The 115,343-nt window shown below is 54.6% G+C and carries 105 protein-coding genes, 4 tRNA genes and 1 other RNA gene (1 of these 110 running past the window's edge); 30 read left to right on the top strand and 80 right to left on the bottom strand.

Translation table 11 applies throughout. The features are described from left to right. Nucleotides 1-48 precede the first annotated feature (48 nt). From hemG to pepQ, 4 genes are read right to left on the bottom strand one after another with little or no spacing between them, the layout of a single operon-like run. Nucleotides 49-588, bottom strand: coding sequence for a menaquinone-dependent protoporphyrinogen IX dehydrogenase (gene hemG, locus ACT3RR_RS19135; RefSeq protein ID WP_353504432.1), 540 nt, complete (start codon nt 586-588; stop codon nt 49-51). Nucleotides 589-618: 30 nt separating this feature from the next. Further along, a complete protein-coding gene (trkH, locus tag ACT3RR_RS19140) occupies nt 619-2,070 on the bottom strand; it encodes a Trk system potassium transporter TrkH (protein ID WP_353504431.1) in 1,452 nt (483 codons plus the stop codon). Between the two features lie 39 nt (nt 2,071-2,109). Beyond that, nucleotides 2,110-2,721, bottom strand: coding sequence for an IMPACT family protein (locus ACT3RR_RS19145; protein ID WP_353504430.1), 612 nt, complete (start codon nt 2,719-2,721; stop codon nt 2,110-2,112). Continuing rightward, nucleotides 2,721-4,052: a Xaa-Pro dipeptidase gene (gene pepQ, locus ACT3RR_RS19150; RefSeq protein WP_496200927.1), complete on the bottom strand. Its 1,332-nt coding sequence runs from the start codon at nt 4,050-4,052 to the stop codon at nt 2,721-2,723. Before pepQ ends, ACT3RR_RS19145 begins: the two co-directional genes overlap by 1 nt. A gap of 186 nt (nt 4,053-4,238) precedes the next feature. Between pepQ and fadB the strand changes: the two genes are divergently transcribed. Further along, nucleotides 4,239-6,419 (top strand): fatty acid oxidation complex subunit alpha FadB, encoded by a 2,181-nt coding sequence (gene fadB / locus ACT3RR_RS19155; RefSeq protein ID WP_496200928.1) that lies wholly within the window; start codon nt 4,239-4,241, stop codon nt 6,417-6,419. A gap of 11 nt (nt 6,420-6,430) precedes the next feature. Next, nucleotides 6,431-7,594 carry an acetyl-CoA C-acyltransferase FadA gene (gene fadA, locus ACT3RR_RS19160; RefSeq protein WP_353504427.1) on the top strand — a complete coding sequence of 388 codons (1,164 nt, stop codon included), beginning with the start codon at nt 6,431-6,433 and terminating at the stop codon, nt 7,592-7,594. Between the two features lie 425 nt (nt 7,595-8,019). Here the strand turns inward: fadA and fre are convergent, their stop codons facing one another. The 3 genes from fre to pepE all read right to left on the bottom strand — a co-directional run bounded on the left by fre (nt 8,020) and on the right by pepE (nt 11,192). Next, entirely contained in the window at nt 8,020-8,721 is a 702-nt protein-coding gene (gene fre / locus ACT3RR_RS19165) for an NAD(P)H-flavin reductase (protein WP_353504426.1), read from the bottom strand. A 71-nt stretch (nt 8,722-8,792) separates the two neighbouring features. Further along, nucleotides 8,793-10,301, bottom strand: coding sequence for a 4-hydroxy-3-polyprenylbenzoate decarboxylase (gene ubiD, locus ACT3RR_RS19170; protein ID WP_353504435.1), 1,509 nt, complete (start codon nt 10,299-10,301; stop codon nt 8,793-8,795). 165 nt (nt 10,302-10,466) lie between these two features. Next, nucleotides 10,467-11,192: a dipeptidase PepE gene (gene pepE, locus ACT3RR_RS19175; protein ID WP_496200929.1), complete on the bottom strand. Its 726-nt coding sequence runs from the start codon at nt 11,190-11,192 to the stop codon at nt 10,467-10,469. A 126-nt stretch (nt 11,193-11,318) separates the two neighbouring features. On the opposite strand from pepE, the gene rfaH reads away from it, so the two are divergent. After that, on the top strand, nt 11,319-11,807 hold the full coding sequence (gene rfaH, locus ACT3RR_RS19180; RefSeq protein ID WP_034794942.1) for a transcription/translation regulatory transformer protein RfaH: 489 nt from the start codon (nt 11,319-11,321) through the stop codon (nt 11,805-11,807). A 36-nt stretch (nt 11,808-11,843) separates the two neighbouring features. On the opposite strand, the gene tatD is transcribed toward rfaH, so the two are convergent. The 12 genes from tatD to katE all read right to left on the bottom strand — a co-directional run bounded on the left by tatD (nt 11,844) and on the right by katE (nt 24,131). Then, nucleotides 11,844-12,623 (bottom strand): 3'-5' ssDNA/RNA exonuclease TatD, encoded by a 780-nt coding sequence (tatD, locus tag ACT3RR_RS19185; protein WP_353504424.1) that lies wholly within the window; start codon nt 12,621-12,623, stop codon nt 11,844-11,846. Nucleotides 12,624-12,680: 57 nt separating this feature from the next. Continuing rightward, the gene (gene tatC, locus ACT3RR_RS19190) at nt 12,681-13,445 is read right to left on the bottom strand and encodes a Sec-independent protein translocase subunit TatC (protein ID WP_353504423.1); all 765 of its coding nucleotides are present in this window, start codon (nt 13,443-13,445) and stop codon (nt 12,681-12,683) included. Nucleotides 13,446-13,448: 3 nt separating this feature from the next. Next, a complete protein-coding gene (gene tatB / locus ACT3RR_RS19195; RefSeq protein WP_496200930.1) occupies nt 13,449-14,117 on the bottom strand; it encodes a Sec-independent protein translocase protein TatB in 669 nt (222 codons plus the stop codon). Nucleotides 14,118-14,120: 3 nt separating this feature from the next. Continuing rightward, entirely contained in the window at nt 14,121-14,390 is a 270-nt protein-coding gene (tatE, locus tag ACT3RR_RS19200; protein ID WP_353504434.1) for a twin-arginine translocase subunit TatE, read from the bottom strand. A gap of 93 nt (nt 14,391-14,483) precedes the next feature. Next, nucleotides 14,484-16,115, bottom strand: coding sequence for a ubiquinone biosynthesis regulatory protein kinase UbiB (ubiB, locus tag ACT3RR_RS19205; protein ID WP_396132631.1), 1,632 nt, complete (start codon nt 16,113-16,115; stop codon nt 14,484-14,486). Continuing rightward, the gene (gene ubiJ / locus ACT3RR_RS19210; protein ID WP_353504420.1) at nt 16,112-16,720 is read right to left on the bottom strand and encodes a ubiquinone biosynthesis protein UbiJ; all 609 of its coding nucleotides are present in this window, start codon (nt 16,718-16,720) and stop codon (nt 16,112-16,114) included. Before ubiJ ends, ubiB begins: the two co-directional genes overlap by 4 nt. 13 nt (nt 16,721-16,733) lie before the next feature. Further along, on the bottom strand, nt 16,734-17,489 hold the full coding sequence (gene ubiE / locus ACT3RR_RS19215) for a bifunctional demethylmenaquinone methyltransferase/2-methoxy-6-polyprenyl-1,4-benzoquinol methylase UbiE (protein ID WP_353504419.1): 756 nt from the start codon (nt 17,487-17,489) through the stop codon (nt 16,734-16,736). A 138-nt stretch (nt 17,490-17,627) separates the two neighbouring features. Further along, a complete protein-coding gene (rmuC, locus tag ACT3RR_RS19220) occupies nt 17,628-19,184 on the bottom strand; it encodes a DNA recombination protein RmuC (RefSeq protein WP_353504418.1) in 1,557 nt (518 codons plus the stop codon). A gap of 157 nt (nt 19,185-19,341) precedes the next feature. Beyond that, nucleotides 19,342-19,869, bottom strand: coding sequence for a DedA family protein (locus ACT3RR_RS19225; protein ID WP_353504417.1), 528 nt, complete (start codon nt 19,867-19,869; stop codon nt 19,342-19,344). A gap of 58 nt (nt 19,870-19,927) precedes the next feature. Then, nucleotides 19,928-20,710: a tyrosine-protein phosphatase gene (locus tag ACT3RR_RS19230; RefSeq protein WP_496200931.1), complete on the bottom strand. Its 783-nt coding sequence runs from the start codon at nt 20,708-20,710 to the stop codon at nt 19,928-19,930. Between the two features lie 105 nt (nt 20,711-20,815). Then, entirely contained in the window at nt 20,816-21,577 is a 762-nt protein-coding gene (gene udp, locus ACT3RR_RS19235; RefSeq protein WP_185688811.1) for a uridine phosphorylase, read from the bottom strand. A gap of 277 nt (nt 21,578-21,854) precedes the next feature. Further along, complete coding sequence (gene katE, locus ACT3RR_RS19240) at nt 21,855-24,131, bottom strand: catalase HPII (RefSeq protein WP_496200932.1); 2,277 nt, start codon at nt 24,129-24,131, stop codon at nt 21,855-21,857. A 181-nt stretch (nt 24,132-24,312) separates the two neighbouring features. Here katE and ACT3RR_RS19245 point away from each other — a divergent pair, with 181 nt between their 5' ends. Next, complete coding sequence (locus ACT3RR_RS19245; RefSeq protein WP_353504414.1) at nt 24,313-25,152, top strand: dienelactone hydrolase family protein; 840 nt, start codon at nt 24,313-24,315, stop codon at nt 25,150-25,152. 55 nt (nt 25,153-25,207) lie between these two features. On the opposite strand, the gene ACT3RR_RS19250 is transcribed toward ACT3RR_RS19245, so the two are convergent. Further along, nucleotides 25,208-25,972, bottom strand: a complete 765-nt coding sequence (locus tag ACT3RR_RS19250) for a meso-2,3-butanediol dehydrogenase (RefSeq protein WP_396132636.1) — start codon at nt 25,970-25,972, stop codon at nt 25,208-25,210. 157 nt (nt 25,973-26,129) lie between these two features. Continuing rightward, nucleotides 26,130-28,406, bottom strand: coding sequence for a 5-methyltetrahydropteroyltriglutamate--homocysteine S-methyltransferase (gene metE, locus ACT3RR_RS19255; protein ID WP_496200933.1), 2,277 nt, complete (start codon nt 28,404-28,406; stop codon nt 26,130-26,132). A 103-nt stretch (nt 28,407-28,509) separates the two neighbouring features. Here metE and metR point away from each other — a divergent pair, with 103 nt between their 5' ends. Beyond that, entirely contained in the window at nt 28,510-29,463 is a 954-nt protein-coding gene (metR, locus tag ACT3RR_RS19260) for an HTH-type transcriptional regulator MetR (RefSeq protein ID WP_496200934.1), read from the top strand. Here the strand turns inward: metR and ACT3RR_RS19265 are convergent. Beyond that, nucleotides 29,351-30,250 carry a carboxylate/amino acid/amine transporter gene (locus tag ACT3RR_RS19265; RefSeq protein ID WP_485903926.1) on the bottom strand — a complete coding sequence of 300 codons (900 nt, stop codon included), beginning with the start codon at nt 30,248-30,250 and terminating at the stop codon, nt 29,351-29,353. The two genes, metR and ACT3RR_RS19265, sit on opposite strands and share 113 nt — an antisense overlap. A gap of 200 nt (nt 30,251-30,450) precedes the next feature. Here ACT3RR_RS19265 and ACT3RR_RS19270 point away from each other — a divergent pair, with 200 nt between their 5' ends. Both ACT3RR_RS19270 and ACT3RR_RS19275 read left to right on the top strand, forming a co-directional pair. Next, nucleotides 30,451-30,750 (top strand): DUF2756 domain-containing protein, encoded by a 300-nt coding sequence (locus ACT3RR_RS19270; RefSeq protein ID WP_353504409.1) that lies wholly within the window; start codon nt 30,451-30,453, stop codon nt 30,748-30,750. Between the two features lie 186 nt (nt 30,751-30,936). After that, nucleotides 30,937-31,449: a hypothetical protein gene (locus ACT3RR_RS19275; protein ID WP_353504408.1), complete on the top strand. Its 513-nt coding sequence runs from the start codon at nt 30,937-30,939 to the stop codon at nt 31,447-31,449. A gap of 45 nt (nt 31,450-31,494) precedes the next feature. On the opposite strand, the gene ACT3RR_RS19280 is transcribed toward ACT3RR_RS19275, so the two are convergent. Further along, nucleotides 31,495-32,415 (bottom strand): LysR family transcriptional regulator, encoded by a 921-nt coding sequence (locus ACT3RR_RS19280; protein ID WP_353504407.1) that lies wholly within the window; start codon nt 32,413-32,415, stop codon nt 31,495-31,497. 166 nt (nt 32,416-32,581) lie between these two features. Here ACT3RR_RS19280 and ACT3RR_RS19285 point away from each other — a divergent pair, with 166 nt between their 5' ends. Then, a complete protein-coding gene (locus tag ACT3RR_RS19285; protein WP_353504406.1) occupies nt 32,582-33,796 on the top strand; it encodes an MFS transporter in 1,215 nt (404 codons plus the stop codon). After that, nucleotides 33,793-34,179: a carboxymuconolactone decarboxylase family protein gene (locus ACT3RR_RS19290; RefSeq protein WP_496200935.1), complete on the top strand. Its 387-nt coding sequence runs from the start codon at nt 33,793-33,795 to the stop codon at nt 34,177-34,179. Before ACT3RR_RS19285 ends, ACT3RR_RS19290 begins: the two co-directional genes overlap by 4 nt. A 57-nt stretch (nt 34,180-34,236) precedes the next feature. Here ACT3RR_RS19290 and ugpQ read toward each other — a convergent pair whose 3' ends face one another. The 10 genes from ugpQ to ACT3RR_RS19340 form a co-directional block, all read right to left on the bottom strand. Further along, nucleotides 34,237-34,977 (bottom strand): glycerophosphodiester phosphodiesterase, encoded by a 741-nt coding sequence (gene ugpQ, locus ACT3RR_RS19295; RefSeq protein WP_496200936.1) that lies wholly within the window; start codon nt 34,975-34,977, stop codon nt 34,237-34,239. Between the two features lie 2 nt (nt 34,978-34,979). After that, entirely contained in the window at nt 34,980-36,053 is a 1,074-nt protein-coding gene (locus ACT3RR_RS19300; protein WP_034794872.1) for a sn-glycerol-3-phosphate import ATP-binding protein UgpC, read from the bottom strand. Nucleotides 36,054-36,059: 6 nt separating this feature from the next. Next, nucleotides 36,060-36,905: a sn-glycerol-3-phosphate ABC transporter permease UgpE gene (gene ugpE, locus ACT3RR_RS19305; RefSeq protein WP_034794869.1), complete on the bottom strand. Its 846-nt coding sequence runs from the start codon at nt 36,903-36,905 to the stop codon at nt 36,060-36,062. Next, the gene (gene ugpA, locus ACT3RR_RS19310) at nt 36,902-37,789 is read right to left on the bottom strand and encodes a sn-glycerol-3-phosphate ABC transporter permease UgpA (protein WP_353504402.1); all 888 of its coding nucleotides are present in this window, start codon (nt 37,787-37,789) and stop codon (nt 36,902-36,904) included. Before ugpA ends, ugpE begins: the two co-directional genes overlap by 4 nt. Before the next feature lie 144 nt (nt 37,790-37,933). Continuing rightward, nucleotides 37,934-39,250, bottom strand: a complete 1,317-nt coding sequence (ugpB, locus tag ACT3RR_RS19315) for a sn-glycerol-3-phosphate ABC transporter substrate-binding protein UgpB (RefSeq protein ID WP_185688829.1) — start codon at nt 39,248-39,250, stop codon at nt 37,934-37,936. A 320-nt stretch (nt 39,251-39,570) separates the two neighbouring features. Then, nucleotides 39,571-40,272 carry a high-affinity branched-chain amino acid ABC transporter ATP-binding protein LivF gene (gene livF / locus ACT3RR_RS19320; RefSeq protein WP_353504401.1) on the bottom strand — a complete coding sequence of 234 codons (702 nt, stop codon included), beginning with the start codon at nt 40,270-40,272 and terminating at the stop codon, nt 39,571-39,573. Nucleotides 40,273-40,285: 13 nt separating this feature from the next. Next, nucleotides 40,286-41,056: a high-affinity branched-chain amino acid ABC transporter ATP-binding protein LivG gene (gene livG / locus ACT3RR_RS19325; protein WP_353504400.1), complete on the bottom strand. Its 771-nt coding sequence runs from the start codon at nt 41,054-41,056 to the stop codon at nt 40,286-40,288. Next, complete coding sequence (locus ACT3RR_RS19330) at nt 41,053-42,342, bottom strand: high-affinity branched-chain amino acid ABC transporter permease LivM (RefSeq protein WP_100935238.1); 1,290 nt, start codon at nt 42,340-42,342, stop codon at nt 41,053-41,055. Before ACT3RR_RS19330 ends, livG begins: the two co-directional genes overlap by 4 nt. After that, on the bottom strand, nt 42,339-43,265 hold the full coding sequence (livH, locus tag ACT3RR_RS19335; RefSeq protein ID WP_034794855.1) for a high-affinity branched-chain amino acid ABC transporter permease LivH: 927 nt from the start codon (nt 43,263-43,265) through the stop codon (nt 42,339-42,341). Before livH ends, ACT3RR_RS19330 begins: the two co-directional genes overlap by 4 nt. An 87-nt stretch (nt 43,266-43,352) precedes the next feature. Then, nucleotides 43,353-44,468 (bottom strand): branched-chain amino acid ABC transporter substrate-binding protein, encoded by a 1,116-nt coding sequence (locus tag ACT3RR_RS19340; RefSeq protein WP_100935237.1) that lies wholly within the window; start codon nt 44,466-44,468, stop codon nt 43,353-43,355. Between the two features lie 420 nt (nt 44,469-44,888). Between ACT3RR_RS19340 and panM the strand changes: the two genes are divergently transcribed. Continuing rightward, on the top strand, nt 44,889-45,272 hold the full coding sequence (gene panM / locus ACT3RR_RS19345) for an aspartate 1-decarboxylase autocleavage activator PanM (RefSeq protein WP_353504399.1): 384 nt from the start codon (nt 44,889-44,891) through the stop codon (nt 45,270-45,272). Between the two features lie 90 nt (nt 45,273-45,362). Here panM and rpoH read toward each other — a convergent pair whose 3' ends face one another. The 4 genes from rpoH to ftsY form a co-directional block, all read right to left on the bottom strand. Continuing rightward, entirely contained in the window at nt 45,363-46,220 is an 858-nt protein-coding gene (rpoH, locus tag ACT3RR_RS19350; RefSeq protein ID WP_034794850.1) for an RNA polymerase sigma factor RpoH, read from the bottom strand. 410 nt (nt 46,221-46,630) lie between these two features. Beyond that, on the bottom strand, nt 46,631-47,611 hold the full coding sequence (gene ftsX / locus ACT3RR_RS19355; protein WP_353504397.1) for a permease-like cell division protein FtsX: 981 nt from the start codon (nt 47,609-47,611) through the stop codon (nt 46,631-46,633). Continuing rightward, complete coding sequence (gene ftsE, locus ACT3RR_RS19360) at nt 47,601-48,272, bottom strand: cell division ATP-binding protein FtsE (RefSeq protein WP_496200937.1); 672 nt, start codon at nt 48,270-48,272, stop codon at nt 47,601-47,603. Before ftsE ends, ftsX begins: the two co-directional genes overlap by 11 nt. A gap of 5 nt (nt 48,273-48,277) precedes the next feature. After that, the gene (gene ftsY, locus ACT3RR_RS19365; protein ID WP_496200938.1) at nt 48,278-49,831 is read right to left on the bottom strand and encodes a signal recognition particle-docking protein FtsY; all 1,554 of its coding nucleotides are present in this window, start codon (nt 49,829-49,831) and stop codon (nt 48,278-48,280) included. A gap of 225 nt (nt 49,832-50,056) precedes the next feature. On the opposite strand from ftsY, the gene rsmD reads away from it, so the two are divergent. Together rsmD and ACT3RR_RS19375 are read left to right on the top strand one after the other, a co-directional pair. After that, nucleotides 50,057-50,674, top strand: a complete 618-nt coding sequence (gene rsmD, locus ACT3RR_RS19370) for a 16S rRNA (guanine(966)-N(2))-methyltransferase (protein WP_496200939.1) — start codon at nt 50,057-50,059, stop codon at nt 50,672-50,674. A gap of 1 nt (nt 50,675) precedes the next feature. Beyond that, on the top strand, nt 50,676-50,954 hold the full coding sequence (locus ACT3RR_RS19375) for a DUF1145 family protein (RefSeq protein WP_486033858.1): 279 nt from the start codon (nt 50,676-50,678) through the stop codon (nt 50,952-50,954). Here ACT3RR_RS19375 and ACT3RR_RS19380 read toward each other — a convergent pair whose 3' ends face one another. Further along, nucleotides 50,955-51,338, bottom strand: a complete 384-nt coding sequence (locus tag ACT3RR_RS19380; RefSeq protein ID WP_496200940.1) for a DUF2500 domain-containing protein — start codon at nt 51,336-51,338, stop codon at nt 50,955-50,957. A gap of 194 nt (nt 51,339-51,532) precedes the next feature. Here ACT3RR_RS19380 and ACT3RR_RS19385 point away from each other — a divergent pair, with 194 nt between their 5' ends. Both ACT3RR_RS19385 and ACT3RR_RS19390 read left to right on the top strand, forming a co-directional pair. Continuing rightward, on the top strand, nt 51,533-52,159 hold the full coding sequence (locus tag ACT3RR_RS19385) for a lysoplasmalogenase (protein ID WP_496200941.1): 627 nt from the start codon (nt 51,533-51,535) through the stop codon (nt 52,157-52,159). Nucleotides 52,160-52,292: 133 nt separating this feature from the next. After that, nucleotides 52,293-54,662 (top strand): zinc/cadmium/mercury/lead-transporting ATPase, encoded by a 2,370-nt coding sequence (locus ACT3RR_RS19390; RefSeq protein ID WP_496200942.1) that lies wholly within the window; start codon nt 52,293-52,295, stop codon nt 54,660-54,662. A 4-nt stretch (nt 54,663-54,666) separates the two neighbouring features. Here ACT3RR_RS19390 and tusA read toward each other — a convergent pair whose 3' ends face one another. Next, the gene (gene tusA, locus ACT3RR_RS19395) at nt 54,667-54,924 is read right to left on the bottom strand and encodes a sulfurtransferase TusA (RefSeq protein ID WP_100935231.1); all 258 of its coding nucleotides are present in this window, start codon (nt 54,922-54,924) and stop codon (nt 54,667-54,669) included. Between the two features lie 314 nt (nt 54,925-55,238). Between tusA and ACT3RR_RS19400 the strand changes: the two genes are divergently transcribed. The 4 genes from ACT3RR_RS19400 (at nt 55,239) to glpQ (ending at nt 59,540) form a co-directional block, all read left to right on the top strand. Next, a complete protein-coding gene (locus ACT3RR_RS19400) occupies nt 55,239-55,910 on the top strand; it encodes a 7-cyano-7-deazaguanine/7-aminomethyl-7-deazaguanine transporter (protein ID WP_485903903.1) in 672 nt (223 codons plus the stop codon). Between the two features lie 232 nt (nt 55,911-56,142). Then, nucleotides 56,143-56,706 carry a DcrB family lipoprotein gene (locus ACT3RR_RS19405; protein ID WP_496200943.1) on the top strand — a complete coding sequence of 188 codons (564 nt, stop codon included), beginning with the start codon at nt 56,143-56,145 and terminating at the stop codon, nt 56,704-56,706. 395 nt (nt 56,707-57,101) lie between these two features. Further along, entirely contained in the window at nt 57,102-58,454 is a 1,353-nt protein-coding gene (gene glpT, locus ACT3RR_RS19410; protein ID WP_353504389.1) for a glycerol-3-phosphate transporter, read from the top strand. Between the two features lie 3 nt (nt 58,455-58,457). After that, nucleotides 58,458-59,540 (top strand): glycerophosphodiester phosphodiesterase, encoded by a 1,083-nt coding sequence (gene glpQ / locus ACT3RR_RS19415; protein WP_496200944.1) that lies wholly within the window; start codon nt 58,458-58,460, stop codon nt 59,538-59,540. A 68-nt stretch (nt 59,541-59,608) separates the two neighbouring features. On the opposite strand, the gene yigL is transcribed toward glpQ, so the two are convergent. Continuing rightward, nucleotides 59,609-60,418 (bottom strand): sugar/pyridoxal phosphate phosphatase YigL, encoded by an 810-nt coding sequence (yigL, locus tag ACT3RR_RS19420; RefSeq protein WP_034794824.1) that lies wholly within the window; start codon nt 60,416-60,418, stop codon nt 59,609-59,611. 51 nt (nt 60,419-60,469) lie between these two features. Beyond that, a complete protein-coding gene (gene pldB / locus ACT3RR_RS19425) occupies nt 60,470-61,459 on the bottom strand; it encodes a lysophospholipase L2 (RefSeq protein ID WP_353504388.1) in 990 nt (329 codons plus the stop codon). A gap of 105 nt (nt 61,460-61,564) precedes the next feature. Between pldB and rhtB the strand changes: the two genes are divergently transcribed. Beyond that, on the top strand, nt 61,565-62,185 hold the full coding sequence (rhtB, locus tag ACT3RR_RS19430) for a homoserine/homoserine lactone efflux protein (RefSeq protein ID WP_034794819.1): 621 nt from the start codon (nt 61,565-61,567) through the stop codon (nt 62,183-62,185). A gap of 63 nt (nt 62,186-62,248) precedes the next feature. On the opposite strand, the gene rhtC is transcribed toward rhtB, so the two are convergent. From rhtC to pldA, 3 genes are all read right to left on the bottom strand, one after another. Next, entirely contained in the window at nt 62,249-62,878 is a 630-nt protein-coding gene (rhtC, locus tag ACT3RR_RS19435; protein WP_034794816.1) for a threonine export protein RhtC, read from the bottom strand. 40 nt (nt 62,879-62,918) lie between these two features. Beyond that, a complete protein-coding gene (gene recQ, locus ACT3RR_RS19440; protein WP_353504387.1) occupies nt 62,919-64,751 on the bottom strand; it encodes an ATP-dependent DNA helicase RecQ in 1,833 nt (610 codons plus the stop codon). Between the two features lie 123 nt (nt 64,752-64,874). Next, nucleotides 64,875-65,753, bottom strand: coding sequence for a phospholipase A (pldA, locus tag ACT3RR_RS19445; RefSeq protein ID WP_034794811.1), 879 nt, complete (start codon nt 65,751-65,753; stop codon nt 64,875-64,877). A 248-nt stretch (nt 65,754-66,001) separates the two neighbouring features. On the opposite strand from pldA, the gene ACT3RR_RS19450 reads away from it, so the two are divergent. Beyond that, complete coding sequence (locus ACT3RR_RS19450) at nt 66,002-66,481, top strand: thioesterase family protein (RefSeq protein WP_496200945.1); 480 nt, start codon at nt 66,002-66,004, stop codon at nt 66,479-66,481. A gap of 81 nt (nt 66,482-66,562) precedes the next feature. Then, complete coding sequence (gene rarD, locus ACT3RR_RS19455; protein ID WP_496200946.1) at nt 66,563-67,450, top strand: EamA family transporter RarD; 888 nt, start codon at nt 66,563-66,565, stop codon at nt 67,448-67,450. On the opposite strand, the gene ACT3RR_RS19460 is transcribed toward rarD, so the two are convergent. Next, on the bottom strand, nt 67,439-68,500 hold the full coding sequence (locus ACT3RR_RS19460; protein WP_485903946.1) for an AbrB family transcriptional regulator: 1,062 nt from the start codon (nt 68,498-68,500) through the stop codon (nt 67,439-67,441). The two genes, rarD and ACT3RR_RS19460, sit on opposite strands and share 12 nt — an antisense overlap. Before the next feature lie 142 nt (nt 68,501-68,642). Then, a complete protein-coding gene (gene corA, locus ACT3RR_RS19465) occupies nt 68,643-69,599 on the bottom strand; it encodes a magnesium/cobalt transporter CorA (RefSeq protein ID WP_034794805.1) in 957 nt (318 codons plus the stop codon). Between the two features lie 429 nt (nt 69,600-70,028). Between corA and ACT3RR_RS19470 the strand changes: the two genes are divergently transcribed. Then, nucleotides 70,029-70,505: a WbuC family cupin fold metalloprotein gene (locus ACT3RR_RS19470; RefSeq protein WP_353504385.1), complete on the top strand. Its 477-nt coding sequence runs from the start codon at nt 70,029-70,031 to the stop codon at nt 70,503-70,505. Between the two features lie 122 nt (nt 70,506-70,627). Here ACT3RR_RS19470 and uvrD read toward each other — a convergent pair whose 3' ends face one another. The 7 genes from uvrD to ACT3RR_RS19505 form a co-directional block, all read right to left on the bottom strand. Next, a complete protein-coding gene (gene uvrD, locus ACT3RR_RS19475) occupies nt 70,628-72,793 on the bottom strand; it encodes a DNA helicase II (RefSeq protein ID WP_353504384.1) in 2,166 nt (721 codons plus the stop codon). Nucleotides 72,794-72,871: 78 nt separating this feature from the next. Further along, nucleotides 72,872-73,588 (bottom strand): 5-amino-6-(5-phospho-D-ribitylamino)uracil phosphatase YigB, encoded by a 717-nt coding sequence (gene yigB, locus ACT3RR_RS19480; RefSeq protein ID WP_496200947.1) that lies wholly within the window; start codon nt 73,586-73,588, stop codon nt 72,872-72,874. Next, a complete protein-coding gene (xerC, locus tag ACT3RR_RS19485; RefSeq protein WP_496200948.1) occupies nt 73,588-74,502 on the bottom strand; it encodes a tyrosine recombinase XerC in 915 nt (304 codons plus the stop codon). Before xerC ends, yigB begins: the two co-directional genes overlap by 1 nt. Continuing rightward, the gene (locus tag ACT3RR_RS19490) at nt 74,499-75,203 is read right to left on the bottom strand and encodes a DUF484 domain-containing protein (RefSeq protein WP_100935220.1); all 705 of its coding nucleotides are present in this window, start codon (nt 75,201-75,203) and stop codon (nt 74,499-74,501) included. The genes xerC and ACT3RR_RS19490 overlap by 4 nt, the downstream gene beginning before the upstream one ends. Beyond that, the gene (dapF, locus tag ACT3RR_RS19495; protein WP_034794790.1) at nt 75,200-76,024 is read right to left on the bottom strand and encodes a diaminopimelate epimerase; all 825 of its coding nucleotides are present in this window, start codon (nt 76,022-76,024) and stop codon (nt 75,200-75,202) included. The genes ACT3RR_RS19490 and dapF overlap by 4 nt, the downstream gene beginning before the upstream one ends. A 102-nt stretch (nt 76,025-76,126) precedes the next feature. After that, complete coding sequence (gene lptM, locus ACT3RR_RS19500; RefSeq protein WP_034794786.1) at nt 76,127-76,330, bottom strand: LPS translocon maturation chaperone LptM; 204 nt, start codon at nt 76,328-76,330, stop codon at nt 76,127-76,129. Nucleotides 76,331-76,466: 136 nt separating this feature from the next. Next, a complete protein-coding gene (locus ACT3RR_RS19505) occupies nt 76,467-79,025 on the bottom strand; it encodes a class I adenylate cyclase (RefSeq protein WP_353504379.1) in 2,559 nt (852 codons plus the stop codon). 374 nt (nt 79,026-79,399) lie between these two features. Here ACT3RR_RS19505 and hemC point away from each other — a divergent pair, with 374 nt between their 5' ends. Genes hemC through hemY form a run of 4 tightly spaced genes read left to right on the top strand, consistent with a single transcriptional unit; the run spans nt 79,400 to nt 83,482 of the window. Continuing rightward, the gene (gene hemC, locus ACT3RR_RS19510; protein WP_353504378.1) at nt 79,400-80,341 is read left to right on the top strand and encodes a hydroxymethylbilane synthase; all 942 of its coding nucleotides are present in this window, start codon (nt 79,400-79,402) and stop codon (nt 80,339-80,341) included. After that, nucleotides 80,338-81,078: a uroporphyrinogen-III synthase gene (gene hemD, locus ACT3RR_RS19515; protein ID WP_353504377.1), complete on the top strand. Its 741-nt coding sequence runs from the start codon at nt 80,338-80,340 to the stop codon at nt 81,076-81,078. Before hemC ends, hemD begins: the two co-directional genes overlap by 4 nt. Nucleotides 81,079-81,100: 22 nt before the next feature. After that, on the top strand, nt 81,101-82,282 hold the full coding sequence (gene hemX / locus ACT3RR_RS19520) for a uroporphyrinogen-III C-methyltransferase (protein WP_485903888.1): 1,182 nt from the start codon (nt 81,101-81,103) through the stop codon (nt 82,280-82,282). Between the two features lie 3 nt (nt 82,283-82,285). Next, nucleotides 82,286-83,482, top strand: coding sequence for a protoheme IX biogenesis protein HemY (gene hemY / locus ACT3RR_RS19525; RefSeq protein ID WP_396132674.1), 1,197 nt, complete (start codon nt 82,286-82,288; stop codon nt 83,480-83,482). 711 nt (nt 83,483-84,193) lie between these two features. Here hemY and ACT3RR_RS19530 read toward each other — a convergent pair. The 18 genes from ACT3RR_RS19530 to trxA form a co-directional block, all read right to left on the bottom strand. Further along, a non-coding RNA gene (locus tag ACT3RR_RS19530) (RtT sRNA) lies at nt 84,194-84,323 on the bottom strand. A 34-nt stretch (nt 84,324-84,357) separates the two neighbouring features. Next, a tRNA-Pro gene (locus tag ACT3RR_RS19535) sits at nt 84,358-84,434 on the bottom strand. 59 nt (nt 84,435-84,493) lie between these two features. Continuing rightward, nucleotides 84,494-84,579, bottom strand: a tRNA-Leu gene (locus tag ACT3RR_RS19540). A 31-nt stretch (nt 84,580-84,610) separates the two neighbouring features. Continuing rightward, nucleotides 84,611-84,686, bottom strand: a tRNA-His gene (locus ACT3RR_RS19545). A 71-nt stretch (nt 84,687-84,757) separates the two neighbouring features. Beyond that, nucleotides 84,758-84,834 (bottom strand) — tRNA-Arg (locus ACT3RR_RS19550). Between the two features lie 143 nt (nt 84,835-84,977). After that, nucleotides 84,978-86,372, bottom strand: a complete 1,395-nt coding sequence (thrP, locus tag ACT3RR_RS19555) for a bifunctional threonine/serine APC transporter ThrP (RefSeq protein WP_353504374.1) — start codon at nt 86,370-86,372, stop codon at nt 84,978-84,980. Between the two features lie 247 nt (nt 86,373-86,619). After that, nucleotides 86,620-87,360 carry a lipopolysaccharide N-acetylmannosaminouronosyltransferase gene (gene wecG, locus ACT3RR_RS19560; RefSeq protein ID WP_353504373.1) on the bottom strand — a complete coding sequence of 247 codons (741 nt, stop codon included), beginning with the start codon at nt 87,358-87,360 and terminating at the stop codon, nt 86,620-86,622. Next, complete coding sequence (gene wzyE / locus ACT3RR_RS19565; protein ID WP_496200949.1) at nt 87,357-88,739, bottom strand: ECA oligosaccharide polymerase; 1,383 nt, start codon at nt 88,737-88,739, stop codon at nt 87,357-87,359. The genes wecG and wzyE overlap by 4 nt, the downstream gene beginning before the upstream one ends. Continuing rightward, nucleotides 88,736-89,824, bottom strand: a complete 1,089-nt coding sequence (locus tag ACT3RR_RS19570) for a TDP-N-acetylfucosamine:lipid II N-acetylfucosaminyltransferase (protein ID WP_496200950.1) — start codon at nt 89,822-89,824, stop codon at nt 88,736-88,738. Before ACT3RR_RS19570 ends, wzyE begins: the two co-directional genes overlap by 4 nt. Further along, the gene (gene wzxE / locus ACT3RR_RS19575; protein ID WP_496200951.1) at nt 89,821-91,071 is read right to left on the bottom strand and encodes a lipid III flippase WzxE; all 1,251 of its coding nucleotides are present in this window, start codon (nt 91,069-91,071) and stop codon (nt 89,821-89,823) included. The genes ACT3RR_RS19570 and wzxE overlap by 4 nt, the downstream gene beginning before the upstream one ends. Nucleotide 91,072: 1 nt before the next feature. Further along, nucleotides 91,073-92,203: a dTDP-4-amino-4,6-dideoxygalactose transaminase gene (rffA, locus tag ACT3RR_RS19580; protein ID WP_496200952.1), complete on the bottom strand. Its 1,131-nt coding sequence runs from the start codon at nt 92,201-92,203 to the stop codon at nt 91,073-91,075. Nucleotides 92,204-92,207: 4 nt separating this feature from the next. Next, nucleotides 92,208-92,906, bottom strand: a complete 699-nt coding sequence (gene rffC, locus ACT3RR_RS19585) for a dTDP-4-amino-4,6-dideoxy-D-galactose acyltransferase (RefSeq protein WP_496200953.1) — start codon at nt 92,904-92,906, stop codon at nt 92,208-92,210. Nucleotides 92,907-92,927: 21 nt separating this feature from the next. Next, on the bottom strand, nt 92,928-94,190 hold the full coding sequence (gene wecC / locus ACT3RR_RS19590) for a UDP-N-acetyl-D-mannosamine dehydrogenase (protein ID WP_396132681.1): 1,263 nt from the start codon (nt 94,188-94,190) through the stop codon (nt 92,928-92,930). After that, nucleotides 94,187-95,317, bottom strand: coding sequence for a non-hydrolyzing UDP-N-acetylglucosamine 2-epimerase (gene wecB / locus ACT3RR_RS19595; RefSeq protein WP_353504367.1), 1,131 nt, complete (start codon nt 95,315-95,317; stop codon nt 94,187-94,189). The genes wecC and wecB overlap by 4 nt, the downstream gene beginning before the upstream one ends. 73 nt (nt 95,318-95,390) lie before the next feature. Continuing rightward, entirely contained in the window at nt 95,391-96,449 is a 1,059-nt protein-coding gene (wzzE, locus tag ACT3RR_RS19600; protein WP_496200954.1) for an ECA polysaccharide chain length modulation protein, read from the bottom strand. Between the two features lie 40 nt (nt 96,450-96,489). Then, nucleotides 96,490-97,569 (bottom strand): UDP-N-acetylglucosamine--undecaprenyl-phosphate N-acetylglucosaminephosphotransferase, encoded by a 1,080-nt coding sequence (gene wecA / locus ACT3RR_RS19605; protein ID WP_496200955.1) that lies wholly within the window; start codon nt 97,567-97,569, stop codon nt 96,490-96,492. 280 nt (nt 97,570-97,849) lie between these two features. Next, on the bottom strand, nt 97,850-99,109 hold the full coding sequence (gene rho / locus ACT3RR_RS19610; RefSeq protein ID WP_013577536.1) for a transcription termination factor Rho: 1,260 nt from the start codon (nt 99,107-99,109) through the stop codon (nt 97,850-97,852). Nucleotides 99,110-99,526: 417 nt separating this feature from the next. Next, nucleotides 99,527-99,853 (bottom strand): thioredoxin TrxA, encoded by a 327-nt coding sequence (gene trxA / locus ACT3RR_RS19615; RefSeq protein ID WP_353504364.1) that lies wholly within the window; start codon nt 99,851-99,853, stop codon nt 99,527-99,529. Between the two features lie 118 nt (nt 99,854-99,971). Between trxA and rhlB the strand changes: the two genes are divergently transcribed. Both rhlB and gppA read left to right on the top strand, forming a co-directional pair. Then, complete coding sequence (gene rhlB / locus ACT3RR_RS19620) at nt 99,972-101,270, top strand: ATP-dependent RNA helicase RhlB (RefSeq protein ID WP_353504363.1); 1,299 nt, start codon at nt 99,972-99,974, stop codon at nt 101,268-101,270. Between the two features lie 6 nt (nt 101,271-101,276). Beyond that, a complete protein-coding gene (gene gppA / locus ACT3RR_RS19625) occupies nt 101,277-102,782 on the top strand; it encodes a guanosine-5'-triphosphate,3'-diphosphate diphosphatase (RefSeq protein ID WP_353504362.1) in 1,506 nt (501 codons plus the stop codon). A 70-nt stretch (nt 102,783-102,852) separates the two neighbouring features. Here gppA and rep read toward each other — a convergent pair whose 3' ends face one another. Beyond that, nucleotides 102,853-104,871, bottom strand: a complete 2,019-nt coding sequence (gene rep / locus ACT3RR_RS19630) for a DNA helicase Rep (protein ID WP_496200956.1) — start codon at nt 104,869-104,871, stop codon at nt 102,853-102,855. A 175-nt stretch (nt 104,872-105,046) separates the two neighbouring features. Between rep and ppiC the strand changes: the two genes are divergently transcribed. Next, a complete protein-coding gene (ppiC, locus tag ACT3RR_RS19635; RefSeq protein ID WP_154148082.1) occupies nt 105,047-105,328 on the top strand; it encodes a peptidylprolyl isomerase PpiC in 282 nt (93 codons plus the stop codon). A 207-nt stretch (nt 105,329-105,535) separates the two neighbouring features. Here the strand turns inward: ppiC and ilvC are convergent, their stop codons facing one another. Continuing rightward, nucleotides 105,536-107,011, bottom strand: coding sequence for a ketol-acid reductoisomerase (gene ilvC, locus ACT3RR_RS19640; protein WP_485903871.1), 1,476 nt, complete (start codon nt 107,009-107,011; stop codon nt 105,536-105,538). 173 nt (nt 107,012-107,184) lie between these two features. On the opposite strand from ilvC, the gene ilvY reads away from it, so the two are divergent. Next, nucleotides 107,185-108,066 carry an HTH-type transcriptional activator IlvY gene (ilvY, locus tag ACT3RR_RS19645; protein WP_353504359.1) on the top strand — a complete coding sequence of 294 codons (882 nt, stop codon included), beginning with the start codon at nt 107,185-107,187 and terminating at the stop codon, nt 108,064-108,066. A 57-nt stretch (nt 108,067-108,123) separates the two neighbouring features. Here ilvY and ilvA read toward each other — a convergent pair whose 3' ends face one another. From ilvA to ACT3RR_RS19680, 7 genes are all read right to left on the bottom strand, one after another. Continuing rightward, the gene (gene ilvA, locus ACT3RR_RS19650) at nt 108,124-109,668 is read right to left on the bottom strand and encodes a threonine ammonia-lyase, biosynthetic (protein WP_353504358.1); all 1,545 of its coding nucleotides are present in this window, start codon (nt 109,666-109,668) and stop codon (nt 108,124-108,126) included. Between the two features lie 5 nt (nt 109,669-109,673). Further along, nucleotides 109,674-111,524: a dihydroxy-acid dehydratase gene (gene ilvD, locus ACT3RR_RS19655; protein ID WP_353504357.1), complete on the bottom strand. Its 1,851-nt coding sequence runs from the start codon at nt 111,522-111,524 to the stop codon at nt 109,674-109,676. 118 nt (nt 111,525-111,642) lie between these two features. Continuing rightward, nucleotides 111,643-112,572 (bottom strand): branched-chain amino acid transaminase, encoded by a 930-nt coding sequence (locus ACT3RR_RS19660; RefSeq protein WP_034794715.1) that lies wholly within the window; start codon nt 112,570-112,572, stop codon nt 111,643-111,645. Nucleotides 112,573-112,588: 16 nt separating this feature from the next. Beyond that, nucleotides 112,589-112,852, bottom strand: coding sequence for an acetolactate synthase 2 small subunit (gene ilvM, locus ACT3RR_RS19665; protein WP_034794713.1), 264 nt, complete (start codon nt 112,850-112,852; stop codon nt 112,589-112,591). Beyond that, nucleotides 112,849-114,495: an acetolactate synthase 2 catalytic subunit gene (gene ilvG, locus ACT3RR_RS19670; RefSeq protein WP_485903868.1), complete on the bottom strand. Its 1,647-nt coding sequence runs from the start codon at nt 114,493-114,495 to the stop codon at nt 112,849-112,851. The genes ilvM and ilvG overlap by 4 nt, the downstream gene beginning before the upstream one ends. A gap of 137 nt (nt 114,496-114,632) precedes the next feature. Beyond that, nucleotides 114,633-114,734, bottom strand: coding sequence for an ilv operon leader peptide (gene ilvL, locus ACT3RR_RS19675; protein WP_015699153.1), 102 nt, complete (start codon nt 114,732-114,734; stop codon nt 114,633-114,635). Between the two features lie 131 nt (nt 114,735-114,865). Then, a protein-coding gene (locus ACT3RR_RS19680; protein ID WP_353504355.1) for an MFS transporter crosses the window boundary here: on the bottom strand, nt 114,866-115,343 show its final stretch. Its footprint extends 761 nt past the window's final position; 478 of the gene's 1,239 nt are visible here — the last part of the coding sequence; the start codon falls outside the window, past its right edge — the gene reads right to left on this strand; its stop codon occupies nt 114,866-114,868.

A 115,343-nucleotide genomic window follows, 5' to 3' on the forward strand; every position in this document is an offset into this window, starting at 1 on the left:
AATTTTCCAACCGCGTTTTTTTTCAACGATATGCCCAGAGATCCAGCATTACAGCGCTTTTTTGTACGATAACTTGGCAAAATCCTCAGCAAACCTCTTCACTTGCTCCCAATCGGTGTATTCCACTTCTTTACTGGTATCCGTTTCGCCGCCGGTCATACGCATAATAAGTTGGATCATCACCTTATCTATCCAGCGGTAACGCGGGTAACGCAGCGCCCCGGCGAAGACACCACATAAAGCTGGCTGCCAAGGCGTCGCCAACAGGAACTTGCGAACATAAGGATTAGTCTGGGGCGTGCGCTTCTCAGGTTTACGGGCGGTGAGGTTTACGCAGAAGAAAGCCGAAGGCATGTTGTTGAGCTGGTCGACGTTACGCTTGATGAATTTATCCAGCACGGCATTGAAGTGTCCATAGCGGATAGAAGCGCCAATCAGCACTTGGTCATACTGTGAAAGATTGACGTGCTCGCCGTGAACCAGGTCAATCACGTCACACTCGGCCTTCTCTTTCATGCAACTTGCTATATAAGAAGCAATGGCATGCGTTTGCCCATCACGTGTTGAATAGAGCACCAGTGCTTTCATATCAAGTTCCCTCCTAAATAAGACACGTCATTACTCACGCCAGAAGGTTGGAGTAAACAGAACCAACAGCGTAAAGACTTCAAGGCGACCAAAAAGCATGGTCACAATCAGAATCCACTTCGCAGTGGGGTTCATCGAAGCAAAGTTATCAGCCACCACGCCCAGCCCCGGCCCGAGGTTATTGAGGGTGGCAGTCACGGCGGCAAAAGCAGAGAAGTTATCCACCCCCGTCGCGACGATAGCCAGCATACTGACGATAAACACCAAAGCGTAGGCGGAGAAGAAACCCCATACCGCTTCGATAATACGTTCCGGCAGTGCGCGGTTACCCAGTTTAATGGTGTAAACCGCGTTCGGGTGGACCAGACGTTTCAGTTCACGCGAACCCTGTAAATAGAGCAGCAGGATACGGATAACCTTCAAGCCGCCGCCGGTCGAACCCGCACAGCCGCCGATAAAGGCAGAACATAGAAGAAGGATTGGCAGGAACAGAGGCCATTTCGAAATGCTATCCGTGGTGTAGCCCGCGGTAGTCGCCATCGACACCACCTGGAAGAACGCCTGATTGAGCGTCTCTAAGCCGGAGCTATAAACATTGTGCAACCACAGCACTGAGGTACAGACAATCACCAGCGTCAGCTGCACGCCAATGAACATACGGAATTCGGGGTCGCGCCAATACACTTTAAGGTTACGGCCGCTGAGCATCGCGAAGTGCAAACCGTAGTTACAGCCGGAGATCAGCAGGAACACCGCGATAATGGTGTTAATAGTGCCACTGTGGAAATAGCCAATGCTGGCATCATGGGTAGAGAAGCCGCCGATGGCGATGGTAGAGAAGCTATGGGAGATGGCGTCGAACACCGGCATCCCCGCGCCCCACAGTGACAGAGCACAGGCAATCGTCAGCAAAACGTAGATTAGCCACAGGGTTTTTGCCGTCTCGGCGATGCGCGGGCGCATTTTGTTATCTTTCAGCGGCCCTGGCATTTCTGCCCTGTAGAGCTGCATGCCACCGACGCCCAATATAGGCAGGATAGCCACGGCGAGCACAATGATCCCCATACCGCCAAACCATTGCAGCATCTGTCGGTAGAATAGAATGGCCTTTGGCAGTGAGTCCAGCCCGACCAGCGTGGTCGCGCCCGTGGTGGTCAAGCCGGAGAAAGATTCAAAGAAAGCATCGGTGAGGGAAAGGTTTGGGCGCTCGGAAAACAGAAACGGCAATGCCCCCACGCTGCCCAGCACGGTCCAGAAAAGTACCACGATGAGGAAGCCCTCTCGCGGCTTTAGCTCGCTTTTTTGCTTTCTATTGGGCAACCAGAGGAACAGGCCAATGGTCAGCGCCACGAAGAAAGTTTGGCTAAACGCGCGCCCTGCGCCATCGCGGTAAATCAGTGCAACCAATCCGGGAATAATCATCGTTCCGGAGAACAGGATGACAAGCACCCCCACGATGCGAGTTATGGCACGAAAATGCATGCTGGCGTGTTCCTCAGCGAATGAGTCATTAGAGAGTAATTATAAAACCGGCTGCAAATTGAGCGTGCCGCGACTGAGATCGTATAAACGGGTGACAATAGCCGAGGCTTCTGTGGCCGGTAAGGCCAGGCGCATGTCGACTGCCGCCCCGTAATTGCTTTGTAAAATATGTCCGCCCACCTGCTGCAACAGGTTTTCCACCAGCGTTAACTGAGCGTAGTCACATTGCAGCGTAAATTCCCTGAGTGGGACTTTTTCATGTATCGAAAGCAGCTTTAATGCCTGCTGAACACCACCGCCGTAGGCTTTCACCAAGCCGCCGGTGCCTAACATAATGCCGCCATAATAACGCACCACGACGGCGGTTATCTCGCCGACGCCGCTGCCTAGCAGTTGGGCCAAAATCGGCTTGCCCGCCGTCCCCGCTGGCTCGCCGTCATCAGAGAAGCCGAGCTGCTGGGAGTCCGTTGGCGTGCCTGCCACGAAAGCCCAGCAGTGATGCCGAGCCGTCGGATGCTGACTTTTTACATCATTTATAAAGGACTTAGCCGCCTCTACCCCTTCGGTATGCGCCAAAAGGGTAATAAAGCGGCTTTTCTTTATCTCTTCACTGAAACTGACAGATTCAGCAGGTACGGGATAAGGCTGCATCAGGCAAGTTTCAAATCACGCGTCATATTTTCAATGTGATTGTCGTGAATGACAATATTGTCTTCGATACGAATGCCGCCATAAGGTTTCAGCGCTTCAATGCGATCCCACGCAAAGTGCTTGCTGAACTGCCCGTCGCGCCAAGGCGCAAGCAAAGACTCTATGAAGTAGAGACCCGGTTCGATAGTCAGCACCATTCTCGGCTGGATAATGCGGGTACAGCGCAAGAACGGATATTTTGACGGCGCGGTCAGATGGGTGCCGGTTTCATCCTGCATGAAGCCCGCCACATCATGGACTTGCAAGCCCAGCGGGTGACCCAAACCATGTGGCAGGAAGGGCCCCGTCAGGTTCTGCTCGACCATGGCTTCTTCACTGATATCCACCACCAGCTTGTGCGCTTTCAGCAACTTAGCAATGCGATGGTGCATCTGCACATGGTAATCGGTGTAGCTGACACCGGCTTTGATCGAGTCAATCAGCGCCAACTCTTCGGTATTTAAATCTTTAATCAGATCGGCGAAGTCGTTGTTCTGCTTGGCGGCGTAGGTACGCGTCAAATCCGCCGCGTAGCCGTTGTACTCAGCCCCGGCGTCGAGCAGGAAGCTGCGCATTTCAGCTGGCGGTTGGTGCTCAAGCTTGGTGTAATGCAGCACCGCCGCGTGCTCATTCAATGCCACGATGTTGTCATAAGGCACGTCAGTATCGCGATGGCCGGTCGCCGTAAGGTAGGCAAGGTTGATGTCGAACTCGCTCATGCCGGACAAAAAAGCTTCCTGCGCGGCGCGATGACCACTGACCGCCACCTTTTGCGCTTCACGCATACAGGCAATTTCATAGTCAGTTTTATAAGCGCGGTGGTAGTGCAGGTAGTCCAGCACGGCTTTCGGGTTGACGTTATCTGCCGCCACGCCCAGATTAATCGCCCGCTGCGGGCTTGAGCCAATGTAAGCCACGCGCTTCAAATCAGCAGGAAGTTGGTTTTTGATGTCGTCGGCTTTGGCCAGCGGCGACAGCGACACTTCGTGCGTCCAGAAAGAGTCAGGCAGAGGCTCTACCTTGTGCCAGTAGTCCACCGGCGAGTAAAACCAAAGTTTTGGTGCATTAACTCCATCGACCCACAGCCAGCAGTTCGGCACTTTGGTGACCGGCACCCAGGCTTTGAATTGCGGGTTCACTTTGAACGGATAGCTGTGGTCATCGAGGAAGGTCGTTATTAGATCACCGGAGTGAATTAATAACGCATCAAGTTGATTACGTTGCAGTATTTCACGAGCACGTTGCTGTAGCGTGGCGATATGTTCTTTGTAAAGCGTAGTAAGCGATTCCATCAAACGGTCCTTTTTTCCTGCAAAACGATGGCGCATCTTATCACAGCCGCGCACAGGTCGTAGCCCCGGAAGGTTTGTGATCCCTCCAGCAAATTACACTCATCTCATTTGCAAATTATTAACATAAAAACCACACTCCATTCATCTGGTCATACCAGATCATCCCAGATGATTCAGGAGAGACACATGCTCTACCAAGGCGAAACATTACACCTGCACTGGCTCCAAGACGGCATTGCCGAGCTGGTGTTTGATGCTCCAGGCTCTGTTAACAAGCTCGACACCCGCACCGTGGCTAGCCTCGGCGAAGCCATTAGCGTGCTTGAGAAGCAAACTGATCTGAAAGCTCTGCTGCTCAGTTCGGCCAAACCGGCGTTTATTGTCGGGGCTGACATCACCGAGTTCCTTTCCCTGTTCAATGCTCCAGCCGAAAAACTGCATCAGTGGCTTAATTTTGCCAATAGCATCTTTAACCGTCTGGAAGATCTTAACGTTCCGACGCTTTCCGCTATTACTGGCTATGCGCTGGGCGGCGGCTGCGAATGCGTGCTGGCGACGGATTTCCGTATCGCCACGCCGGACGCCCGTATCGGCCTGCCGGAAACTCGTTTAGGTATTATGCCGGGCTTTGGTGGTTCGGTGCGCATGCCGCGCCTGCTGGGTGCCGACAGCGCGCTGGAAATTATCGCCGCCGGTAAAGACATCAGTGGCAAAGACGCATTAAAAGTCGGATTGGTCGATGCCGTGGTGGAAGCCGAAAAACTGCGCGACGCCGGGCTGAACATGCTCAAGCAAGCCATTGCCGGCAAGCTCGACTGGCAGGGCCGCCGCGACGTGAAGCGCCAGCCGCTGAAACTCAGCCAGATTGAAGCCACCATGAGCTTCAGCGTGGCCAAAAGCATGGTGCTGCAAACCGCAGGCAAACACTACCCTGCGCCAATGACCGCGGTGAAAACCATTGAAGCCGCGGCCAAGCTTGGCCGCGACGAAGCCCTGAAACTGGAAACCGCCAGCTTTGTTCCCCTCGCGCAATCCAAAGAGGCCCGCGCGCTGGTTGGGATCTTCCTCAATGACCAATTCATCAAAGGCAAAGCCAAGAAATTGGCGAGCGAAAGTGAGAAAACCACGCAGGCTGCGGTACTGGGTGCTGGGATCATGGGCGGCGGCATTGCCTATCAGTCAGCCCTGAAAGGCGTGCCGGTCATTATGAAAGACATTAATGATAAGTCGCTGACGTTGGGAATGAATGAAGCGGCCAAGCTACTGAATAAACAGCTGGAACGCGGCAAACTCGACGGCCTGAAGATGGCGAAAGTGCTTTCTACTATTCAGCCAACCCTGAGCTACAGCGGCATCGAACGCGCCAAAGTGGTGGTTGAAGCCGTGGTCGAGAATCCAAAAATCAAATCTGCGGTACTGGCCGAGGCAGAAGCCCTGCTCGACAGCGACGCCGTGCTGGCGTCCAACACCTCGACTATCCCTATTGACCAGTTAGCCACGGCGCTGAAACGCCCGGAAAACTTCTGCGGCATGCACTTCTTCAACCCGGTTCACCGTATGCCGCTGGTTGAAATCGTCCGTGGAGCCAAAACCTCCGAAAAAACGCTGTCGCGCATCGTCTCTTATGCTCTGAGCATGGGGAAAACGCCAATTGTGGTGAATGACTGCCCGGGCTTCTTCGTCAACCGCGTGCTGTTCCCTTACTTCGCGGGCTTCAGCCTGCTGGTGCGTGACGGCGCGGACTTCCGCCAAATCGACAAAGCGATGGAGAAGCAGTTCGGCTGGCCGATGGGCCCGGCTTACCTGCTCGACGTGGTGGGTATTGATACCGCGCACCACGCTCAGGCCGTCATGGCGGCAGGCTTCCCGGACAGAATGGCGAAAGACTATCGCGATGCGATCGACGTGCTGTTTGATAGCCAGCGCTTTGGGCAGAAAAACCAGCTGGGCTTCTATCGCTACAGCGAAGACAGCAAAGGCAAGCCGCGCAAAGAGAATGACGAGCAGGTGGATAAACTGCTGGCGGGCCAAAAAGCCGAGTTCGCGCCGGATGACATTATCGCCCGCATGATGATCCCGATGATCAACGAAGTGGTGCGCTGCCTGGAAGAAGGCATTGTCGCCAGCCCGGCCGAGGCCGATATGGCGCTGGTGTACGGCATAGGTTTCCCTCCGTTCCACGGCGGCGCGTTCCGCTATCTGGACACGCTGGGCACCGCCGCGTACCTGCAACTCGCCGAACAATATTCGCATCTGGGTGCGCTGTATCAGGTGCCAGAGGGTTTACGCGCTAAAGCGAAAACCAATGACACTTACTATCCGGTCGCAACTCCGCTGGAAGACTTCAGCACCGGCACTCAGGCATAAGGACCGAAATCATGGAAAACGTAGTCATTGTTGATGCAGTCCGCACCCCGATGGGCCGCTCCAAAGGCGGGGCGTTTCGCAACGTGCGCGCTGAGGACCTGTCCGCGCACCTGATGCGCGCCATCGTGAGCCGCAATGCGGCGCTCGACCCGAAAGAAATTGATGATATTTACTGGGGCTGCGTCCAGCAGACGCTGGAACAAGGCTTCAATATTGCCCGTAACGCCGCGCTGCTGGCGGAGATCCCGCGTAATGTGCCCGCTACCACGGTGAACCGCCTTTGCGGCTCTTCCATGCAGGCACTGCACGACGCGGCACGCGCCATTATGGTGGGCGATGCACAGGTCGGCCTGATTGGCGGCGTTGAGCACATGGGCCACGTGCCGATGAACCACGGGGTAGATTTCCATCCGGGCCTGAGCCGCACCGTCGCCAAAGCGGCAGGAATGATGGGGCTGACCGCCGAAATGCTGGCGAAAATGCACAATATCAGCCGCGAAATGCAGGATGAGTTTGCCGCACGCTCTCACCAGCGCGCTCACGCGGCGACCTTAGCCGGGCACTTCGCCAATGAAATCATTGCCACCGACGGCCATGACGCCGACGGCGTGCTGACCAGCTATAGCTATGATGAAGTGATCCGCCCGGAAACCACGGTAGCAACCCTGTCTACTCTGCGCCCGGCGTTCGACCCGGTGAATGGCACCGTGACGGCGGGCAGTTCGTCGGCGCTGTCCGATGGCGCTTCGGCGATGCTTATCATGAGCGAGTCCAAGGCCAAGTCTCTGGGTTTACAGGCTCGCGCACGCATCAAGTCGATGGCAGTGGTCGGCTGCGACCCTTCAATCATGGGTTACGGCCCGGTTCCGGCAACGCGTTTGGCATTGAAACGTGCCGGATTGAGCGTGCAGGACATCGGCCTGTTCGAGCTGAATGAGGCATTTGCCGCGCAGGCGCTGCCATGCATGAAGGATCTGGGCTTGCTGGAAACCATGGAAGAGCGAGTGAACCTCAACGGCGGCGCGATTGCCCTCGGCCACCCGTTAGGCTGCTCCGGCTCGCGTATCTCCACCACCCTGCTCAACCTGATGGAACGCAAAGACGTGCAGTTCGGCGTCGCCACCATGTGCATCGGTTTGGGTCAGGGGATCGCCACGGTATTCGAAAGAGTCTGATAATCTGATGAAAAGCAAAAAGCGGGCAATAGCCCGCTTTTTTAATGACGATTTGATGCTCATTCCTGTTGTATCAAGGCGGCAACTGAGTGAACCCCAGGAGCTTACATTAGTAAGTGACTGGGGTAAGCGAAGGCAGCCAACGCCGAGACAGCACGAAGGATGACTCACGCCTTTTCCCTAAATCATTCGTGTTGTATCAAGGCGGCAACTGAGTGAACCCCAGGAGCTTACACAAGTAAGTGACTGGGGTGAGTGAAGGCAGCCAACGCCGAGACAGCAAGAAGGATGACTCAATCTCTTTCCCTAAATCATTCGTGTTGTATCAAGGCGGCAACTGAGTGAACCCCAGGAGCTTACACAAGTAAGTGACTGGGGTGAGTGAAGGCAGCCAACGCCGAGACAGCGCGAAGGATGAAGGGAAATTAGATGAAGGAGAAAGCGTCTCCAAACATCCGGTCTTCCTGCGCTGCGCGCTCGGCAACAAAACGCTCGCGAGCGATTTTCGCCATTTCAAAACGTCCGGCAATGTAGATATCGTGACCCGCCAGCGAGGAGAAGTCCTGTAAAACGGCGCTCAGGACGGTGCCGCTTCGGCCCTGCCAACCTGCTTCCGGCTGCTCGACCACCGGGATCACTTTCAGATTCGGGTGATTCACGCTCAGCGCTTCCAGCTCGCCCAAGTCATAAAGATGCTTCAGCTCGCGGCCACCCCAATAGATGGAGATATCACGGTTTGGCTGCTGCTCGAGCGCGGCGACCAGAATGGAGCGCGCATAAGAGAAGCCCGTGCCACCGGCAATCAGCACCAGCGGACGCTCGCCGTCTTCACGCAGCCAGGCATCACCGTGGGGAATATCCACGGTAATAGATTTCTCTTTCAGGATGCGATCCATTACTGCCATGGCATACAAATTCAGCTCGGAGGCACCGATGTGTAACTCGATATCGCTCCCCTCGCCCGGCGTAGAAGCCAGAGAGAACGGGCGCTTGTCGCGCTCGTCCATCACCACCATCAGATACTGACCGGCACGGAAAGAAAAAGGCGTTTCCGGCGATAACCGAACCCGATACACAGTATCAGTAATGGCCTCAACCGAGGTGACTTTACAGCTCAATGTGGTCATGCATTCCCTCTGTGGGTCATTTTGCAAAGCGTTAGGGCGCGGCGAGAGTGATCACCAAGCCGCAACCTGCGTTATTTTTTAGGCTTAGGCGCTTTATGCGCGTATTTCTCGTCAGCGAAAATACCCAAGTCATCCCAAATCGCGTCTACTCGCGCAGTCACTGCGGGATCTTTCACAATCGGACGTCCCCACTCGCGCTGCGTCTCACCCGGCCATTTGTTGGTGGCATCAAGCCCCATCTTGGAGCCGAGCCCGGAAACCGGAGACGCAAAGTCGAGGTAGTCGATTGGCGTATTTTCTACGAGCACCGTGTCGCGCGCAGGGTCCATCCGCGTAGTGATTGCCCAGATAACATCATTCCAGTCACGAGCATTCACATCGTCATCACAGACGATAACAAACTTGGTGTACATAAACTGACGCAAGAATGACCAAACACCCATCATGACGCGCTTGGCATGGCCTGCGTACTGTTTCTTCATCGTAACGACAGCAAGGCGGTAAGAGCAACCCTCTGGCGGCAGATAAAAATCAACAATTTCTGGGAACTGCTTTTTCAGAATGGGCACGAAGACTTCGTTTAGCGCCACACCCAGCACTGCTGGCTCATCCGGCGGACGGCCGGTATAAGTCGAATGGTAAATCGGGTTTTTACGCTGCGTGATGTGCGTGATCGTAAAGACCGGGAAGCTGTCTACTTCATTATAGTAGCCCGTGTGGTCGCCATAAGGCCCTTCGGGTGCCGTTTCGGCTGGGTCAATATAGCCTTCAAGCACGATTTCAGCACTGGCGGGCACTTCGAGATCGTTGGAAATACACTTCACGACTTCGGTTTTATTGCCGCGCAGCAAGCCCGCAAAGGCATATTCTGACAGGGTATCTGGCACTGGCGTGACCGCACCGAGAATGGTGGCCGGGTCGGCACCCAAGGCGACGGAAACCGGGAAACGCTGCCCCGGATTTTGCTGGCACCACTCTTGGAAGTCTAACGCGCCGCCTCGATGGGACAGCCAGCGCATAATGACTTTGTTCTTGCCCAGCACCTGCTGGCGATAAATACCCAAGTTCTGGCGCTGCTTATGCGGGCCGCGAGTGACCGTCAGGCCCCAGGTGATCAGCGGCGCGGCATCTTCTGGCCAGCAGTGCATAACCGGAATGCGCGTCAAATCAACGTCATCCCCTTCCCAAACCTGTTCCTGACAAGGTGCTGAGTGCAGCACCTTGGTCGGCATATTCATCACTTGTTTGAATTTGGGCATTTTGTCGTAGAAATCGCGGAAGCCGCGCGGCGGCTCAGGCTCTTTCAGAAACGCCAATAATTCACCGACTTCGCGCAACGCACTGACATCCTCCTGCCCCATCCCTAACGCGACGCGCTCGGGGGTGCCGAAAAGGTTGCACAGCACCGGCATGTCGTAGCCTTTAGGATTTTCAAACAGTAATGCAGGGCCACCGGCACGCAGGGTGCGGTCTGCAATTTCAGTCATTTCCAGATAGGTATCGACAGGCTGAGTAATGCGTTTCAGCTCGCCTCGCTTTTCAAGTAACGAGATGAAGTCTCGTAAATCACGGTATTTCATGCTGATTTTTATCGCCAAATTGAAGGAGAGCATTATAGAGCCTCTCCAGGGTTGTTGCTGTCTTTTTGTTATCAGTAGGTAAAAAGTAATAACAAAAAGGCAGTGTAACCGTCAGTCAGCAAGCTGGCTAAACTGACGGTGCGAAAATTTCATGCGCCTAGCCTATTAGAGACATTCAAATGGAACCAGTGCGCTAAGTGCCTTGGTGTCCTGATATTCCTGCGTCTCGTGGCCATGGCGGAAGACTTTAAAGCCCTGACCTTTGGCGCTGAAATAGCTCAGTTGATCACCCGACACGTGCAGCAGGCTGCCTTCACGCAGCGCCACCACGGACTCACTTGGGTTTACCGCGCAGAACTCGGCAAGACGCTCGTCGCGCGTTTCACCCATGTGGCCACTCAGGTGGGCATCAATGTAGTGCGGGTTGATTTGCACCGGGAACAGGCCCAGCGCGGGCAGCACGACGGAGTTGCTGACGGGCATATCATTAGTGGTGCGAATGCTTGGCGTAGCCACGTTGCAGCCCGCACTCCAGCCAATGTAAGGCACGTTGCGCTCACGCACGGCGCGCTGGATAGGCACGATCAGGCTGTTGGCGTGCAGCATATGGTTCAGCATCCAGGTATTCCCGCCGCTAATCAAAATGCATTCGACGCTGGCGATAGCCTCGGCCGGGGAATCAGCGTGGTGAATGCTTTTCACTTTGATACCCAGCGCCTGCTCGAGATCTTGCGCTCGGGCGTCGTAATCGCTGCGGATTAAGGCGTAAGGGATAAGGATGGCTGAGGAAATCTTGCGGGCTTTCAACATCGCCTGAATGTGTTCGCTAGCGTAACCTAACAGGGTTGACTCATCTGAAAGCTTACCGTTACTCAGCAAAAACAACTCCATGATGCTTCTCCGTATTGTCATTTGATTCAGAATGTAGAGACCAGATCTCGCGAGTTGGCGAGGCATCTGTCTATCGCTAGCCACTTTTGCTATGCTTCATGGCTAAGTTTGAAGGCGTATGAAACTATGGAATCCTGGTACTTATTATATTGCAAACGCGGTCAGCTTCTGCGCGCTAAAGAACATTTAGAGCGCCAACAGGTTAACTGTTTAACTCCAATGATCACACTGGAAAAAATGGTGCGTGGCCGCCGTACTCCGGTCAGTGAACCCCTGTTTCCAAACTACATGTTCATCGAGTTTGACCCAGAGAGCATCCATACCACGACCATTAGCGCCACGCGCGGCGTTAGCCACTTTGTTCGTTTTGGCAACCGACTGGCGACGGTACACCCCGAGGTTATCAAACAGCTGATGACCCAGCCTATGCCGGATGTGCAGGACCCTGATACCCCTCACCCCGGTGACGTGGTGGTTATCACCGAAGGGATGTTCGAAGGTCTTGAAGCCATTTATACCGAACCGGACGGCGAAGCCCGCTCGCACCTCCTGTTGAATTTGATTAACCAGCAAGTGAAGCAAAGTTTAGATAACAAACACTTCCAAAAACTCTAACCAGCTCAAAGGCGCATGATTGCGCCTTTGCCGCGATCACAGGCCAAACAGGCCGCGCGCATTACTCTCGGTTTTCTCCGCCAGCCACGCTGGATCCTCTCCGCGCCACGTCGCGACCTGCTTAATGATATGCGGTAAGAACGCTGGCTCATTGCGGCGGTTCTTCGGCTTTTCGGGCATATCACGAGGTAATAGATAGGGCGCGTCGGTTTCCAGTAATAGCCGGTCAGCAGGAATGCAGCCGAGCATGTCGCGCAGTTCCAAACCGCGCCGCTCGTCGCACACCCAGCCCGTGATGCCGATATACAGCCCCAGCGATAGATAGAGCTCCAGCTCTTTCTGGCTGCCGGTAAAGCAGTGAACCACCGCGCCGGGAATTTTTCGCAGCCAAGGGGTTAACAGTTCAGCAAAGCGCGGATGGGCATCGCGGCAATGCAGAAACAGCGGCATGCTCAGCTCCGCGGCTAAAGCCAACTGGGCGCTAAAGGCAGACTCCTGCTGGTCGGCCGGGGAGAAGTTACGGTTGAAGTCCAAACCACACTCACCCAAGGCGACCACCTGCGGCTTAGCGGCAAGCTCCCTTACGGCTTCTTCAGTTTGGATGTTCCATTCACTGGCCTGATGGGGATGAACCCCCGCCGTCGACCAGCAAAAGTCAGGATACTGCGCGGCAAGCCGTTGAGCCTCAAGGCTCTCTTCGGCCGATGTCCCGGTGATTAACATCCCAGAAAGCCCAGCCTGTCTTGCTCGCGCAACGACATCATGGCGGTCTTTATCAAACTGATTGCTGGTCAGGTTTACGCCTATCTCAAACATATAACGTCCTAAAAAAGAAACCGCCCTGCTGGGCGGTTTTTTACTTCAATGATTCTGTTACGACGCTGAGTCTTGCTCATCATCTTCGACGTCTGAACGACGGCGTTTACCCACATAGAAACGGGCAAAGAACACGCCGATTTCAAACAGCAGGTACATCGGGATCGCCAGCAGCGTTTGCGAGAAAACGTCCGGTGGCGTCAGCAACATACCGACAACGAAAGCACCTACCAGCACATACGGACGCTTTTTCTTCAGATCTTCCGGCGTGGTCACGCCGCTCCAGCACAGCAACACGATAGCAATCGGCACTTCAAACGACACGCCGAAGGCCATAAACAGCGCCATGACGAAATCGAGATAGTTGTTGATGTCGGTCGCTATCTGCACGCCGGCCGGGGCCGTTTTCGCAAAGAAAGCGAAAGCCAGTGGGAAGACGATGAAGTAGGCGAAAGCCATACCGAGATAGAAGAGCGCGGAGCTGGAAAACAGCAGCGGCATCATCAGGCGGCGTTCATGCTTGTAAAGAGCCGGCGCAACAAAGCCCCACACCTGATACAAGATGAAAGGGGCAGACACGAACACCGACACAATCATCGTCAATTTTATTGGCGTGAAGAATGGCGATGCCACGTCGGTGGCAATCATGCTGGCGCCCAGCGGCATCTGTTTGATCAGCGGAGCAGAAACCAGATAGTAAATGTCGTTAGCAAAGTAGGCCAACGCCAAGAACACCACCAGAATACAGATGATGGAGTTCAGCAGACGCTTACGCAGTTCTATCAGATGGCTGATAAGCGGTTGGGTATCTTCAACAGCCATGTTTTAACGTTCGCCTGTAGATTGAGTGGAAGGAGCCGGTTTAACCGTAGTGACCACGTCTTCAGTAGCCACAGAGGTATCCACCGTTTTTGGCTTATCCGCCGGCGCTTCAGGTGAAGCCTCTGCCGCGTGAGTCACCTGATTCTCAGCAACCTGTGCGGCATGGGCCGCCTCGGCCTGTTGAACAGGTTTATGCGACGCTACGGCAGCTTCAACAGCATTACTTGGTGCCTGTGCCGGAGCAGAAGCCATGTGTTCCGCCGTCGCAGGTGAGATACCTTCGTCATGCAGCGCTTCTGCTTCCTGAACAGCCGGATTGTGAATGGTATTGCCTGCGGACTTAGCAGCCTCGATAGATTGCTCCAGCTCGCTCTTTTCCGTGGCGAAAGAGCGTTTCATTGACTCAGCGGCTTCTTTCAGCTCATCCATTGAGGCTTTGATTTCTGGCGTCAGATTCTTAAGACCGGCTTCTTCAGCTTTCTTAAGGCTATCCTGCAATTCCTGAAGTTTCAGTTCTTGCGATAACTCATTCTGTACAGAGGCGGCCATGGCGCGCAGTGCGCGGATCCAGCCAGCGACTGTTCTGACGGCCACTGGTAAACGTTCCGGCCCCAGTACTACCAGGCCAATCACCAATACCAGTAACAGTTCACTAAATCCAATGTCGAACACGGCTTATACCTGCTCTTTGTTTTGGCTCTTGGTCTCTTCTGCTTTAACTTCCGGTTTTACCTCGATAGGTTTTGCCGTGAAGTCAGCATCAGCACTCTTTATATCGCTCTCTTTTTGCGCTTTGGTGGTGGTGTCATCGTCATTCATGGCTTTCTTAAAGCCTTTGATTGAAGACCCCAGGTCCGAGCCCAAGCCACGCAGTTTTTTGGTACCGAACAGAAGTACCACGATCACCGCGATGATCAGAAGTTGTGTAATGCTAATACCGCCCATTTTCTTCACCTCAATATGAAGGGAACTACATCCATTACCGCCAGAGGCGGCGCTTAATTTCACAATCGAAGAGTTACCGCGCGCGAAACTCAGTTAGCGGCTGCGTCTCCAGCCGATAATCCATGAAACGACTCCTGCGGCGATAAGCCAGGCAGGATAAACCTCTACTTTACCTAGCAACAGCGCAGTACCGCTAAGCAGCAGGGTGGCACCAATACCCAAAAGATATCTTGATTGCCCCTGCCTCACTCCCTGTTGTTGCATCTGCGTAGAGAGTTTTTCGAGGTTGAACTGCAAAAGCTTGTGCTGCTGAAGGCTTTGGTACACCAGATCTGGAAGTTCAGGCATTTTTTCTATCCAGAATGGCGCTTTCTCTTTGAACGCTCGCAGCATGGCGGGTAAACCCACCTGGTCTTTAACCCAACTTTCAAGGAAGGGTTTTGCCGTGGTCCAAAGATCGAGCTGAGGATAAAGCTGACGCCCTAAGCCTTCAACATACAGCAGTGTTTTTTGCAGAAGAACCAGCTGCGGCTGTACTTCCATATTAAAGCGGCGTGCCGTGTTAAACAGGTTTAACAAGACATTACCGAAAGAGATTTCCGCCAGCGGCTTCTCGAAGATAGGTTCACAAACGGTACGAATAGCGAACTCGAACTCTTCGACATTGGTATCACGAGGGACCCAGCCAGAATCGACATGTAACTCTGCCACTTTACGGTAGTCGCGGTTAAAGAACGCGATAAAGTTCTCAGCCAGATAACGTTTGTCATCTTTGTTCAAAGAACCAACTATGCCGCAATCAATGCCTATGTAGCAAGGGTCTTCCGGCGTGTCGTAGCTGACGAAAATGTTACCGGGATGCATATCAGCATGGAAGAAACTGTCGCGGAAAACTTGGGTAAAGAAGACCTGCACGCCGCGTTCTGCCAGCAGTTTCATATTGGTACCCTGCTTTTCTAACGCAGCAACGTCAGAAACCGGGATACCGTAAATACGCTCCATGACCATCAGGCGCTCGCTGCAATAATCCGGATAGACTTCCGGTACATAGAGCATCGGGCTGCCGCTGAAATTTCGGCGCAGTTGAATGGCGTTAGCCGACTCGCGCAGCAGGTTCAACTCATCCAGCAGCGTCTTTTCATATTCACGCACCACTTCACGCGGTTTAAGGCGACGGCCATCAGGCAGCAGGACCGGCACCCAGCCTGCCAAGCGCGACATCAGGCGAATATCGGCCTTAATGATTGGCAAGATATCCGGGCGAATCACTTTCAGCACCACCGGCTTGCCATTCTCTTTCAGCGTGGCGGTGTGCACTTGGGCAATAGAGGCTGATGCCAGAGGAGTTTGGTCGAAATCGTCGAACCAATTTTCCAGCGGGCCACCCAAGGCCACCTCAATTTGCTTACGGGCCAAGGCACCGTCGAATGGCGCAACGTGGTCTTGCAATAGCGCCAGTTGGTCAGCGATATGAGGAGGGAAGAGGTCGCGGCGAGTCGAGAGCATTTGGCCGAACTTGATCCAAACCGGGCCAAGCTGCTCCAACGCCATACGCAGACGCGTGCCCAGCGGCTTATCTTTGTGGCGATGGGGCAGCCAGAAGAACAGGTATCTGCCTAAACGTAACGGCAGCGTGAGGCGAATCTTGGGGATTAGCTCATCCAGGCCGTAAGTCAGAAACATGCGAATGATCAGGTACAGGCGTCGCATTTCACCTGGAGTCATAGTTTGTCCTCCAGTTTTTCGAAGCGTTTATCCAGCGCGTCCAGTTCGCGGGTTAATGCAGAGACTTCTTCACTAAACCAGACGACTTCTAACGGGCCGGGCGCCAGCTTCCACTCTTCCGTCAAGGTCTGAGCAACATAGCTTTGCTGCTGCTTAACGCCATGACGCAGAAAACGTAAACCACCGCTGATAGCTTGCGAAATGCCCTGAGCCGCAACATCCCCCAGATAAGGAGCCAGCAGCTCGGCAGGCTCCCACTCGACCAGTTCAAACAACGCAGAAAATTGCTGCACGACGGAGATATCACCTTCAACGATAAGCTCGCCGCTGCGCATGAGAGGAGAAAGCTGCTGTCTGTCGCGCAGTTTTTGCAGGACGGAGAGCTTTGTTGACACGGTGCAATCCGCCTCGCCGTCCCACTGCCCGAGCACATCGATTTTCTGCTCGCTGAACACGAAGGTCAGCGGAGCATTCAGCTCTTGCAGCTCAATTCGCAGCACTTTTCCTACTAAGCGAGTGCGTGCAGCCTTCAGCCCACGCTCTCTGAACAGCAGATAATTCAGCGAGGTTTCAATCCCAGCGGTCAGTAACGGCGTCAACAACATCGGCTTATCCATCTTAGAACTTGAAACCACGGTGCAGAGCTACGATGCCGCCAGTCATGTTGCTGTAGGTCACATTCTCGAAACCGGCATCCGCCATCATCCCTTTCAGAGTTTCCTGATCAGGGTGCATACGGATAGATTCCGCCAGATAGCGATAGCTTTCCTCGTCCTGAGCAACCCATCCGCCAATACGCGGTAAAATATGGAAAGAGTAGGTGTCATAGGCTTTGCTCAATGGGGCCAGCAGGGGCTTGGAGAATTCCAGCACCAGCAGGCGGCCACCTGGCTTCAGCACGCGGAACATCGAGCGCAGAGCTTTTTCTTTTTCGGTGACGTTACGCAAGCCGAAAGAGATGGTGATGCAGTCAAAGTAGTTGTCTGGGAACGGCAAGGCTTCGGCGTTGGCCTGCACGTAATTGACGTTACCGACGATGCCCAGATTGCGCAGCTTCTCACGGCCCATTTTCAGCATAGAGTCATTGATATCAGCCAAAACGACTTCGCCCTGCTCGCCCACTAAGCGCGAGAACTTGGCCGTCAGATCGCCGGTACCGCCAGCTAAATCCAACACGCGCTGGCCGCGACGAACACCGCTGCTATCAATGGTGAAACGCTTCCAGATACGGTGGATGCCGAAGGACATCAGGTCATTCATCAAGTCATATTTAGCGGCAACGGAGTGAAAGACCTCTGCGACCATTTCTGCTTTTTCATCTTTGGCTACGGTACGAAAACCGAAATGGGTGGTTTCCTGCGTCTGCTTTTCCATATTTTATGCCCGCTTATTCAGTCAAACTATTGGGGAAAGTGTACCAGAACCCCAAGGAAAGCCCCATCACCGATGCTGATAGAAAAGCCAAAGATATTCACTAATCGCATCCTTGGCTAATAGCAGTGAGTGAAGCCGTTATTCGCGCGCCGGGAAGTTCTCCTCCGGCTGCTGGTCTGAACGACTCAATGGAAGATTGTTTTCGTCATCGGCCAGCGGCTCGTCGAGAGCCTCCGTGGCTTCTGGCTCATGCTCAGAAACAGCCTGTTCAGCCAGAGAAGGGCTGATGGGGCGCTTAACTTCCACACCCAGGGTACGGAAACTTTCCACCTGCCCGACCAGATTGCCCCTGCCCTGCGCCAATTTATTCATAGCCAGTCGATAACTGCCCTGCGCTTTCTCAAGGCTTTGACCAATAGACTCCATGTCATCAACAAATAGCCGAAGTTTGTCATAAAGCTTGGCGGCGCGGTCGGCGATGCGTTTGGCATTCTGACTTTGATGCTCGTAGCGCCACAGGTTGCTGATGGTGCGCAGGGCCACCAGCAGGGTGGTTGGGCTGACCAGCATAATATTGTGCTTGAGCGCCTCGCTGATAAGCTCCGGCTCGCGGTCAATCGCCAGCAGGAACGCCGGCTCCACCGGGATAAACATCAAGACGTAATCCAGACTGCGTAGCCCCGGCAGCTGCTGATAATCTTTACGGCCCAGAAGGCGAATGTGCCCGCGCACCGAAGCAATATGCTCGTTCAGGGCGATTTCACGCTCGGTGTCGTCCTGACTGTTGAAGTAGCGCTCATAGGCTACCAGCGTCATTTTGGCGTCAATCACCACGTCTTTGTTTTGTGGCAAACGGACAATCACGTCCGGCTGCATGCGGCTGTTGGTATCAACCTGCACGCTGACCTGCGTTTGGTACTCATAGCCTTCGCGCAGGCCAGAGGCTTCGAGCACCCGGCTGAGTACCACTTCACCCCAGTTACCTTGCGTTTTATTGTCGCCTTTTAAGGCCTTGGTGAGGTTGATAGCTTCGCGCGCCATCTGCTCATTCAGCTGCTGGAGGTTGCGAATTTCATGGGAAAGGGTATGGCGCTCGCGCGCTTCCTGCCCAAAGCTATCCTGCACCTGACGGCGGAACCCATCGAGCTGTTCGCGCAGGGGCAGCAGAAGCTTATCGAGGCTCTGCTTGTTTTGCTCGTCGGCCCGACGCCCATTGTGTTCAAAGATACGGTTAGCCAGATTTTCAAACTGACTGGTGAGGCGTTGTTCACTGTTGATCAGCAAACGCTGTTTATCTTCCGCGGCCATGCGGGTTTCATCCAAACGGGTAGAAACTTCGCGCAGCTCCGCCTCTTGGGCGCTGTTAATTTCGCGCTGGGCGCGTAGCTCCTGATTGAGCTGCTCACACTCACTTTGCCAGTGAGCCAGCCCTTGCAGCTTTTCACGGTTAGCCGCGACTTGGCTATGCAGTTGGCGAAGCTCAAGCTCGGCCTCGCGCTGTTGCTGCTGCGACTGCTGGCGCTCGGCTTTCAGCTGGTCGATCTCCGCCTTTTGCTGGTCAACGGTTTGCTGAATCAGCCGACGCTGAGTCTCATGCTCACTTTGATTCTTTTGTTGGCGCAAACTGGCAATCAGCCAGCCTAATAGCAAGCCCGCCAAAGCCCCGCCCACGAGGTATAAAATGCTGATATCCACGCGCTCTCCATCTCAATCGATTCTTGCGGTCAAGGTAATGTCACACTGTATGCATGTCCAGCACATTATGCATCAGTGAGAAGCTTTGCGAGGCGTCTCGCAAGAGTGGATTTATCCCACTCTTCCCTCTTGTGCCGCAGCATTCCCGACGGCAGGATTAGAACCAGTGACTGAGCCACTGGATGCCAAAAGCGCCCGGCGCCAGCACGCCAAAGGCCCAAATCAGTGCTGATGAAATGTTGGCGATTTGGAAATAACGTTGCGGCATGCCGCAAATTCCCGCCACCAGCGGCACCACGGCGCGCAGTGGTCCGAAGAAGCGGCCAATAAAGGCCCCCGGCATACCCCACTTTTCAAAGAAGGCGTGCCCGCGTACCAGCATTTGCGGGTGTTTGGAGAAGGGCCAGAAGTTGCCGACGCGATCCTGAAAATGCGCGCCAACCCAATACGAGAGCCAATCGCCGAAGAAAGCACCGGCGGCCGCAGCTGCCCAAATCGGCCAGAATGGGATGCCGCTTTCGCCAATCAGCGCCCCAAGCCCGAGCAAAATCACCGTGGCAGGCAAAAGCAGTGAGAGGAAGGCCAACGACTCACCGAATGCCAGAAAGAAGACAATGGGTATGGCCCACGGCTCGTGCGCCCGAACAAACTCAGTAGTGAGGTGGATTACGTCATTAATGGTCAAAGGGCTTCCTTGTGAGTATCGTCAGGCAATATCAATAATATCAGCAAAATAGAGGCAGTTACTCGAGATAACGGTCGCGCAGCTTCTGGCGCAACTTAGCCGTTAATCCGTACTCTTTCTCTAACCAAAGGTCGGTTGAGCCATAGAGGTCATCAATGGATTTTAACGCCGTGTCCATAAACGCTTCCCGCACGGAGAGGACATAACCGAACTTCTCCAGCGCCTTGTCATTCAGTTTTATCGACATTTTGTTGAGCATGTAGGTGCGGAAAGGCGTGAGGGTGGTTTCTGTCAGCAGATAATCTTCCAGCACCGTGTTGCGATCGGCCCCCAGCGCGAACAGCACCAGCGCCGAGCCTATGCCCGTGCGATCTTTACCCACGGCGCAGTGCTGAACAATCGCGCCGCCGTTTGGCTGGGTCAGCAGGGTTGCCAATTGCTGATAAGCCGGATTATTAAAAGGCAAGCGACGATACAGCTCGAGCATAAAGGTTTCAGGGTCGAAGGCGTCGATGGTCTGCTGGGTCAAATGTTCGAGGTTGGCGCTCACTTCGTGACTCAGAGGGTTGGCGGGCGCGTGGTGATACTGGACACCTTGCCAAAGCACGTCGGGCTTGGCCGCCACTTCGTCGGCGTCGCGATAGTCGAGAATATGGGCCACCGGCACCTTGCTTAAGAAGTCGCAATCTTTCGGCGTGAGTGAGTCGAGGGAGCCTGAACGATAGAGCCAGCCGCGCTTGATGCGTCGGCCATCGGCAGCCGTGTTGCCGCCAAGTTCGCGAAAGTTAATGCCTCCCTCAAGAGGAGTCAGCGAAGGATGAAGCAGGATAGTTGCTGTCATAACAGGCCCTTTTGTTGGAATTTTTCTTCCCAGACCTTAACAGATTCGGTTTATAAGATAAAAAAATGGGCCGCCGAAGCAGCCCATAGAAATGTTACATTTCGCTTAGATCAGGCGACGTGCAGCTTCAACAACGATTTTAACCGCGTGGCTCTCGGTCTTTTTCATGGTTTCAGCATTTGGGATCTCTTGCTGAGTACGGTTGACGATAACGCCCGCCACCATACCGGCACGTAAGCCCTGACTTGCACACATGGTCAGCAAGGTGGCTGATTCCATTTCGTAGTTCATCACGCCCATCTCCTGCCACTCTTTCATCGACTCTTTAAAGCGACGAACCACGCGGCCGGAGTAGGTGTCGTAACGTTCCTGACCCGGATAGAAGGTGTCAGAAGAAGCCGTCACGCCAATGTGAGGTTCAGCGCCCACTTCTTTGGCTGCTGCCACCAGCGCAGTGGTACAGGCGAAATCAGCCACCGCTGGGAATTCCATTGGCGCAAAGTGCAGGCTCGCGCCGTCAAGACGGACAGCCGCGGTAGTCACCAGTACGTCACCGACATTGATGTGTGGCTGAATGGCACCGGTAGTCCCGACACGCAGGAAAGTACGGATACCCAGCTGGGCCAACTCTTCAACCGCGATAGAAGTGGATGGGCCACCGATACCAGTAGAACACACGATCACTGACTTGCCATCCAGCTCGGCACGCCATGAAGTAAATTCGCGATGAGAAGCCAGACGCACAGGGTTCTCCATCAGGTTGGCGATTCTTTCAACGCGCTCAGGGTCACCTGGGACGATTGCCAAGGTAGCGCCATTCAAATCTTTTTTGGTCAGGCCAAGGTGGAAAACATCAGACTGAGACATAACAAACTCCTCTTATTTAAGGTCATCTTTTCGCAGGAGGACACCCAGCTACTCTACCGTTCATTGTGACGCTTTTTCGTGACAAAGGTCACTTTGATGTAATAACCAAAACATCGCATACATTAAAAATGTGATTAAAATCACATTAGAGAGCTGATTTGATGATTTTTCAAACGGCGTCAGACACTGCATCCAGACAAACAATTAAGGCATTGGCGTTAGCCGCCAATGCCTTGTCCTTGTAAAACAGAGAGTATAGAGATCTTAATGCTAGAAATCAGGCTGGAACGCTTTCAGCCTTAGCACTTCTGGACCAAATGCGGTGTTTTGCCATCTCTTGCAGGAAGCTTTTCAGTAACGCCCCCTCGGCTTTATCCGCTTCTATTATCCCCTCTTCCGCCGCCTTATCTTCCAGACCCAGCAAAGGTTTGAAGCGACGAGCATCACCACTTAAACCAATGACTTTCAGGTGCTTATAAGCCTCGAGGACATAATGGCGCGCATCACCACTCATCAGCAGCGCATCAATATGACCATGTGGCACCAGCACGGCGTCAACGGTAATGGACGGCGAACCGGCAAAAGTGGCATCAATCGGCAAGGTTGAGCCGTCGTCCGCAACAATATTGCCTAAGTGACTGGCTAACAGTTTCGGATGTACACCCTCGGCCTGAAGAGCCTGCAACGCATTGAGCACGTCGGCGGCATTCACGCCGTCGCTGAGCAGAATCGCCACCTGACGCCCTTTGATCACCCCTTTGCCACTGGCATACAGGCTGAGCGATTCATCCTTGGTCAAACCATTAACCGGCTTCGGCGGCTGAGTCTTCAACGCGTCGTCAGACAGCGCGATACCCAGATTTTTCGCCACTTTTTGTGCCAGCGTGACATCAATGCGGGTCAGCAAATCGACCACGCGTTCGCGAATATAAGGCCGGGCCACTTTGGATAACTCAAAGGAGAACGCCGCGACAATGTGATCCTGCTCGGTTGGCGTCTGGCTAAGCCAGAACAGGCGCGGCTGTGAGTAAAACTCGGCAAAGGATTCGCTGCGCTGGCGCACTTTGTCGCCATCGACTCGCTCATGGTAGCTCTCAAAACCGCCACCTTTAGCCGCCGGAGGGGTTTCGCGCGGCCAGTTGTCATTGAGTGAATTCGGCTCGTAGTTGGCCGGATTGGTATCAATGTCCTGCCGATGCATGCCGTCGCGCTGGAAGTTGTGGTACGGGCAGGTCGGGCGGTTAATCGGGATTTCGTGGAAATTCGGCCCGCCAAGTCGGCTGATTTGGGTGTCGGTGTAAGAGAACAGACGCCCTTGCAGCAGTGGGTCATTACTGAAATCGATGCCCGGCACTACGTGGCCTGGGTGGAAAGCCACCTGCTCGGTTTCCGCAAAGTAGTTGTCCGGGTTGCGGTTGAGCACCATTTTGCCGACGATTTCGACTGGCACCAGCTTCTCAGGGATCAGCTTGGTGGCGTCGAGCAAGTCAAAATCAAATTTGAATTCATCCTCTTCCGGGATCAGCTGCACGCCCAGCTCATACTCTGGGTAATCCCCGGCTTCAATGGCTTCCCACAGATCACGGCGATGGAAATCAGCGTCTTTCCCCGCCAGCTTCTGCGCCTCATCCCACAGTAGCGAGGCTTTACCCGCCAGCGGCTTCCAGTGGAATCGCACGAAGGTCGATTTCCCTTCGCCATTGACGAAGCGGAAGGTGTGAATGCCAAAGCCTTCCATGGTGCGATAGCTGCGCGGGATACCGCGATCTGACATCGCCCAGAACACGTTATGCAAGGTTTCAGGTTGCAGAGAGATGTAATCCCAGAAGCTGTCGTGGGCGCTGGCCCCCTGTGGGATTTCGTTGTGCGGCTCGGGTTTAACCGCGTGGACGAAATCGGGGAATTTGTGCGCATCCTGAATAAAGAACACCGGCGTGTTATTGCCGACTAAGTCATAGACGCCTTCTTCGGTATAGAACTTAGTGGCCCAGCCGCGAATATCGCGCACTGAATCCGCCGAGCCGCGCGAGCCTTGTACCGTGGAGAAACGGACAAAAACCGGCGTTTTCTTATTAGGATCGGAGAGGAAATCCGCCTTGGTGACATCGGCAAGGCTGCGATAAGGCTGGAAATAGCCGTGAGCCGCCGCGCCGCGCGCGTGAACGATACGCTCGGGGATGCGTTCGTGGTCAAAATGGGTGATTTTCTCGCGCAGGATAAAGTCTTCGAGCAGCGTCGGCCCGCGCGAACCTGCGGTTAATGAGTTTTGATCGTCAGAGATTTTGGTGCCTTGGTTGGTGGTCAGGGCACGCTTTTCACCATTCTTACGGTGGACTTCAAGGGAATCTAATTTTGCGTTGCTGTTCTCAGGGCTTTTGGCACTGCCGGGAGCAGTGGGTTCTTTTCCTGGCGGTGTAGGTTTAGCGCTGGGCTTCTGTGAGCCGTCAGCCGGGGCAAGGCTTCCTAGACCGGGTTGTGTAGATTCAATGCCCGTGGCGGGGGCGCGGCTGACCTGTTTCTTCTCACTCTTTTTATTAGATGTAGATTTCGACATTGAACATGACTCCTCTTGTTTCGGCTTCTATTCGTTCGGGATTTGTGAGCACCTGTCTTGAGACTTTTTTTGCTCAATCTCTAACTATAGGATATGTCTAGTACCTTGCCGTCGTAGGTTTGCAGCTATAGTTTAAAAACAATAGCGCCACTCATTAGATAAGAAATGCATGGAGACCGAGATGAAGAACGACGATTTACCTGTACCCACTCCACAAGTAAAACAGGCTCCAACAAGCTTCGCACCTGCCGTAACTCCCGTGGCCAGCACCACGCTACACACAGATACTGAAGGGCTGCACGCCGGGCAAACCACTATTCCCTCTCAAGGAGAGGACATGCCGGCCTATCTGGCGCGCCCGGAAAACTACACCGGAAAATTACCTATCGTGCTGGTGGTACAAGAAATTTTTGGCGTCCACGAGCACATTCAAGATATTTGCCGCCGACTGGCGAAACAGGGCTATATGGCGATCGCGCCTGAGCTTTATTTCCGTCAGGGCGACCCGCGTGACTACACCGAGGTCAGCGATATTATCAGTAAAGTGGTCGGCAAAGTGCCGGACAAACAGGTGCTGGCTGACCTCGACCACACCGCGCACTGGGCCACCCAGCACGGCGGCGACAAGTCAAAACTGGCGATCACCGGCTTCTGCTGGGGCGGTCGCATCACTTGGCTGTATGCCGCACACAACCCGCAGCTGAAAGCCGGCGTGGCGTGGTACGGCAAGCTGGTGGGCGATAAAACCCTGACAAGCCCGAGCCATCCGGTTGATAAAGCAGTGGATTTGAGTGCGCCAGTGCTGGGCCTCTACGGCGGCGCGGATGCGGGTATTCCACTCGAAAGCGTAGAAACCATGCGTCAGGCATTGCGCGCGGCAAACGCCACGGCTGAAATCGTGGTCTATCCAGAAGCAGGTCACGCTTTCCATGCTGACTATCGCCCAAGCTACGACGCAGAAGCCGCCGCCGATGGCTGGCAGCGTATGTTGCAGTGGTTCGCGCAATACGGAATCAAGTAAAACGTGGGAAGGGCTGCCCGCCGGACAGCCCTATTAACCAGATTAAGTCACCTGATTAAGCCTGCTGCGGCTGGCCGTTGGAGGCCATCAGGCCACCATCGACCGGCAGGTTAACCCCGGTAACAAAGCGCGCATCGTGGCTTGCCAGGAAGGCAATCACGTCGGCAATCTCTTCTGGCTCGGCGCCGCGCCCCATCGGAATGCGCTCTGCAAATTTATCCAACAGCGGCTGGTTGTCTTTAATGTCTTCAGCCATATCGGTAAAGGTCAGTGACGGACAAACCGCGTTGACTCGCACGCCGTCTTTGCCGTGGTCCATCGCGATTGAGCGCGTGAAGTTGCTCACCCCGCCCTTCGCCGCATTATAGAAGCTCATGCCCCAGTCGCCGCCCATGCCGGATACCGACGAAATATTCACAATGTTGCCTTTGCTTTTGATCAGCGCGGGCATGAAGAAGCGGGTGCAATAAAAGACGCCGCTCAGGTCGATTTCAATCACTTTATGCCAGTCTTCGAGGCTGGCCTCGGTGACTTTACCCTGCGCCACCACGCCCGCGCCGTTGACCAACACGTCAACCCGGCCAAATTTATCGTTGATAACCGCCGCCATGCGCTCGACGTCCTGCGCTTTCGACACGTCGGCAATATGAATGTAGTACTGCGTGCTGCTCAATGACTGGGCGACTTTTTCCAGCTTCTCTTTGGTGCGCCCGACCAGCACCACAATCGCACCCTCACTGGCAAAACGCCTTGCCGTTGCTGCCCCCATACCTGAACCAGCCCCGGTCACGACGACAACTTTGTCTGTGAATCTGCTCATTGTTCTCTCCTTGGTTAGTCTCAGTAAAGTCTTTACTAAGCCTAGCGGGGAATAAGGGAAAACGAGCGAAAACGGCGGCTTTTGGGAGCATTCCGGCCCATAAAAAAGGAGCACCGGAGTGCTCCTTAACATTCATAGGGACGGTTTTAGTGCCAGATTAGAGCTGCTCGGCGCGCAGGCGTTTTGCCGCTTTCACCATGTTTTCCAGTGACTCGCGGGTTTCGGCCCAGCCACGGGTTTTCAGGCCGCAGTCTGGGTTAACCCACAGCCGCTCGGCCGGAATGCTGTCGGCGGCTTTGCGCAGCAGGTTCTCAATCCACTCGACGCTTGGCACGTTGGGTGAGTGAATGTCGTAAACTCCCGGCCCGATTTCGTTGGGGTAATCGAACTCTTTGAAGGTTTCGATCAGCTCCATATCCGAACGTGAAGTCTCAATGGTTATCACATCCGCATCCAGCGCGGCGATGGAATCCATGATGTCGTTGAACTCGCAGTAACACATATGGGTGTGGATCTGCGTGTCATCTTTGGCAATCGCGGCGTTCAGTTTGAAGGCGTCGACGGCCCAGCGCAGGTAGGCATTCCACTCCGACTGGCGCAGCGGCAGCCCTTCGCGCAGCGCGGGTTCGTCAATCTGGATGATGCCGATACCGGCGTTTTGCAGATCTTCCACTTCGTCGCGCAGCGCCAGACCAATCTGCTTGGCGATGGTTTCGCGGCTGACGTCTTCACGCGGGAAGGACCAGCAGAGAATGGTGATGGGGCCAGTCAGCATGCCTTTCACCGGGCGCTCGGTCAGAGACTGGGCGTACTTGGCCCACTCCACGGTTATTGCCTGCGGGCGGCTAACGTCACCAATAATCACCGGCGGTTTAACGCAGCGGGAACCGTAGCTCTGCACCCAACCGTTTTGGGTGAAGACGAAACCGTCCAGATGCTCACCGAAGTATTCCACCATGTCGTTGCGCTCGGCTTCGCCATGAACCAGCACGTCGATATCCAGACGCTCCTGCTCTTTAATCGCCTGTTTGATGTGCTCGCTGATGCCAGTGCGGTAGTTGGCGTTGTCCAAACGGCCTTGTTTGAAGTCCAGGCGCAGGCCACGGATTTCAGTAGTTTGTGGGAAAGAGCCAATGGTGGTGGTTGGCCATAAAGGCAGTTTGAAGCGCGCCCGCTGGGCTTCGGCGCGTGTGGTGTACACACTCGGCCGCTCAATGTCTGCGGCAGTGATGGCGGCGACGCGTTGGCCAACGGCGGCGTTATTCACACGCTTGGAGTCACGGCGGGCGCGGATTGGCGCGCTATATTGGGCCAGTTTATCCAGCGTCTCTGGTTTAGGGTCATTGAGAGCAGACGCCAGCAGCGCCAGCTCGGCACATTTTTGCAGGCCGAAGGCGAACCAGCTTTTCACTTCTTCATCCAGACGCGTTTCCACGCTCAGGTCGATTGGGCTGTGCAGCAGTGAGCACGAGCTGCCTAGCCAGACATTGCGGCCAGCCACCAGCGGCTTGAGGCGCTCGAACCAGGTGCTAAGGTCGGCGCGCCAAACGTTACGGCCATTGATCACCCCAAGAGAGAGCAGCCACTCTTTTGGCAGTTGGTCAGCCACGGCGGCGAGATCGTCGCGCCCCGCCACGGCGTCGATGTGCAGCCCCTGCACCGGCAGTTGGCGAATGGTATCAATGTTGTGGCCCACGCTGTCGAAATAGGTGGTCAGCAGCAGTTTAGTTTTGCCCTGAAGCTGCTGGTAAGCAGGCAGATAGGCATCCAGCCAGGCTTTTGGCAGTTCCAGAACCAGCGCGGGTTCGTCGATTTGGACCCACTCAATGCCGCGCTTAGCCAGTTCAGCCAGCACTTGCTGGTAAACCGGCAGAATGTCGTTGATCAGGGAAAGACGGTCAAACTGCCCGCCTTTCACTTTACCCAGCCACAGATAAGTCAGTGGGCCGAGAAGCACGGGTTTTACTTTGTGGCCGAGCGCCAGAGCCTCGTCCACTTCCTCCAACAGTTGGGTCCAGGTCAGTTTGAATTGCTGCCCCTTCACGAATTCAGGGACCATATAGTGGTAGTTGGTATTGAACCATTTGGTCATTTCCGCCGCCGCAGCGGGTTTCCCAGTGGGTGCGCGACCGCGCCCCAGACGGAACAGGGTATCGAGATCGACAGAGCCGTCGGCGTTCTGATGACGCGCTGGCACGTTACCCAGCAGCAGGCTGGTGGTCAGAACGTGGTCGTACCAAGCGAAGTCGCCGACGGGGACCAGATCCACGCCAGCGTCGGCCTGATGTTTCCAATGACGGGCGCGCAGTTCGCGGCCGGTAGCCAGTAATTCTTGCTGAGTGCTGTTGCCAGCCCAGTAACTCTCTTGTGCTTTTTTCAGTTCACGACGCAGACCGACACGAGGGAAACCGAGGGTATGGTTCAAAATGGTCATCTTTATCTTCCTGTTTAGCCGTCCAGATGTTTACACATCCATAATCCGCAGGTACTGTATATTCCACAAGCGCAAATAATTCATGACACGGTGAAGGACTCTCATGATTGAACTGAAACACCTGCGGACCTTACAAGCTTTACGTAATACCGGGTCGCTGGCCGCTGCCGCCGCGCAGCTACACCAGACACAGTCTGCCTTATCGCATCAGTTCAGCGATTTGGAGCAGCGTCTGGGTTTCCGCCTATTCGTGCGAAAAAGCCAGCCGCTACGCTTTACGCCGCAGGGTGAAATCATGCTTAACTTGGCTGAACAGGTGCTGCCGCAAATCCAGCAGGCGCTACAGGCTTGCAGCGAGCCGCATCAGGCGTCATTGCGTATCGCGATTGAGTGCCATAGCTGCATTCAGTGGCTGACACCGGCGCTGGATAACTTCCGCCTGCGCTTCCCCAATGTGCTGATGGATTTCAAATCTGGCGTCACTTTCGACCCGCAGCCCGCGCTACAGCAGGGCGAGCTGGACTTGGTGCTGACCTCCGACATCCTGCCGCGCAGTGGTCTGCACTATTCGCCAATGTTTGATTTTGAAGTGCGTCTGGTGCTAGCGCCGGACCATCCGCTGGCCAAGCAGGCGATTATCACGCCGGAAGATTTAAGTTCGGAGATCCTGATGATCTACCCGGTGCAGCGCCAGCGTCTGGATATCTGGCGTCACTTCCTGGAACCGGCAGGCGTCAGCCCGGCGCTGAAAAGCGTCGATAACACGCTGTTGTTGATTCAGATGGTGTCGGCCCGCATGGGGATTGCCGCGCTGCCCCACTGGGTGGTGGAGAGCTTTGAACGTCAGGGACTGGTGGTCACTAAAACGCTGGGAGATGGCTTGTGGAGCAGGTTGTACGCCGCCGTGCGTGATGGCGAGCAGCGCCAACCTATTGTGGAAGCTTTTATTCGTTCGACCCGGCAGCACGCGTGCGACCATCTGCCGTTTGTCCGTGATGCCCTAAAACCCAACGTCGGTGCACCCACAGTGAAGCCATTATCACTGCCGCACCAATAATAAAGCTCGGCCAGTGCGGCTGCTGTTGCCAAATGGCGAGGTTAACCAGCAGCCCGGCCGGGACGTGGAAGTTGTTCATAATCCCCAGCGTTCCCGCGTCCACCTGCGTCGCGCCGTAGTTCCACATGAAATACCCTAAAGCCGAAGCCCCCACGCCGAGCCAGACCAGAATGCCCCATTGCAGGCCGGTGGTGGGCAGCTTTTGCGGATTGCCCCACAGGAACCACGCCACCACAGCGCAAATCAGCGCGCCGATGTAGAACCATGAAAACGCCGTGTGCTGCGGCATCGGGTGGGTTTCCATCAGGCGTTTATAGCCCACCTGACCAATGGCGAAACAGATATTCGCCGCCTGCACCAACAGCAGGCCAATGATGAAATGTTCGCTGATATGGTCATAGCGAATGATAGCCGCGCCGACCACCGCCAGCAGCGCGCACAGAGCGTAGCCTTTGCGGATTTTACGCCCGCTGATCAGGTCATAAATCAGCGTCACGTAGAGCGGCGTCATCACCGTGAACAGCAGGAATTCCGGCACCGACAGGTACAAATAGGCTTCGAAGCTGATCAAATACATGATGCCGAGCTGCATCGCGCCGACGGCCATGTACATCAGCAGGGTTTTTACTGGATAACCCTTCCAGCGCAGAAACGGCAAAAACACCAGCGCGGCGAGGCTCAGCCGCACCAGCACGGAGAAGACGCTGTCAACCTGACCCGCCAGATAGACGCCGATGAGGCTAAATGAAAAAGCCCACAAAATGGTGGTAATAACGAGTAACGGCACGAAGTTCAGCCTGAAAAAGTAAAAGATAGGCTGATTGTAACGGATGTTGCAAAGTAGAGAACCTGAAAGTGGGTTTACCACTGTGTGTTTATTGACCTAACGAGACCTGACCCACGCTTTGAGCGTTCCGTGCCATGGGGGACCACACAACCCGGTGATATGTCGTAGACTTAAATCATGACTGACTGGAGGATCACCTGATGAAACGTTGTTATGGGCTCGTAGCCGCTATTCCCCTGCTTTTCGCCGTTCAGGCCGCCTCGGCGAACACCGTGTCAGTGCCTGACCGCAACCAACAGCTGCTGAGTAACCCTTCGCAAGAACGGATGCAGCAGCAGCAACAAACCAATTCGCAGATCCAGCAGCAGAAATTGCAGCAAGACCTGCGCAATAACCAGCAGCAGCAACAGCTCAAACTGCGCTCGCAAATTCAAAGCAACCAGCAGCGTCTGCAGACCCAGCAGCTAAATCGTCCGGGCCAGCCGCTGCAGCAGAATTAAGTCAGAGTTTTACCCCGCTGTTTAACGCGGCGGGGCAATTTAATATGACGCCCTACTTCCCCCATCCTGAACGCGTTTCCCTTCCCCCTGTATATAAATACTTTTCCATGCAATTAAGTTATTGATATATTAATCTATTTTCACTAAATTCTTTAGTTTATTTAACTCATAAGGAAATTACAGGAAATGAATAATAAAACTACGTCGAATTATTTTAAAAGAAAAAAAGATCACTATTTTGAATTAGTAAAAAAAGACTATAATCACAATCCTAAAAACGAGGAAATGGAAGCTTTAGATAAACTAAAAAAACATTTCTTTAATTATTTTTTTCATTATGGGATTTTCGCATTAGTATTAAGTTATTTTATTTCTCCACTTTTAAAATATGCAAATCCAATAGCACTCTTCATTGCTGGAGCATTTTTAGGCGGCTCAATAATATCTTCATACAAAGCTATAGTAATAAGCACCGTGAGCCCTTTTATTTCAAAGAAAAGGGCTTTCATTTGGTCCTTCGTACATTTATTAATATTTGCAATTTTATCATTACTTATCCTTTTATCTTGCACACAGGCTGCAACAGAGCATGAAGAATATTGTTTTAATTTGCAGAAAAAAGTCGAATCAGGCTATGAAACAGAGAAAAACAGTACAATTTTTAATAATATGTCATGCCGAATACAGCCAATTAATTAAAGAATAAGTTTTTAAATTATTAAGGCGAGGCTTCCGCGCCTTTTGTTATTTTTTAATATCCTTTTTTTCTGGTAAGAATACGTTCACCGCCTCCAGCACATGTTCCCGCTGCTCATTTTTCCGCGTCGCCAAATAGACATCAATATTCAGCTGGCTCGAAGTCTGCTCATCCAGTTTGCGATAACACAGCCCTTCTCTGGTCGATAAACACATGGATTGTGGCATCAGCGCCATACCGTTTCCCCGCGCCACGTTGGCCAAAGTCAGCAATGAATCCTCGGACTCTGGTTTGAACTGCAAAGCAAAAGGCAGCGCGTTAAACACCTGCTCGCATTTGTCGTAAAAACTCGGATTTGCACTGCGCGAAAACCAAAACAGGGCTAAGTCGGCGACGTCCTTCAGCGACACCCGCTCCTGAATACTTGCCGGGTGCGATGAAGGCAAAGCCAGCATCAGCGGCTCCTGGTGCAGCCAGAAGAAGTCGAACTCGTCGTCATGCCCCGAGGACTTTTCTCCCGTAAAGACAATGTCCAGACTCTGGCTATCGAGCATTTTCAACAGCTGGCGAGAATTCAGATGGTAAGAGAGTACCTCGTCGATATTCATCAGGGCGGCCAGATGCGCATGAATCGAGGGGATGAGGGTGAAATCCAGCGCGCGGGTCACGCCCACTCTGAGCTTTTCACTTTCTACTTTAATCTCTTTTACCAAACGTGAAAGTTGTTCAATCAAAGGTTTAGCTTGACGCTGCAACTGCTTACCGGCCTCGGTTAGCTGCACCTGATGGGTATTGCGGATAAACAGCGGCTGACCAAGAAGGGCTTCGAGGGTCTGAATCTGCCGGGTCAGCGGCGGCTGGCTCATTTTCATCTGCTCGGCGGCACGGCGAAAATTCAATTCATGCGCCACGGCGATAAAGCACTGTAACTGCTTAATCGTAGGCAGATTTACGCTGAAATCATTCACGTGCAACTCCCGCTGTTATTCACTGAGACCCAATGTCCCCAAATTAGCACTTGTCTCGCCCTTGGTGATACCTAATTGATATTACAAAACTAACAATTCTCTAAAAAATCACGCTGCGTATGGTGGGAGGTGAAGATTATTGGTTTCTCAGCATCCAAGGAACATCATGAAAACCTCTCAAGATACTCACCCGTCTCTGGGCATAAAAACGTGGCTGGCGCTGCTTATCCTCGCCATCTCCGCCTTCACTATTGTTACTACTGAATTGGCCCCTATTGGGCTTTTAACGCCTATGGCGCGAGGCTTACAGCAATCAGAATCCATGATTGGGCTAACCGTGACGCTGTTCGCGTGGGTGGGGGCCATCAGTGCCCTGCTGTCATCGATTTTTCTCGGAAATTTTCCAAAGAAAAGGCTGCTGCTGATTCTTATGTCGGTGATGTTTATCTCCAACAGCCTGTGCGCCACGGTAGATAGTTACTCGTGGCTGCTGGTCGCGCGAGTCATTGGCGCACTGGCCCACGGCGCGTTTTGGGCGATGATTGGCGCGACGACGGTCGCGATGGTGCCCGCCAGCTATATCGGCGTCGCTACCTCCGTGGTATTTGGCGGCGTGTCGGCCGCCAGCGTGTTCGGCGTCCCCTTGTCGAACTATATCGGGCTTAACTTCGGTTGGCGTCCGGCATTTTGGATGATGTCATCACTGAGCATCGTGGCTTATCTGGGTATCGCGCTGATGGTGCCACAAGTCAAAAGCGCCAGCACATTAGGGCTTGAAGCCATGCGCCGCGTGCTGCGTTCAAGCACCTTATGGAAAATCTATGCCGCAACGCTGCTGGCCATTACCGCGCACTTTGCCGCTTTTACCTTTATCGAGCCTTGGCTTCAGGGCCTACACGCTCTCTCTTCCCGCCTGATCCCGCTCATGCTGCTGATGTTTGGCGTCGCGGGGCTGGCTGGCAATTTCATCACCGGCATCTTCATCGACAAATGGCTTAAGCCCTTGGTTTCACTCTCTATCGTGATGATTACAGCCACGCTTCTCGTGCTCGGGTTATGGGGAGCCGCGCTGACGGGTAGCCAGATCATGGCGCTGATTGTGGTGTGGGGATTGGCCGTATCGGGAATTTTTGTCGGTTTCCAAACTTGGGTATTACGCACCGCCGCCGAGAACGCTTTCCCCGCCACGGCTATTTACGTCTCCTGCTTTAACGCCGCCATCGGCTGTGGCGCGCTGGTCGGCGCATGGCTGGTTGCTGCGATGAGTATTCCCGTCTTGATGAGCATCGCTGGCGTGGCTATGGGCCTGTCATTGCTGCTGGTCGCCATTATCCCCGTTAACACCCGTAACATTTCCCACTTATCAGGAGAAGCAGCATGAAATCAGGTAACGAACTCACCGAGTATGGCCGTGCGATTATGGAAAAACTGGAGCCGGGTTTGGCAGACGCCGTGAGTGCGCGTTTGGGCGAACTCGACCCCGACCTGCCGCGCCTGATCACCGACTACGCCTTTGGCGCGGTGGTCGGACGGCCGGGCATTGATTTGAAAACGCGCGAGATGCTGACCGTGGCGTCGCTGATCACGCTCGGCCATGCCCAGCCTCAACTGGAGCTGCACATGCGCTGCGCGATGAATGTTGGCGTGACCAAGGAGGAGTTGCTGGAGATCGTGATTCAGATGGCAATTTACGCCGGAGTGCCCGCCTGCATGAATGCGATCACCGCTTATCGTGCCGCACTGGCGCAGTCTCAAGCCCGCTAATAAAATGAAAAAGGGGATATCAGCAGTGCAGATATCCCCTCTTTTCGAACTCAATTTTTACGCAAAATCTGGGCCGATATCGTCAATAGCATCAGTACAGATGCAGTCAACGCCCCATGCCAGCAGGGTGCGGGCGCGGTCTGGTGAGTTAACGGTGTAGACCAGAATGTGCAAACCGGCGTCTTTCAAGGCTTTCACACGCGCTTCGGTCAGCTCTTTATGGTTGATATGCAGGGAAACACACTCCAGTTGGTCCGTCAGCGTTTTCCAGTCATCGCGCCATTCGTCGAGCAGCAAACCGCGCGGCAGTTCGGGCACGGCCTGCTTGGCCGCCAGCAAGGCGTCAAACTCGAAAGAGGAGAGCAGCGGCGGCGCGGGATGGTCGCGCCATAACTCTTTGGCCGCCAGCGCCACTTTGCTCCCCGTCTCGGTATCCGTGCCGGTCGTTGGCTTAATCTCAATGTTCGCCATCATGTTGTGACGCGCGCAGCGCTCGGCCACTTCTGCCAACAGCGGCAGTTTTTCGCCTTTGAACGCCGCACCGTACCAGTCACCGGCGTCCAGTTGGCGCAATTTGTCCCAGCTCAGCTCACCCGCCACGCCCCAGCCGTTGCTGGTGCGGTTCAGTGTGTCGTCATGCAACAGGAAAATTTCGCCGTCCTGCGCCAGCTTAGCGTCGAACTCAATCATGGTGTGGCCGTACTTCGCGCCGACATCAATCGCCGCAAGGGTATTTTCCGGGGCCAGAGAACCGCCGCCCCGATGCGCCACAATCCGTGGATAAGGCCAAACTGTCATGTTTACTCCATTCTTGAACCGCTGTGGGTATCGAAAAAGTGTAGCGCGTTCGTCGGCAAAACCAAACGTAACTGCGTGCCCGGCTCAGGGCAAACTTCGTGATTAAGACGCACAACCACGCCTGCGCCGGCCCATTTGCCGTGCGCCAGATTGTCAGCGCCGAGCAGTTCCAACGTGTTGAGGTTCATTGGAATACCGGCCTGCGGGTCGTCAGTCAGCTGAATATGCTCCGGTCGAATACCCACCGTCAACTCTCGTCCGCCCCACTCCGGGCGCGGCTGGCTGAGGGGCAGCTCAAAACCGCCCTCCATCACCAGCGAACTGCCGTTGCTGGCTAGCGTGCCCGGCAGCAGGTTCATGGCCGGGGAGCCAATGAAGCTGGCAACAAATAGCGTTGCCGGGCGGCGATAAACTTCTGACGGCGTACCAATCTGCTCGGCAATGCCTTTGTTCATCACGATCACCCGCTCTGCCAGCGTCATCGCCTCAACCTGATCGTGGGTCACGTACAAACTGGTGGTGCGCAGGCGGCGGTGCAGCTGTTGCAGCTCGAGGCGCATCTGCACGCGCAGCTTGGCGTCAAGGTTCGACAGCGGTTCGTCGAACAGGAAGACCGCCGGTTCACGCACGATGGCACGACCCATGGCGACGCGCTGACGCTGGCCGCCGGAGAGTTCGCGCGGCTTGCGTTTTAGCAACGGGCCAAGCTCCAGAATACGCGCCGCTTCTTCAACTCGCGCCTGAATCTGCGCCTTGCCGAAGCCGCGAATTTTCAGGCCATAGGCCATGTTGTCGTACACGCTCATGTGCGGGTAAAGCGCGTAGTTCTGGAACACCATCGCGATGCCGCGATCTTTGGGTTCCAGCTCGGTAACGCGCTGATCATTAATATAAATATCGCCGCTGGTGGTGCGCTCTAAACCGGCTACCATGCGCAGTAAAGTGGATTTCCCACAGCCCGACGGACCGACCATCACAATGAATTCGCCATCGGCGACGTTCAGGTCGATGCTTTTAATAATCTGATTTTTACCGTCGTAGGACTTGGTGACTGCCTGTAGTTTTAAATTTGCCATGTCGTATTACTTCTCACTGTCTACCAGACCGCGCACAAACCAGCGCTGCATCAGGAGCACCACCGCAAGCGGGGGCAATAAAGTCAAAATCATCGCTGCCATGACCTGATTCCACTGGGTGGAACCGTCGCCGGAAGAGATCATGCTTTTAATCCCCGCCACCGCCGTGCCCATCGAGGCGTCGCTGGTGATGAGGATCGGCCACAGATACTGGTTCCAGCCGTAGATAAAGGTGATGACAAACAGCGCCGCCAGATTGGTTTTTGATAACGGCAGAACGATATCCCAGAAGAAGCGCATGGCGCTCGCGCCGTCGATACGCGCGGCCTCCAGCAGCTCGTCCGGCAAGGTCATAAAGAACTGGCGGAACAGGAAGGTGGCGGTGGCCGAGGCCATCAGGGGCAGCGTCAGGCCGGTGTAGCTGTCCATCATGTTCAGGTTGGAAATCACCTGAATAGTCGGGAAGATACGCACTTCTACCGGCAGCATCAGCGTCAAGAAAATCAGCCAGAAGAATAGGTTACGCAGCGGGAAACGGAAGTAGACGATGGCGTAAGCCGACAGCATCGACACCGAAATCTTACCGATAGTGATGACCATCGCCATGATAAAGCTGTTCACCAGCATGCGACCAAAGGCCGGGCTGCCGTCGCCCACGCCCTGCGTCCAGATAGTGCGGATGTTGTCCCACAGGTGTGAACCCGGAATGAGCGACATCGGCACTTCAAAAATCTGTTTGTTATCCAGCGTTGCCGCGACAAAAGCCACGTACAGCGGGAACAGGATCACCAGCACGCCGAGGATAAGCATGGTGTGGCTGAAAATATCCAGCCCTCTACGGTTCTCAATCATTGGTAACGCACCTTACGCTCGACAAAGCGGAACTGAATAAACGTCAGGCCGCATACCAGCACCATCAACACCACTGACTGCGCGGCGGAGCTGGAGAGATCCAGACCGGCGAAACCTTCGCGGTAAACCTTATAAATCAGGGTGGTGGTCGCCTGAACCGGGCCGCCCGCGGTCGCCGCATCAATCACCGGGAAGGTGTCGAAGAAGGCGTAAACCAAGTTAACCACCAGCAGGAAGAAGCTCACTGGCGAAATCAGCGGCAGCACCAGATTGAAGAAGCGGCGCACCGGGCCCGCGCCGTCAATGGCGGCGGCTTCAACCAGAGATTTAGGGATAGATTGCAGCGCGGCGAGGAAGAACAGGAAGTTGTAGCTGACCTGCTTCCAGACCGAGGCCAACACCACCAAGAACATCGCCTGTCCGCTGTTCTGCGCGTGGTTCCAGTCATAGCCGATTGACCCAAGGAAGTGGGTGATAAGGCCGAGGCCGGGGCTAAACAGGAACATCCAGAGCACGGCGGCCACGGCGGGCGCGACGGCGTACGGCAGGATCATTAGCGTCTGGTAGATGCGGCTGGCGCGCACCACGTGGTCCACCAGCGCGGCAAAAAACAGCGAAACAGCAAGGCCGATAAACGCCACGAGGAAACTGAATTTCAGCGTGGTGTAGAAAGAGTCGAGGTAGTAGGAGTCATGAAACAGCTGTTTGAAGTTGCTCAGTCCGACAAACTCACTCGATAAACCGAAAGGATCCAGCGTTTGCACCGAATACCACAAGGCTTGACCGGCAGGCCATAAAAAGAAAATCACGGTGATCAGCAGTTGCGGCAACACCAGCGCGTAAGGCAGCCAGCTACAACCAAAACCGGGGCGATGTGAACTCATAGTGGGTTACTCGTTAAAGCGGTGGGAGGTGTTCGCTCCTCCCCCTGCGAAGGGGGAGGCTGGGAGGGGGTTAACAGGCTACTCGGAAGTCGTCGAAATACCCCACCCCAACCCTCCCCTTATCAGGGGAGGGAGCTAAAACAGTTACTTAGTGGAAGCTTCGAAGCGACGCAATAACAGATTACCGCGCTCTACAGCTGAATCCAGAGCCTGCTGAGCCGTCTTCTTGCCGCTCCACACGCTTTCCAACTCTTCGTCTACGATGGTACGAATCTGTGGCATGTTGCCCAGACGCAGACCTTTAGTGAACGGCAATGGTGGCTTGTTCAGCATCTGGCGAGTCGCTACGTCAGAACCTGGGTTCTTCTCGTAGAAGCCTTGTTGCTTAGTCAGCTCATAAGCCGCGGTCGTCACTGGCAGGTAACCGGTTTTCTGGTGCCATTCAGCGGCGATAGCCGGAGTAGTCAGGAATTGCAGGAACTCAGCAACGCCTTTGTAAGTTTCTTTATCTTTACCGTTCATCACCCACAGGCTTGCGCCGCCGATGATGGCGTTCTGTGGCGCATCTTTCACGTCTGCGTCGTAAGGCATCATGCCCACGCCGTAGTTGAATTTAGCGTACTGACGGATGTCAGCCAGTGAACCTGAAGACGCGGTGGTCATCGCGCAGTCACCGTTGTAGAACTTGGCGGTAGACTCGTCTTTACGACCCAAGTAGGTGAAATCACCCTTCTTGTTCATGTCTTCCAGCATCTGGATGTGCTTAACCTGCAACGGTTTGTTGAATTCCAGAACCGCGTCAGTGCCATCGAAACCGTTGTTTTTGGTGGCGATTGGCAGAGCATGCCATGCGCTAAAGTTCTCAATCTGAATCCAACCCTGCCAGCCGCTGGCGTAGCCACATTTCACGCCTGACTGACGCAGCTTCTCGGTGTAAGCCGCCATGTCCTGCCAAGTTTTTGGCGGTTGATCAGGGTTCAGGCCAGCCTTCTTAAAGGCGTCTTTGTTGTAGTACAGCACCGGCGTGGAGCTGTTGAAAGGCTGTGACAGCAGGCGCCCTTTAGAATCCGAGTAATAGCCCGAGACAGTCGGAACGAACTGGGAAACGTCTTCTTTGATGCCCGCGTCGGAAAAGACTTCGTAGACCGGCTTGATCGCTTTACTCGCCATCATGGTCGCCGTGCCTACTTCATAAACTTGCAGAATGGCTGGCGCTTTGCCGCTACGGTAAGCCGCGATGCCTGCTGCCAGACTTTCATCATACTTGCCTTTGTAAACCGGCACGATTTTGACGTCAGGATGAGCCTGATTAAAACGGTCGGCCAGAGAGTTCACCTCTTTGCCCAACTCGCCGTCCATTGAGTGCCAGAAAGGTATTTCCGTTACCGCCATCGCCTGGGTGCTGAACGCGAATGCCAGTGCAATGCAAAGTGTCGTTTTTGTAACAGCGTGCTTAAGCATGCTTGTCTCCTGAAGAGGGCTGTGTAGTGACGGTGTCGTAAGGATCTTCTTATTCGGGAGCTAACATGACATGCATAAATGACAGAAAAATAATGATTTGGTTACAGGCAGGTGACAGCAGAGTTACGAAAGAGAGAAAAATAAAAGTAAAAAGGACATCCGAAGATGTCCTTAAGATTTAAGCCTTCTACCACTTACCCAAAATCATTTGCGTTGCATCCAGGCGGCAACTGAATGAATCCCCAGGAGCTTACACAGGTAAGTGACTGGGGTGAATGAAGGCAGCCAACGCAGAGGCAGCGTGAAGGATGCAGGGTAAGCTAAGCGCCGAGATAGGCAGAGCGTACAGCTTCGTTGGCTAATAGAGCTGCGCCACTGTCCTCCAGCACCACGTGGCCGTTTTCCAGCACGTAGCCACGGTCCGCCAGCTTCAAGGCCTGATTGGCGTTTTGCTCGACCAGGAAGATAGTCATCCCCTCTTCACGCAGCTGTTGGATAGTGTCGAAAATCTGCTGAATGATAATTGGTGCTAAACCTAGCGAAGGCTCGTCGAGCAGCAGCAGGCGCGGCTGGCTCATCAATGCCCGGCCAATCGCCAGCATCTGCTGTTCCCCGCCGGACATGGTGCCGGAACGCTGAGCGCGACGCTCTTTCAAACGTGGGAACAGCTCGAACACGCGCTGGAGGCGCTGCTGATACTGGTCGCGGGTGGCAAAGAAGCCGCCCATCGCCAGATTCTCCTCTACCGTCATGCGCGAAAACACCCGACGCCCTTCCGGCACGATGGCGATATCGCCACGCATGATTTTGGCGGTCGGCCACTGGGTGATGTCCTGACCTTCAAAAACAATAGAGCCATGGCTGGCGCGAGGCTCGCCGCACAGGCTACCCAGCAGCGTGGTTTTGCCCGCGCCGTTGGCCCCGATAAGGGTGACAATTTCACCCTTATTGATGTGCAGGCTGACTTCGTGCAGCGCCTGAATTTTGCCGTAATGGGCGGATACCTGATTAAATGACAACATCGCGTTCTGCCCCTTACCCTTCGCCCAAGTACGCACGAATGACGTCTGGGTTATTACGAATTTCTGCCGGAGTGCCCTGTGCCAGCGGCGTTCCCTGATTCACCACATAGATGCGGTCCGAAATGCCCATCACCAGCTTCATGTCATGTTCGATCAATAAAACTGACACATTGTGCTGGTTACGCAGCTCGGCGATCAGCTGGTTTAGCTCTTCCGTTTCGCGCGGGTTAAGCCCGGCGGCGGGTTCGTCGAGCATCAGGATTTCAGGGCGCGTCACCATACAACGGACGATTTCCAGACGGCGCTGCTGGCCGTAAGCCAGATTCCCCGCCTGACGGTTGGCCAGTTCGAGCAAGCCGACGCGCTCCAGCCAGTCGGCGGCGCGGTCCAAGGCTTCTGCCTCGGCTTTACGAAAGCCCGGCGTCTTAAACAGGCCAGCCAGCATGCCGCTCTTAAGGTGTTGATGCTGGGCTACCAGCAGGTTTTCAATCACGGTCATTTCGCGGAACAGGCGCACATGCTGGAAGGTTCGCACCACGCCCATGCGGGCAATCTTCTGGCCCGGCAAACCCTCGAGATGCTGATCGCGCAGCTTGATGGTGCCGCCGCTTGGTTTATAAAAACCGGTCAGGCAGTTAAACACCGTGGTTTTACCGGCGCCGTTGGGGCCAATCAGCGAGACGATTTCGCCCTGATTGAGGTTTAACGCCACGTTGTTCACCGCCAGCAGGCCGCCAAAACGCATCATCAACCCTTCTACTGACAAGAGAGGTTGCCTACTCATGCTTGCTCTCCTTTGTCGGCGATTTGTCTTTTAGACAATTTTAATTTCAACTGTGGGCGTTTCATCGGCAACAGGCCCTGTGGACGCCAGATCATCATCAGAACCATCAATGCACCGAGCAGCAACATGCTGTATTCATTCAAATCACGCATCAGTTCGCGCGACACCACCAGCAAAATCGCCGCCAGAATAACCGCAAACTGCGAGCCCATACCGCCCAATACCACGATTGCCAGCACGAAGGCGGACTCGACGAAGGTGAAGGATTCCGGGCTGACGAAGCCCTGACGCGCGGCGAACAGCGTCCCGGCGAAACCGGCAAACGCGGCGCTGATAGTAAAGGCGGTGAGCTTGATGCGCGTCGGGTTAAGGCCCAGCGAGCGGCAGGCGATTTCATCTTCACGCAGGGCTTCCCACGCGCGGCCCAGCGGCATGCGCAGCAGGCGGTTGATGACGAACAGGGTCAAGACCACCAACAGCAGCGCCACCATATATAAGAAGATGATGCGATCGCTCGGGTCATAGGCCACGCCAAAGAAGTTACTGAAGGTGTCCCAGCCGCCGTCACGCGGGGTGCGGCTAAATTCCAGACCAAACAGCGTCGGTTTTGGAATTTGGCTAATGCCGTTCGGCCCGCCGGTGATCGAGGTGTTGTTCAGCAGCAGAATACGGACAATTTCCCCAAAGCCGAGGGTGACGATCGCCAGATAGTCGCCGCGCAGCCTGAGCACCGGGAAGCCGAGCAAGAAGCCAAAGGCGGCAGAAACCAGACCGGCCAGTGGTAACGCTTCCCAAAAACCGATGCCGTAATAGTGATTCAGCAGCGCGTAAGTGTAGGCCCCAATGGCGTAAAAGCCGCCGTAGCCCAGCACCAGCAGGCCAGACAGGCCAACCACCACGTTCAGCCCAAGGCCGAGCATGATGTAGATAAGGGTCAGAGTAGCGATGTCCACCGTGCCGCGCGAGACAATAAAGGGCCACGCGATAGCGGCAATAATCAGCACCAGCGCCAGCAGTTTCTGCTTCGGCGTTGAACCGTCAAAGCTCGGCAGGACGAAGCTTGGGCCAGAGATTTTCTTCAGGCCGCTGCTCATTAACGGGCGGAACAGCTGGAAGACGAACACCACGGCGCAGCCGATGGCAATCCACGTCCAGCGCACTTCGCCTGCGCCGTTCACCACCAGCTTGGTGCCATCAAGGCTCAGTTGCAGCCCCATGATAAAGGAGGCTAAAACCAGTAAAACGAAGGCGGAGAGCAGCGCGTTAAACAGGTTGAGATGCTTCATACTTTCTCAACCTCCGGGCGACCCAAGATGCCAGTTGGCAACACCAGCAACACCACGATCAGCAGGGCAAACGACACCACGTCTTTATATTCGGTGCTGAGATAGGCCGAGGTCAGGGCTTCGGCTACGCCTAAAATCAGGCCGCCAATCATCGCGCCCGGAATGCTGCCGATGCCACCGAGAACCGCCGCGGTGAAGGCTTTCATCCCCGCCATAAAGCCAATGTACGGGTTAATCACGCCGTAGAATTGCCCCAGCAGCACGCCCGCCACCGCCGCCATTAATGCGCCGATAACGAAGGTCAGGGAGATCACGCGGTCAGTGCTAATGCCCAGCAGGCTGGCCATTTTCAAATCTTCGGCGCAGGCGCGACAGGCGCGACCCATGCGGGAATAGCGGATAAACAGCGTCAGGGCCAGCATGGCGACAAAAGTCACAATCCAGATGATGAGCTGCATGGTGCTGATAGTCGCGGCAAAGCCGTTGGCGACGCCAAGCGTCCACTGGCCGGTGACCAAGCTTGGCAGCGCGAGGTCGCGCGAGCCTTGGGTCAGGCTGACGTAGTTTTGCAGGAATATCGACATCCCGATGGCGGAGATCAGCGCAATCAGGCGTTTAGAATTTCGCACTGGCTTATAGGCCACGCGCTCAATGCTCCAGCCGTAGGCACTGGAGATCACAATCGCGGCGATGAATCCGGCGCCGATCAGCAACCAGCTGGCGTCGATCCCCATCATCATTAACGCGGCAATGACAATAAAAGAGACATAGCTGCCGATCATATACACCTCGCCGTGGGCAAAGTTGATCATGCCGATAATGCCGTAAACCATGGTGTAGCCAATGGCGATCAGCGCATAGGTGCTGCCCAACGTCACGCCGTTGAACATCTGCTGAATGAAATATAGGAACTGCTCTGACATACCCTATCCTTTTACTTCAAGGGTTTGATGACTGGTGCAACTCCCTCCCCTTTTCAGAAGAGGGAGCGAAGAACCACTTTGCTGCGGTTATGGTTTAATTGGGGTAGAAGTACCGTCTTTGTGCCACTCGAAAATACCGAACTCGAAGCCTTTCAGGTCGCCCTTCTCATCCCAGCTCAGTGGGCCCATCACGGTGTCCACGGATTGAGACTTCAGGTTTTTGGCGATGTCAGCCGGTTCCATACTTCCGCTGCGTTCCATACCGGTCGTCAAAGCTTGCAGCGCGGCGTAGGTGGTCCAGACGAATGGGCCAGTTGGGTCCAGTTTCTTGGCTTTCAGCGCATCAACGATTGGCTGGTTAGCAGGAACCTGATCATAACGTTTTGGCAGAGTCACCAGCATGCCTTCGGAAGCATCACCGGCGATGTTGGACAGGGAAGAGTTACCCACGCCTTCCGGACCCATGAATTTCGCATTCAGACCGGCTTGTTTTGACTGACGCAGGATCTGGCCCATTTCCGGGTAGTAACCGCCGAAGTAAACGAAATCGACGTTCTCTTTCTTCAGACGCGCCACCAGCGTGGAGAAGTCTTTGTCGCCTGCGGTGATACCTTCGAACAGCACCACGTTACCGCCGTTTTTCTTCAGGCTATCCTGCACGGAGCGCGCCAGACCTTCGCCGTACTGCTGCTTATCATGAACCACGGCAATGCGCTGTGGCTTGATAGTATTGAGGATGTATTTCGCCGCCGTTGGGCCCTGATCGGAGTCCAAACCGGTAGTGCGCATAATCAGCTTGTAGCCACGGGTGGTCAGGTCAGCGTTGGTCGCGGCAGGGGTGATCATCAGCACGCCCTCATCTTCATAAATGTCAGAAGCGGGCTGAGTAGAAGAAGAGCACAGGTGGCCGATAACATAACGGATACCGTCGTTAATCACTTTGTTGGCCACCGCCACGGCTTGTTTCGGGTCACAGGCATCGTCGTATTCCACGCCAACCAGTTTGTCACCCTTGATGCCACCTTTAGCATTGATATCAGCGATAGCTTGTTTTGCGCCGGTGAACTCCATGTCGCCGTATTGCGCTACCGGGCCTGACATGGCGCCGACGATGGCGACTTTGATGTCTTTCGCCACGGCGGCTTGGCTCATTGCCAATGCGATACAGCCGGCCAGCAATACTTTTCCTGATTTCATATTCATCCTGATACCCCATCTAATGATTTGTGATGTGTGTTTGTTGTGTTGTTTTGGCATTTCTCGCCTGCTTAAAATATCGTCACTTAAGAAATTTGTTATAAGTTATAATACGTTAGCGGCTTATCGGGTCTTATTTTCAAATAAGACTTTATTTTTCATGCCATTAAACAGGAATATTCTGCTGCAAATCAAATGTCACAATCAGAAACAAGAGGTGTAAACAGAATTTTATTTGGGTATAAATGCGGCTATGGGCAACGACTACAGCGGTTAACGCTGCCTTTACTGATTAAAGCCAACATTTATCGCTTATAGTTGGATCGCCGAAAAAGTTTTTGCTCTGTTACTGTACAAAAAAAGTTACGCGCCCCGCTGGCGGTCAATCCGCTATAATGTGCGCCTGTTTATCTGCCTGTTCGCCTCATGAAATTAACCATTCAAAAACTCGATTCGCTTAGTGCGCAAGACTTGATAGATCTGGCAAAAATCTGGCCGGAGCATTCTCCTGCCGAGTGGCAAAGCTGGCTCAGTGGGAACCGCGCCCTGTTCGCTGCAAAATTTAACGAGCGTCTGTTGGCGGCGGTTAAAGTCAGCCTGACAGGCGAAAGTGCTGAACTGCAGGATTTGCTGGTGCGCGAAGTGACCCGTCGCCGCGGCGTGGGTTTATATCTGGTAGAGGATACGCTGGCGCAGATGCCGGAAATCACCCACTGGACGATGAAAGCCGAAGCTGACCCAGTCCTCGATGCCTTTATGCTGGCCTGTAAATTCCATAAAACCGCCGATGGCTGGGAATGGAATCGCTAAACGGCTTGAACGCTGAAATTTAGGCATAAAAAAAGCGACCCGCAGGTCGCTTTTTCTTTATTTGCTGAAGTACAGCGGCTGAAGAGCTGCTTAGGCTTCAATCGCCAAACGCAGTTTCTTCATCGCGTTCTTCTCAAGCTGACGAACACGCTCTGCGGAAACGCCGTACTTGTCGGCCAGCTCCTGCAAAGTGGTTTTGTTGTCGTCATCTAACCAGCGGGCGCGGATGATGTCCTGGCTACGCTCGTCCAAACCTTCCATTGCATAGGTCAGTTTGTCGGTCGCGTCGCGATCCCAGTTATCTTCCTCGATACTTTCTGCAAAGTCTGAACTCTTATCTTGCAGATAAAGCATCGGCGCCATCGCGGCACCGTCGCGTGGTTCATCGTCCGGAGTCGGGTCAAACGTCATGTCCTGTGCGGCCATGCGAGATTCCATTTCCAGAACGTCTTTGCTGGTGACACCCAGCTCGCGAGCAACGTGCTCCACTTCGTCATGGCTGAACCAGCCCAGACGCTGTTTGTTTTTACGCAGGTTGAAGAACAACTTGCGCTGCGCCTTAGTGGTAGCGACTTTCACGATACGCCAGTTACGCAGCACGTATTCGTGAATCTCTGCTTTGATCCAGTGCACCGCGAAGGAGACCAGACGCACGCCCACTTCTGGGTTAAAGCGGCGAACCGCTTTCATCAGGCCGATATTACCTTCTTGGATAAGGTCAGCCTGTGGCAGACCGTAGCCTGAATAGTTGCGGGCGATGTGAGCAACAAAGCGCAGGTGAGACAGGATCAGATGTTTCGCTGCTTCCAGATCACCATCGTAATGCAGCCGTTCAGCCAGCGCCCGTTCTTCCTCTGCGGTGAGCATAGGATAAGTATTGGCGGCCCGAATATAGGCTTCCAGACTACCTTGGGGAACTAATGCTAAAGTTTGCATTTCTTTTGTCATTCAAAGCCTCTCATGTATGACGTTATGCAGGTTTTATACTGCGTTGCTGCGGAGTGAATACCGCATTGCCCTAACGGCGTACTAACAAAAACAACGCAGAGCCCTTCATATTTACTGCTTTTCTGAATACTGCTTTTCTCACTCATCTTTGCTGCATGTCTGGCGAGAGTCAGTGCGCTCATTCACCGCCAGCGGGTAAATTTTTACCACACTATAAGACCGCGAATTGCACGTAAAGTTCCTAATCTGCGCAATTGCAGCTTAGCGACTTTATGTGACGAACTGGCTACCGGATAGGGAATTCGTGCTTTCAGGGAGGAAGAGATGTAAGACAAGATGTTGGAACGCTAAATCAGCTCTTCCCCTGCACAGGATCCTTTGCAGCAGGAGAAGAGTATACCAAAAAATCGCTATTGTGGTGTAAATCGCCGTAAATGTTGTACGGTCGCCAGCCAGGCTGCGATCCAGCCAATCATCGCGGAAATCAGCAGTAACAGCAGGCTTTCATCCCACGCGAGGCCGTGCAGGTCAAAGGTGGTGCCGAACACTTTCGCCACCTGCGTCACCACGCTTTCTAAGCGCAAGACTAAGGCTTCGGAAAGGATCAGTGACAGCAAGGCACCACAGAAACCGAGCATCGCGCCGCCGTTAAGGAAGGGCCGCAGGATAAAGCCGTCGGTCGCGCCGATGAGCTTCATCACGTTAATGGTGTCGCGGCGGCTGAAGATGCTTAACCGCACGCTGTTACCGATAACCAAGAACACCGCGACAATCATCAGCACGCCAATCATCGCCGCCACCTGCCCGACGAGGCCAGTGAGCGCCGCCAGCCTTGCGAACCAACTGTCATCCATTCGCACTTCATCGACCCCCTGCACGGCCGCCACGCGGTCGCGTAAGGTGTTGAGCGTGTTGGAGTCCTGGAAATTCATCTTCGGCGTAATGATAGCCACGGCGGGCAGTGGATTCTGCTCCAGCATGTCCATCGCGCCGCCAAAGCCAGACCAGTTGCGGAACTCGCCCATGGCTTCGTCGCGTGACAAGTAGTTGACCTTGTCGACACCCGCCTCGGCTTTCAATGCCTTAATGACATTTTCGGCCGCGTTGTCATCCAGCGCTTTGTCGAGGTAAACCGTCAACTGTGGCGTCGGATACCACTGCTCGGCGGCGGTACTGACGTTTTTCCACACCAAATAACAGACGCTCGGCAGAGTCAGGGAAATTGCGATAACCATGATAGTCAGCAAGGTCGCCAGAGGCTGACGCATCATGTCGGCCAAGGCGTTCATCCACGCGTAGCGCCACTGCTCACGCCAGCCGCCCTGTAGGGCTTTGCTTTTCGCGACGCGCGCGCTTTTGGCTGTTTTGGTCGGCTTAGGGCTATTGGCCATAATGCGAGCCTCCCGCCATACGCCCCTGACTCAGGGTCAGTGTACGGTAGTTACGACGGGCAATCAGTGCCATATCATGAGTTGCCATTAAAACGGTCACGCCTACACGGTTGAATTCTTCAAACAAACGCAAAATGCCTTCCGAAAGCGCATCATCAAGGTTACCGGTCGGTTCATCCGCCAGTAATACCGCAGGTTTATTCACCACGGCGCGGGCGATGCCGACACGCTGCTGTTCACCACCGGAGAGTTGAATCGGGAAGTTCTTCGCTTTGTCGAGCAGCCCCACTTTGTCCAGAGCGGCGGAGACGCGGCGGCGAATATCTTCACTGCTGGCCCCGGCGATGATCAGCGGCATCGCCACGTTGTCATACACCGTGCGGTCCATCAGCAGGTGGTGGTCCTGGAAAATCATGCCAATCTGGCGGCGCAAAAACGGCACTTCGCTGGCTTTCAGGCGGCTGATGTCGTGACCGCCAAACAAAATGTGTCCGGTACTTGGGCGTTCAATCCCACATATCAATTTCAGCAGGGTACTTTTACCCGCGCCGGAATGACCTGTCAGGAAAGCCATCTCAGCTTGCTGGATGTGAAAATCGACACCTTGCAGCGCCTGTCGCCCGCCTAGATAAGCTTTACTGACCTGTTCAAAGCGAATCATCCGTATTAATCCTCTCGGGCAAAAAGTGCCTCAATAAAATCGTCAGCCTTAAATGGCCGTAAATCTTCGATGCCTTCACCTACCCCAATGTAACGGATAGGAATTTCAAACTGGTCGGCGATGGCGAAGATAACCCCACCTTTGGCGGTACCGTCCAGTTTAGTCAAAGTAATACCGGTCAGACCCACGGCTTCATTGAATAATTTTGCCTGACTCACCGCATTCTGGCCGGTGCTGGCATCGAGCGTCAGCATAACCTCATGAGGGGCGTCTTCGTCCAGTTTTTTCATGACGCGGACAATCTTCTTCAGCTCTTCCATCAGGTGCGATTTATTCTGCAAACGCCCGGCGGTGTCGGCGATCAACACGTCGATGCCACGGGCCTTGGCGGCCTGAATGGCGTCGAAAATTACCGAGGCGGAATCTGCACCAGTATGCTGGGCAATCACCGGGATCTTGTTGCGCTGTCCCCACACTTGCAGCTGTTCTACTGCCGCCGCGCGGAAGGTATCGCCCGCCGCAAGCATCACGGATTTGCCCTCGGCTTCAAACTGGCGCGCCAATTTACCGATAGTGGTCGTCTTACCCACACCATTTACGCCAACCATCAGAATGACATACGGGCTTTTGCCACTGACATCCAGCGGTTGATCGACTTTGGCCAGAATTTCGGACATTTCTTCCTTCAGCTTGCCGTACAGCGCGTCCGCGTCTTTCAACTGCTTGCGGCTGGCGTGTTCGGTCAGCGAAGTGATGATTTTACGGGTGGTTTCGACGCCCACGTCGGCAACGATCAGCTGCTCTTCCAGCTCCTCGAACAGATCGTCATCGATCTTCTTGCCGCGGAACAGGCTGATAAAGCCTGAGCCAAGATTTTGCTTAGTTTTAACCAGACTGCGCTTAAGGCGGGCGAAGAAGCCCTCTTTGGTCGGGCGATCTTGCTCAGTTTCGCTGGCTGGCAGGGTGATGATAGGTTCCAGCGCGACAGGCAGCGGCTCTTCTTCCGCCAGCTCTTTGGCTACGACGGCATCGTCGATGGTGTCGATATCGTCTTGATGCTGGTCAGCGGCGATTTCTTCAGCAGATTCAATGAATTCGTCTTCCACCAGCTCTGCATGCTGCTCGACGGCAACCTGCTCGGTGACGGCAACAATCTCTTCTGCCAACTCTTCTGCGGCTAAATCTTTGGCAACGGCCTCTTCTGCGGACACTTCATCAAGAACCGGCTCGGCAGGAAGTTCATGCACGGGCTCATAGATAGGTTCGATTTCCACCGCCGCTTCGGCGCTGGTGGTGGTGTCCCACTCGCCGGGGCGATCCTCGACCGGAACCCCGGGAGCTTCGACTTGTTGAGTCTCTTGCGGATGGGCTTCTACAGAGTGAGCGTCATCTTGCAGAAGTTCTTCTTGCGGCAAGCTGTCTGACGAAGGGGATTCAACAACCGGCTCTGGCTGTTCAATGTGAGCTTCTTGTTCCTGCGCTTCGGTTTTTTGCTGCTCTTCTTCCTGACGGCCACGCCCAAACCAGGAGAAAAAACCGCGTTTTTTATCTTTTGCCATTTTACAACTTCACTCCTCGCCGTTAATTCAGGGCGAACGGATTGTTAATAGGATAATGCCTTGCAGTCTATCACTTTCCACCCGCCCCCTACACACCCGCGTATTGATTTACGGAGAGTATTCAATCAGGAATGTTAAATGTTTCCCCAACGGCGGCACACCAGTAGAATAGCGGCAACTGATTTACCAGCGCGCTGCACAGGCGGCGTAATATTGAAGTGAAATATGGCGAAAAAACCTAATACCGCCGCCGCAGGTCAAATTCGACTGATTGGCGGCCAGTGGCGCGGACGAAAATTGCCGGTGCCGAACAGCCCCGGCCTGCGTCCGACCACCGATCGCGTGCGCGAAACCTTATTTAACTGGCTGGCGCCGATGATTCAGGGAGCACGCTGCCTGGACTGCTTCGCGGGCAGCGGCGCGCTGGGTATCGAAGCGCTCTCCCGCTATGCCGGCAGCGCCACCCTGCTGGAGTTCGAACGCCCGGTTGCTCAGCAATTGGAGAAGAACCTCGCGGTGCTCAATGCCAAAAACGCCACGGTGGTGAACACCAACGCGTTAAATTGGCTGGCCAAGAACGGCACGCCCTTTGATATCGTGTTTATCGACCCGCCTTTTCGCAAAGGCATTTTGCTAGAAACGCTGACCTTGCTGGAACAGCAGGGCTGGCTGGCTGACGAAGCCTGGATTTATGTCGAAGCGGAAGTCGAACACGGCGCAATCCCCGTGCCCGCAGGCTGGCGTCTGCATCGCGAAAAGGTCGCCGGACAAGTGGCTTACCGTTTGTACCATCGAGATATTGCGCCAAACGCTGGCGAAGAAGATTCTGAACAGGAGCAGTAATATGTTAATTAACGTGGGTCGCTTGTTGATGCTGTGCATCTGGGCATTTTTGCTGATGAATATCATTCATCCGTTTCCAAAACCGATGAAGTATTTCCTCGACGTCGCCATGGTGTTCATGTTCTTCATGCACGGCCTGCAAATCATGCTGCTCAAAGCCACTCAGGGTAAAGAGCAGACCAAGATTGGAGGCTGGCTCCAGCTGCGCATCTTCCTGTTTGGCGTGTTCGAATTGCTGGCGTGGCAGAAAAAGCAGCCACCACTGCCGCCGAAGAAGTAATTATTTCAACAGGTTATCGCTTTGCGTGTCGTCATCTGCCGCGAAAGCGATAAACCTTGTCCCTTTCACCTGCAAGACTCCCTTCTGGCCCTTCGCCAAGCCGTCGTAATCTTTCATTTCGATTTTTAACTTTATCTCACTGCCGCCGGTCAGGGGCTTAAAGTAAGCTTCATAGTTGCGGTCTTCCACTGGAATCTCCTCCCGCTGGCGCGAGCGTCGATTGGGGGAGAGATAGTCCCGTTTGGCCGACACTTCCACGGCAATCTCTTTGAGCGGAGCCGCGTCGTTATCGGCATTTTCGCGGCGCTGGTGCAGGTATTGGCGGGTGGCAAAAAAGGCAATCACCACCAAAACCAGCAGGAAAATCATCGGCGGTTTGCTCATGGTTCAGGTTTCTTCTCTGATGATGGGAACAGTTATGTTGCGTCACTTTAGCGGCAAATGCAGGGCAATTGCACTAATGCAGGGTGGATTCTGATTGTCGGCGAGGCGCGCAGTCTCCTACACTGAAATCAACACAGGACGGTTTCCTGACAGGCAGCTGTTTGCCTAGGTTTTATTTTAAATAAGGATAAACAATGAGTTGGCCATTTCTTGCCGTATTTTTCTCTGGCTGGTTATACGTGGATGCCAGCTACCGTGGGCCGCGCTGGCAGCGCTGGCTGTTCAAACCCGTCACCTTATTACTGCTGCTGCTTTTAGCCTGGCAAGCGCCGGAGCTGAATGTTTACGGCTATCTGATTTTACTGGGTCTGGCGGCGACGCTGGTGGCAGACGGCCTGTTGCTGCTGCCGGAGGAGCGATTCCTCTACGCCATCGGCGCCTTCTTCCTGTCGCATCTGCTCTATACCCTGAGCTTTGCCAGCCAGATGACGCTGACCTTTTTCTGGCCGCTGCCGCTGGCGCTGATTGTGATTGGCGCGGTACTGCTGGCGGTGATCTGGTCGCGGCTGGCGGAACTGCGCTGGGCGGTGTCCACTTACATCGGCATGACGCTTCTGATGGTGTGGCTGGCGGGTGAGCAGTATTTCGCGCGCAGTACCGATCTGGCTTTCTCCCTGCTGTGCGGCACCCTGCTGCTGTTACTTGGCAACGTGTTCTGGCTGGTGAGCCGCTATCGCTTCAAGTTTAAAGCGGCAGACGCGCTGGTGGCAGCCTGCTATTTCGGCGGCCACTTCCTGATTGTTCGCTCGCTCTACCTCTAATCTTCTGCGCGGAGCCGCCCGGCTCCGCCATTTCACGTATCCCATAACGTCCTGTGCTATTTTTCCTTGACCTTGGAGTTGACTCCAAGGATTAGACTGTCGGCAATCCCACTCTGTTTCGACAGGAGGCAGTATGTTACAGCCACAAAAACACGCCACCAGCCGCTGCGGCTGCGCGTCAGACAAATGCGCTAAGCCAACCATGCTGCGCATTAATAAAATCAGTGAAAAGACCCACAGTGAGCCGCATCCGGCTACCTGTTGCAGTGATAAAGCGCCGCTCGCGACGTCAGCTTGCTGCGCATCCGACAGCTGTGCGACACAACCTAGTGAGCACTCACCAACTTCTACAGAAGACGACGGCGGTGGCTCGGCCGACGAAGAGAGCGATCCCAGCGAGCTTGGCCAGCAATTAAGCTGGAAAGTGTTCGGCATGGACTGCCCCGCCTGCGCCCGCACCATTGAAACCGCGGTGGGTAAAATCACCGGCGTGAATAGCGTTAAGGTGCAGTTCTCCACCGAGAAACTGCTGGTGAACGCCGCCACAGACATCTCCCCGCAGGTCCAACAAGCCGTGACGGGTGCCGGTTTCACCCTGCAATCCCTGAATTCGCAGTCTGCGTCGGCACAGGCCGCGCCAGAGAAAACCCCTTCTTTCCTGCAAGAGTATGCACCGCTGCTGGCGTTAATCGCCCTGATGGCGGTGAGCTGGGTGCTGAGCAAAGTCAGCCCGCGCCTGGGAGAAATTGCCTTTATCGCTACCACGCTGGTCGGCCTGTGGCCGGTGCTGCGTCAGGCGATTCGCTCTACCCGCTCCGGTTCGCCATTTACCATTGAAACCCTGATGAGCGTCGCCGCGCTCGGCGCACTGTTTATCGGCGCGACGGCGGAAGCCGCGATGGTCCTGCTGCTGTTTATGATTGGCGAGCGGCTGGAAGGGTTCGCCGCAAATCGCGCGCGCAGCGGCGTGAAGTCGCTGATGGCGCTGATCCCCGATAGCGCGGTGAAAGTGGTCGCAGGCAAACCTGTCAGCGTGGCGGTGAGCGACCTGCGCCCCGGCGATGTGATTGAAGTCGCCGCCGGCGGGCGTTTGCCAACCGACGCCCTGCTGCTCGACAGCGCGGCCAGCTTTGATGAAAGCGCCCTGACCGGTGAGTCCGTCCCGGTCGAACGCCAGCCCGGCGAGAAGATCCCCGCCGGTAGCCTGTGCGTGGACCGCGTTGCAAGGCTGAGCGTGGCGTCAGCGCCGGGAGCCAGCGCCATTGACCGGATTCTGCAATTGATTGAAGAAGCCGACGAGCGCCGCGCGCCCATCGAACGCTTCCTCGACACCTTCAGCCGTTACTACACGCCAGCGATCATGCTGATGTCGCTGCTGGTGATTTTGATCCCGCCGCTGGCGATGGGCCTGCCTTGGGAAACCTGGATTTATCGCGGCCTGACGCTGCTATTGATTGGTTGCCCGTGCGCGCTGGTGATCTCCACTCCCGCGGCCATTACCTCCGGGCTGGCGGCGGCCACCCGACAGGGTGCGCTGATTAAAGGCGGCGCGGCGCTGGAGCAGTTAGCCGTAATTCAAACCGTGGCGCTGGATAAAACCGGCACCCTGACCGAAGGCAAGCCAGAAGTCACCGACGTTCAGACGTTCGATGGTGCGAGCGATAACGAGATGCTGAGCCTGGCGGCGGCGGTGGAAGCGGGTTCGCATCACCCTCTGGCGCTGGCCATCATCAACCGCGCGGCTCGGGAAAACCCTCTGCCACTCAATGCGCAAGATCGCCGCGCCTTAGCGGGTTCTGGCGTCGAAGGGGTGGTGTCCGGCAAGAAGATTCAGGTATTAGCGCCGAAGCATCTGGCGAGTGAAAACGTCACTGAGGAGCGCCTGAGCCAAATCGCCGAATGGGAATCTGCCGGTAAAACCGTGGTTGCTGTGCTGCAAGATGGCAAGGCCATCGGCCTGATCGCCATGCAGGACAAGCTGCGCGACGACGCCGTGAGCGCGCTGGCCGAGCTGAAAGCGCTGGGGGTTTCTGCCGTCATGCTGACCGGCGATAACCCGCGCGCCGCCAAAACAATTGCTGACCGACTGGGCATTGATTACCGCGCCGGGCTGCTGCCGGCGGATAAAGTCGAGGCCGTGACCGCGCTGAACGCTAAACATCCAACGGCGATGGTCGGTGACGGTATCAATGACGCGCCGGCCATGAAGGCGGCGCGGATTGGGATTGCCATGGGCAGTGGGACGGACGTAGCGCTGGAAACGGCAGATGCCGCACTGACCCACAATCGCCTGAACGGTCTAGCGGAGATGATTAAGCTGTCGCGCGCCACCCGCGCCAATATCCGCCAGAACATCACTATTGCTCTGGGCCTGAAGGCGATTTTCCTGGTGACGACGCTGATGGGGCTAACCGGGCTGTGGCTGGCGGTGCTGGCTGACTCAGGGGCAACCGCGCTGGTCACCGCCAACGCGTTGCGCCTGCTGCGCAAGAAGAAACAGTAAGCAGTTACTCCGGCTGGAGAAGCCCTTTCGCCAGCAAATAGCGGTACGGCAGCTGTTCAGTGTCGGCCGCTAGCAACGTATGTTCCATAAAACGGCAGAAACCCGGAATGTCGCGGGTGGTGGCGGGGTCATCCGCAATCACCAGCAGGGTTTCGCCATCTTTCATGCCACGCACCGTTTTACGCACCATCATCACGGGCTCGGGGCAGCGCAAACCTAAGGCATCTAACTGGTGGTCAGGGTTCAAAAAGGGATCATTCATGGTCTGTCTCACGTCGTGGGCCCGGCTAACATCGCCGCGCTTTGAAGGATGACGAGTATACGCCGCAGATTTTCAGGAGCAACCTGCGCCAACGATTGCGCTAAAATTAACCATTGCATTACCCGTCTAAACAGTTAACATGCGCGCCGCGCGCTTGATTGTTAGTTCACCCTAAGAGTGAATTCACAGAAAGAGTCGCGCACTTAAATCGATAAACATTGGGTTCCCTCACCCCAATCAACCACACTCGACATCATGCGTTGTCGCCCAAAGGCGTCAGCGAGCAGGTGAAGGGTATAAAAAGGCCACAATCTATGTATTCGTTCACTGAGCAACAGCGCTTTAATGCGTTGATATGGCTATCTTTATTCCATATCGCCATCATCACTTCCAGTAACTATCTGGTACAGCTGCCGGTTTCTGCTTTCGGCCTGCACACCACCTGGGGTGCTTTCACTTTTCCGTTCATCTTTCTGGCAACCGACCTGACCGTGCGTATTTTTGGCGCGCCGCTGGCTCGTCGCATTATTTTGTCGGTCATGATGCCCGCGCTGGTGATCTCCTATGTGATTTCCGCCCTGTTCTTTGAAGCACAGTGGCAAGGGTTTGAAGCCCTGAGCAGCGTCAATATCATGGTTGCCCGTATCGCCACCGCCAGCTTTATGGCCTACGTGCTGGGGCAGATCCTCGACGTGCACGTCTTCAACCGCCTGCGCCAAATGCGCCGCTGGTGGATTGCGCCCGCCGCCGCCATGTTCTTGGGCAACATCAGCGACACCCTGTCGTTCTTCTTCATCGCCTTCTACAAGAGCAGCAATGCTTTTATGGCCGATCACTGGGTGGAGATCGCCATGGTGGATTACGCCTTCAAAGTGCTGATCTGTCTGGTGTTCTTCTTGCCGATGTACGGCGTGCTGCTCAATATGCTGCTCAAACGCCTGTCGCAGAGCGGCCATGACACGCGATTTCCACTGAGTTCACACTAATCGCAGGCGACTCAAGGTTTTTAGCTAAAGTCATTGACGTTGTAGCAAGGCAGCAAACGAGAGAATTCCGATGAGCTGACTTAAGTCAGTGATTCGGATGAAAGAGTGCAGCTAACGCGGCTACAACTTCAAGGACGAAAGATAAATCTGACTTGCATTTGTTTACTGGATGAGTTGCCATAGATGCAGTTAAATCAAGAATCTATGGCGCGTTAAAATCAAAGGATGCCTTATGCGTAACTTAGTGAAATTTGCAGGAATGGCGGTGCTGATTGCCGGCCTGGCGGCATGTGATGGAAATACCAGTGACAAAGCGGCGGCCGATAAAGGCGCACCTGCGGCGGCGGCCAGCACCACGGTGCCAGTAAGCCTGCTCGACGGCAAAGTGACTTTCGCCTTGCCACAGGGAATGAGTGATCAGAGCGGCAAGCTCGGCAGTCAGGCCAACAATATGCACGTTTACGCTGACAAAACTGGCCAGAAAGCGGTGATTGTTATCCTTGGCGACAACACCACTGAGTCGCTGGAAGTGCTGGCAACTCGCCTGCAAGACCAGCAGCGCGCGCGTGATACCAACCTGCAAGTGGTGACCAATAAGTCGATTCAGATCAACGGGCAGACGTTGCAGCAGTACGACAGCATCATCTCTTCAGCAGGTCAGCAAGCCTACTCTTCCATCATTTTGGGCAAAGTAGACGACCATCTGCTGACCATTCAAATCTCTCTGCCAGCCGATAACCAGCAGCAGGCGCAAACCGACGCTGAAGCTATTATCAATACGCTGAAAGTGCAGTAAGTCAGATTGCGAATTGCCAGAGCGGGGCTTATTGCCCCGCTTTTTACTTTCCAGCTCCCGAGTTCCTGTCACCCCTCCTCACACTAAAACATTACCCTCTTTATGGACTTATTCGCGCAAAAACGAATAAAACCGCGCCACGGTGATTTTCTGCGCAACATAAAAACCAAAAATGTGATCTCTGTCCGGTAAAATGGGCTATTACGTATTTCCAATTGTTAATCAATGCCGCAAAATCCGCCTCCTGTTTCATAAAACTGTAACAATTCTGTCATCTATCACAGTTCGCATACGCTCATGTCGCTAGCATGGCGTTCGTTATAGAACATGAAAGGTTCAGTTTTATCGCCAGTCGCTCACGAGAGTGGCTCTGATCTATGCCATTGGAGGCGTTTATGCTCAGTATCTTTAAGCCCGCAGCCCATAAGGCTCCCGTGGCAGACGACCATGTTGATCCCCTGTACCGCCGCCTGCGTTGGCAGATCTTCATGGGGATTTTCTTCGGCTACGCCGCCTACTATCTGGTGCGCAAAAACTTTGCGCTGGCGATGCCTTACCTGATCGATCAAGGTTTCAGCCGTGGCGACCTCGGCTTTGCCCTGTCCGGCATCTCCATCGCCTACGGTATTTCGAAATTCCTCATGGGTTCGGTTTCTGACCGTTCCAACCCGCGCGTTTTCCTGCCAGCGGGCCTGATACTGGCGGCGGCGGTGATGCTGTTCATGGGCTTCGTGCCGTGGGCGACCTCCAGCATCGCCATTATGTTTGTCCTGCTGTTCCTTTGCGGATGGTTCCAGGGCATGGGCTGGCCGCCGTGCGGGCGCACCATGGTTCACTGGTGGTCGCAGAAAGAGCGCGGGCAGATTGTGTCGGTGTGGAACTGCGCGCATAACGTCGGTGGCGGTATCCCTCCGCTGCTGTTCCTGCTGGGTATGGCGTGGTTTAACGACTGGAAAGCCGCGCTGTATATGCCAGCTTTCGCGGCTATCGCGCTGGCGGTGTTCGCCTTCATCACCATGCGAGACACCCCGCAATCCTGCGGCCTGCCGCCAATTGAAGAGTACAAAAACGACTACCCGCCGGACTACGACAAAGAGAAGTCCGAGGAGGAGCTGACCACCAAGCAGATCTTCATGCAGTACATTTTGCCGAACAAGCTGCTGTGGTATATCGCCCTCGCCAACGTGTTCGTTTACCTGCTGCGCTACGGCATCCTCGACTGGTCACCAACCTATCTGAAGGAAGTGAAGCACTTCGCGCTGGATAAGTCCTCCTGGGCTTACTTCCTCTACGAATATGCTGGGATTCCGGGCACCCTACTGTGCGGCTGGATGTCGGACAAAGTGTTTAAAGGCAACCGTGGCGCGACCGGCGTGTTCTTCATGGTGCTGGTGACGATCGCCACCGTGGTGTACTGGCTGAACCCGGTGGGCAATCCGGGCATCGACATGGTCTGTATGATCACCATCGGCTTCCTGATTTACGGCCCGGTAATGCTGATTGGCCTGCACGCGCTGGAACTGGCACCGAAGAAAGCAGCGGGTACCGCGGCGGGCTTCACCGGCCTGTTTGGTTATCTGGGGGGTTCGGTGGCGGCGAGTGCCATCGTTGGCTATACCGTTGACTACTTCGGCTGGGATGGCGGCTTTATCGTGATGATTGGCGGCTGCGTGCTGGCGGTTATCCTGTTGATTATGACTATGTTGAGCGAGAACAAACACAAAGCAAACCTAGCAAAAGGAGCATAACGGATGAACCGTTTAAGTAAGATAGTAAAAGGCACCCTGTTGGCGAGTTTGATTGCCACGTCTTGTTACGCCAGCGCAGCCGAGCCGATTGTTATCGCGCATCGCGGTGCCAGCGGCTATCTGCCGGAACATACCCTGCCAGCGAAAGCCATGGCTTACGCACAGGGCGCTAACTTCCTTGAGCAGGATTTGGTGATGACCAAAGACGACCAGCTGGTCGTCTTACATGACCACTATTTGGATCGCGTCACTGATGTCGCCCAGCGCTTCCCGAACCGGGCGCGTAAAGATGGCCGCTACTACGCCATCGACTTCACGCTGGCGGAAATCAAATCGCTGAAATTCACCGAAGGCTTTGATATTAAAGACGGTAAGCAGGTGCAAACCTATCCGGGGCGTTTCCCGATGGGCAAGTCTGATTTCCGCGTCCACACCTTCCAGGAAGAGATTGAATTCGTTCAGGGTCTGAACCATTCAACCGGCAAAAACGTCGGGATTTACACCGAGATCAAAGCGCCGTGGTTCCACCGTCAGGAAGGCAAGGACATCTCCGCCAAGGTGCTGGAAGTGCTCAAACAGTACGGCTACACCAGCAAAAGCAGCAATGTCTATCTGCAATGCTTCGACCCGAACGAGCTGAAACGCATTAAAAATGAGCTTGAGCCGAAAATGGGGATGGACCTGAAGCTGGTTCAGCTGATCGCCTACACCAAGTGGGATGAGACGCAGGAGCAGAAAGACGGCAAGTGGGTGAACTACAACTACGATTGGATGTTCAAGCCGGGCGCCATGAAGAAGATTGCCGAGTACGCCGACGGTATCGGGCCTGACTACCACATGCTGGTGGAAACCGACTCCACGCCGGACAACGTGAAGCTGACGCCAATGACGGCGGAAGCGCACGCCAGCAACATGGTGGTGCATCCGTTTACCGTTCGCGCCGACGACCTGCCGAAGTACGCCAAAAACGTCGACTCGCTGTATAAGATCCTTTATCAGCAAGCCCATGTAGACGGCCTGTTCACTGACTTCCCGGACAAAGCGGTGAGTTATTTAGAACACCAGCAGACTCAGCCACAGCAGTAAAACGCCATTAAAAAGCTGGCAAGGTTTTCACCTTGCCCGCTTTTTTTTTTGCTTTCGTAGAGCCGAATTTACGCTGGTTCGGACAGATACATTTTGCGCAGATAGTGCGGCACGGCGTCATCGGCGTTGGAGCCAATGATTTCAGCATCCGGCATTGCGGCTTTCAGGCGCGGCAGTGAACCACTCATCAGGCAGCCTTTGCCGGACATGGTCAGCATTTCCAAGTCATTCAAGCCATCGCCAAAGGCGATACAGTCTTGCAGCGAATACCCCATCAGCTTAGAAACCTGCTCCAGCGCGTGGCCCTTAGAGACGCCTCCCGCCATCACTTCCAGACAGGTCGGCAGCGAGAAGCTGACGTTCACGCGGTCGCCCCAGCGAGCATTGATCGCCTCTTCCAACGGCAGCAACTCTTCGTGACTGTCGCAGGTGAAATAGACTTTGCAGATGCCGTCAGTTTCCAGCAGGCCAGGCTGATAGAGCTTGTATTTGAAGACCGACTCGCGGAAGAACTGGTCCTGATCGTCGCGATCGTGGTTCATAAACCACTCGTCGTTGCGATACACGTTAGTCAGGATATTTGGATTGTCATGAACGATGCCGAACAGGTCCCCGGCGATGTCTTCGTCCAGATTGTGCGAGAAGATCAGCTCGCCCTCGGTATTGTGCACCCGCGCGCCGTTGGAGGTGATCATGTAGGCGCTGATCTCAAGGTTGTCGCGAATTTGCGCCACGTCGATATGGTGACGGCCAGTGGCAAAAACGAAGTGCACGCCGCGCTGGGTCAACATCTTCAGCGTCTCTTTGGCATACGGGCTTAGAGTGTGGTCGGGTGACAGCAGTGTGCCATCTAAATCGGAAGCAACAACATGATACATAACGGTAAATTCTAACCTCAGATGGAGTTGTGCGCGGCAGTCCGCCGCGAGTTAATGCCGCGCATAAAAGCGCATAATGGCATCGAGCGCCTTTGCCCGCAGGTCGTCCCGTTCAAACAGGATCTCGTGGCGCGCGCCTTCAATGACCAAGGGTCCATCCCCTTCACAGGGGTGCCCCGCCACGGCCATTGCCTGACAAAAAGCAAGATGCGACCGGTTATCCACAACCCGGTCTTCGCTTGCCTGTAATAATAGCAGGGGTGTGGTGATATTTTCGGCTTGTTGCAGAATATGCATTCCCGCCTCGATACCTTCCTTCACCCAGTGATAAGTTGGCCCGCCCACCTGTAGCTCGGGGTAGTCGGCGTAAAAACGCAGATTACGGCGATAGCGTTCGCGGCTGTGGGTTAAGCGATTCACCACAAACGGCAGCGGCCGCCAGTGGCCTGTGCCCATCGCATAGCCGTCACGGCGCAGCGGTCGGCGCTCGGCCCAGTGGAGAATGCGGCGCGATATCCAGCCCGGAATGGGCAGATAAATCCCGGTCATCGGCGCACAGAGCGCGGCGGCGTCAAAGGTTTGCGGATACTTGGCGAGGAACAGCGCGGCAATCGCGCCCCCCATCGAATGGGCCAAAATGTACTTTTTACTGTAGTGGCGCGGAGCAATTTCACGCTGGTAAAGCTGGTGAAAATCTTCAATATAATCATCGAAATGCTGCACGTGCCCGCGATGCCGGTCATCCAGCATTCGCCCGGAGCGCCCCTGCCCACGGTGATCGACAATAATCACATCGAAGCCGCACTGGAACAGGTCATAGGCCAGCTCGGGGTACTTTACGTAACTTTCAATACGGCCGGGTGACACCAAAATGATGTTGTCATTACCGATGGCGCTAAAGCGAACATAGCGGATAGGCACGTCGTCCACGCCGGCAAATTCACCTTCTTGGCGCTCGCGCCAGAAATCAAGCAACGGACCCGTAGCAAAGGCAGAAAATTCCTTCTCTCGCGTTAACCACTTTGCAAAATTCGATGCCATGAAATGGTTCCAGAACCCCGTTACAGGAAGGTGAATTAAGTTAATTGTCCGTTTTTAGACAATAGCGTATTGTGCCATACAATGGTTTGTTCAGGGAGTCGCTCGATGACGTTGCACTGGTGGTTAACCTATCTTCTTACCACAATCATTCTCAGTCTTTCCCCCGGCGCGGGTGCGATAAACACCATGAGCACCGGTATTAGTCACGGCTATCGTGGGTCGGTGTTCTCGATTGCCGGCCAGCAAATCGGCTTGGCCTGCCATATTGTGGTGGTTGGCGTCGGCTTGGGCACGCTGGTTTCGCAGTCGGTCATGGCATTTGAAGTGCTGAAGTGGTTCGGCGCGGCTTATCTGATCTGGCTGGGTATCGGCCAATGGCGAGCGGCGGGCGCGGTAGACCTCAATGCCATGGCGAAAACGCTGTCGCCGAATCGGCTATTCAAACGGGCTGTATTTGTGAATCTGACCAACCCGAAAAGCATCGTGTTTCTTGCCGCACTCTTCCCACAGTTCATCCTGCCAGAAGCGCCACAGGCGGGTCAGTACATGGTGCTGGGCGTGACGACCATTGTGGTGGATATCATCGTCATGAGCGGCTACGCCATGCTCGCTACCCATATCTCGGGCTGGATTAAGTCCGCCAAACAGATGAAATTGCTTAACCGTATCTTCGGTTCGCTGTTTATCTTAGTCGCGGTGTTGTTGGCGAGTGCAAGAAAAGCCTAGTTAGCACAAAGCATTAGGCAAAATGCGCGCAGTCAGTTGGCTGCGCGCAGGCAAGATGAAGTCTTAACGAGAAATAATCAGGTGGATGCCGAAACCGGTGAACAGCACGCCCGCCACGCCATCAATCCACTTCGCTAAACGCTGATAACCACGGCGCATCACAGGCATTGCAAACACCATCGCCACCACGGAGAACCAAGCAAAGGTCTCGGCGATGATCAGGATAAACAGCCCCCAGCGCTCGCCACTTCCCACGTCATCACCCACAAACAGCGAGAACACGCTGCCGAAGTAAATCACGGCTTTCGGGTTAGACAGATTGGTCAGGAAACCGCGCATAAAGGTGCGGCCACGCGCGGGAAGCTGCACCGGTTTTTCTGCCTCGGCTTCCACGCCAGCCTGCTTCTTAGCGCGGGCAGATTTCAGCAACTGCCACCCCATCCAGCACAGGTAAATGCCGCCGCCGATGGTGATGACGTCATGCAGCCACGCCATTTTCTGCAAGATCAGATGCAGACCCATCAAGGCAACACCGGCCCACACCACGATGCCGAGTGAAATCCCCACCACGCCCATCATCGCCTCTTTGCGAGAACGGCTGGCGGCAGTTTGGGAAACGAAGAAAAAGTCAGGGCCTGGGCTCATCAACGCAATCAGATGCACCATCGCCACGGTCAAAAAAAGAATTAACATAGCTCGTACTCAGTGTGGAAAAATAAAGAAAGAACCCCGATCACTCGTCGCCATTATCAATGTGATCGCGAATCATCGCCATAAAGGGTCGGCCAAACTTCTCGAGCTTGCGCTGGCCGACGCCGGTGATATCCAGCAGGTCGCTTGGGCTGACCGGTAACTGCTCGGCCATCTCCAGCAGGGTGGTGTCATTGAAGACCACGTAAGGCGGCACGTTATTTTCATCGGCCAGGGTTTTACGCAGCTTGCGCAATTTGGCGAAAAGCTTGCGGTCGTAATTTCCGCCATAGGTTTTCTGGCTGTTGCTGCTTTTGATTTTCAGCGTCTGAATTCGCGGCACCGCCAGTTGCAGAGCCACTTCACCACGCAGCACCGGGCGCGCAGCCTCAGTGAGTTGCAAAGCAGAGTGCATGGCGATGTTCTGCATGATCATGCCGAGATGAATCAGTTGGCGCACCACGCTGGTCCAGTGCTCGTTGCTCTGTTCTTTGCCGATGCCGTAAACCGTCAGCTTGTCGTGCCCATACTCGCGAATTCGTTGGTTATTTGCGCCGCGCAGCACTTCAACCACATAGCCCAAGCCAAAGCGTTGGCCGACGCGCGCCACCACTGAGAGCGCCTTTTGCGCGTCCAGCAAGCCGTCATAGCGTTTTGGCGGATCAAGGCAGACATCGCAGTTGCCGCAGGCGTTCTGCTTGCCTTCGCCAAAGTAGTTGAGCAGCACCAGGCGCCGACAGGTCTGAGCTTCGGCAAAGGCATTCATCGCATTGAGCTTGTGGCGCTCGACGTCCTGCTGCGGCCCGGCTGGCTTTTCATCCAGACAGCGACGCAGCCAGGCCATGTCGGCCGGGTCATACAGTAAAACGGCTTCTGCGGGCAGGCCATCACGCCCAGCACGGCCGGTTTCTTGATAATAGGATTCGATATTGCGCGGAATGTCGAAATGGACCACGAAACGCACGTTGGGTTTGTTAATCCCCATGCCGAACGCCACGGTCGCCACCACGATTTGCAAGTCATCGCGCTGGAAGGCTTCCTGCACATTGCCACGGGTTTCATTGTCCAAACCGGCGTGATAGGCCCCGACGCTCAAGCCACGGCTTTGCAGACGTGCGGCGGTGTCTTCGACTTTCGCCCGGCTGTTGCAGTAGATAATGCCACTTTTGCCGCGCTGGTCTTGCACGAAGCGCAGCAGCTGGTCCAGCGGCTTGAACTTCTCCACCAAGGTATAGCGAATGTTAGGGCGGTCGAAGCTGCTAACTTGAATCAGCGGGTCGTTGAGTTCCAGCAGGCGAGCGATGTCGCTGCGGGTGGCTTCGTCGGCGGTGGCGGTCAGCGCAATCACCGGCAGCTGCGGATAACGCAGCTTAAGCTGGCCCAGCGCGCGGTATTCCGGGCGGAAATCGTGGCCCCATTGGGAGATACAGTGCGCTTCGTCCACGGCGAGCATCGCCGGATTCCACTGCTGTAGCTGCTCCATAAAGTCGCCCATCATCAGGCGCTCAGGGGCGATATAGAGCATTTTGATGCGGCCAGTGCGGCAGCCGGCCATCACGTCCATCTGCTGTTCGCGGGTTTGCGTCGAGTTGAGGCAACCGGCTTCAACCCCGGCGGCCATCAGTTGGTCGACCTGATCCTTCATCAGCGAGATGAGGGGAGAGACCACCAGCGTCAGGCCGTCCATCACCAGCGCGGGAATTTGATAGCACAGTGACTTACCGCCACCCGTGGGCATCACCACCAGACAGTCTCGTCCGGAGATAGCCGCATTGATGATGGTCTGCTGACCCGGTCGGAATTGCTGATAACCGAAGGTATCGCGTAATACCTGCTGTGCCAGCTCTTCTTTGTTTATCACTGCCGCCGTAGACACTCAATTCCCCAACTGTTCAAACCGCCCGGCGCCTAAAGAGACACCGAGAATGTACACTTATCATTACCCTAAATCCTGCGAGTCGCCTTAGGGCAACCTGTAGCTTGAAGTATGACGGGTAAATTACATAATGTCGTTCAGCATAATACCAACACCGACGCGAGTCTGCTTGTAGTTGTAATCAATCAATGACTCGCCGTAGCCGCTGAAGACTTTGGTATAGAAGCGCATGTGCTTGGTGATCGGGTAGCTTACGCCCACGTCAGCGCCGCCGTAGCCGGTGTTCCAGTTGTAACGACTCTCAACGCTAATGACGCTCTCGCCCAGCGCGTAGCCCACTTTCAGACGGTAGTAACCCATGTATTTGGTGATGTCCGGGTTGTCATCGTTTTTGTCGCTTTCGGGAATGCGATACCAAGGCTTGAGATCTAACTGCCAGTTACCATTTTGTGCCATCCAGCGCGCATACACGCGGTTCCAGCTGCGCGAGGTCGGGTCTGAGCGGCCGTTGGAGTCATGATTTACACCATACTCGGCTTCGCGCAGGGTCCAGCCCATAAACTGATAATCTGTCGCCCAGGCGATAAAAATTTGCGGCTCATAGTTGGTTTCACGGAAAGGGGAAGATTCCGCACGGTTAGAAAGCTGCCAGAACGATTTTTGCGTGTAAGACGCGCCGAGCAGGGAGTTATCACCGGCAATGCCGCGCCAAATCGGGAAACCGAGGCTAAGTTGGAACTCAACTTCATCATGGCGAGCATTGTCTGCCCAGTCATAAGACTTAATGGCGTCTTTATTGATGCTGCTGGTGTCGGTGTAAACTAAATAGTTGGTGTCGTAAGGATAAAGCGTAAAAGGGTTATCGTGCTCTTGCAGTAAGTTGGCGATAACGCTGCCACGAACGCTAGGTTTATCGTGCACTTCCTGAATTGTCGCTTCTGCCGCATAGCCCAACGCAGGCATTACCATCAAGGTTGCCCCAACAGCCCAATTTTTACGCATTATGTCTCCACTCAAAAGTAGGTGCCGGTAAACGGCTTTGATTTTATAGAGTTATCTCTTGCCTGCCCGCTGGCGGCTTCCTATCCTGGCCCCAGAAGGCGAAGCTATTCTACACAAAAACTTACAATGGCTGAGGATTGATTAGATTTAGCACTTACCGTATGGAAATCAATGATACCAAGGCCTAAAATCTACAATCTATTAACATTCAAACCGGTATTCACCGCGACACCCTTCAGGAAATTGTCATGTCCGCATCTCTTAGCCACGAGGCTGCTCGCCAGCTCATTGGCGAAATTTTCGTTTACGATATGCCGTTTAACCGCGAGCTGGGCCTTGAACTCAAATATCTTGACGGGGACAGCGCCGAGCTGACCTTCACCCATCAGACGCGGCTGGTCGGCAACGCCGCGCAGAAGATCCTCCACGGGGGCGTGATTGCCGCTGTGCTGGACGTGGCCGCCGGGCTAGTGTGCGTGACCAGCTCACTCATTCGCCGCGATAAGCCAGACCACCCGCTGTTGGAAGACGAAATGCGCCAGCGCCTGTCCAAGATGGGCACCATTGATCTGCGCGTCGACTACCTGCGTCCGGGGCGTGGCGAGGTTTTTACTGCCAGCGCCAAGCTGATTCGCGCGGGCAATAAAGTCTCGGTCGCACGCGTGGATTTGCACAGCGACAGCGGCGTTCACATCGCCACCGCCAACGCCACCTATCTGGTCGGCTAAATCACAGCCTGAACATATCCTAAACCCGCGGCGGCAAGATTCAGTTAGACTTGTCGCCTCACTTTCGTTTCGAGCATGAACATGGACGCACAGCGCACCCGACAGGGCATTATTTTCGCCTTCGTCGCTTATTTCATCTGGGGGATCGCCCCAGTCTACTTCAAGTTAATCCATCAAGTTCCGCCGCCGGAGATCCTGACTCACCGGGTTATCTGGTCGTTCTTCTTTATGCTGGCCCTGCTCTCTCTGAGCCGCAGCTGGGGCGACGTCCGCCGCGTGGCGAAAAAGCCCAAAACCCTGATGCTCCTGCTGGCGACTGCGCTATTAATCGGCAGTAACTGGCTGATTTATATCTGGGCCATCAATAACAATCACCTGCTGGAAGCGAGTCTCGGCTATTTTATCAACCCATTGGTGAATGTGGTGCTCGGCATGCTGTTTTTGCGAGAGCGATTCCGAAGAATGCAGTGGGTGGCGGTGCTGCTGGCCCTGATTGGGGTGCTGATTCAGGTGTGGGTGTTTGGCTCGGTGCCGGTGATTGGTCTGGCGCTGTCGATGACCTTCGCCTTCTACGGCCTGCTGCGCAAGAAGATGGGGGTGGACGCGCAAACCGGCATGTTGATTGAAACGCTTTGGCTGCTGCCGGTGGCGGCTATTTACCTGTTCCTGCTGGCGGACAGCGCCACCAGCCACCTGACGGCCAACGCGTGGTCGCTGAACCTGATGCTTATCTCGGCGGGCATCATTACCACTATCCCGCTGCTGTTCTTCACCGCGGCCACCACGCGCCTGAAGCTCTCCACGCTGGGCTTCTTCCAATACCTTGCTCCGACCTTGATGTTCCTGCTGGCGATTTTCTACGGCGAGCAGGTCACGGCGTCCATGATGATCACCTTCGGCTTTATCTGGGCCGGGCTGGCATGCTTCATCGCCGACGCCCTCTACACCCAGCGTCGGTTAAGGCGCTGAGGAAGCAGGCTTGGCGCTGCGCGAGATAAACCTCGCCATCGCCGGGCCAGTGACAATGATGGTCAGCAGGCGCAAGGTCTGCATGGCCATCACGAAGCCCAAATTAACGTTACTCCCCGCCGCGATAATCGCCACGGTGTCCAGCCCGCCGGGGCTGGTTGCCAGATAGGCCGTCAGCATATCCACGTGCAGCACTTTGGTCAGCAGCCACGCCATCGCGCCACAGAGCACCATCAAGCCAATGATTGAAGCAATCATCTGCGGCAGCGTGCGTAACGCCAGTTTGAAAATCGGACGGGTGAAGCGCAAACCGACGCTCCAGCCAATCAGCGTGTAGGCAATCGCCAGTAGCCATTCAGGCACTTGCAGCGTCATGGTGCCGGTTGAGTGCAACACCGCGCCGACGAAGGCTGGCAGCAGCAGCGCGCCGGAGGGAATGCGCAAGCGCGGCCCCAGCCAGACGCCCGCCAGCGCCAGCAGCAGCGTTACGCCAAAGCGCCAGTCAATCGGCGGAAACCAGACCACTGCGGCGGCGGCCGAGGCGCTGTCTCCGAGGCTCATGCGCGCCACAAAGGCGGCGGCCGTGGCGACAAACAGCACGCGCAGATATTGCATGAAAGCCACTAAACGCACGTCTGCGCCGAAATCTCCCGCCATGGCAACCATCGCGCTGGCCCCGCCCGGCGATGAGCCCCAGGCACCCGTCGGCCCCGGCAAATTACTGAATTTCACCAGCAGCCAGCCCGACAGCCCACTGGCCATCAGCGTGGCGATCAGCACCAGCAGCACCATCGGCCAGTCATTGAGCAAGGGAGGAATAATCGAGGGAGAGAGGCTTTGGGCGATCATACAGCCCAGAATGCCCTGTGCGATTTTGAAGAAGATCGGCGCAATTCGCACCGTGGCTCCCAGCAAACCCATCAGAACGCCGATAATCATCGGGCCGAGCAGCAAGGCGGCAGGCACGTGGAAAGCCTGAAAAATAAAGCCGAGGATCAGCGAGGAGATCACCAGCAGCGTCCACTGGCCCCAGGGAGCAATCTTTTCCATCAACATGGTTTGAATCTACATCGGCATAAGCGGAGGCATAGTTTTAGCATAAAAACTATTAACAGAATTAGAACATCTGCGGGAAAAAGGGGATTTTCGCGGGAGGCAAACCGCCAGCCCCGAGAGGCTGGCTGATAAAAACTTACAGCCAGTTTTTACGTTTGAAGTACAGGTAAGGCGCGAGTCCGGCCAGAATCATCAAGCTGATGGCCCCCGGATAGCCGAAGCTCCACTTCAATTCCGGCATGAACTCGAAGTTCATCCCGTAGCTTGATGCCACCAGCGTTGGCGGCAGGAACACCACCGAGACCACCGAGAAGATTTTTATGATGCGGTTCTGCTCGATATTGATAAAGCCCATCGCCGCCTGCATCAAGAAGTTGACCTTCTGGAACAGGGATTCGTTATGCGGCAGCAGGGATTCGATATCGCGCAATACTTCGCGCGCCTGCTCCAGCTGACCTGCTGGCAGACGAGCCTTGCGCACCAGGAAGTTTAGCGCACGCTGGGTATCCATCAGACAGAGGCGAACTTTCCAGCCCACGTCTTCCAGCTCCGCCAAGGTAGAGAGCGCGGCGTCATATTCGTCGCCCTGATGCCCTTCCATGATAACCCGGCTAAGTTTTTCTAGATCGCTGTAGATGTTTTCGATTTCATCCGCCAGCTGTTCGATTTTGGTTTCGAACAGGTCCAGCAGCAGCTCATAGGCGTTGCCGTCGCCAAGCTTTTGATTTCTGGCGCGCATGCGGTACAGGCGAAACGCGGGCAGTTCACGCTCGCGCAGGGTGTAGAGACGCCCTTCGCGAATAGTAAACGCCACGGTGCTGTTGCCCGCGTGGTCTTCGGCATCTTCGAAATAGAAAAAGGAGTGAATATGCAGGCCGTCTTCATCTTCGAAGAAACGGGCCGATGCTTCGATATCGTCCAGCTCTGGACGGGTCGCCAGGCTTTGGCCTAGCTCACATTGAACGCGCTCACGCTCTTGCTCATCGGGTTCAATCAGGTCAACCCATAACGACGTTTTCAGGTCGTCTGGCTCGCCTTCTTCCAGTTCCAAACGGGATAAGCGGCTGTTTTCTAACTTAAAAGCACTCAGCATGTGTCCGTTCTCCCTAAGGTGACAGGTGTGGACAACGCATTGAAGCACAGAAAAATACGGGGGTTGAAAGTCACCAGTACGTTTCAGACCAAATTCAGATCCGACTCACAGCGACAGACGGGGGTCGCCGACAACCACTAAGGCTATCAGCATTGAGGATAGCCTTAGAAGTGGTACCTTAAGAACAGGTTATCGAGCCAGTATCTACTGGGTGTGTCCAAGGCGCAGTTCCTCATTGATATTAGTGCGCGCATGTTACGCCGAGAAGAAAAACAGTGTCAACAAAGAACAAAACGAATTTTGCAACATTTAGGCATAATTTTCTCAGCGCCCTAACGCCCCTCACAGGCTTATGTGATGCCCGCTTTTTGGCTACACTCGGGCAATTCTTTTTCGTGCTTCACCGCCACTCGCGGTACAGGAATTCCGATGATTAAACAGATTAGCCAAGACACCCTGTGTGACTTAATCACCAAGGCGACCAACTCCCCGCGCCTGCGTCAGAACCTTAACATTCATCCTGCACCGGAAGACGAGGTTCAGCGTCTGGCCATCGCCATGGAGCCGGGCACTTACGTACGCATCCATCGCCACCCGCACACCTGGGAGCTGCTGACCCCGCTGCGTGGCCGTTTCTTGGTGCTGACCTATGACGAATCAGGCAAAGTCGCCGACCGCCTGTGGCTCGGCGGTGAGACTCGCCTGCTGGAGATCCCCGCCAATACGTGGCATAGCGTTCTGTCGCTGGATGAAGGCGGCGTGATTTTTGAAGTGAAGCACGGCGCCTATCAGCCGGTCACCGAAGAAGATTACCTGCCGGGCTCTGCGCCAGAGGGCGACGAGCGCGTCAAAGCGACACTGGAATGGTATGCGAATGCCGAAATTGGGGATGTGTTTGCTGTCTAGTCTGCCACATAGTAAGCGTTAACGACGCAGCAAGGTTGAGTTCGGCCAGCGCGTAGACACCGGAATGGACACAGAGGCCATGAGGATGTCGAACACTGCCCGAACTCAAGATTGCCAGTAAGTTAGCTTACTGCCTCTAACCTTGCGTAGGCCGCAACCAGCCACTTGATCCCTTCGCCGGGGAACGCGACCTGCAAGCGGCTGTGCTCGCCGCTGCCTTCCATGTTAACGATAGTGCCTTCGCCGAATTTCGGGTGCATTACGCGCTGGCCGAGTTTAAAGCCGGTATCGCTGGTGCTGACCGGCGTTCCCATGCGTTTATGGCTGACCGGGCGCGACACGCTGGCGCGCAGGCGGACTTCCTCGACGCAGTTTTCTGGCAGTTCGCCCACAAAGCGCGAAGGCCGGTGGAACACCTCTTTGCCGTACAGACGGCGCGTTTCGGCGTAAGTCAGCGTCAGCTTTTGCATGGCGCGGGTTACGCCGACATAGGCCAGACGGCGCTCTTCTTCCAGACGGCCGCCCTCGTCGAGCGACATCTGGCTTGGGAACATGCCCTCTTCCATGCCGACGATAAACACCTGCGGGAACTCCAGACCTTTTGCCGAGTGCAGCGTCATCAGCTGCGTGGCGTCCTGATTGGCATCGGCCTGCCCCTCACCGGCTTCCAGCGCGGCGTGGGAGAGGAATGCCTGCAGCGGCATCAGGTCCTGATCTTCATCCTGATAGCTGAACTGGCGCGTCGCCGTCACCAGTTCCTCAAGGTTTTCAATTCGCGCCTGGCCTTTCTCGCCCTTCTCCTGCTCATACATCATGAACAGGCCGGAATCTTTAATCACGCGGTCCGTCTGCACGTGCAGCGGCATATCGGCAGTTTCATGGGCCAGTGCGTCAACCAGTTCGCAGAAACGCTGTAATGACGCCGCGGCGCGGCCCGCCAGCACCTTCTCTTGCAGCAGCACGCGGGTGGATTGCCACATGGTCAGCTGTCGGTCACGGGCAGTCTGGCGCACCACGTCCAGCGTGCGATCGCCAATGCCGCGCGTCGGCGTGTTGACCACGCGCTCAAAGGCGGCGTCGTCATTGCGGTTGGCCATCAGGCGCAGATAGGCTAAGGCGTCTTTGATTTCCTGACGCTCGAAGAATCGTTGCCCGCCGTAGATGCGATAAGGCATGGCCATTTGCAGTAAAGCTTCTTCCAGCACGCGCGACTGGGCGTTGCTGCGATAGAGGATAGCGCAATCTTTCAGCGCGCCGCCGTTGTCCTGCCACGTCTTGATACGGTTGACCACGAAGCGCGCTTCATCCAGCTCGTTAAAGGCGCAATAGAGAGAAATCGGCTCGCCCTCTGGGTCTTCGGTCCACAGATTTTTGCCCATTCGCCCGCTGTTGTTGGCAATCAGGGTGTTGGCCGCGGTCAGAATGTTGCTGGTGGAGCGATAATTCTGCTCAAGGCGAATGGTGTGCGCGTTCGGGAAATCTTTCAGGAAACGCTGAATGTTTTCGACCTGAGCGCCGCGCCAGCCGTAGATTGACTGGTCATCATCGCCAACGATCATCACATTGTTGTTATTGCCCGCCAGCAGGCGGATCCAGGCATATTGAATGCCGTTGGTGTCCTGAAACTCGTCCACCATCAGGTTGGTAAAGCGTTCGCGGTAGTGCTGAAGAATGTGCGGCTTGTTGAGCCACAGCTCGTGGGCGCGCAGCAGCAGCTCGGCGAAGTCCACCAGCCCGGCGCGGTCACAGGCCTCTTGATAAGCTTGATAGATGCGCAGCCAAGTGGCTTCCACCGGATTGTTGTACGTCTCGACGTGCTGCGGGCGCAAACCTTCGTCTTTTTTGGCGTTGATGTACCACATCGCCTGACGCGGCGGCCACTGTTTATCGTCAATATTCAATGCTTTAACGATGCGTTTCAACAGGCGCAGCTGGTCATCGCTGTCGAGGATTTGGAAGTCCTGCGGCAGATTGGCGTCCAGATGGTGGGCGCGCAGCAGGCGATGCGCCAGACCGTGGAAGGTGCCGATCCACATGCCGCCCTGACTGGTGCCAATCAGCTGATCGATACGATGGCGCATCTCCGCCGCCGCTTTGTTGGTAAAAGTCACCGCCATGATGGAGTACGGCGAGCAGTTCTCTACCGACAAAAGCCAGGCAATGCGATGTACCAGCACGCGGGTCTTGCCGCTGCCCGCTCCCGCCAGCACCAACAGATTGCTGCGCGGCGCGGCCACGGCTTCACGTTGTTTTTCATTTAAGCTGTCGAGCAGGTCAGAAACGTCCATAGGCACCGTAGGTCTGGATGAGAAAAGCATCCACGGGGGACGCTTTTCTACTGTGAATTTATACAGAGAATGAGGGGATTATAGCAATGCTGTCAGCGATGCCAACTGCGAAATCTCAATGTGGGGTAGCAGGCGGGCATCTTTGACCTGCATCAGGTTGCCTTCGCGCAGGTTTATCCAGCAGGCCTGCATGCCGCAGCTTACTGAACCGGCGACATCGGTGGTCAGGTCATCGCCGACGTGCAGGAACTGCTCAAGGGGGATGCCGAGCTTCTCAGACGCCGTTTGGTACATGTCGACGTAAGGCTTGGCACGCCCGTCGGGGCCGCCGCGCAGGGTAAATTGGAAGTACTGCGATAGGCCACAGGCTTCCGGGTCGGCATTACCATTGGTGATCGCCACCAGCGGCCAGCGTTTGGCTAAGGCCGCCAGCGCATCGTGGTTTTCCTGCGGAACGGTGATTTGACTGCGCCAATGGGCGAAGTTTTCCATCGCCGCATAGGAGCCTTCGCTGGCCTCGTTTTCGTTTAAGCCAGAACGCTTCATGGCGTGAAATACCGCCTGACGCCGCCACTCGGTAACATCGTGATAAATCTCGCCGTCCTGCTCCAGCAGCTCGGCGCGCACTTCGCGGATAAACTCGCTTTGCAGATTCGCCAGCGCGGGGTGATAGCCCTGAATAAATTTCAATGTTTCGACATCGGTGCGACGGATAACCGGATAATTGTCATAAAGCGTATCGTCTAAATCGAAGCTGATCGCCTCAATCCGGTTAAGCGGACGGTAAAACTTCATCAGGTTTTTCCTCGTTTAGCGCGTGGATGTGCGGCATCGTACACCGACGCCAGATGTTGGAAGTCGAGATGGGTATAGATTTGGGTGGTCGATAAATTCGCGTGGCCCAGCAGCTCCTGCACGGCGCGCAGATCCCCACTCGACTCCAGAACGTGCGTTGCAAAGGAGTGGCGCAGCTTGTGCGGATGAATATGGCTATTCACTCCCTGCTTAACGCCCCACTCGGCAAATCGCTTTTGTACATTGCGCGCCGAGATACGCTTGCCCTGGCTCGACAGGAATAAGGCGTCATCTTCCGGCCCAAACAGCTCGCGCAGCTCCAGCCAGTGCTCAATCCACGTCACCGCCGTGCGACCTATCGGCACTTTGCGCTCTTTGCTGCCTTTCCCCACCACCCACACTTCGCCCGAGGCCAAATCCAGATGGCGCGTATTGACGCCAACCATTTCAGACAGACGCAGCCCCGCGCCGTACATCACTTCCAACATGGCGCGGTCACGCACCGACAGCGGGTCGTTGAGGTCGATATCCAGCAATTTATTTACTTCATCGACGTCGATATTTTTCGGCAGATGCTTAGGCGCGCGCGGCGTGGCAATGCCTTTCGCCGGGTTGGCAGGCAAAACGCCTTGAAACACTAACCAGTCGAGGAAGCTGCGCAGCGCCGACATGCGCAGAGCCAAACTGGCAGCGCCAAGCCCGGCGCGTTTGCTGCGAGCTAATAACATGCGGACTTTGGGGGCATCCAACTGCTGCCAGTTGGCGATATTAATTTCACTTGCCATAGCCACCAGCGTTTCGAGCTGGCGTCCGTAGCTGGTTGAGGTGAGCGGACTGAGCTGGCGCTCAACCCGCAGATAACGCAAAAAAGCCTCGACTGCGGTATTGAGCGGCGAGTCAGTTTGCTGGCTCATGCCCGTTCTATCCAGCGTTCCAGCAAGCCCGGCAGCATTCGCGCTAACTGGTTGAGCATCACGGTGCCCATCCCCGGCTGATAATGTTGCGGGTCGCGGCTGCTGAAAATCAGCATGCCTAGCTCGCCTTGTTCCCCCATCAGGGAGAGCGCCACGGAGCCGACGGCTTTGGCCTGCGGCAATACCAGCAGCAACTCGGGGCCATTCAGGCTGCCGAGGAAGTGGTGGGTATCGCCAAGGCGTTGAATACGCAGAGATTCAAAGGCGCTGCGGCTGAGCGCTAAATGGGTGAAGTCCGACGGCGCGCCAATGCGCCAGCTTTCGCTAAACAGACGCACGTTGGCACCGGCCAGACCCAGCCCGCGCGCCCAGCGTTGCAGCCGGTTGAGCATATCTTGCAGACTGGTGGCCGCCGCGAGGGTGGCCTGAAGCTCGATTAAACGCCCGAACAAGGCTTCGTTCACCGAAGCCTGCTCCATTAATAAGGTGATCTCTTCTTCCAGTTGGCCGATGTGATGACGCTGACGCCCCAACTGCCATTCCACCAGGGAAACGCTGCCTTTAACCGGGTGCGGCACGTGCATCTGCTCGACGCTGCGCGCGTTACGGATAAAGAAGTCGGGGTTTTGTAGCAAATACTGCATCACGCTTTCATCGTCTAGCTCGATGGCGGCGTCTAACTGGTCGTCAAGATTGTTCATAGATGAATAAATCCGTCGTATACGTGGGTGGCTGGCCCGGTCATATAAAGCGGGTGACCCGGCCCTTTCCAGCGAATTTCGAGGCTGCCTCCCGGCAGTTCCACCTGAACTTCTTCAGCAAGTATGCCCTGTTGAATGCCGACAGCAACCGCCGCACAGGCACCGCTACCACAAGCCTGCGTTTCGCCAGCGCCGCGCTCATAGACGCGCAGTTTGACCGAGTTTCGGTCAACCACCTGCATAAAGCCGACGTTCACGCGCTCAGGAAAACGCTCGTGGCTTTCCAGCAGCGGGCCTAGCAGCTCAACGCTTGCCGTGGTGACATCTTCGACCTGCAACACGCAGTGCGGGTTGCCCATCGAGACCACGCCGCAGAATACCGTATGTTCTTCAGCGCGAAGAATATAGGTCTTTTCCTGCTTAGGCGCGCGGAACGGCACCTGCTGAGGTTCAAAAATCGGCTCGCCCATATTCACTTGTACCAGTTCGTCCTCGGTGACGGTTAATACCATACGACCGGTTTGCGTACTGACGCGAATATCACGTTTATTGGTTAAGCCTTTGATACGAACAAAGCGGGCAAAGCAGCGCGCGCCGTTACCACACTGGGCAACTTCGCTGCCATCCGCATTGAAAATACGGTAATGGAAATCCAGTTCGGGATCGTAAGGTGGCTCAACCACCAGCAGTTGGTCAAAGCCAACACCGCGAAAACGATCGGACAGACGACGGATCAATTCTGGAGAGAAATAAACATTTTGAGTGACGGCATCGACGACCATAAAGTCGTTGCCCAGGCCGTGCATTTTGGAGAACTGCATATTTTACTCCGCTTACCGCTGGTCAAATCCAGTCGCAATGATCCCTTAATCTACTGTGTTTTCCGCTAAAAATCTTACCGGAAGCGCAATATGTTCACGCCGTTAGTCGCGCGTTTTCGTGCCGAGCTTTTCTGGTGAAACGCCATTTTCTTGTGATGAACCATCGCCCGGCGTGCCTTTGACCTGACCGTTTTTGTTGGTCGTCGAGCCATCGGCTGGCGGGAAATAGAGTGGGCCTTTTAGACCACAACCAGAGAGCGAAAAGAGTAATGTCGCGGCCAAAGACCAGCGTAAAGCGTTTTTCATTTTATGAATGCCTGTAATTCATGCGACCAAGCTCTCTATAATCGCAGGTGGATCATGAAAAGCAATAGGAATGACGATTTCGGGCCGCAGGTTTTAGTCGTTTGCTGCGAAGAAAGCCTATCTCCAACGGGAGAGATTAATGCAGCTGGAAGCGTTGGGGCACTTTTGCCGATTCAGGCGCGTTGTCGCCCACGGTGGCGCAAAGATGAGACAGCGGGTTGTTGCGGAACGGGATCACCTGCGTGCGGTCATCAAGCGAAACAATCTGATAGAACTGCGGCAAGTTGAAATTGATAAAGCTCGAACCATAGGTAAAGCGGTCGTGGGAGGACGAGTAGAAGCGGCTCACGTCACGCACCAAATCCTCTTTACTGCCTTCACAGTGGTGGTAAACCTCAACGCGGTTGGCTTCATCCAGTATATAGATGTTGAAGCCCACCTCATCATTCCCCTCTTCAAAGAAGAACTGGATGATACCTTCGCTGGCATAGCCATCAATCACCGCCGGAAGGTGCGCCTGGTCGGTCTGCACTTTGACAGACAGGCCGTGCAGTTTGTTATTGGAAATCGCGCCGTAGAACTCAATGGCGTTTTCCAGCTTCTGCACCGACACGCTCAGGCGTTCGAAGAATAATCCCCAGGTCTGGCCGGAAACGCGCACGGCTTTGAAACGGCCCGGCTCGAGGCGTTTGCTCGACAGGCGCAGCTCGATGCACTCAGACACCAGTTGCTGAATACGGGTGCGAATCAAACCGCGCAGATGCTGGCTGTAGCAGAACACTTCCACCGATTCCGGCGGCGCGGCGTCCTGATGCATTTTGCCCAGAATGGTTTTCAGCGCTTCCAGCACCGCCTGCTCGCCGCTGAAATGCAGAGTACGCACTTCATTCCACGAGTTACGGTAAAGCAGGTCAATACTGCCCACCAGACACTGCTGTTGCTGGCCGAAGCTGAAAACGTCCAGCTTGCGGAAATCGAAATGCACCACCTGATTGCGGAAGGCCGCGGTCGGGTCATGCTCAAGGTTGACGATGATCGCCAGATGGCGGATTTCACACGGGCTATAGAGCGCTTTTGGCGTCGGAGCAGGCAAACGCAGCGGGAAGTGATGCGCCACGTCGGCCACCAGTTCACGTAACTTGGCGATATCGCACAAGTTGCCGCTCTTAATGTGCAGGCGCGTGGTCGGCGTCAGCAGGCCGTTGAAGTAGGCCCAGGCCACCAACTTGTTCAGATAACGGTTATATTCCAGCGGCTGATGGCTGACGATAGATTCCATCGACGGCGACTGGTTATACAGATACCAACCCGCGCGGTTCGCACGGCCAATTGGCACGTGGATGAAGGTCAGGTCGCTTTCTGATAAGTCAGGGGAGATCTGCGGGTTAACCAGCGTCACCTTGCCCGGCAGGGCTTCAAAAGCGGCGTACAACTTACGGGTCAGCACGCCGATATCCTGCGGGCTGGCGCTGACGCTTAAGTTGTTGCGGCGAGCGAAACGAATCAGGTTACGGTAGCTCTGCATCATGGCGTCGAGCAGTTCGTTATGTGCTTCGCGGACGCGCTCGATTTTCCAATTTGCGCGGTTATCCAGAATCGCCAGACGCTCTTCGCTCCAACCCCACTCGCTGACCAGTTGGGTCAGGATTTCGCGACGCCAGCCCACGGAAGCGCGGGAGCGCGACAGCTTTTCGCACACTTTTAAGTAGAAGCAGCGGCGGACTAAATCGAGGCGAGTAGTGTCTTCAATCTGGGTGAGGTAGCGGGTTACGCGGTCGAGCATCATGCAGTAGGAGTCGAGGCCGAAACAGACGATTTCGCCCTGATGCAGACGCTGTTTGATGTCCATCGCCAACAGCTGGGTATTCGGGTACTCCCACGAATAAGCTTCCAGCAGCAGGGTTTTCAGCACCGCCTTGTACGGCGAGTCGATACTCTTATACAACTGCCACAGGCTGGCACCGAAATACTCTTCGGCAGACAGCGTGCTCAGGCCGCCGAGATCCAGCCATTCGTTTGGCGTCAGCGCGCCCTGCGCGTACAGCGACAGGACGTACTCGTCGTAATGCCCCTCTTCCTCGCCCGGCACCATATTCCACAGAATACGTTTCCCGGCCAGACGCACGGCAGTACGGTAGAATTCATCGAGCAGTAAAATGTGCTGGGTCGAGCCACAGTCTTCCCCGCCAAGGCTGCCGCTTTCATTGTGGCGGAAGCGGTTTTCGTCGATCAGGAAGAAGCTCAGTTCCACGCCCAGCGACGCGGCCCATTTCTCCAGCAGGCTGCATTTTTCCTGCAGGCGGTTGCGTTCTTCGTTGTCGAGCCAGGATTGGTGGCACACCCAGATATCTAAGTCCGAGTTGTGGCTTTGACCAATGGAGGAGGTGCTACCCATGGAGTAAACGCCGGTGATCGGCAATTCACCTTTGGCCATCTCATCAAGCGGGCTGCCCCATTTCTCTTGAAGATCAGCAAGGTAGTCGTTTTGGGTATCATCAGGCGTGAAGATGCAGACGCCGTGAGGAACCTTGCCCTCAAGGTATCCCGGCATCAAAGGATGATGGTGATGTAGTAAAACTGGCAGAAGACTGTAGACCTGTTGGAAAGCCGGCCCCATGGCCGCTAAGGCGCGATCTACGCGAAGTTGGTTGATCGCATCCAATCTCTGCTTCAATGTCTCGATATACAAGTACAAGACTTTTTCGCCTGATTTTCCAGTGTCTCGAAATAACCCCGTTCCAAAGCCGTCATTTGTCGAAAAGCAGAATTAGTTGACGGATAAATGCTGGAAACGTGATCAATTTAACACCTTGCCGATTGACCGTAAAGGAAGTAACGCACCACAATTATTCTTCCGCTACTATGCATTTTACTTCTTTAACACCTGCGTAACAATTCCCTTTTGTGCTGCATTCTTTCCTTTATTACCTTTTAACAAAATCATGTCATTTACTGCCCGTTTGCAAATTCTGGTCACAAAGCGATGGATGCTTGCGATGGCTTCTTACGCTGACAGCTTTCCTCTGTCGGTGGTAGGATGGTCAGCGAAATAGTAAAACGGTAACAAGCATGTTAGACAAAATCATTCGAATTGCCACCCGACAGAGCCCGCTGGCTCTGTGGCAGGCACAATACGTTCAGAAGCAATTAATGGCTTGTCATCCCGGTTTGCAGGTCGAACTGGTTCCGATGGTCACCAAAGGCGACATCATTTTAGATACCCCGCTGGCGAAAGTGGGTGGTAAAGGTCTGTTCGTCAAAGAGCTGGAATTAGCCATGCTCGACGGCCGCGCGGATATCGCGGTTCACTCAATGAAAGACGTTCCGGTGGAATTCCCGGAAGGCTTAGGTCTGGTGACGATTTGCGAGCGCGATGATCCGCGCGACGCCTTCGTGTCCAACCATTATGCCAGCCTCGCCGACCTACCAGAAGGCAGCGTCGTCGGCACCTCGAGCCTGCGCCGCCAGTGTCAGCTGCGCGAACAGCGCCCCGATTTAGTGATTCGCGATTTGCGCGGCAACGTCGGTACCCGTTTGGCGAAGCTCGATAACGGCGACTACGACGCGATTATTCTCGCCGTCGCTGGCCTGAATCGCCTTAATTTGCAAGACCGCGTGCGCACCGCGCTGACGCCGGAAGAGTGCTTGCCGGCCGTGGGCCAAGGCGCCGTGGGTATCGAATGCCGTCTTGATGACAGCGAAACCCGCGAACTGCTGGCTCCGCTGGCACACCGCGAAACCACGCTGCGCGTGCTGGCCGAACGTGCCATGAACACGCGGCTGGAAGGCGGATGTCAGGTGCCAATTGGCAGCTATGCGGAAATCGACGGCGACCAAATCTGGCTTCGCGCCCTGGTCGGCGCACCCGATGGCAGCCAAATGGTGCGTGGCGAACGGCGTGGCAACACGGCAGACGCCGAGCGCATGGGGGTTGATCTGGCCGAAGAGCTGCTGGCCAAGGGCGCCCGTGAAATTCTGCAGGAAGTCTACCAAGGTAATCCGCCAAAATGAGTATATTGGTAACCCGCCCCTCTCCTTCTGGAGAACTGTTGGTCAGTAGACTAAGAACGCTTGGTCGGGTTGCCTATCACTCCCCTTTGATTGAATTTGCGCCGGGAAGGGAACTCGCGGTTCTGCCGAACCTGCTATCCTCTTTAAACCAGCATGACTTAGTGTTTGTGCTTTCCCAGCATGTTGTTAAGTACGCAGAACGTGCTTTACAGCAGGTAAATCAGCCATGGCCCGAGCACGTCAATTATTACGCGATTGGGCGCACCACCGGCCTGCTTTTCCATCGTGTGAGTAGCCTGCCGGTGATTTATCCACACGACGGCGAAACCAGCGAAGTGCTGCTCAACCTGCCAGATTTACAACATTTGGCGGGGAAAAAAGCGCTGATTTTGCGCGGCAATGGCGGACGTGAACTGCTGGCTGAAACGCTGCGGGAACGCGGCGTAGAAGTGACTTACTGTGAGTGTTATCAGCGCAGCCAGATTTATTACGATGGCAGCGAGCAAAGCTCGAGCTGGCAGCGCGCCGGTATCAATACGCTGGTGGTCACCAGTGGAGAAATGTTAGAACAGCTTTATACGTTAGTTCCTGATTACTATCGCCAATCTTGGCTACTACGCTGTAGCCTGATAGTGGTCAGTGAACGCTTAGCGACCCTCGCCCGCCAGTATGGCTGGCAGGATATTCGGGTCGCCGAAAACGCAGATAATGATGCGCTAATTCGTGCATTAAAATAACCTGACTAAGGGATGTGCCAAGATGACGGAACAAAAAAATCCTTCCGCACAGGATGACATGATCACCCCTGCGGCTGAGAGCCCCCAACAGCCAGATGTTGATCACCGTGAAAAACCACAAGATATTCAGTTAGATCGGCAAAATGAGCAGCTGAATGCTTTGCGTAAAAAACAGCGCACTGCGCCAGTTCTGGGTGCTATCGCCATCGTATTGGTGATTGCCTTAGGGGCGGGTCTTTACTATCACGGACACACTCAGGGACTGAAGCAAACGGCGGCAGTTGATGAGCTACAAGACCAACTTATCGCTTTGCAGAAAACCCAGCAGCAGGACAAGCAGCAAATTGCCGACCTGCTCAGCCAACAAGACAAATCGCAGCAGACCAGCGAGCGTCAGCAAGCCTCTTTCAGCCGCCAGTTGAACGAGTTGCAGGATAAAGTTGCCAGCATTTCCGGCAGCGATGCCAAAACCTGGCTGCTGGCTCAGGCCGACTTCCTGGTGAAGCTGGCCGGCCGTAAGCTGTGGAGCGACCAAGACGTCACCACCGCCGCCGCGCTGCTGAAAAGCGCCGACGCCAGTCTGGCCGACATGAATGACCCAAGCCTGATTGAGGTGCGTCGCGCGCTGAATGAGGATGTGTCCAGCCTGTCGGCGGTCACTCAGGTCGACTTCGACGGCATCATTCTAAAGACTAATCAGCTGACGAATCAGGTAGATAACCTGCGTCTGGCCGACAACGACAGCGATGAAGCGCCGATGGATGACGACGGCACCAGCCTGTCCAGCTCCCTCAGCGAATGGCGTCAGAACCTCACCAAGAGCTGGCATAACTTTATGTCAGATTTCATCACCATTCGCCGCCGCGATAGCAGCGCAGAGCCTCTGCTGGCGCCGAATCAAGATGTCTATCTGCGCGAGAATATCCGCTCCAAGCTGCTGATTGCCGCCCAGGCCGTGCCGCGCCATCAGGATGAGATCTACAAACAGTCGCTTGAATCCGTTTCCACCTGGGTTCGCGCCTACTTTGATACCAGCGACCCGGCAACCAAAGCTTTCCTTGAAGATGTGGACAACCTGAGCCAGCAGTCTATTTCGATGGACGTCCCGGACCAGCTGAAAAGCCAGCCGATGCTGGAAAAACTGATGCAAACCCGGGTGCGTAATCTGCTTCAGCAGCCCGCAGCCTCTACTCAGGGGGAATAACGCATGCTAAAGGTCTTAGTGTTATTCCTGATAATCATCGCCGGGATTGTGGTCGGCCCGATGCTCGCTGGGCATCAGGGTTATGTGCTGATCCAAACCGACAACTACAACGTTGAAACCAGCGTTACCGGCTTGGTTATCATGTTCGTGGTGCTGATGCTGGTTCTGTTCTTCATTGAATGGATCCTGCGCCGCGTGTTCCGCACCGGCGCGCGCACTCGCGGCTGGTTCGCCGGGCGTAAAAGCTCTAAGGCGCGTAAGCAGACGCAGGCTGCCATGTTAAAACTGGCGGAAGGCGACCATCGTCAGATGGAGAAACTGCTGGCGCGCAATGCAGACCATGCAGATCAGCCGGTAGTGAACTACCTTCTGGCGGCGGAAGCGGCGCAGCAGCGCGGTGATGACATTCGCACCAATCAGTATCTGGAACGCGCCGCCGAACTCGCCGATATCGACCAGATGCCGGTGGATATCACCCGCGTGCGTATTCAGCTGGCGCAGGGAGAGATCCACGCGGCGCGCCACGGCGTGGATCGTCTGATTGGTCAGTCTCCGCGCCATCCGGAAATCCTGCGTCTGGCCGAGCAGGCCTATCTGCGCACCGGGGCTTATGCCTCATTGCTGGAGATTTTGCCGTCTATGGCAAAAGCGGGCGTGCATGACGATGAAGAGCTGCGCGTGCTGCAAGAACAGGCCTATATCGGCTTGATGAATCAAATCATGGCCGAGGAAGGCAGCGACGGACTGAAACGTTGGTGGAAAGACCAGAGCCGCAAAACTCGCCATGAAGTGGCCTTGCAGGTCGCCATGGCGGCGCATCTGATTGAATGCAACGATCAGGACTTAGCGCAGGAAGTGATTCTGGACGGCATAAAGCGCCAATATGATGAACGTCTGGTCGCCATGATGCCAAAACTGCGTTCAGGTAATCCTGAACAGCTGGAGAAGGCGCTGCGTCAAATCATCAAGCAAAATGGCTCAACCGCGCTGCTGAGCAGCACGCTGGGGCAGCTGTTGATGAAACACGGCGAGTGGGCGCAGGCGGCGGAGTCCTTCCGTGAAGCACTCAAACAGCGCCCGGACGCCTACGACTACGCATGGCTGGCCGACGCGCTGGATAAGCTCCACAAACCGGCAGAGGCCGCAGAAATGCGCCACAAAGGCTTGATGCTGACACTGAACAACTCGCAAGAGCAGTAAGCTTCGAGCGGCTAGAAATACTTATTGCAGAAAGGCTCCTTCGGGGGCCTTTTTTATTTCTGTCAATAAGATACGAGTTACCAGTGATTCGGGTAAGGGAGTGCAGCCAACGCCTCTGCGGCTTCAAGGATGACGGGTATTTAGGCAAAAAAAAACACTTGCCGATAGGCAAGTGCATAAAACAATCAGGTCTAAGACAACAGGGGAGTGCCTCACTCAACGATTTGCCTGCTGGTTGATAAATGCCTGATGAGAGGCGCTTATCGGTCAGATAGACAATAGGCACTATAAAGTGGCTCTGCGTCATTCCCAGTTTTATGAAGCCCTAAGGCAAACATAGGAGGTGGAATGAGCATCTACGCAGTAATTATTGCAGATTGCGTGCCACAATTCTAAAAATCATCTCCAATTGACTCAATAAATATTTATCATTTTGATTTTAGATGAATTTATAAGAGATAAATTTTCTCACGCCTTTGCGCGCTGAACCTCCCCCTAAGCCAATCCCCGACTTAAATGAAATAAGTGTTGCTGGCAAACGACACCCTTCTCAAGTGCTCTATAAGACCATAAATTTCAATGAATTAAGTGTCACCGGATAGCGACAAGCATAGGTATGGATGTTGCTGAAGGGAGACAAGAGTTGGAAAGAGGGAATTGATAAACTCCAGACGAAAAAAAACCTGCTTTAAAAAGCAGGTTTCTTCGAATTGGTCGGCGAGAGAGGATTACGCGCATCTTCGATGCTTGCCCTACGGGCCGTTGCTAAAGCAACGTGGTCTCGCTTCGCTCGGCTCAAACCTCCTTCGGAGGTTCTCATCCTCATTTACTTCAGACGAAAAAAAACCTGCTTTAAAAAAGCAGGTTTCTTAAATTGGTCGGCGAGAGAGGATTCGAACCTCCGACCCACTGGTCCCAAACCAGTTGCGCTACCAAGCTGCGCTACTCGCCGATGTCGTGCATCTTACTACTTTTTAATGCTAACAGCATCATTTAAATGCGTTTTGTGTGTGGTGCGAAGGGAGGGACTCGAACCCTCACATCCTAAGGACACTAACACCTGAAGCTAGCGCGTCTACCAATTCCGCCACCATCGCATGTCACATTCACAAAATCATTTAAAAAATTTGGGGTGGCTAATGGGACTCGAACCCACGACAACTGGAATCACAATCCAGGGCTCTACCAACTGAGCTATAGCCACCATTTCAAACTCTTCCACACGTGAACTGTTCAACATCAAACAGTACCACCGCAACTCTAGCGCAAACTTAATGGTGCGCCCGACAGGATTCGAACCTGAGACCTCTGCCTCCGGAGGGCAGCGCTCTATCCAGCTGAGCTACGGGCGCTTAGCGCCGTTGCGGGTGGGGATACTACGGTTTTAATGCCACCCTGTCTAGTGCTTTTTATTGGAAAAGTTGCGTTTGATTGCTCTTTGTCCAATACGCATTAAAAGTAGGCGTCTTACCTTCCCCACCCATGACTTACGACGTTATTTTAGGCTTTCTGCCGGTAGAGATGCTCGCTTGTGCATCCCCAGCCCGAAGTATATCAAGCTGATCGCCGCGATGAAAATACCGCCTACCAGCAAAGATACCCGCGTATCGGGGTTTATCGCCATTCCGACCAGCACGCAGGCCAAAAATGCCAGCGTCAGATAGTTGACGTAAGGGAACAGTATCGATTTAAACGGATGGTCTTTCAGCTTCTCTTTGTGCGCCTCGCGAAAACGCAGCTGGCTGACCAATACCACAAACCACGGCACCATGCCCGGCAGCACGCTGGCGCTGTAGACATACACAAACACTTTCTCGGGGTTGGGAATGACGTAGTTCAGGCATGACCCTACCACCAGCACCGCGATAGACACCGTGATGCCATGCACCGGCACGCCGCTTTTCGACACTTTCCCCAGAAACGCCGGAACCTGACGATTCTTCGACAGCGCGTAGAGCATGCGCCCGCAGCTGTACATCCCGCTGTTACAGCCCGACAGCGCCGCCGTCAGCACCACAAAGTTAATAATCCCCGCCGCCGCCGTGATACCGATTTTGGCGAAGGTCAGCACAAACGGGCTACCGTGGGTGCCCATCTCATTCCACGGGAAGATAGTGATGATGACGAAGATTGCGCCGACGTAGAAAATCAGAATACGCCACAGGATGTTATTGATGGCGCGCTTTAGCGTCACCTGCGGGTTCTTGGCCTCACCGGCAGTGATACCCACCAGCTCGACACCCTGATAGGACGCCACCACGATACACAGGGCGAACAGGAAGCCTTTCCAGCCGCCGGCAAAGAAACCGCCGTGCGCCGTCAGGTTGCCAAAGCCAATGGGCTGGCCATGGTTGCCGAAGCCAAAGAAAATCACCGCCAGCCCCACCACGATCATCACAATAATGGTGGTGATTTTGATCAGCGCGAACCAGAACTCAAACTCGCCGTAGAGCTTAACCGCCGCCAGATTGGCCGCAGCGACGATAGCCACGGCGGCAATCGCCGGTATCCACTGGGGTAAGTCTGGGAACCAATATTGCGCATAAACGCCAATGGCCGTGATTTCAGAGATGCCCACCGCTATCCACATGAACCAGTAGCTCCACGCGGTCAGATAGCCATAGTAAGGCCCGAGATACTTGTGCGCATAAACTGCAAAGGAACCGGCGACCGGCTCGAGATGCAGCATTTCGCCCATCGCGCGCATGATGAAGAAGACGAACACCCCGGCCAGAATATAAGCCAGTAAAACCGAAGGTCCTGCCCATTTCAGCGTACTCGCCGCCCCCATAAACAGACCCACGCCGATTGTCCCGCCCAGGGCAATCAGCTCTATATGACGGGCTTCTAGCCCTCGGTGTAGACCACCTTTTTCCTCGTTACTTGCCATAAATCCTCAATGTTATCGTTATTGTGTTTGCCTTCCGGATTGCCCGGAATGTTATTTTTATAGTCTGCTTTTCCCGCTCGGGAGTTAAAACGGGCAGTATGGTTTCGCATTTTGTGATCAGTTGCAAACCACGAATTGAGAAGCTGCGCCTCGGTTGACAACGGGCGCTGCAATAATCGGCAAATGGGCAGGAAAAACGAGAGGTGGCGCGCCGCGATAGTGAAAAAACCGCGACGCAAAGCGGGAATTAGAGCTGGTTGGTGTAGTGGTAGCGCAGATATTTGAGCAGTTTTAATTGGCGGCCCAGTCGGCTTGGCTGGCGAATCAGGCGATACAGCCACTCAAGGCCGAGCTTTTGCCAGACTTTCGGCGCGCGCTTCACATGGCCGGTGAACACATCGTAAGTGCCGCCAATCCCCATATATAAGGCCTGAGGGTGAACAAGCTGGCAGTCGCGCATCAAGATCTCTTGCTTTGGCGACCCCATCGCCACGGTGACAATTGCCGGCTGTAACGCTTTCACCTGTTCCAACAGCGATTCGCGCTGCTGCGGCGTAAAATATCCATCCTGACTGCCAACAATGTTGACGTTCCACTGCGCCCGCAGCTTGGCTTTGGTCTGCTCCAGCACCTCGGGCTTGCCGCCAATCAAAAATACCGGCGTCCCCTCCTGCCCGGCGCGCTGCATTAAGCCTTCCCACAGGTCGGCTCCTGCGATACGCGAAACCTTGGCTGCAGGGTATTTCCGACGAATAGAACGCACAATGCTGACGCCATCGGCATATTTGTAATCCGCCTGATTAATCAGCTCGGCGATGTCGGGGCGGCTTTCCATGGTCAGCACTTTTTCGGCGTTAATCGCCACCAGAGAGCCAGTTTTCAGCTGCGGACCGTCGAACAGGTAATTGATAAAGTGGTCCATATCGTAAAAGCCGCATAAATTTATGCCGCGAATGGAATACGTTGGGATGTTGTTATTTGAAATCATGAATATTCCTGCGACGACGCGGGCGTCGTTGGGTTCCCTTTAGTTGAAGCATGGTCAAGCACGCGGCGTGGGCGGATAAGCCCGATGGCATCAAACATCCAGTAGAGTAATTTTGCGACCACCAGACACAAGCCAAAAATCAGGCAGAAAAACACCACGCGGGAGAAGAAAGAGTCCACCCCTTCGCGCGCCAGCACGATCATATTGAATACCGCGCCGAAACAAAAGCTTTGCAAAATGGCGGCTTTATAGGGGTTGGTCTCGGCTTTGCCCAACTCATAGAGCCAGTCGAACCATTTGATGATTAACCCCACCACCACCGCGCCGAGCGGGATAAACCACACGCCGCCCATCACCACCAGCGAGCCGATTAGGGTCGGTGAAATCGCCAAACCAGAGTGGTTATTCAGCACGTCCCAGGTGAAGTAGTTGGCCGAGTTCAGCACCACCGCCGGGCGTTCCGGCCACAGCCAGCTTGGGATAAACACGTAAAAGTCGCGCACAATCGGCGCCAGCCCCTGAAAACTGATTTTGTCGTAGTTTTGCAGCAGCAGCCCGAGGTTTTCCCAAGGAGAGAAGGTGTCGCGAGTCAGATAGAGGAAGGTGTAGAACGCCTCGGGGCCATTCACATTCATGCCATAGCGTTTTAGCGCCAGCCAGAACATGCCGACCACCGCCATCACGCCCGCCGTCGCCAGCATCCACAGGGAAATCCAGCCGCGCACAATACCAATAAACAAGAATAAGGCGAAGGCGATGATAATGTTGGCCCGCGTGCCGCCAACAATCACATAGGTGAGAAGCCCAAAAGCCACGGTGCTGACCAAGAAGAACAGCCAGCTGCGGCTGTTTTGGCGCAGGAAGTAGACCACCAGCATGGCGGGGATAAAGAAGTAGAAGAAGCGTTTTAACGCCACGCCCGACACTTCGCTAGAGAAAATCTGGCTGTAAGACTTAAGCTTAAACAGCAGAAAACCGTTGTGCAGGAAGAAGATAGACACCGTCACGATAGCCACCAGCGCCAGTAGCATCCACGTCAGGTGGGTTTCCACCCGATTCATGGTGAAAATCGGCACGCGGGGCTTGTCAGACCGCGCCCTGAGACGCGTTTTATAGCAGACGTAGTAAATGCCGTAGAAGCAGGTGGCCGCCAGCATAGCTTGCAGCAGATTCTCGACCGGCACCACTTTGACATCAAAACGAAACACCAACAGGCAGGTCAGCGGGAAGCCGAAATAGAATGTCAGCAGATAAAGCATGGAGAAGAAGACGTTGAAGTTAAATCTGACGCGGCGAAACTCTTTGTACGTCAGCGTCAGAATAAAAATCAGAGAGAGCGCGTAAACCAGGCTCAGACCGCCAAACTGGGTCAGCGTCATGATGCCGCTCCGCCCGTTACCAGCTCGATTGCCTGCTGCCAGCCCGCAATGTAGTTCGGGTTGAAGAAGTCGATATTCTGCCGATCGGCGCTGAGTAATTGGCGGCGGGCCTCGGCCACTGTCGCGCTATCCAAGGTATCGCCGTAAAACAGCACCGGCAGGTGTTGCTCCGCCAGATCCTGCCAGAACGGGTTTTTACGGCTGACCACGAAAGGCACGCCGAACTGAATCAGCAGGCAAAGAGTGCCAATCGCCTGCTGGCGGTCGAAAATGAAATAGCCCAGCGAGCAGCGACGCAGCAGGTTGAGATAGGCATCGAAGGGCATGGCGTCGGTCAGTAACTCAACATTCTCTGCCGGGAATAAGCCCAGCGCGGCGGCTCTAACCTGTTCAATGTATTGCTGATTATCCGCCGGATAGCCCATGGGGATAATCACCTTAATCTCCGCGCCAAACTGCTGATGCAGCGAATTCAGTGCTTCAATGTGGCGATTACTGCGATCGCCGGAGTTGCCCACCAGCACGGTCATTGGCCCGGACGGTGCAGGCTGTTCGGCTGGCTGGGTGAGCGCCGGGTCCATGTGCGTCGGGAAATAGAGCAGTGATGAGGCCACCCGAGGATGCCGCTGGTGGTAGTGATTCAGGTCGCCGCGAGTGCCAAACACGTGGCCCACGCGCCCCTGAGCCAAACGGCGCAGTAGATAGAACAGGCGGAACTTCAGGCTGCCGGAGGCTTCATAGAGGTCCGCGCCCCAGATATGCCAGCACACCTGACGCGCTTTGATTTTGCCGCCCAGCAGCGCCAGCCACAGCGTCGGGTTGAACTGCCCGTGCAGGAAGAACTTCTGCTGACGGTTAGCCTGCGCTTGGGCAATCACCGCCTGCGCCAGCGCTTTCTTATCCTGATAGACCTCGATATTCAGCCGGGTAAACTCGCCAAAGGCTGATTTATCGGCGGCCGCCACCATAAAGCGTCGAACCTGCTCCGGCGGCAATTGCTCCGCCAGCACGTCATTGAAGAAGCGCAAAACGGTAAGATTATGGTGCGGGATATCAGATCCCAAAACGTGAATCAGCGTCGTCATGCTCGTCTACGGTAAATAACAAAAACGATGCTGCACAGGGCGAAATAGACAATGTAAGTCGCCATGTAGGCCTGCGCAGCGCCAAGAGAACCCTTTAATGGGATGAGCCAGTGGGAGAAAGCCGTTAGCAGCGCGAACTGGCTAATCTCGGTCAATATATAAAAGCGCAATGAGGCTTTGGCAATCACCAGATAGCCAAACACATAGGAGCCGACTTTGAGCACATCGCCGACCAACTGCCAGGCGAACAGGTCGCGCATGGCGGTGAACTGGTGAGAGAACAGCAGCCAAATCGCGAAATCACGCAGTAGCCAAACCATAAAGCTGGCACAGGCCACGGCGGGAATAACAAACTTCAGCGATTTAACAATTTCGTGGGAAATCGCCTCTTTATCCGTCAGTCGCGACAGCGTCGGCAACAGATAGACGCTAAAAGAAGCGGTGATGAACTGCAAATAGGCGTCTGAAATGCTGCTCACGCCCTGCCAAATCCCCACCTCATCCCAACTGTAATATTTCGCCAGCAGGTTTCGCATCATCACATAAGCCACCGGCAGGGTCACTGAGGTGATGAGGGCCATCAGGGTAAATTTGCCCAGATGGCTGGCAATGGCGCGATCAAAACCTACACGCAGGAAGTGCAGTGGAAAAGGCTTACGCCGCCAGAGCATCACTCCGGCAGGCAGCACCACCAGAGCCGGCACCAACGCCAACCCCGCCAACGCACCTTCATAGCCACCGAGCTTGAAGCAGAGTAAATAGGCCAGCAGGCCAATCAGGCTGCCGCCGATCACCGCCAGCGCATTGCCTTGCGCGTCCCGATAACCTTTCAGGATGGCTTGGAAGTAGTTGGCGTAGGCGATGCCCATCTGGATAAAAGCCACGGCGCGCACTACCGATTGATACCTGTCGTGACCAAAAAGCCCGATGCTTATCGGCGCGGCGGCCAGCAGAAACACCAAGGCCAGCGCGGTAGAGAAAAACAGGATCAGGCTGGAAGCCGTGCCCAGTACCTCCTTTAAGCGCGCAGGGTCATGCTGGTGCTCTGCGACATACTTGGTGACGCCGTTGAAAATCCCGGCCCCGGACAGCACGCCGAGCACCGTCACCATCTGGCGGAAATTCCCCGCCTGCCCCACGCCGCTCGGGCCAAAGGCGACTGCCAACAGCTTGACCACCAGCAGGCCCGCCGCAATTTTTATCAGCGTCGAGCCAGCCGTCCATACCGATGCTTTTGCCAGTGACATATCAGGCGAAGTATTTCAGCATGGTGGCGATCACGGTCTGCTGCACGTCGTCGGTCATGTTATAGAACAACGGCAGACGCACCAGACGCTCGCTTTCTGGCGTCGTAAAACGGTCTTCGCCACTGAATCGGCCGAAGCTTAGCCCGGCAGGGCTGGTGTGCAGCGGGATATAGTGGAACACCGTCAGAATATCGGCCGCTTTCATATGGGCGATAAAGGCGTCGCGCTCGGTGATATCGTTCAGGCGCAGATAGAACATGTGGGCATTGTGCACACAGCTCTCTGGAATGGCCGGAAGCGTAATGCGCCCGGCCTGTGCCAGCGGCTGTAAAGCGCTGTGGTAGTTATCCCACAGGGCCAGACGGCGCTGGTTAATTGGCTCGGCCGCTTCCAGCTGCGCCCACAGGTAGGCCGCCTGTAGGTCGGACATCAGGTAGCTGGAGCCAATATCGCGCCAGGTATATTTGTCCACTTGCCCACGGAAGAACTGGCTGCGGTTAGTGCCTTTTTCGCGAATGATCTCAGCGCGTTCAATCAGCGCTTTATCATTGATAAGCGTCGCCCCGCCCTCGCCGCCCGCCGTGTAGTTTTTGGTTTCATGGAAGCTAAAACAGCCAATGTGGCCAATCGCCCCCAAAGCCTTACCTTTATAGGTCGACATCACGCCCTGCGCGGCATCTTCCACCACGAACAGGTTATATTTCTCGGCCAGCTGCATGATGGTGTCCATCTCACAGGCCACGCCCGCGTAATGCACCGGCACGATGACGCGGGTCTTGTCAGTGATCGCCGCTTCAATCAGCGTTTCATCAATGTTCATGGTGTCTGGGCGCACATCGACAAAGACGATTTTCGCGCCGCGCAGCACGAAAGCATTGGCCGTGGAAACGAAGGTGAAGCTTGGCATGATCACTTCGTCGCCTTCTTTGATATCCAGCAGCAGCGCCGCCATCTCCAGCGACGCAGTGCATGACGGGGTCAGCAGAACTTTCGCGCTGCCAAAACGCTGCTCAAACCACTGTTGGCAACGCAGGCCAAACCCGCCGTCACCACACATTTTCCCGCTGCTCATCGCCGAGCGCATGTAATCAATCTCAGTACCGAAAACCGGAGGGGCGTTAAAAGGGATCATATTTTCACCTGTACAACCAATATGCCGAGCGGGTGATTTTCCCCCCGCTGGCGAGATAGAGATTAAGGGCCGCGACGTTGCCCGTTTGGGTTGCGACATGCAAATGCGACAAACCCTTCGCCACACACCACTGCTTGGCGGCGGCCATCAACTGCTTGCCAATGCCGCAGGATTGCCACTCGGGCAACACCGCCAGCAGGCCAATTCGCGCCTCACCCGGCCCAATTTCTCGCAGTGAGACAAAGCCTTGTAAGTCACCTTGCGCGTTTTTAATCAGCAAACACTGATGATCAAAAGTGCCTCGCACGGCCTTCTCGGCCCACACTGCGTAGAAACGCGCGCTATCCCCGGCCTGATACCAGGGAGCGCGGAAACGGCTGAGGGAGAAAGCGGCCGTGGCGGCGGCGGTGACTTGTGGGATATCGGATTCTAAGGCCGGGGTAGCCGCGCTAACGGAGTCGGCACCACCATTGAGCGCGATGCAAACATCAATCTCGCCCTCGGCGAACTGGAAACCTGCGGCCTGAAGCGCATTCAGCGCCGCCACGTCATTCGCGCCTATCTTGGCCTGCACCAACTCAAAGCCTGAGAGGTGCGCGACGTCCAGAGGAGGCGAGCCAGGGTCAGCGTGAAACTTTGCCGTTCGCAGATGGAAAAAATCGCTTTCCCATTCAAGAAATTCGAGCGTTCCACAAAGACTCATGCTTACCTCCGGCCAAGATGATCAGCGCCAAACCCCTTTGGTATCAACAATCCAGGACTGTTTAACCCGATCGGCGGGGATCGCTTTAAAGATTTTGTGATCGACCAGCATGACCAGCAGATCGGCATTCTTCAGCGCGTCGTCCAATGAATGCAGCGTAACTTTGTCGCTCAGCGACGCGGGAAGCTGATGCACGTGAGGCTCGACGGCCCACGTCTCACCAGCGTGCCAGTCAGCAATAAGTTTGCTGACTTCCACCGCCGGACTTTCACGCAGATCATCAATGTTCGGTTTGAAAGCCAAACCGAAACAGGCAATTTTAATCTCTGATGCCCGTTTGCCGGTGGCGGTAAGGCAGTCGGCAAGCTGAGCTTTCACCCGATCCACCACCCAGTGCGGCTTGCTGTCGTTAACTTCGCGCGCGGTGCGGATCAGCTTCGACTGCTCGGGGTTCTGCGCCACGATAAACCAGGGGTCAACCGCGATACAGTGGCCGCCAACGCCGGGACCGGGCTGCAAAATGTTAACGCGCGGATGGCGGTTGGCCAGCGCGATAAGCTCCCAAACGTTAATACCCTGCGCATCGCAAATCAGCGACAGCTCATTGGCGAAAGCGATATTGACGTCGCGGAAGCTGTTTTCAGTCAGCTTGCACATCTCAGCGGTGCGCGAGTTGGTCACCACGCACTCACCCTGTAGAAAAATATTGTACAAATCGCAGGCGCGCTGAGAGCACACGGCGGTCATTCCGCCAATTACACGGTCATTTTTAATTAATTCAACCATCACCTGGCCGGGCAATACGCGCTCAGGGCAGTAGGCAATATTGATATCAGCGCGGTCGCTCTCTTGCTGCGGGAAGCTCAAATCAGGGCGGCACTCTGCCAGCCATTCGGCCATCTGCTCGGTCGTGCCAACCGGCGAGGTCGATTCGAGAATCACCAGATCGCCCTTTTTCAGCACCGGCGCAATGGAGCGCGCGGCGGCTTCAACATATTTTAAATCCGGCTGATGCTGGCCTTTAAACGGCGTTGGCACCGCAATCAAAAAAGCATCGGCAGGATAAGGGCGGGTTGATGCTTCAAGGAAACCTTCATCAACGGCCTGCTTAACCAGCGCGTCGAGGTCAGGCTCGACGATGTGGATGCCACCACGATTAATGGTATCGACCGCGTGCTGGTTGATATCTACGCCAATGACTTTTTTCTGGCGCGAAGCAAAGGCCGCGGCCGTCGGCAATCCGATGTAGCCCAGCCCAATGACGGAAATCGTATGGAAGCTCATGGTGATACTCGATAATTCTTCAGTGCGTCTAAAATACGACGGCAAGCCTCGCCGTCGCCGTAAGGATTGTGCGCCCGGCTCATGCTTTGGTAGGCATTTTCGTCATTGAGCAAACGGGTCACTTCTTCGATCACTTTTTGCGTTTCTGTTCCGACTAATTTAACCGTCCCAGCGCTGACAGCTTCCGGCCGCTCGGTCGTCTCACGCATGACCAACACCGGTTTGCCAAGCGACGGTGCCTCTTCCTGAATACCGCCAGAATCGGTCAGGATCAGGTAGGACTTATCCATCAAATAGACGAAAGGCAGATAATCTTGCGGTTCAATCAGGATGACATTATCAATGCCATGCAAGATGCGGTTAACCGGCTCACTCACATTCGGGTTGAGATGGACCGGATAGACAATTTGCACTTCAGGGTGCTTCAACGCGATGTCGGCAAGCGCATTGCAAATCCGCTCAAAACCGCCGCCAAAGCTCTCCCGACGATGGCCGGTGACTAAGATAAGCTTCTTATTTTCATCGATAAACGGATAGCGGGCCGCCAACTTTTCGATCAGCGCCGCATCGCCCTGCACGCGGTCGCGAACCCACAGCAAGGCATCGATCACCGTATTACCGGTGACAAAGATGTCGTCAGCATCAATAGATTCGTGCAGCAGGTTGGCGCGGGAGGTCTCCGTCGGGGCAAAATGCCACTTCGCCAAGTGCGCCGTCAGCCGCCGATTCGCCTCTTCAGGCCACGGCGAAGAGAGGTCGCCGGTGCGCAGACCGGCTTCAACATGCCCGACGGGGATCTGCTGGTAAAACGCGGCCAGGCTGGCGGAAAAAGTGGTGGTGGTATCGCCATGGACCAAAACGATATCTGGCTTAAAGTCCTGAAGTACTGGCTTTAAACCCAGAAGAATGCGGCTGGTGATTTCGGTCAGGTCTTGCCCTGGCTGCATAATATTAAGATCGTAATCAGGTACGATACCGAACAGATGCAGGACTTGATCGAGCATTTCACGGTGCTGCGCCGTGACGCAGACTTTTGACTCAAAGGCATCATCCTGAGCCAACGCGTGCAGTAAAGGGGCCATTTTGATGGCCTCTGGTCGTGTGCCGAATATGGTCAACACTTTCACAATGAGTCTCTCTTTTCGGTTAGGCCGGGTGCGTTCCTACCGGCCAGACGAAATATCGTCTTTATTAAATGAGTTACGCGGCTGTGCGGCTCCGGCGTTTCGCCAATGCAATGCCAGCACCTACCAATGCGCCAACGGCACCCCACATGATCATCAGGAAAGCTCGGCGCGGACTGTCGCGTTTCACCGGCTCTTCAGGGGTACGCAGGTAGCGGTAAGTCTGGAAATGGGCCGTCAATGTAGGCCCAACATTTAGCGTCGCAAGCATGGCTCGGTTTTGGTCATAGTCGAGGTCGTAACTTGGCCCCGAGGCTTGCAGTAATTCCGCACGCGCCTTGAGCATTGGCACGCCTAACAGGAACATGTCGGAGTTCGGCAATTGCTCGGCTGGGGTATCAGTACGGCTGCTATTAATGTTCTGCTGCTGGGCTATCTTTAGTGCTTGCTCAGTATTGTTGGTTTGGCGCTGGAAGATAGACTGGGCGACGGCTTCCTGACGCTTAACCTGTGCTTTCATCGATTGGGTGCGGGCAGCCCATGCGCCTTGCAGCTCGTCAAACAAGTGTTGCGCCGCGCGCTTGCTGGCGAAATTAACATATTCACGCAGCAGTTTATTGGCATCAGCGGAGGTTTCGGCGGTAAGTTTCACGCTGTCGTTCGGCACTTTCAGCGCATCTCTTGCGGTAAACTGAATGTCGCTAATCATGTCATCGAGCAGGGCAGCATCGGCACGCGCGTCGCCCTCTTTACGCTGCTGGTAATAAGGGCTGTGCAGCCAGAAATCGCGACGCGTATCGTAGGAAGCCAGCTGCATCACAAACTCGCTGTAGGCGTCGTCAGAAATCGTTGGCTGGACGCCCAGCGGGGCTACCGCATTGCGCGTATCGAGATTGCGTAAGAACTGCGCCTGAGAAAAATAAGAAGCGAGGTTGTTAACCGTTGGCCGATCGGTGATCGCCGTCGAGCTCCACTCCTGCTTCATTAAATAGGAGGAACCCAAGGCGATAACGGCAAACAGCAGCCCAATACCTAAAATCCACAGTTTTCCGCTCCAAAGAGCGCAACATAAGCCACGAATATCCAGCTCATTATCGATGGATTGAACCTCGGTTACTTTCGTCTCTGACTTCATCAAAGCTTTCAAACCTCTAAATAATGACTGATTGATAACATCACTGTGCGTGGCGAAGACGTCTTTTAATCCGCTTCAACAAGCGAGCTACCCGCCATGCACGTTTAATGCAGTAGCCATAAAATAAAAATGCCAGCAGGAACAGTATCAACATTAACCATTCAGGTACAAACCCGAGATTTTCACCAATTACGCCAATGGCGGCCAACAACGCGGCGGCCAATGTAATTAATACAAACGCCTGCCGAGGGCTAAAGCCCGCACGCATTATAAGATGGTGGATATGCTGCCTGTCCGGCGAGAAAGGGCTCATACCTTTGCGGAGACGGCGGTACATAATGGCAATCATATCCATCAGGGGAATAGCAATAAGCCACAGTGCCGTTACCGGGGTCATTGGCGCAGCAACGCCCTGAGTGCTTTGCAGCAAAATCCAAATGGCAGTGAAACCGATTAATGTACTGCCGGCATCCCCCATAAAGACTTTATACCTTGGGCCGAAAACGCCGAGATTGAGCAATATATAGGGTAATGTTGCAGCAATCATGGAGAAGCACCACAGAGCCAGCTCCATGTGCCCACTCCTATACATGACAATGCCCATTGCGCCGAAGGTTACGCTCGATAACCCGCCGAGCAGCCCATCAATACCATCGACCATGTTGAATGCGTTAATGGCCGCCCATACGGCAAATAGCGTAATAGGATAGCCAAACGGCCCCAATACCATGGCCCAAGGCCCGATAATATGGCCCAAATCCTTCAAAATCAGTCCGGCGGAGTACATCATCACTATCGCGACCAATGCCTGCACTAATGCGCGAATTTTAATACTGATATCAAAGCGATCGTCCATTGCACCGACAAATACCAGCAATCCCGCGCATCCGAGATAAAGCGAGCTATGGGCAATAGGGTAATCAGTGATCAGGAAAGTGAAACAGATCCCGGCAAATACAGAGATGCCACCCACCAGAGGGATCAAACCTTGGTGCTGCTTACGGTAATTAGGTTTATCAACTAAGCCGACTTTCTTGGCAACTTTTCGAGCCACAAATAAAAAGGCTAAAGAAAATAAGAAGATAATGAAGAGTTCAGTACTCATATTGAGTATGTTCACAGTAAACAGATCTCTGCAAATAGATAAGGCTGCTGATGGCCAACGTCATAAAATCTCATAGCCTTAGTGTCATATCCTTTGGTGACAATTAGGGTCTTTAACCGATAAATATGTCTTTTCCTAATCGCCAGGCAGGGTAGAGAAAGAGTCGCTGAAAGACTATCGGCGCTTATCCTAAATGTATCTCTTTTCAGAAGTTGCCATATCGTAGCCGCCATAAACGAAAAACGCCACGGATTAGCGTGGCGTTAGCTGACTTTTACAACAAATTGACGTCAAATTATGAACGTTTCATCATGTCGAAGAAATCATCATTGGTTTTGGTCATCGCGAGCTTATTAATGAGGAATTCCATCGCGTCAATTTCACCCATTGGATGGATGATTTTGCGCAGGATCCACATTTTCTGCAGCTCTTCAGAAGTGGTGAGTAATTCTTCTTTACGGGTACCAGAACGGTTGTAATCGATAGCCGGGAAGACGCGTTTCTCAGCGATTTTACGCGCGAGATGCAGTTCCATGTTGCCGGTACCTTTAAATTCTTCGTAGATAACTTCATCCATTTTAGAACCGGTATCCACCAGCGCCGTAGCGATGATAGTCAGGCTGCCGCCCTCTTCCACGTTACGTGCCGCACCGAAGAAGCGCTTTGGACGGTGCAAGGCGTTAGCATCCACACCACCCGTCAACACTTTACCGGACGCAGGCACCACGGTGTTGTAAGCACGAGCCAGACGCGTGATGGAGTCCAGTAAGATGATGACATCTTTCTTGTGCTCAACCAGGCGCTTCGCCTTCTCAATAACCATTTCTGCAACTTGCACGTGGCGAGAGGCTGGCTCATCGAAGGTAGAGGCGATCACTTCGCCTTTAACCAGACGCTGCATCTCTGTCACTTCTTCCGGACGCTCGTCAATCAGCAGCACCATCAGTACGCAATCAGGATGGTTGTAAGCAATGCTGGTGGCGATATTTTGCAGCAGCATCGTTTTACCGGCTTTCGGCGGTGCCACGATCAGGCCACGCTGGCCACGGCCAATTGGAGAAGCTAAGTCGAGTACGCGAGCGGTTAAATCTTCGGTGGAGCCGTTGCCGCGTTCCATACGCAAACGGGAGTTTGCATGTAACGGGGTTAAGTTTTCGAAAAGAATTTTACTGCGGGCATTTTCTGGTTTGTCGTAGTTAACTTCGTTAACTTTCAACAGGGCAAAATAACGTTCGCCTTCTTTAGGGGGACGAATTTTACCGGAAATGGTGTCTCCAGTACGGAGGTTGAAGCGGCGAATTTGGCTTGGAGAAACGTAGATGTCGTCGGGACCGGCGAGGTAGGAACTGTCTCCAGAGCGGAGGAAACCAAATCCATCCTGCAATATCTCCAGTACGCCATCACCGAAGATGTCTTCTCCGCTTTTCGCATGTTGCTTCAGAATTGAAAATATAATGTCTTGCTTGCGCATACGGGCTTGGTTTTCCAGCCCCATATTTTCGCCGAGTGCAATCAGGTCAGAGACCGGCGTGTTCTTTAATTCGGTAAGATTCATAATGGTGGGTTCTTAAACTCGGGGTATGTCTCGAACATCTGTCGTGAATGGGTATGGCAGGGTCATCCATGCCTGTTTGTGTAGGACACTCAATTAGCAGTTTCTGAATATAGGCCACAGGCAGTCGCACGCGGGCTATTCAAGATGGGAAGACTGATATTTGAAGGTGTCTTAAAGCCGATTTTGTCAAAACCGTTAGATTGTCAAAGCACAGTGCCGATTAAAGTTATTGTTATAAAAGCGACTTTATAGGTCTAGGCAGATGTTTTTGACACAGAGTAAAACGTTAGAATCAAACTACAGGTAAGCTCTATTTGCAGTGAGAGTAAACTTAACACGCTTATTGACAGGCGTCTAGCGGACAATATGAAAAACACGTCAGCCCGCTAAACACCTGGAGTGGGTCATCCCGACCGATTACAGATTTGCAGTCAGGAATTCTTTCAACTGACTTTTAGACAGTGCGCCAACCTTAGTTGCAGCGACTTCACCATCTTTAAATAACAGCAGCGTAGGAATACCACGGATGCCGTATTTAGGTGCTGTACCTGGGTTTTCATCGATATTCAGCTTCGCGATGGTCAGCTTGCCTTCGAACTCAGTGGCAATCTCATCCAGAATCGGAGCGATCATTTTACAAGGACCACACCATTCAGCCCAGAAATCGACCAGAACCGGCGCTGTGGCCTTCAATACATCATTGCCGAAACTGTCATCGGTTAGGTGAATAATTTTATCGCTCATGTTCTACTCCAAAGGATTATCTTTACCTTGTTGATGTAGCATTAACCAACATTAGGTTGACTTTATTTCACCGGATACGCTTTCGTAAAGCAATAGTTAGCTGATATTCTACCACACTATGAGCAAAACACACTTGACCGAACAGAAGTTTTCCGACTTCGCCCTGCACCCGCTTGCAGTTGAAGCCCTTGAAAAGAAAGGCTTTCATTACTGTACTCCTATTCAGGCATTGGCATTGCCAATCACGCTCGCTGGGCGTGATGTTGCAGGTCAGGCGCAAACCGGTACCGGCAAGACGCTGGCTTTTCTAGCGTCTACTTTCCATTATCTGCTTTCTAACCCGGCTGCTGAAGGTCGCCAGACCAATCAGCCACGTGCCTTAATCATGGCACCGACCCGCGAATTAGCCGTGCAAATTCACTCGGATGCAGAAGCACTTTCCGAGTCCACCGGTTTGAAACTGGGGCTAGCCTATGGCGGCGACGGTTATGACAAACAATTAAAAGTCCTGGAAAGTGGCGTTGATATTCTCATCGGCACTACCGGCCGCTTGATTGATTACGCCAAGCAAAACTACATCGATTTAGGCGCCATTCAGGTTGTGGTTCTCGATGAAGCTGACCGTATGTTCGATCTCGGCTTTATCAAAGATATCCGCTGGTTGTTCCGCCGCATGCCGCCGGCTAACCAACGCCTTAACATGCTGTTCTCAGCAACCCTTTCCTACCGTGTGAAAGAGCTGGCGTTCGAAAATATGAATAACGCCGAGTCGATTGAAATCGAACCGGAACAGAAAACGGGTCACCGAATTCAAGAAGAGCTGTTCTACCCTTCAAATGAAGAAAAAATGCGCCTGCTGCAGACGCTGATTGAAGAAGAATGGCCAGATCGCTGCATCATCTTCGCCAACACCAAACATCGCTGTGAAGACGTCTGGGGCCATCTGGCTGCCGATGGTCATCGCGTAGGTTTGTTAACGGGTGATGTGCCGCAGAAGAAACGCCTGCGCGTGCTGGAAGATTTCACAGCCGGTACGCTGGATATTCTGGTCGCCACCGACGTTGCTGCCCGTGGTTTACATATCCCAGCCGTTACGCACGTATTCAACTACGACTTGCCTGACGACTGTGAAGACTACGTTCACCGTATTGGCCGTACCGGCCGTGCTGGCTTAAGTGGTCACTCTATCAGTCTGGCTTGCGAAGAATATGCGCTAAACCTGACGGCGATTGAAACTTACACCGGCCACAGTATTCCGGTTAGCAAATACAATAGCGATGCCCTGTTGACTGACTTGCCTGCACCAAAACGTTTGGCCCGTTCCCGTACTGGAAACAACGGTCAGCGTCGCAACAGCAATTCTTCATCACGCCGCAGCAGCGCGCCTCGCAATAATAACCGTAAACGCACGGGCTGATTTACTATGCTGAGCTCCACCTCATTATATGCCGCAATCGATTTAGGCTCGAACAGCTTTCACATGCTGGTTGTCCGTGAGGTGGCAGGCAGCATTCAGACGCTGGCGAAGATAAAACGCAAAGTCCGTCTGGCCGCCGGCCTTGATAAAGACAACCTGCTTTCTCAGGAAGCCATGCAGCGCGGCTGGCAATGTCTGAAGCTGTTTTCAGAGCGCCTGCAGGATATCCCTCGAGATCAAATTCGCGTGGTCGCCACGGCAACCTTGCGTTTAGCCAGTAACGCCGATGAATTCTTGCAAAAAGCGCAGGAAATCCTCGGTTGTCCGGTTCAGGTTATTGCTGGCGAAGAAGAAGCTCGCCTGATTTATCACGGCGTGGCACACACCACCGGCGGCCCCGATCAGCGTTTGGTGGTTGATATCGGCGGCGGCAGCACGGAATTAGTCACCGGAACTGGCGCACAGGCCACGGCGCTCATCAGCTTGTCGATGGGCTGCGTCACTTGGCTTGAACGCTACTTTGGCGATCGTAATCTGGGTAAAGAGAATTTCGACAAAGCGGAACAAGCCGCGCTCGATATGATCACCCCGGTTGCGCCTCGGCTATTGGCCAATGGCTGGCAGATTTGTGTTGGCGCGTCAGGCACCGTTCAGGCGCTGCAGGAAATCATGGTGGCTCAGGGCATGGATGAACGCATCACCCTCGCCAAGCTGCAACAGCTGAAACAGCGCGCTATCCTCTGCGGCAAGCTTGAAGAGCTAGAGATTGAAGGCTTAACGCTGGAACGTGCTCTGGTTTTCCCAAGCGGCCTGTCGATTCTTATCGCCATCTTCAAAGCTCTCAATATCGAAACCATGACCCTTGCTGGCGGCGCGCTTCGCGAAGGTTTGGTGTATGGCATGCTGCACTTGCCTATCGAGCAAGATATTCGCCAGCGCACCTTACGCAACCTCCAGCGTCGCTATCTGCTAGACAGTGAACAGGCTAACCGCGTCGCGCAACTGGCGGAGAACTTCTCGCTGCAAGTCGCCAGTGGCTGGCAGTTGGATGCCCGTGCTCGGGAGCTGTTGAACAGCGCCTGCCTGATCCATGAAATTGGCCTCAGCGTCGACTTCAGGCAAGCTCCGCATCATGCCGCGTATTTAATTCGCCATTTGGATTTACCAGGCTTTACTCCCGCCCAGAAAAAGCTGCTGGCAACGCTGTTGCAGAACCAGAGTCAGGCATTAGATTTGCCTCTGCTCAGCCAGCAAAACGCCGTACCGCCGCGCCAGGCCCAGCGTTTATGTCGCATCTTGCGACTGGCGATTATCTTTGCCAGCCGTCGTCGCGATGACACGCTTCCGGCCGTGCGCCTGCGCGCCAACGAGGACGATTTGAACGTGATTGTCCCTCATGGTTGGCTGGAGCAGCATCCACTGCGCGCAGAAGAGTTAGAGCAGGAGAGCCATTGGCAGAGTTACGCCCACTGGCCGTTGTTCATCGAAGAGAGTGGTAAGCCAGCTGTCTGATTGGCTCTGAAGTGACGTAAAATAGTAAAGGCGACCCAGGTCGCCTTTTTTGTTGCTGTTTTGCGAGCTGCTATTTTTTGGCGTTTGCCAGCTGAGCGCGGATCTTCTCCAGGTGGCTCTGCCCTTTGACCATACGCTCTTGCGCACTCACCACTTTACGCTCGGTTTCCCACTCAAGGTCATCCTGCGGAAGCTCCAGCAGGAAACGACTCGGCTCGGGGCGGATCAGCTCGCCGTACTGACGGCGTTCGCGGCACAAAGTGAAGATCAGCTCTTTCTGCGCGCGGGTGATCCCCACATAGGCAAGGCGGCGCTCTTCATCAACATTGTCTTCATCGATGCTGCTCTGGTGAGGCAGCAGCCCCTCCTCCATCCCGACCAAAAAGACGTAGGGGAATTCCAGACCTTTCGAGGCATGGAGGGTCATCAGTTGAACCTGATCCAGTTCTTCATCACTTTCGCCGCGCTCCATCATGTCTCGCAGGGTAAAGCGCGTCACCACCTGAGTTAGCGTCATCGGCTCGTCGAGATCGGTGCCTTCGAGCATTTCCGTCATCCAGCTAAAGAGCTGGTTAACGTTTTTCATGCGCATTTCTGCGGCTTTCGGGCTTGGCGAGGTTTCAAACAGCCAGCTTTCATAATCCACGCCGTGGATTAAGTCGCGCACGGCGGCCACCGGCTCTCTCTCAACACGGTCAGCGATGGTTCCCATCCAATGGGTGAAGCGCTGCAATGACTCCAGCCCGCGGCCGGTGAGATATTGGCTTAATCCCATGTCGAAGCTGGCTTTGAATAAGCCTTTATTGCGCTGATTCGCCCACTCCCCCAGCTTTTGCAGTGTTGCCGCACCAATCTCACGGCGCGGCGTGTTCACAATGCGCAAGAACGCGCTGTCATCGTCAGGGTTGGTCAGCACGCGTAAATAGGCCAGCAGGTCTTTAATTTCAGGCCGCGAGAAGAATGACGTGCCGCCGGAGATGCGATAAGGAATGCGGTTTTGCATCAGCATCTTTTCAAACAGCCGCGACTGGTGGTTGCCACGGTACAGAATGGCGTAGTCACCATAGTCAGTCTTATTCATGAAGTGATGGGCAATTAGCTCGCCCGCCACCCTTTCCGCCTCGTGATCTTCGTTATTGGCAGTGATGACTTTGAGTGCTTCGCCATAGCCCAGCTCGGAGAACAGACGCTTCTCAAACACGTGTGGGTTATTGGCAATCAGGATGTTGGCGGCTTTGAGAATGCGTTGCGACGAGCGGTAGTTCTGTTCCAGCTTGATCACTTGCAGCGTAGGGAAGTCCTCTTTGAGCAGCACCAGATTCTGTGGACGGGCGCCGCGCCAGGAGTAAATCGACTGGTCATCATCCCCCACCACGGTGAAGCGCGCGCGACTGCCCACCAGCAATTTCACCATCATGTACTGGCTGGTGTTGGTGTCCTGATATTCATCCACCAGCAGGTAGCGCAGCTTGTTCTGCCAGCGTTCCCGCACCTCTTCATTGCGTTGCAGAAGTAAGGTCGGCAGCAGAATCAAATCATCAAAATCGAGAATATTACAGGCGCGCATGTGGTCGTGATAAAGGCTATAGCAGAGCGCGAAGATCTTGTCGCGCTCCGATCGCGCCAGATCGGCGGCGCGGGCTGGATCAACCAGATCGTTCTTCCAGTTGGAGATCGTCGAGATCAGCTGTTGCAGCAGCGTTTTATCTTGCTCCAGCCACTTCTCGCTCAGCTCCTTGAGCAGCGCTAACTGGTCTTGGTCATCAAACAGGGAGAAATTAGATTTCATGCCGAGCGCGGCATATTCCTTTTTGATGATCTCCAGACCCAAGGTGTGGAAGGTTGAAATCATCAACCCGCGCGCTTCTTTACGACCCAGCGTTTGCGCTACGCGCTCTTTCATCTCACGCGCGGCTTTATTGGTAAAGGTTACGGCGGCAATATGACGTGCCTGATACCCACATTGACGGATCAAGTGTGCGATTTTATTGGTGATCACCCTGGTTTTACCGGAACCAGCGCCGGCCAGAACCAAGCAAGGTCCGGTTACGAATTCGACGGCGTGTTGTTGACTAGGGTTTAATCGCATGACCTGTTTTTTGCTCACTTGATGGACAAGGAGGGCGATTGTAGCAGAAAGAGAAGCTGAGATTGACTGGCTTTAGCGCCCAATTTGCATCTATGGAACACAGGCTGGATTCCACTTGGCCGCTTGCAGGTGTTACATTACGCCTCTGGAAACTCTCTCGTAAAAAGGTCTTATCATGGCGAAAACTGCCGCAGCAATGCACATCCTCGTGAAGGAAGAAGCTCAAGCACAAGAAATTCTGGCCCAGTTGAAAAACGGTGGCGATTTCGAGAAGCTGGCTAAGAAACACTCTACTTGCCCGTCAGGCAAAAAAGGCGGCCACTTAGGCGAGTTCAAACAGGGCGCAATGGTCCCGGCTTTCGATAAAGTGGTATTTTCCGCTCCACTGATCGAGCCACAAGGCCCGCTGCACACCCAGTTCGGCTACCACATCATTAAGATCCTGTATCGCAACTGAGTTTTCGTTTCGGCGCAGTAAAAAGAAAGGGCACCGCATTTTCATGCAGTGCCCTTTTTTCATTCATACCCGTCTAATGCTGAGCTATCCAAAATCATTCGAGTTGCGGGTAGGCGGCAACCGAAGTAAACCGATGAGCTTACTCAAGTAAGTGATTCGGGTTACTGAGGGCAGCCAACACCCCCGCAGCTTGAAGGATGAAGGATATTAGCTTGCGACGGCGATACGCTTCATATCCGTCATATACCCACGCAGCTTGTGACCCACAGCTTCGATTGGGTGATTGCGAATGGCTTCGTTAACATCACGCAGCTGCGCGTTATCAACGTTGGTGCCTGCAACAGATTTACCCAAATCGCCAGCTTGCAGCGTCGTCATGAACTCTTTCAGCAATGGCACTGCGGCGTTAGCGAACAGGTAGTTGCCGTACTCGGCGGTGTCAGAGATAACCACGTTCATTTCATACAGGCGTTTACGCGCGATGGTGTTCGCAATCAGCGGCAGCTCGTGCAGAGATTCGTAGTAAGCAGACTCTTCGATGATACCAGCAGCCACCATGGTTTCGAATGCCAGCTCAACGCCTGCTTTAACCATAGCGATCATCAGAACGCCGTTGTCGAAGTACTCTTGCTCAGCGATTTTGCCTTCAAACTGCGGTGCGTTTTCGAATGCCGTCGCGCCAGTCTCTTCACGCCAGGTCAGCAATTTCTTATCGTCGTTAGCCCAGTCAGCCATCATGCCGCTAGAGAATTCGCCGGAGATGATGTCGTCCATGTGCTTCTGGAACAGTGGAGCCATAATGCCTTTCAGCTGCTCAGACAGCGCGTAAGCACGCAGTTTAGCCGGGTTGGACAGACGGTCCATCATCAGCGTAATACCGCCTTGCTTCAGGGCTTCGGTCACGGTTTCCCAGCCGAATTGCAGCAGTTTTTCTGCGTAAGCTTCATCAACGCCGTCAGCGACTAATTTGTCGAAGCACAGCAGAGAACCGGCCTGCAACATGCCGCACAGAATGGTTTGCTCGCCCATCAGGTCAGATTTAACTTCCGCAACGAAAGAAGATTGCAGAACGCCCGCACGGTGACCGCCAGTTGCCGCAGCCCATGCTTTCGCAATAGCCATACCCTCGCCTTTCGGGTCGTTTTCTGGGTGAACGGCAATCAGAGTTGGAACGCCGAAACCGCGTTTGTACTCTTCACGCACTTCGGTACCCGGGCATTTTGGAGCAACCATCACGACGGTGATGTCTTTACGAATTTGCTCGCCAACTTCAACGATGTTGAAGCCGTGGGAGTAACCCAGAGTTGCGCCATCTTTCATCAGGGGCTGAACGGCTTTAACAACGGAGCTGTGCTGTTTGTCTGGCGTCAAGTTAATAACCAGGTCAGCCTGTGGGATCAGCTCTTCGTAAGTCCCTACTTTGAAGCCGTTTTCTGTCGCTTTACGCCATGATGCACGTTTTTCTGCGATAGCTTCAGCACGTAAGGTGTAAGAAACATCCAGACCGGAGTCACGCATGTTCAAACCTTGGTTAAGGCCCTGCGCGCCACAACCCACAATCACGACTTTTTTACCCTTCAGGTAGCTCGCTTCATCAGCGAATTCGTCGCGACCCATAAAGCGGCATTTGCCCAATTGTTCTAACTGCTGGCGCAGGTTCAAGGTGTTGAAATAGTTAGCCATCGTAATACTCCGTTCTTTCTCTGAGGATGTTGTTATGTGTGGTTCACCGGTTTTGGGTGAACGCGATGAAATTACTATATGTTATGTACTGTGTTGCTTAAATTGATATATTGAGAAGATGACGTTGCAGAATATGCAACATGCTGTTCCGACTCACATTGGGGAAACCGCGCATGGATCTTCGCGATCTCAAACTCTTTTTACATCTGGCCGAAAGCCGCCATTTTGGGCGTTCGTCCAAGGCAATGCATGTCAGCCCCTCGACCCTTTCTCGCCAGATTCAGCGCCTGGAGGAAGAGCTGGGCCAGCCGCTGTTTCAACGTGATAACCGCACGGTACAATTGACCAGCGCGGGGGAGCAGCTTCGAAACTTTGCTCAGCAGACGTTGTTGCAGTACCAGCAGCTGCGTCACTCGCTCGACCAGCACGGGCCCTCGTTGAGTGGCGAGTTGCGACTCTTTTGTTCCGTGACGGCGGCATATAGCCATCTGCCGCCTATCCTTGATCGATTCCGCGCCCAGCATCCGTTGGTAGAAATCAAACTCACCACCGGCGACGCCGCAGACGCGGTCGAGAAAGTGCAGTCTGCCGAAGCCGACTTGGGTATCGCCGGGCATCCAGAAAACCTGCCATCCAGCGTCGATTTCATCCAAATTGGCGAAATCCCGATGATCCTCATCGCCCCGTCATTACCCTGCGCGGTGCGAAATCAAACCAGCGAGCCTCATCCGGATTGGTCGCAAATCCCGTTTATCCTGCCGGAGCACGGCCCGGCGCGTAAGCGAATCGACATTTGGTTTAAACGTAATCGCCTGATAAACCCACTCATTTACGCCACAGTGTCCGGCCACGAAGCCATCGTCTCAATGGTTGCCCTCGGCTGCGGCATTGCCCTGCTGCCTGACGTAGTGCTAGAGAATAGCCCCGAACCGGTGAGAAACCGCATTACCGTGCTGGAAAATGTGACGCTTGGCTCACCCTTAGAGCTAGGCGTGTGCGTACAGAAGAAGCGTCTTAAGGAGCCGCTCATCGACGCCTTCTGGCAACTGTTATAAACCTGTTTTGCGACAGAAAAAGGACAAGTAAAAAGGGCCAAAAGGCCCTTTGATTTTCTAGCCCGCCAAGAAGAAACGGAAGGCCGGGTTTTCACTTTCGTTGTGGCAGTCATAGCCCAACGCGGAAAGATTTTTTTCAAACTCCGGCTCTTGCTCGGTCAGTTCAAAAGCGGCCAAAACGCGACCAAAATCTGTGCCGTGGCTGCGATAGTGGAACAGCGAAATATTCCAGTGCGTGCCTAAGGTTTGCAGGAATTTCAGCAACGCGCCCGGCGATTCCGGGAACTCGAAGCTGTAAAGCCTTTCGCGCAGAGGCTTGCTCGGGCGGCCGCCAACCATATAGCGGACGTGCAGTTTCGCCATTTCATCGTCGGAGAGATCAACGACCTGATACCCGCCGTGGTGCAGCTCGTCGATGATCTCTTTGCGTTCGACATTGCCACGCGTTAGGCGCACCCCCACAAAGATGCAAGCATCCTTGTCGTCGGCGTAGCGATAGTTGAACTCGGTGACCGAGCGCCCGCCGAGCAGCTGGCAGAACTTCAAGAAGCTGCCTTTTTGCTCAGGGATGGTCACGGCCAGCAAGGCTTCTCGCTGCTCGCCAAGCTCACAACGCTCTGAAACATAACGCAAACCATGGAAGTTCACGTTGGCGCCAGAAAGGACATGCGCCAGCCGTTCCCCCTGAATATTATGTTGTTGGACGTATTTCTTCAGCCCGGCCAAGGCCAGTGCGCCAGAAGGCTCGGCGATGGCGCGGACGTCTTCGAACAAATCTTTGACCGCGGCGCAAATCGCGTCGCTGTCGACGGTGATCACGTCGTCTAAATACTCGCGACACAGGCGGAAGGTTTCGTTGCCGATGCGCTTAACGGCCACGCCTTCAGCAAACAGCCCGACGCGCGCCAAGTCCACCGGCTCGCCAGCATCCAGCGCGGCGCGCAGGCAGGCGGAATCTTCAGCTTCGACACCAATCACCTGAATTTGCGGCATCAGCTGTTTAATCAGCACCGCCACGCCCGCCGCCAGACCGCCACCGCCAACAGGGACAAATACCCGGTCCAGATGAGCATCTTGCTGAAGCAGCTCCATCGCCAAGGTGCCCTGCCCGGCGATAACCGCCGGATGGTCGAATGGCGGGACGAAGGTCATGCCCTGCTGCTGAGAAAGCTCGACAGCTTTGGCCTTCGCTTCGTCAAAATTAGCGCCGTGCAGCAGCACTTCGCCGCCAAAATTGCGCACGGCATCCACTTTGATATCGGCGGTCGCCACTGGCATGACGATAAGGGATTTAATGCCTTTTTTGCTGGCCGAAAGCGCAACGCCCTGCGCGTGGTTGCCGGCCGAGGCCGTGATCACGCCGCGAGCAGCCTGCTCTTCAGTCAAGCTCGCTATCATCGAATAGGCACCGCGCAGCTTGAAACTGTGCACAGCCTGACGATCTTCGCGTTTAACCAGAATGGTGTTGTTCAGGCGGGAGGAGATTTTCTCCATCACCTGCAGTGGTGTGACCTGCGCCACTTCGTAAACCGGCGCGCGCAGTACGGCGCGGAGATACTCCGCGCCTCCCGGCTGGTCGGATAGGGGTTGTGATACCGCCATGACCGTTAGCCTCCCAGCTTACTCTTGTCACGCACTGCGCCTTTGTCGGCGCTGGTTGCCAGGCTGGCATAAGCGCGCAGCGCGAAGGAGACCACGCGCTCACGGCCGTGTGGAGTCCACGCCTGATCGCCACGGGCCAATTCAGCTTCATGGCGCGCAGCCAGTTCGGCGGCTGGAACATCCAGCACCATGCTGCGGTTTGGAATGTCGATATCAATCATGTCGCCATCTTTAACCAGCGCAATCAGACCGCCGCTGCCCGCTTCCGGAGAAACGTGGCCGATGGACAGACCTGAAGTACCCCCGGAGAAGCGACCGTCGGTGATCAGCGCACACTCTTTACCCAGACCCATCGATTTCAGATAAGTGGTTGGGTAAAGCATCTCTTGCATGCCCGGCCCGCCTTTCGGCCCTTCGTAGCGAATCACCACCACGTCGCCAGACACCACTTTGCCGCCGAGAATCGCTTCAACCGCCGTGTCCTGGCTTTCATACACTTTTGCCGGACCACGGAAGGTCAGGTTGGATTTATCCACGCCCGCCGTCTTAACGATACTGCCCGCCTCGGCCAGGTTGCCGTACAGCACGGCCAGTCCGCCGTCTTTGCTGAACGCGTGTTCCAGAGAACGGATACAGCCTTCCGCGCGGTCATCATCCAGCGTGTCCCAGCGGCAATCCTGCGAGAACGCTTGCGTGGTGCGAATGCCCGCCGGTCCTGCGCGGAACATTTTTTTCACCGCTTCGTCTTTGGTCAGCATGATGTCGTACTTATCCAAGGTCTCCGGCAGCGTCAGGCCGAGGATGTTTTTCACATCGCGATGCAGCAGGCCTGCGCGGTCCAGTTCGCCAAGAATAGCCAACACGCCGCCCGCGCGGTGAACGTCTTCCATATGGTATTTCTGGGTGCTTGGTGCCACTTTGCAAAGATGCGGGACTTTGCGGGACAGGCGATCGATGTCGGTCATGTCGAACTCTATCTCGCCTTCCTGCGCCGCAGCCAACAGGTGCAGAACGGTGTTAGTCGAGCCACCCATCGCGATATCCAGCGTCATGGCGTTTTCGAAGGCGGCTTTGCTGGCAATGCTGCGCGGCAAGGCTGTCTCATCGTCTTTTTCGTAATAACGTTTGGTCAGTTCAACAATGCGTTGACCGGCGGTCAGGAACAGCTCTTTACGATCAGCGTGGGTCGCCAACAGTGAACCGTTACCCGGCTGGGACAGGCCCAGAGCTTCGGTCAGACAGTTCATGGAGTTGGCGGTGAACATGCCGGAACAAGAGCCGCAGGTCGGACAGGCTGAACGTTCGATTTGCTCACTGTCGGCATCGCTGACGTTCGGGTTCGCACCCTGAATCATGGCGTCAACCAGATCGAGCTTGATGATTTTGTCGGAAAGCTTGGTTTTACCGGCTTCCATCGGGCCGCCGGAAACAAAGATAACCGGAATGTTAAGGCGCAGAGACGCCATTAGCATTCCCGGGGTGATTTTGTCGCAGTTGGAAATACACACCATGGCATCGGCGCAGTGCGCGTTAACCATGTATTCCACCGAGTCGGCAATCAACTCGCGCGAAGGCAGTGAATACAGCATGCCGCCATGACCCATGGCAATACCGTCATCAACGGCGATAGTGTTGAACTCTTTAGCAACACCGCCGGAGGCTTCGATTTGTTCGGCAACCAGTTTACCCAAGTCGCGCAGGTGCACGTGGCCCGGTACGAACTGGGTAAAGGAGTTTACAACGGCAATAATTGGCTTACCGAAATCGTCATCGGTCATGCCGGTGGCACGCCATAAAGCGCGGGCGCCAGCCATGTTACGGCCGTGAGTGGTGGTAGCGGAACGGTACTTAGGCATGCTCTATTCACTCCAAATCAAGTCAATGTGCAGGTGACGTGTTCGCCACCTGCCGTATTTCTTATTTACCCTAAATCCTTCGAGTTGCATCAGTGTGGCAACGCAATTGCGGGTAAAATTATTGTGGGTTGATTGGATCCAACCAGCCCCATTTGTCTTCGGTTTTGCCGGTGAACAGGCCGAAGAATGCATCCTGGATTTTTTTAGTCACTGGACCACGTTTGCCGATACCCACCTGGATACCGTCAACGCTGCGAACTGGGGTGATTTCAGCCGCGGTGCCTGACATGAAGACTTCATCAGCCAGATACAGAGATTCGCGAGACAGCACTTGCTCACGCACTTCCAGACCCATGTCTTTCGCCAGCTTGATGATGGCGTCACGGGTGATGCCCGGCAGTGCAGAAGAGGTGAATGGCGGCGTGAAGATAATGCCGTCTTTAACTTCAAACAGGTTTTCGCCCGCGCCTTCGGAAACATAACCGTGAACATCCAGCGCGATGCCTTCCTGATAGCCGTGGCGGCGAGCTTCGCTACCCACCAGCAGGGAAGAAAGATAGTTACCGCCCGCTTTCGCGGCAGTTGGGATGGTGTTAGCTGCTACGCGGTTCCATGAAGAAACCATCGCATCGATACCTTGCTCCAGGGCTTCTTCACCCAGATAGGCGCCCCAAGGGAACGCAGCGATGATCACATCAGTTTTGTAACCATCTGGCGGGTTTACACCCATGCCGACGTCGCCGATGAACACCAGCGGACGGATGTATGCGCTCACCAGTTTGTTGGTACGCAGGGTTTCGCGACAGGCTTCCATCAGCTCATCAACGCTTTGGCTGACTGGCATACGGTAGATCTTGGCTGAGTCACGCAGGCGCTGCATGTGTTCACGGTGACGGAACACCACTGGGCCTTTGTGGGAGTCGTAGCAACGAACGCCCTCAAAGACGGAGGTGCCGTAATGCAGTGCGTGTGACATTACGTGTACTTTCGCTTCCGCCCAAGGAACCATCTCGCCATTGAACCAAATGAAATCAGCTTTCTTCGTCATTCTCTCTTTCCTTAACTTACGCGTTGGCGCGTATTTGTTGTGATGTGTGCTGTTGGATCTCGACGCAGGCGACATCCATCAATTTGCGTAACTGTGAAGACAGTAAATCTACAGACCGCTGGCTGGCAACGGTCAATTCAATATTTATGTTTTCCGCATTTATCATAGGGGTCATATTCATCGCGCACACCTGAAAACCACGGTGGCGAACAACGCGTAAAACCCGTTCTAACATTTCAGGGCGGAAGCGAGCTTGAATTGAGACGTTATGCTGCATCATGACATTTTCTCCAACATATTTTCGTTGCCTGCGCCTGGCGGCACCAGTGGCCAGACGTTCTGGCTTTCGTCGATGGAAACCTGAAGCAAATAAGGACCTTCACTGTTGAAGAAAGCGTCCAGGGCGGCGTCGACTTGATCTTTACGGCTGATACGTTGGCCTGGGATATCAAACGCGCTGGCCAGCGTGACAAAATCGGGGTTATCAGAGAGGTTGGTTTCGCTATAACGTCCATCAAAGAACAGCTCCTGCCACTGTCGAACCATGCCTAAACGCTGGTTATCCAACAGCAGGATCTTTAACGGCAACTGTTTTCGCTTGATGGTGCCCAGCTCCTGAACGTTCATCATGAATGAGCCGTCGCCAGAAACGCAGATAACCATGTCGTTCGGGCGAGCAACCTGCGCGCCAACCGCCGCGGGGATACCGAAGCCCATGGTGCCCAAGCCACTGGAAGTGATGAAGTTTTCCGGGCGGCTGAACTGCATGTGCTGCGCCGTCCACATTTGATGCTGACCGACGTCGGTGGTGACGACGGTTTCCGCCGATTTGCGCTCGGAGATCTGCTTGAGCAACAGCGGCGCAAAGATGGCATCGCCCGGATGGTCGTAGCGAGGCTCGCCCTGCACTTTTAGCGTCATCACGCGATCGCGCCAGCTGTGGATAGACAGCGGCTGCTTCAAGGCGGGCAGCAAGGTTTTCAAATCGCCCTGCAATGCCACGTGGGCCTGACGCAATTTGTTCATCTCGGCAGGGTCGATATCCATATGGATAACGGCGGCGTGTGGCGCGAAGGTGTTTAATTTGCCGGTAACGCGGTCGTCGAAACGGGCGCCGACGGCGATCAGCAAGTCGCATTCTTGTACGGCAAGATTGGCGGCTTTGGTGCCATGCATACCTAACATGCCCAGATAGCACGGGTCGTTAGCATCTGGCGCGCCCAGGCCTTTAAGGGTGGCAACCGCAGGAATGCCGGTGGTGGCGATGAAATCACGCAGCGCCGGAACCGCCTGAGCGATGCCCACGCCGCCGCCAACGTACATCATCGGTTTTTGCGCGGCGGCAATCATATCGTAGGCCTGTTGCAGTTCGGCGATTGGATGCGCAAACTGCTCTTCAACCGGTATCAAGTGCGGCGGCAATTCGCCCATCGCCAGCTGGATATCTTTAGGAATATCAATCAGTACAGGCCCTGGACGGCCACTGGTTGCGATAGCAAACGCGTCAGCCATGATTTCCGGCAGAGCGTCCAGCGACTCAACTAAAAAGCTGTGTTTGGTGCAGGCGAGAGACAAGCCTAAAACATCGATTTCCTGAAAAGCATCAGTACCGATAAACGCCGAGCTAACCTGGCCGGTGATCGCCACCAGAGGAACGGAATCCATCAACGCGTCAGCCAGACCGGTGATTAAATTCGTTGCGCCAGGCCCGGAAGTGGCGATACACACGCCGACTTTCCCGGTTGAACGCGCGTAGCCAATGGCGGCCATGGCGGCGCCCTGCTCGTGTCGGCACAGTAGGTGTTCGACGCCACCGTCATACAATGCATCGTATACCGGCATAATTGCTCCGCCTGGGTAGCCGAAAACCATATCGACCCCCTGTGCGCGCAATGCTTGTACTACCCACTGTGCTCCGGTCATCGTTATTCTCCTGCCTTTTTGGGTTCTGCGCAGAATTTTATGCTGTTGCTCATTTTCTATTCTCGCCTCAATTTTGCTCTGACCAAAAAAAAACCCCGGACCTTTCGGTGCGGGGTTCTTTTCAGGTTCAGGCTTGTTTAATAAGCCTTTCTTCGTCCAAGTGCAGCCCCGCACGGTGGGATAATAATCACCACCACGCTAATCACGACTAGGCTAACTACTAGGAGAAGGGCTTTCATTTTTGGTTTCTTAAATTCTTCTTACGAACGATTGCCTACAGAGTTATCACAGTCAGTTGTGATATGACAACACTTTTCTTAGGTTATTACCTTTAGCCTGCTTACCATTAACTCAAAAATAGTTAATCAAATCAGGCATTCGTATGAACTTTCGCCCCAGATGATTTTATTTCACCAGAGAGCACTTTTCCGCGCGTATCACGTCCGAAGGAAACCAACACGGCAATGACGATGGCCACGGTTCCGGCCACAACGGCCATCGCTAAACCATAATTATGGTCGTTGCTTTCCGCAATGTAGGCCTGCAAGGTGGCGTTGACTGACGCCAGCAGATTACCCAGTTGGTAAACAAAGCCGGGCAAGACCGCGCGGGTGTTAGCTGGCACCAGTTCGGTAAGGTAACTCGGCACCACGCCCCACGCGCCCTGCACCATCAACTGCATCAAGAATGCGCCCAAACCGATGGTCCATACGCCACTGGAGAATGCCCATAACGGGATTACCGGAAGTGACAGTAAGGCCGCGATAATAATGGCTTTTTTTCGGCCAATTTTTTCGGAAAGTGAACCAAAGAAAATGCCGCCGATGATAGAAGCGATGGTGTAGCCA

Origin of the sequence: Ewingella sp. AOP8-B2-18 (genome assembly GCF_052376015.1) — a bacterium.
GTDB classification, from domain to species: domain Bacteria; phylum Pseudomonadota; class Gammaproteobacteria; order Enterobacterales; family Enterobacteriaceae; genus Ewingella; species Ewingella allii.

Coding starts and splice junctions, on each gene's coding strand:
- rhlB (WP_353504363.1), top strand. CDS start 99,972: ATGAGCAAAACACACTTGACCGAACAGAAGTTTTCCGACTTCGCCCTG.
- pldA (WP_034794811.1), bottom strand. CDS start 65,753: ATGCGTAAAAATTGGGCTGTTGGGGCAACCTTGATGGTAATGCCTGCG.
- udp (WP_185688811.1), bottom strand. CDS start 21,577: ATGTCTCAGTCTGATGTTTTCCACCTTGGCCTGACCAAAAAAGATTTG.
- fadB (WP_496200928.1), top strand. CDS start 4,239: ATGCTCTACCAAGGCGAAACATTACACCTGCACTGGCTCCAAGACGGC.
- ACT3RR_RS19385 (WP_496200941.1), top strand. CDS start 51,533: ATGAGTTGGCCATTTCTTGCCGTATTTTTCTCTGGCTGGTTATACGTG.
- pldB (WP_353504388.1), bottom strand. CDS start 61,459: ATGGCATCGAATTTTGCAAAGTGGTTAACGCGAGAGAAGGAATTTTCT.
- rffA (WP_496200952.1), bottom strand. CDS start 92,203: ATGATCCCTTTTAACGCCCCTCCGGTTTTCGGTACTGAGATTGATTAC.
- panM (WP_353504399.1), top strand. CDS start 44,889: ATGAAATTAACCATTCAAAAACTCGATTCGCTTAGTGCGCAAGACTTG.
- rep (WP_496200956.1), bottom strand. CDS start 104,871: ATGCGATTAAACCCTAGTCAACAACACGCCGTCGAATTCGTAACCGGA.
- ACT3RR_RS19470 (WP_353504385.1), top strand. CDS start 70,029: ATGATTAAACAGATTAGCCAAGACACCCTGTGTGACTTAATCACCAAG.
- ftsY (WP_496200938.1), bottom strand. CDS start 49,831: ATGGCAAAAGATAAAAAACGCGGTTTTTTCTCCTGGTTTGGGCGTGGC.
- ugpE (WP_034794869.1), bottom strand. CDS start 36,905: ATGATTGAGAACCGTAGAGGGCTGGATATTTTCAGCCACACCATGCTT.
- corA (WP_034794805.1), bottom strand. CDS start 69,599: ATGCTGAGTGCTTTTAAGTTAGAAAACAGCCGCTTATCCCGTTTGGAA.
- ugpB (WP_185688829.1), bottom strand. CDS start 39,250: ATGCTTAAGCACGCTGTTACAAAAACGACACTTTGCATTGCACTGGCA.
- rho (WP_013577536.1), bottom strand. CDS start 99,109: ATGAATCTTACCGAATTAAAGAACACGCCGGTCTCTGACCTGATTGCA.
- wecC (WP_396132681.1), bottom strand. CDS start 94,190: ATGAGCTTCCATACGATTTCCGTCATTGGGCTGGGCTACATCGGATTG.
- ftsX (WP_353504397.1), bottom strand. CDS start 47,611: ATGGCCAATAGCCCTAAGCCGACCAAAACAGCCAAAAGCGCGCGCGTC.
- rhtB (WP_034794819.1), top strand. CDS start 61,565: ATGACGTTGCACTGGTGGTTAACCTATCTTCTTACCACAATCATTCTC.
- tatC (WP_353504423.1), bottom strand. CDS start 13,445: ATGGCTGTTGAAGATACCCAACCGCTTATCAGCCATCTGATAGAACTG.
- pepQ (WP_496200927.1), bottom strand. CDS start 4,052: ATGGAATCGCTTACTACGCTTTACAAAGAACATATCGCCACGCTACAG.
- livH (WP_034794855.1), bottom strand. CDS start 43,265: ATGTCAGAGCAGTTCCTATATTTCATTCAGCAGATGTTCAACGGCGTG.
- wecG (WP_353504373.1), bottom strand. CDS start 87,360: ATGATTTCAAATAACAACATCCCAACGTATTCCATTCGCGGCATAAAT.
- rfaH (WP_034794942.1), top strand. CDS start 11,319: ATGGAATCCTGGTACTTATTATATTGCAAACGCGGTCAGCTTCTGCGC.
- ftsE (WP_496200937.1), bottom strand. CDS start 48,272: ATGATTCGCTTTGAACAGGTCAGTAAAGCTTATCTAGGCGGGCGACAG.
- ACT3RR_RS19340 (WP_100935237.1), bottom strand. CDS start 44,468: ATGAATATGAAATCAGGAAAAGTATTGCTGGCCGGCTGTATCGCATTG.
- ACT3RR_RS19300 (WP_034794872.1), bottom strand. CDS start 36,053: ATGGCAAATTTAAAACTACAGGCAGTCACCAAGTCCTACGACGGTAAA.
- ugpQ (WP_496200936.1), bottom strand. CDS start 34,977: ATGACAGTTTGGCCTTATCCACGGATTGTGGCGCATCGGGGCGGCGGT.
- gppA (WP_353504362.1), top strand. CDS start 101,277: ATGCTGAGCTCCACCTCATTATATGCCGCAATCGATTTAGGCTCGAAC.
- hemC (WP_353504378.1), top strand. CDS start 79,400: ATGTTAGACAAAATCATTCGAATTGCCACCCGACAGAGCCCGCTGGCT.
- ACT3RR_RS19570 (WP_496200950.1), bottom strand. CDS start 89,824: ATGACGACGCTGATTCACGTTTTGGGATCTGATATCCCGCACCATAAT.
- rarD (WP_496200946.1), top strand. CDS start 66,563: ATGGACGCACAGCGCACCCGACAGGGCATTATTTTCGCCTTCGTCGCT.
- ACT3RR_RS19390 (WP_496200942.1), top strand. CDS start 52,293: ATGTTACAGCCACAAAAACACGCCACCAGCCGCTGCGGCTGCGCGTCA.
- lptM (WP_034794786.1), bottom strand. CDS start 76,330: ATGAAAAACGCTTTACGCTGGTCTTTGGCCGCGACATTACTCTTTTCG.
- dapF (WP_034794790.1), bottom strand. CDS start 76,024: ATGCAGTTCTCCAAAATGCACGGCCTGGGCAACGACTTTATGGTCGTC.
- hemX (WP_485903888.1), top strand. CDS start 81,101: ATGACGGAACAAAAAAATCCTTCCGCACAGGATGACATGATCACCCCT.
- tatD (WP_353504424.1), bottom strand. CDS start 12,623: ATGTTTGAGATAGGCGTAAACCTGACCAGCAATCAGTTTGATAAAGAC.
- ACT3RR_RS19450 (WP_496200945.1), top strand. CDS start 66,002: ATGTCCGCATCTCTTAGCCACGAGGCTGCTCGCCAGCTCATTGGCGAA.
- rffC (WP_496200953.1), bottom strand. CDS start 92,906: ATGAGTCTTTGTGGAACGCTCGAATTTCTTGAATGGGAAAGCGATTTT.
- wzzE (WP_496200954.1), bottom strand. CDS start 96,449: ATGAAGTCAGAGACGAAAGTAACCGAGGTTCAATCCATCGATAATGAG.
- wzxE (WP_496200951.1), bottom strand. CDS start 91,071: ATGTCACTGGCAAAAGCATCGGTATGGACGGCTGGCTCGACGCTGATA.
- ugpA (WP_353504402.1), bottom strand. CDS start 37,789: ATGAGTTCACATCGCCCCGGTTTTGGTTGTAGCTGGCTGCCTTACGCG.
- trkH (WP_353504431.1), bottom strand. CDS start 2,070: ATGCATTTTCGTGCCATAACTCGCATCGTGGGGGTGCTTGTCATCCTG.
- ilvG (WP_485903868.1), bottom strand. CDS start 114,495: ATGACCGGAGCACAGTGGGTAGTACAAGCATTGCGCGCACAGGGGGTC.
- glpQ (WP_496200944.1), top strand. CDS start 58,458: ATGAACCGTTTAAGTAAGATAGTAAAAGGCACCCTGTTGGCGAGTTTG.
- ACT3RR_RS19490 (WP_100935220.1), bottom strand. CDS start 75,203: ATGAACAATCTTGACGACCAGTTAGACGCCGCCATCGAGCTAGACGAT.
- trxA (WP_353504364.1), bottom strand. CDS start 99,853: ATGAGCGATAAAATTATTCACCTAACCGATGACAGTTTCGGCAATGAT.
- hemG (WP_353504432.1), bottom strand. CDS start 588: ATGAAAGCACTGGTGCTCTATTCAACACGTGATGGGCAAACGCATGCC.
- glpT (WP_353504389.1), top strand. CDS start 57,102: ATGCTCAGTATCTTTAAGCCCGCAGCCCATAAGGCTCCCGTGGCAGAC.
- ACT3RR_RS19460 (WP_485903946.1), bottom strand. CDS start 68,500: ATGGAAAAGATTGCTCCCTGGGGCCAGTGGACGCTGCTGGTGATCTCC.
- hemY (WP_396132674.1), top strand. CDS start 82,286: ATGCTAAAGGTCTTAGTGTTATTCCTGATAATCATCGCCGGGATTGTG.
- ACT3RR_RS19375 (WP_486033858.1), top strand. CDS start 50,676: ATGTTAATTAACGTGGGTCGCTTGTTGATGCTGTGCATCTGGGCATTT.
- hemD (WP_353504377.1), top strand. CDS start 80,338: ATGAGTATATTGGTAACCCGCCCCTCTCCTTCTGGAGAACTGTTGGTC.
- ilvM (WP_034794713.1), bottom strand. CDS start 112,852: ATGATGCAGCATAACGTCTCAATTCAAGCTCGCTTCCGCCCTGAAATG.
- ubiD (WP_353504435.1), bottom strand. CDS start 10,301: ATGAAATACCGTGATTTACGAGACTTCATCTCGTTACTTGAAAAGCGA.
- ubiJ (WP_353504420.1), bottom strand. CDS start 16,720: ATGTTGTTGACGCCGTTACTGACCGCTGGGATTGAAACCTCGCTGAAT.
- ppiC (WP_154148082.1), top strand. CDS start 105,047: ATGGCGAAAACTGCCGCAGCAATGCACATCCTCGTGAAGGAAGAAGCT.
- ilvL (WP_015699153.1), bottom strand. CDS start 114,734: ATGAAAGCCCTTCTCCTAGTAGTTAGCCTAGTCGTGATTAGCGTGGTG.
- rpoH (WP_034794850.1), bottom strand. CDS start 46,220: ATGACAAAAGAAATGCAAACTTTAGCATTAGTTCCCCAAGGTAGTCTG.
- metE (WP_496200933.1), bottom strand. CDS start 28,406: ATGACCATTTTGAACCATACCCTCGGTTTCCCTCGTGTCGGTCTGCGT.
- ACT3RR_RS19405 (WP_496200943.1), top strand. CDS start 56,143: ATGCGTAACTTAGTGAAATTTGCAGGAATGGCGGTGCTGATTGCCGGC.
- livF (WP_353504401.1), bottom strand. CDS start 40,272: ATGTTGTCATTTAATCAGGTATCCGCCCATTACGGCAAAATTCAGGCG.
- rhtC (WP_034794816.1), bottom strand. CDS start 62,878: ATGTTAATTCTTTTTTTGACCGTGGCGATGGTGCATCTGATTGCGTTG.
- uvrD (WP_353504384.1), bottom strand. CDS start 72,793: ATGGACGTTTCTGACCTGCTCGACAGCTTAAATGAAAAACAACGTGAA.
- fadA (WP_353504427.1), top strand. CDS start 6,431: ATGGAAAACGTAGTCATTGTTGATGCAGTCCGCACCCCGATGGGCCGC.
- pepE (WP_496200929.1), bottom strand. CDS start 11,192: ATGGAGTTGTTTTTGCTGAGTAACGGTAAGCTTTCAGATGAGTCAACC.
- ilvD (WP_353504357.1), bottom strand. CDS start 111,524: ATGCCTAAGTACCGTTCCGCTACCACCACTCACGGCCGTAACATGGCT.
- xerC (WP_496200948.1), bottom strand. CDS start 74,502: ATGAGCCAGCAAACTGACTCGCCGCTCAATACCGCAGTCGAGGCTTTT.
- tatE (WP_353504434.1), bottom strand. CDS start 14,390: ATGGGCGGTATTAGCATTACACAACTTCTGATCATCGCGGTGATCGTG.
- yigB (WP_496200947.1), bottom strand. CDS start 73,588: ATGAAGTTTTACCGTCCGCTTAACCGGATTGAGGCGATCAGCTTCGAT.
- ACT3RR_RS19250 (WP_396132636.1), bottom strand. CDS start 25,972: ATGAGCAGATTCACAGACAAAGTTGTCGTCGTGACCGGGGCTGGTTCA.
- metR (WP_496200934.1), top strand. CDS start 28,510: ATGATTGAACTGAAACACCTGCGGACCTTACAAGCTTTACGTAATACC.
- ilvC (WP_485903871.1), bottom strand. CDS start 107,011: ATGGCTAACTATTTCAACACCTTGAACCTGCGCCAGCAGTTAGAACAA.
- ACT3RR_RS19270 (WP_353504409.1), top strand. CDS start 30,451: ATGAAACGTTGTTATGGGCTCGTAGCCGCTATTCCCCTGCTTTTCGCC.
- ACT3RR_RS19290 (WP_496200935.1), top strand. CDS start 33,793: ATGAAATCAGGTAACGAACTCACCGAGTATGGCCGTGCGATTATGGAA.
- wzyE (WP_496200949.1), bottom strand. CDS start 88,739: ATGACGCTGACCCAGTTTGGCGGTCTGAGCCTGGTTTACGCGCTCTCT.
- ACT3RR_RS19660 (WP_034794715.1), bottom strand. CDS start 112,572: ATGACGAAGAAAGCTGATTTCATTTGGTTCAATGGCGAGATGGTTCCT.
- ilvA (WP_353504358.1), bottom strand. CDS start 109,668: ATGGCGGTATCACAACCCCTATCCGACCAGCCGGGAGGCGCGGAGTAT.
- katE (WP_496200932.1), bottom strand. CDS start 24,131: ATGTCGAAATCTACATCTAATAAAAAGAGTGAGAAGAAACAGGTCAGC.
- ilvY (WP_353504359.1), top strand. CDS start 107,185: ATGGATCTTCGCGATCTCAAACTCTTTTTACATCTGGCCGAAAGCCGC.
- thrP (WP_353504374.1), bottom strand. CDS start 86,372: ATGGCAAGTAACGAGGAAAAAGGTGGTCTACACCGAGGGCTAGAAGCC.
- ubiE (WP_353504419.1), bottom strand. CDS start 17,489: ATGGAAAAGCAGACGCAGGAAACCACCCATTTCGGTTTTCGTACCGTA.
- ACT3RR_RS19400 (WP_485903903.1), top strand. CDS start 55,239: ATGTATTCGTTCACTGAGCAACAGCGCTTTAATGCGTTGATATGGCTA.
- ACT3RR_RS19275 (WP_353504408.1), top strand. CDS start 30,937: ATGAATAATAAAACTACGTCGAATTATTTTAAAAGAAAAAAAGATCAC.
- ACT3RR_RS19330 (WP_100935238.1), bottom strand. CDS start 42,342: ATGAAGCATCTCAACCTGTTTAACGCGCTGCTCTCCGCCTTCGTTTTA.
- ACT3RR_RS19145 (WP_353504430.1), bottom strand. CDS start 2,721: ATGCAGCCTTATCCCGTACCTGCTGAATCTGTCAGTTTCAGTGAAGAG.
- rsmD (WP_496200939.1), top strand. CDS start 50,057: ATGGCGAAAAAACCTAATACCGCCGCCGCAGGTCAAATTCGACTGATT.
- ACT3RR_RS19230 (WP_496200931.1), bottom strand. CDS start 20,710: ATGACAGCAACTATCCTGCTTCATCCTTCGCTGACTCCTCTTGAGGGA.
- livG (WP_353504400.1), bottom strand. CDS start 41,056: ATGAGTAGGCAACCTCTCTTGTCAGTAGAAGGGTTGATGATGCGTTTT.
- ACT3RR_RS19245 (WP_353504414.1), top strand. CDS start 24,313: ATGAAGAACGACGATTTACCTGTACCCACTCCACAAGTAAAACAGGCT.
- tusA (WP_100935231.1), bottom strand. CDS start 54,924: ATGAATGATCCCTTTTTGAACCCTGACCACCAGTTAGATGCCTTAGGT.
- ACT3RR_RS19285 (WP_353504406.1), top strand. CDS start 32,582: ATGAAAACCTCTCAAGATACTCACCCGTCTCTGGGCATAAAAACGTGG.
- ubiB (WP_396132631.1), bottom strand. CDS start 16,115: ATGACTCCAGGTGAAATGCGACGCCTGTACCTGATCATTCGCATGTTT.
- yigL (WP_034794824.1), bottom strand. CDS start 60,418: ATGTATCATGTTGTTGCTTCCGATTTAGATGGCACACTGCTGTCACCC.
- fre (WP_353504426.1), bottom strand. CDS start 8,721: ATGACCACATTGAGCTGTAAAGTCACCTCGGTTGAGGCCATTACTGAT.
- ACT3RR_RS19380 (WP_496200940.1), bottom strand. CDS start 51,338: ATGAGCAAACCGCCGATGATTTTCCTGCTGGTTTTGGTGGTGATTGCC.